Genomic DNA, 110,504 nt, shown 5'->3' on the forward strand with positions numbered 1-110,504 from the left:
CTGCTTGGGCCTTGGGTGGTGGCCGCGGCGGTCGCGCTGGTGGTGGTTGTTGGCCCCCGCCCCCCCCCCCCCCCCCCCCCCCGGCGGGGGGGGGGGCGGCGCGCCCCCCCCCCCCCCCGCCCCCCCCCCCCCCCCCCCGGCACCGCGGACTCGGCTCGGGGTGGACGTCCTGGGTAGCGGACTCGGCGGTGGTGGACCCAGGATCTTCTGTCCGGATACACAGCCAATTCCGACCCGGAATCGATAGCATGCCCGTGATGAGTACTGGTGGCAGGAAGTTCCTCGACACGACGACCACCCTGGGAAAGCTCGTGGCTTTCCTGGGCGTCAGCGCGATCTGTGGCGCACTGACCGCTGGACTGATGACACCGACCGTGGCGCTCGTGGGGGCCGCCACGAGCGGGTCGGCTCAGTTCGTGGACAGCCTGCCCAGCGAACTCACTGTGAATCCTCCGGGCCAGGTGACCAGGATCCTGGCCGCGGACGGTTCGCAGATCGCCACGCTCTTCAATGAGAACCGCACCGATGTCACGCTCCAGCAGATCGCGCCCGCCATGCGCAACGCCATCGTGGCGGTCGAGGATTACCGCTTCTACGAGCACGGCGGGGTGGACCCTGTCGGCATCCTGCGGGCCCTTGCGAGCAATGTCGGCGGCGGGCACCAGGGCGCCTCGACCCTCACCCAGCAGTACGTGACCAACGTCCTCAACGAGAACCTCATCGCCCAGGGCCAGGGCGCGAACGTGGTGCTCAACGGTGACAAGGGGGTGGGGGACAAGCTGCGCGAGATGAAACTCGCGATCTCGCTGGAACAGCAGATGAGCAAGGATCAGATCCTGCAGGGCTACCTGAACATCGTCCCGTTCAGCGGCAACGCCTATGGCATCCAGGCTGCGAGCCAGTACTTCTTCTCCGAGGACGCCAAGGACCTGACGATTCCTCAAGCGGCACTCCTCGCGGGGCTCGTCAACGGCCCGGGCTACTACGATCCGGTGGCCCACCCGGACCGTGCCGTCTCCCGCCGGAACCTGGTCCTGGACGCCATGCTCAAGCACGGCTACATCACCGCGGCCCAGCACGACAGCGCCGTCAAGACGCCGTTGAAGCTCAGCATCAATCCGCCGGAGCAAGGCTGCGCCTACGCCTCCCAGGCGCCGTACTTCTGCGACTACGTGCTCCACGAGATCCTCAATGACCCGGCATACGGATCAAGCCCGGAAGACCGCCTCCGGACGGTGCAGCGCGGCGGACTGACCATCAAGACGACGCTCGACCCGCGCCTGCAAGGCCCCGCGCAGAGCCAGGTGGATGCCACGGCGGGAGCCAACCCGGACGATTGGGGAGCGTCGCTGGTCACCGTCCAGCCCGGGACCGGGAAGATCCTGACGATGGCCCAGAACTCCAGGATGCTTTCGGGCCAGGGGTCTGGTTTTGTGACCACCTACAACTTCAACGTGGACAAGACCGACTCCGGCGGAAACTCCCTGGGCGGTGTGGGCGGCATGCAACCCGGCTCGACCATGAAGCCGGTGACGCTCGCGGCCTGGCTCAGCGAAGGCAAGTCCGCGGACCAGTATGTGGATGCCTCGCGGCGCGTCTATCCCCTGAACTATCCGTGGAAGAGCACCTGCGGCGCGGTGACCGGGGCCTACGACGACGCCGAAGTCGGGCTGGGCACGGCCCCGGACCTGCAGAATGACGAGGACGGTTTCTACCATCCGATGTCGGTCCGTCAGGGCATCTACGATTCCATCAACACGGCCACCTTCGCCTCCGCCGCGGGACTGAACGACTTCTGCGACATCCAACGGGCCGCGGACGCCCTGGGCATGCACAACGGCTCGGGCAAGAACCAGAAACTGGGTCTGAACACCCTGGGCAACCTGCTGGGCGGCGAGAACGTCGCACCGCTGACCATGGCCAATGCATTCGCCACCTTCGCCTCGAACGGCAGCTACTGCACCCCGATCTCGATCACCGAGGTGGACGACGCGCAGGGCAAGAAGATCGGCGGCCAGTCCCAGAAGTGCACGGCCGGTGCGCTCCAGCCTGAAGTGGCCAAGGAAGCCACCAACGTCCTCCAGGACGTCCTGTCCAAGGGCTCGGGGCTGCTGATCCCGGACAAGCTCAGTGCTCCCGCGGCCGCCAAGACCGGCACCAACCAGTTCAACAACCAGACCTGGGTGGTGGGGTACACCCGCGGCCTGGCCACCGCGTCGTTCTTCGGAGACCCCTTCAACGGCAGCGAAGCACGTCTGGGACGCAACGTCTACGTCAACGGGATCTTGTATCCCGTGATCGACGGCGCGTACATCGCCGGTCCGCAATGGGCGCAGTACATGCAGAAAGCGCTCGGCTTCTACGACCACGGGCAGTTCGACGCCCCGGAGAACCAGAACCGGAACCAGAACACGCAGTCGCCCTCACCGTCGGACACCGGTGGGGCTCAGCCGAGCACGGGCAGCCAGCCGAGCAATGGAAACCAGAACACCGGCGGAGACCAGGGAGGCCATTGAGCGCTCACCGGTGGTTCCTCCACCGCTGAGGTCACACGGCGTCCGCGGCGACGACTGCCCAGCGCCCCGCGTCGGAGAGCGGCATGCTCAGGGCGCGACGGCGTCGTCGTCCGCGGTCGTCCCGGGAGCAGCCTGCGCGAGTGAACGTGACCGCCTTACCGTGAGCAGGAAGGCGACGGCGCCGCCGAGGAACAGCAGTCCAGCGACCCAGGTGTTCACACGCAGGCCCAGGATGAGGTTCGCATAGTCGGAGCGCATGAGTTCGAAGACGAACCGGCCCGCGGTGTACAGGGCGATGTAGAGTGCGAACACGCTTCCTGCGCCCAGGCGGAAACGGCGGTCGAGCCACAGGATCAGCAGGGCGGCGGCAAAGCACCAGATCGATTCGTACAGGAACGTGGGCTGGAAGTATCCCAACACCACCGGATCGCCTGCCGCGTCAGTCACGGCCTTGCCCGCCTGGAGATCCATCTGGTGGATCTGCACGGCCCACGGCAGGGTGCTCGGGTCACCGTAGAGCTCGTTGTTGAACCAGTTGCCCCAGCGGCCCAGGCCTTGCGCGATCAGCACGCCGGGAGCGATCGAGTCGGCGAACGCGATGAAGGAGACCTTCTGCCGGCGGCAACCGATCCAGGCACCGAGTGCTCCGAGCGCCACAGCACCCCAGATGCCCAGCCCGCCGTCCCAGATCGCGAAAGCGTTCCAGGGGTTCCGGCCCGGCAGGAAATACAGTTCCGGGTCGGTCAGGACGTGGTAGATGCGTCCGCCGATGATGCCGAACGGAATGGCCCACAGACTGATGTCGATCACCTGGCCGGCGAGACCGCCGCGCGCCTGCCAGCGCTGGCCTCCCAACCAGAGCGCCGCGGCGATGCCGCTCAGGATGCACAGCGCATAGAAGTGGACGGTGATGGGTCCGAGGTGGAACCCGCTCACGGTGGGCGACGGGAAGAACAGGGGCGCGGAGGAAGGCAGGGTCACCGCCGGATCGTATCAGCCGCGCCTTGGGGAACCGCTGAGCCCGACCGGCCTCAGACGTCCTGACCGGGCACGAACACGGGTCCCGGAACGGGGCGCTTGGGTGCGATGCCGTCGCCCGAGGACTGATGCCGCAGGCGGCGCAGCACCCAGGGGAAGAGATGTTCGCGAGCCCAGAGGAGGTCTTCGCTGCGGGCTTCACGCCAGCTCTTCTCTGGCATCGGCTTGGGTGAGAGCGGCTCCAGGCTGTGTCCGACATTCAAGGCGTCGAGGACCATGGTGGCGATCGTGTGGTGCCCGAGCGGCGAGAAATGGAGCCGGTCCTCATCCCAGTACTGGGAGCCGGCCAACTGCCGCAGCGACCACATGTCGGCGATCACGGCATCGTGCCGGGCGGCGACGGTGCGCAGGTTCTCGTTGTAGATGGCCACCTTGCCACGCAGCGGACTGAGCACCGTGGACACGGTATCGGGTCCGTTGAACAGAACCACGGTGGCGCCTTCCGAAGCGAGGCGGGCGACGGCGTCGTCGAGGGTCGCTGCCAGGGCGTCGGGATCGCCGCCGGGCCGGATCAGATCGTTGCCGCCCGCGGAGATCGTCACCAGATCCGGGTTGAGGGCCAGGCAGGGCTCGACCTGCTCATCGATGATCTGCTGCAGCAGCCGCCCGCGGATCGCCAGATTGGCGTACGCGAAGTCAGGGCGGGCGATGCTCAATTCCTCCGCTACGCGGTCCGCCCAGCCGCGGTGGCCTCCGGGGCTCGCCGGCTCCGGATCTCCGATGCCCTCCGTGAAGGAGTCCCCAAGAGCCACGTACCGGGTCCACGGGTGGCCGGTGTCGGGCCGGCCGGAATGCTGTGCGGGAAGAAACTGAGAGGTGTCGCTCATTCTTCCCATCATGCCCCTCCTGCCGCAGGCTACGCCACCGTAGGATGCGTCATCGGCTTGCGCGCGGAACGGCGCTCCGGTGCGGGGGCCGCCCGGATGGCAGAATACGAGCCATGAGTCTTGACGCCACCAGCTTCCCCGAACCCACCGTCCTCTGGTCCGTGCCGGAGGGCCAGCGTGAAGGCCGGCCGCTGCTGGTCCTGCTCCATGGCTATGGTGCCAACGAAGCGGACCTCTTCGGACTGGCGGATCAGCTTCCGGAGGACTTTGTGGTGGCCAGCGTCCGGGCGCCGCTGGCCATGGGTCCCGGATACACCTGGTTCCCGCTGACCGGCTCGGTGGAGTACTCCTTCGACGCGGTGCGGGACGCCACGGAGTACCTTCTGGCCTGGCTCGACTCGGTCCGTGAAGGTTTCACCTCGGTGAGCCTGCTCGGGTTCTCGATGGGCATGGCCATGGCGACGAGCCTCTGGCGACGCCGCCCGCAGGAGATCGCCGCGGTCGTGGGGCTCTCAGGGTTCGCGGTGGAAGGCGGCTCGGACTACTTCCGTGATGCGGAGCTGGACGGCAGCACCCCGTTCTTCTGGGGCAGGGACCCCCAGGATCCGGTCATCCCACGGGAGCGGATCGACTTCACCGCGGCCTGGCTGCTGGGCAAGGCCCGCGCCACCAAGGTTCAGTACAGCGGTGTCTGGCACGGCATCAGCCCTCAGGAAGTGGGGCATGTCGCCGAGTTCCTGGGTTTCGAGGTTCTCAGCCCGCAGCGCTGATGCGCACGCTCTGCCCGTTGACGGTCACCACGTCTCCAGGCGTCAGCTGACGCCCGCGGCGGTCCTCGATGTCACCGTTGACCTTCACCAGTCCGTTCTTGATCAGTTCCGTGGCCTCCACGCCGTCCTCGGCGAGTGATGCCAGCTTGAGAAGCTGACCCAGGCGGATCATGGAATCCCGGATCTCGATGGTGTCCAGGCCGTCCGGTTCGGGAGAAGTCATATCCCCATGATGCCTTACCCCGAGGAGGAACCATGAACGTCCAGCTCCATCTGGGCAGCTACACCGAGGAGGGTTTCGGCCGAGGTCCAGGAGTCCTCAGCACGGCTCTGGACCCGGAGGTGCCGGAGATGCGTGCGACGGCGGTGAGTCGCGGTGTGCGGAATCCCTCCTTCCTGTGCCGCGGCCCCGGCGGACGACTCTTCGCCGTCGAGGAGCTGGATCATGGGCAGGTGGTGGAACTCCACCCGGAGAGTCTGGAGGTTCTGGCCCGCTCGTCCAGCGGCGGCTCGTTCCCGTGCCATCTGAGTGTGCTCGATGGCGGGCTTCTCCTGGTGGCCAACTACGGTTCCGGAACGGTGTCGGCTCTGCCGCTGGACGGCCCGTGGGACGAGGTGCCGCTCTGGACCGTGGGCGGGGAGGGAAGCGGCCCCGTTGCCGACCGCCAGGAGGGTCCGCACGCCCACTCGACGCTGCCTCTTCCGGACGGGCGGTTCCTGCTGGCCGATCTGGGCCGCGACCGGGTGGACGAATACCGGTCCGGAACGGACGGTGCGGAACTCGTGGGCGGTCTCGATCTCCCTCCCGGCACCGGACCCCGGCACCTGCTGCTCCGGGGCGAGGAACTCTGGATCGTCGGCGAACTCGACGCGGCACTTCACCGGGCGACGCGCCGCGGCGACGGTTGGGAACTCGATGGGGACGCCGTGCCACTGGCCCCCGGTCACGAAGTCGCCTATCCCAGCGAACTGGCTCTCGCTCCCGGCGGGGAGGCGCTCGTCGTGGGTGTCCGCGGCAGTGACACGGTCGCCGTCGTCGATCTCGCCGTGCGGCCCGCGAGACTCGGCGCAGAGCTGGCGTGCGGAGCCTGGCCCCGGCACCTGGCGTGGTCCGAGGCCGAATCGGGGGAGTCGCTGCTGTGCGTCGCCGCGGAACGGGGCCATGAGATCAGCCTCTACCGCTGGGGCCGGGGCGACGGTCTGCGGCCTGCGGGCTCCGTCGAGGCATTCAGCCCGACCTTCGTGCTCCCGGTAGGCTAGGACGTGGCGTCCCGCGGTGGACGCCACGAGATATCCGCACCCGGACCGCACCCAGCGGCCCGCTTCCCCTGGAGTTGTTCACCTATGGCAGCTAAGTCCACCCTTGATTCGGTCATCTCCCTCGCCAAGCGGCGCGGATTCGTGTTCCAGGCCGGTGAGATCTACGGTGGATCGCGCTCCGCATGGGACTACGGCCCCCTCGGCGCCGAGCTCAAGGAGAACATCAAGCGTCAGTGGTGGCAGACCTTCGTGCGCGGTCGCGCCGACATGGTGGGCCTGGACTCCTCGATCATCCTCCCGAGCCCGGTGTGGGAGGCCTCAGGCCACGTCGCCACGTTCACCGACCCGCTGGTCGAATGCCTCTCCTGCCACAAGCGCCACCGCCAGGATCACCTCCTGGAGGCCTTCGAAGCGAAGAAGGGCCGTGCACCGGAGAACGGCATGGCGGACATCGTGTGCCCTGATTGCGGTACCCGTGGTGAATGGACCGAGCCCCAGAACTTCTCGGGCCTCATGAAGACCTTCCTCGGCCCCATCGACGACGAGTCCGGCAAGCACTACCTGCGTCCGGAGACCGCCCAGGGCATCTTCGTGAACTTCGCCAACGTCGTCACCACCTCCCGCAAGAAGCCGCCGTTCGGCATCGGCCAGGTGGGCAAGGCGTTCCGCAACGAGATCACGCCCGGCAACTTCATCTTCCGCACCCGTGAGTTCGAGCAGATGGAGATCGAGTACTTCACCCCGCCGGCCGAGGCCCCGGAAGCCTTCAACGAATGGGTCGAGTCCTGCTGGAACTGGTTCGTGGACCTCGGCATCGCCCCGGAGAACATGCGCCGCTTCGACGTCCCGGACGGGGAGCGCGCCCACTACTCGGACCGCACCATCGACATCGAGTACAACTTCGGTTTCGCCGGGTCCGGCTGGGGCGAACTCATGGGGATCGCCAACCGCACCGACTTCGACCTCAAGAACCACATCGAGCACTCGAAGCAGGATCTGTCCTACTTCGACCAGGCCTCGGGCGAGCGTTACGTCCCGTACGTGATCGAGCCGTCGTTCGGTCTCACCCGCTCCATGATGGCGTTCCTGGTGGACGCGTACACCGAGGACGAGGCGCCGAACTCCAAGGGGGGCGTGGACAAGCGCACCGTCCTGAAGCTGGATCCGCGTCTGGCACCGGTCAAGGTCGCCGTCCTTCCGCTCTCCCGCAACGAGCAGCTCTCGCCGCTGGCCCGCGGTCTCAGTGAGAAGCTCGGCAAGCACTGGAACATCGACTTCGACGACGCCGGCGCCATCGGCCGCCGCTACCGCCGTCAGGACGAGATCGGCACGCCGTTCTGCCTCACCGTCGACTTCGACACCCTCGAGGACAACGCCGTGACCATCCGCGAACGAGACACCATGAGCCAGGAGCGCGTCTCCCTGGACCAGGTGGAGGGCTACCTCGCCGGAAAGCTGCTGGGCGCCTGAGATGACCATCCAGTACCGTCCGTGGCGGGAAGGCGACGACCTGGAACTGCTGCAGCTCTGGGGCGACCCGGAGTCCCCGGTGGGGGAGCAGTTCCGAGGCACCTTCGCGCCGTCCGTGGGAAGCATCGACGGGGACACCGCCCCGGGCGAGTCCTGGCGGCAGTGCATCGTGGCCGAGGACGTGGTGGATGGGATCGCAGTGCCCGTCGCCGCTGGTGTCGTCTACGAGACGCCACTGCACAGCGAACGTCTCTGGTCCTATATCGAAGTGTCCCGCGATCACCGTGGGCACGGCATCGGCTCCAGCCTCCTCGTGATGCTCCGCCGTGAAGCGGAGCTCTCGCCGTCGGGTGTGCGGGCCTTGCGCTCCAAAGTGGCGGACGGGACCGACGGTGCGGCTTTCGTCGCCTCCGTGGGGCTCAAGTCCATCCAGCGTTCCCGCATGGTGGAGGTCTCCGCCGGCGCGCTGAAGCTCCCGGTGTTCGAAGGGGAAGGCGAAGACGCCGGCAGCGACATCATCATGGACCTGGCCACCGGTTCCGTGGAGCTCACGCAGCTGGTGGGGAAGTACTACCGTTCGGTGCACTCCTGGGATGATCCGGGGGAGCTGTCCCTCGGCACGGTGCAACGGCTCTTCCTCGATGACGCCTCGGGGGCTCACGGCGCGATCGTGCTGCGGGCCAAGCCCGCATCCGCCTTCGGCGGCACGGTGCAGCCGAGCCGCAAGGGCGCCATCCGGGCCTTCGCCATCAGCTACGCGGCACCCGCCACGGTGGAGGACGCCCCGCGCGGCGCGTCCGAGGTCTTCCTGGGGCACGACCCCGAACTGGATGCCGCCGACGCCGCCGAGGCGGTCCGTGATCTGCTGTCGCTCATCGCCCACCAGCACCCCGTGGTGCTGGAGGTGGACGAGTCGATGACCGCGCTGACGGCCGCCGTCGACCCCCTCCTCGCCTCGGGCGGTGCCCGGCGCCTGGGAGCGGACATCCAGGTGGTCAGCGACTAGGCCTCCGCGCCCAGAAGGCCGTACGAGTCAGCATCAATGAAGGGGCGCCCATGGGAGCCGGACATGCACACGGCGGTCATTCGCACGACGGCGGGGTCCCGCCGACGCCGGAAGCCGCGGCTGCGCGGCGCAAGGCGGGCTGGATCCTCACCGCGATCCTGCTGCCGGTCATTCTGCTGACCGGCATCGGCATGATCCTGCTCTGGCCGAGCGGTCAGCATTCGGATCTGAATCTGAGTTCGCCTTACTCGACGGCGCCGGGCGTCAGTTTCGACACCGGTAAGGTGCTCAGCGTGAGCAGGGGCTCCTGCTCCGGGCCGGGGGCCACCGGACAGCAGGATCCGTCCGGTTCCGCGTCTCCGCAGCCGTCCGCGAGCCCGGAGCCCGGTGGGGCGGCGACCCCGGGGGCGGCCCGTCTCAGCACATGTTTCTGGGCGATGACGCAACCGGACGGCGGTGGCTCATCGGTGCTGGTGCTCTTCAACCCGGAGATCTCCGCCTCGGACTCGGTGCACCCCGGGGACGGGGTCAGATACCTGAATCTCTCCCGCGTGCAGCAGGGGGCCGCGGCCGGACAGGCGCCGTCTTACGTGTTCGTCGACTTCGTCCGTTCCGTGCCGGTGGGCGTACTGGCGGTGCTGTACGCCGCCGTCGTGATTCTGGTGGCGCGCTGGCGCGGTCTTCGCGCCTTGCTCGGTCTGGGCGTCGCGTACCTGGTGCTGGCGTTCTTCCTGCTGCCGGGTCTGGTGGACGGCAAGCCCGCAGTTCCTCTCGCGTTGACCGCGGCCACGGCGATCCTGGTGGCCGTGCTCTACTTCGCTCATGGCTTCTCGGCGCGGACCTCGACGGCGTTGCTGGGCACGCTGTTCGGTCTCGGCGTCACGGCGGGACTGGCCATCTGGGCCACCGATGCCGCCAAGCTGCTGGGGATCGGCAGCCATGAGGCATCGACGCTGATCAATACGAGCGGCACCATCTCCATCTCCAGCGTGGTGCTCTGCGGGCTCATCATCGCAAGCCTCGGTGCCCTCAATGACGTGACCATCACGCAGGCCTCGGCCGTCTGGGAACTCTACGAGCTGTCCCCGAAGATCTCCGCGCGCAAGCTGTTCTCCTCGGCCATGCGGATCGGCCGGGACCACATCGCCTCCACGGTGTACACCATCGCCTTCGCGTACGCCGGTGCGGCGCTGCCCGTGCTCATCATCGTGATGCTCTATGAACGGCCGTTCTTGGAGACGATCACGAGTGCCGAGCTGGCCGAAGAGGTGGTGCGCACGCTCATCGGCTCGATCGGTCTGGTGCTGGCGATCCCGCTCACGACCCTGGTTGCCGTGCTGGTGGTCAAAGCGACGGCCCTGACCCGGCACGAGGCCCCGGCCGGACTCACCCGCCGGGAGCTTCGGGCCACTCGTCGCTAGGCGCGACTCCACGATTTCCCGGTTGCGTGCTCAGTTGTGGCGGGTGTTCTCACGAAACGCCCGCCACAATTGAGCACCCGACGAGGGTCCGGGATCAGAAGTGCGTGCCGCCGTCGATGCGGATCTCGGTGCCGGTGATGAAGGCGCCGTCGTCGCTGGCGAGCATGGCCACGACACCTGCCACCGTCTCCGGTGAGGCGAAGCCCTGACCGAGGGCGGGCTGGAGCTTGATGAACAGGCTCATGTCCGCGTCCTCGGGGAGCCCTGGGCCGACGCTCTGGCGGCTGGCGCCGCTGCCGTCGGTCATGCCGGAGGAGATCGAACCCGGCTGGACCGAAGTGAAGCGGACGTTGTCCTTGGCGAACTCGGCCGCAAGGGCATGCGTCATGGACTGGATCCCGCCCTTGCTGGCGGCATAGGCGGCCATATAGGGGTGCGCGAAGCCGGCCGAGGTGGAACTGAAGTTCACGACGGCGGAGTTGCGGCCCTGCTTCAGGGCGGGAAGCGACTCGCGGATCATGAGGAAGGTGCCCACCAGGTTGATGCGCAGCACCTGCTCGAAGGAATCGAGAGTGGTCTGCTCAGTGTGCGAGGAGCGCAGGATTCCCGCAGCGTTGACGAGCGCGTCCAGGCCGCCGAGGAATCCGAGTGCTTCGGCGACAGCAGCCTTCACGGAGCCTTCGTCACTGATATCGACGACGACGGTCTTCAGCCGGTCTGCGGCGTCGCCCGCCTTGGCGACGGTGTCGGCGAGGCCCTGCTCGCTGACGTCGGCGGCGACCACTCGGCCCCCTTCGGCGAGCATGCGCAGCACGGTGGCCTGGCCGATGCCCGATCCGCCGCCGGTGACGAGTGAGCGGCGGTCTGCATAGCGGAGCATGGGTGTCCTTTCAGTCCGGCGGCCAGGGAAGGGAGGTCGCCTGAGTCCCGTGGGCCGGCTGTGGGCCGGTCTCCCGTCCAGAATACGCTTCATGGCACATTGTGCCAATATGGCATAAAGAGTCAGATTTCACTTTTCCGGATACGATCATCCCGTGGACACCGAACTGCCCAGCCTCCGGCAACGCCGTCGTGCGCAGACGCGTTGGGAACTCGCTCAGACCGCAGCCGAACTTTTCACCGCCCAAGGGGTCACGGCCACCACGGCCGAACAGATCGCAGCCCGGGCCGGAATCTCATTGCGCACCTTCTACCGTCACTTCCGGACGAAGGAAGAGGCCATCGCCCCGATCCTGGAGATCGGTGCGGAACGCTGGCAGGAGGCGTTGCGGTCCGCACCGCCGGTCGAGGACGGACGCACCGTCGTCGCGGACGCGCTGCGCCGGATGCTGACACCCGCCGACGAGGAAGCCGCCCGCGGCCTGGAGATGGTTCGCGATCTGCTGCTCGCCACGTCTGAAGATCCCGAACTCGCCGACGTCTGGGCCGCCGTCAACGCCCGTTCAGAGCGTCGCCTGCTCCTGGTCATCCGGGAGCGTCTGCCCGAGGTGGACGAGCTGAGCCTGGGACTGCACGCAGCGGCTGCGACGGCGGCGATCCGCGTTGGCCTCGAGGTCTGGGCCGGCGGAACCGAAGCATCCGCAGCGGACGGTGAGCACCCGGCGTCGTCCTTGGCGGTGGAGGCTTACCGGAGGCTCTCCGCAGGTCTCTGACGCATGCGCCGTATCCCGGGCAACGAATTCCGGCCCGTGACCTGGCCTTGAGCCTGGGCGCGCGGATTTGGCCCGGTGCGAGACAATGGAGGGGTGACCTCCCAGACAATCGCCGCCGACGCAATCCCCACCAAGATCGAACTGCCGCCCCTGAAGCTCGGGAACATCACCGTGAACACCCCGGTGGTGCTCGCGCCCATGGCCGGCATCACCAACAAGGCCTTCCGACGGCTCTGCCGTGAGTACGGCGGCGGGCTGTATGTCGCGGAGATGGTCACCTCGCGCGCCCTGGTCGAGCGTTCCCCGGAATCGCTGCGCATCATCTCCCACGACGACGATGAAGCGGTCCGCTCGGTCCAGCTCTACGGAGTGGACCCTGTCACGGTCGGCGCCGCTGTGCGCTTGCTCGTCGAGGAGGACCGCGCCGACCACATCGATCTGAACTTCGGTTGCCCCGTTCCCAAGGTGACGCGGCGCGGTGGTGGATCGGCGTTGCCCTGGAAGACCGATCTGTTCACCTCCATCGTCCAGATCGCGGTGAAGGAGGCCTCGAAGGGTGACATTCCGCTGACCATCAAGATGCGCAAGGGCATCGACGACGATCACCTGACTTATCTGGAAGCGGGCCGGATCGCCCGTGACGCCGGAGTGGCCGCCGTCGCGCTGCACGGCCGCACGGCGAGCCAGTTCTATTCCGGCAAGGCTGATTGGGACGCTATCGCCCGGCTGCGTGAGGCGTTGCCGGACATCCCGGTTCTGGGCAATGGCGACATCTGGAGTGCCGAGGACGCCGAACGCATGGTGCGTCAGACCGGCATCGACGGCGTGGTGGTGGGCCGTGGCTGCCAGGGACGCCCGTGGCTCTTCGGAGATCTGCAGGCCGCCTTCGACGGACGTGAGGACCGCATCCGCCCCGGGCTGCGCGAGGTGGCCGATGCGGTGTACCGGCACGCACAATTGCTCATCGAGACCTTCGGCGAGGAAGGCAAGGCGCTGCGGGACATCCGCAAGCACATGGCCTGGTACTTCAAAGGCTACGTGGTGGGTGGAGACCTGCGGGCCAAGCTTGCCGCCGTCCCGGATCTGGCCACTCTGCGAGGTCTGCTGGACGAACTCGACATGGAGTCACCGTACCCGGGCGTGGATGCCGAGGGCCCGCGAGGCCGTGCGGGCACCCCGAAGCGGACCGCCCTGCCGGACAAGTGGCTGGAGAGCCGCAGCCTGAACGAGGAGCAGCGCGCCACCATCAAGGCCGCCGAGCTCGACGTCTCCGGCGGCTGAGACAAGCCGGCCCGCTCCAGCGGGACCGCCGCGCCTCTCCGCCGAGCTCGCGAGTTCCGTGCGAATCCGCTCACTGAAGGCGCGATTTGGCACGGAACTCGCGAGCTCGGCAAGGGGTCTGCGCGGGGTGATGCGCACCGGCCCATGACAGATGTCATGCCCGAACCATGACGCACGGCCCGGGCACGCCGTCGTCGTTCACGGTCGAATGGAGACATGAACAATCTTCTCGCCGTGGACGCCCAGGGCCTCCACAAGAGCTTCGGGGCCGTGCAGGCCGTCCGGGGCATCGACCTGCAGGTCAAGCCGGGAGAGGTGGTGGCCTTCCTCGGCCCCAACGGTGCCGGTAAGACCACCACCATCGACATGATCCTGGGCCTGTCCCAGCCGAACCAGGGCAGCGTGAGCGTCTACGGCGGCACGCCCCGCCAGGCGATCGCCCGGGGCCAGGTGGCCGCTGTCATGCAGACTGGCGGTCTCTTGAAGGACGTGACCGTCAAGGAGTCGGTCCAACTCGTCGCCGCCATGTTCGACTCGCCCCGGCCTGTCACCGAGGTCCTGCAGCGTGCGGGCATCGCAGACCTTGCCGACCGCAAGGTGGAGAAGTGCTCCGGCGGCCAGCAGCAGCGGCTTCGCTTCGCCATGGCGCTGGTCTCCGACCCGGGCCTCATGATCCTCGACGAGCCCACCACCGGCATGGACGTCACAGGCCGCCGTGACTTCTGGCAGGCCATCCGGCAGGACGCGCAGCGCGGGCGCACGGTGGTCTTCGCCACGCACTATCTGGAGGAAGCGGACAGCTACGCGGACCGGATCGTCCTGGTCCGCAAGGGCAAGATCGTCGCGGACGGCACCTCGGCACAGATCAAGAACCTCGCTTCCGGCCGCACCATCCGCGCGGCGCTCGCACAGGAGGACCAGCGCCTGGCGCAACTGGCCGCCGTTGACTCGGTGGAGTACGACGGCGCCCGCGTCACCATCCGCTCGCAGGATTCGGACACGGTGCTCCGTTACCTGCTCAACGAGACGGACGCCAAGGACCTGGAGGTCAGCTCCAACAATCTCGAGGACGCCTTCGTGGCCCTCACCAGCGACTCGGCCGAGGATGAGGCCGGACTCACCGAAAGCGGGACCCTCGCATGAGCACCACCACCAGTTCCCAGGAGCAGCGAGCCGCGATCAACCTCGTGGACCGCCGGCCCGCCCGCGGAGGCATCAACGGAACGTTCCTCTGGATCGAGATCAAGCGGCTCCTCCGCAACCGCAGGAGCCTGATCTTCACCATCGCCGTTCCCGCGATCTTCTTCGCGGTCTTCGGGCTGTCCAACAAGGACCAGATGCTGCCCGGCGGCCAGCACAGCTACGGCGAATACATCCTCATCAGCCTCACCGTCTATGCGGCCATGACCTCGGCCACCGCCTCCGGCGCCCAGGTCGCCGTCGAGCGCGCGCAAGGCTGGTCCCGTCAGCTGAGGCTCACGCCCTTGCAGCCGGGCGCCTACATCACCATCAAGGCCATCGCCGCCCTGGTCATGAGCTTCATCGCCGTGGTGGCCCAGTTCGTCATCGGGGCCCTGTTCGGGGTTCACCTGGACGCTGGAACCATGATCGCTGCCGGTCTTGCCGCATGGCTGGGCTCCCTGGTCTTCGCCGCGCTCGGACTCATGGCCGGTTACCTCATGCCCAGCCAGAACGTCATGCAGCTTCTCGGCCCGGCGCTCGCCATTCTCGCCATGCTGGGCGGCCTGTTCATGCCGGTCGAGATCATGGGAGACACCTTTGTGCAGATCGCCAAGTGGACTCCGGCCTACGGCATCGGACAGATCGCCCGCAGCCCGCTGACTCAGGAATGGGACTGGCTCTGGGTGCTGAACGCAGCGGTCTGGCTGGTGGTATTCGTCGCGGGCGCCGCATTGGCCTTCCGCCGGGACACCAAGCGGGTCTAAGCCGTAGATTGATGACCATGGATCGACGTGGGACGACGGCTGCGGGAGCCTGGGTCAGAGGAGCCGGGCCCCGCAGCTGGCTGATGGGTGCCGGGTTCTCCTTGTTGCTGTGGACCTGGCCCACGTATGCCACGGTCTGGACCGACGACGGTGCTCCTTGGACAGGCAAGGTCCTGATCACAGCGCTGACGCTGCTTTTCTTCGCTTGCTATGCGCTGGGACCGCCCTTGATCTGGACCCGGCCCGCCGGGCGCACCAGGGTCAGGACGGCGGTCCTGGTCCTGCTCGCCCTGCTCACCAGCAATCTGCTGGTGGTCTTCTCGCTCGGTCCGGCCGCGCTGTGGACCTGGACGTTCCTGGCCTGCGCCGTTGCCATGACGCCCCTGGCAGCACGCTGGCGCTTCCTGTTGATCTTCGCGCTGGCCATCGCGGCGTTGATCGTCCAGTCCCTGGGAGACCAGCCGGAACTCGGGGTCATGCAGGCTTCTCTCGTGGTCTCCCTCGGGTGCATGATGATGGCCTTCGCCCGGCAGATCGAACTCCGGCAGCAGCTTGAGGCGACCCGCAAGGATCTGGCCGATGCCGCCGTCGCCGCGGAGCGGGACCGCATGGCCCGCGACATGCACGACATCCTCGGGCACTCGCTGACCGTCGTCGCGGTCAAAGCCGAATTGGCGCGCAGACTGCTCGCCGCCGATCCGCATCGTGCGGAACGGGAGCTCGGAGAGATCGAGGAATTGGCCCGGGGTGCGCTTGCGGACGTCCGTGCGACGGTGGCCGGCTATCGCGGGGTGAATGTCGTGGCGGAACTGGCTCAGGCCCGTCAGGTGCTCGGCTCGGCGGGTATCGAGGCCGATCTTCCCGGGGCCGTGGACCAGGTCTCGGCTGGGCATCGGGAGCTGTTCGGCTGGGTGGTCCGGGAGGGGGTCACGAACGTGCTGCGGCACTCCCATGCGGGCCGTTGCCGCATCACCTTCTCGCCGGACGGTGTCCAGGTGGACGACGACGGCGCCTGGCGGCCCGCCGGACCCGTCCGTTCGACCGCCGGGCCGGAGAAGGAGCCGCAGTGGAGCGGGCGCGGGACCGGTTTGGATGGACTCGCCGAGCGGGTCCGGCAGGCCGGCGGGACCCTGAGCACGGGTCCCTCGGAGCTGGGCGGTTTCCGTCTGACGGTGGTGATGTGAACATGAGGGACCCGGAGGCGATCCGTTTGGTGATCGCAGATGACCAGGCATTGGTCAGGGGCGCGCTTGCGGCCCTGCTCGGACTCGAAGCGGACATCGACGTCGTGGCGGAAGCCGGCGACGGGGCGGAAGCGGTGGCGGCGGTGCTGGAGCATGCGGCCGATGTGGCGCTTCTCGATGTTCAGATGCCCGGCGTCGACGGTCTGGCCGCGGCTGAACTCCTGCGCCGGAAGGCACCGGGATGCCGGGTCCTGATGGTGACCACGTTCGGGCGGCCCGGCTATGTGCGGCGGGCGCTGCAGGCCGGGGCCGCCGGATTCGTAGTCAAGGACACTCCAGCCCGGCAGCTGGCTGAAGCGGTTCGTAAGGTCCACGCCGGCCTTCGGGTGATCGATCCATCCTTGGCGGCCGAATCACTGGTGGCGGGGGAGTCGCCACTGACGGTGCGTGAGGTGGACGTGCTGCGGGTTGCCGCGGACGGCGGGACCGTGGCGGACATCGCCCGGGAGGTGTACCTCTCCGAAGGGACCGTGCGGAACCATCTCTCGTCCGCGATGGCCAAGACCGGCGGCAGGACCCGCGGCGACGCAGCCCGGATCGCCTCGGAGAACGGCTGGCTGCTGTAGGGCAGGCCACCAGCTCGCCTCTGGGCTGGGCAGCCCGGCCGTCCTGCCGAGTTCGTGGGTTTCGGGTGAATTCGTGGATTTTGCCCACGAATTCACCCGAAACCCACGAATTCAGCAAACCACGGGTACTGGCATCACTAAGCTGGGGATGTGAGTGACGCCCAGTACCCCTCCCACGCCTCCGAGCGCTGGGTCGCGGAACCGCCGAAGACCACCTATCGTTCGGATTTCGAACGGGACCGGGCCCGTGTGCTGCACTCTTCGGCGTTGCGACGACTCGGCGCCAAGACACAGGTGGTGGCCCCGGACACCGACGACTTCGTCCGGACCCGTCTGACCCACAGCCTCGAAGTGGCGCAAGTGGGCCGCGAGCTGGGTCGCGCCCTCGGCTGCGACCCCGATGTGGTGGACACGGCTTGCCTGTCCCACGATCTGGGACACCCGCCGTTCGGGCACAACGGTGAGTCCGCTCTGAACGAGATCGCCCATGACATCGGCGGCTTCGAAGGCAATGCCCAGACGCTCCGGCTCCTCACCCGGCTGGAACCCAAGGTGCTGGCGGCGGACGGCGGGCCCGCTGGTCTCAACCTCACCCGGGCCAGTCTCGATGCAGCCTGCAAGTACCCCTGGCACGCGGCGGACGCCCCGGTCATCCACGGCCAGCGGACCAGCAAGTTCGGCGCCTATGAGGATGACACCCCCATCTTCGACTGGATCCGGGACAACGCCCCGGCAGGCCAGACCTGCATCGAAGCCCAGGTCATGGACCTGGCGGACGACATCTCCTACTCGGTGCACGACGTCGAGGATGCGGTCGTCGCCGGACACTTCCAGCTGCGTTGGATGGACAATCCGGACCACCGGGCCAGGGTGGTCGGATACACGCGCCAGTGGTACCTGCCGCATTGCGAAGCGGATGAGGTGGACGCAGCCCTCGCCCGCCTGGAGAAGACGGCCGTCTGGGTCCGCGAAGCGGATGGCAGCCGCAGGTCCATGGCCGCACTGAAGAACATGACCAGCCAGCTCATCGGCCGGTTCTGCCAGAGCGCCCTGGAAGCGACCCGCGCGGTCTACGGCCCGGACCGGCTGACCCGGTACAACGGCCAGCTCGTGGTGCCGCAGGACACGGTGACCGAGATCGCGGTGATGAAGGGTCTGGCCACCACGTTCGTCATGACCACGGACCACCGGCAGCCCATCTACGAGCGGCAGCAGGAGGTTCTGCGAGCCCTCGTGAGCGCGCTGAACGCGACGGGGGACCGGCACTTGGAACCGATGTTCGCCGCCGATTGGCGCGCTGCGGCCGATGACGACGCCCGCTTCCGCGTCGTCGTCGATCAGATCGCCTCCCTGACGGACGCCTCCGCCCTCAGCCTCCACGAGCGTTTGGTGGGGAGCCTCCCGTCGCTCTGGTAGACAACGGGCGCCGCTCAGTTTGCCAGGGGTATTAAGCTTGGACTTGTGGCCGGACTGATCAAGAGAGAAGACATCGAGACGGTCCGCCAGCGCACCGACATCAAAGAGGTCGTGGACGGCTATGTCACGCTCCGTGGCGCCGGGATCGGTTCTTTCAAGGGTCTCTGCCCCTTCCACGATGAGCGCAGTCCCAGCTTCCACGTGCGGCCCCAGGTGGGGACCTACCACTGTTTCGGCTGCGGGGAGAGCGGCGACGTCATCTCCTTCGTCCAGAAAATGGACCACCTCAGTTTCGCCGAAACCGTGGAGAAGCTGGCCGCACGGGTCGGCATCGAATTGCGCTACGAGGACGGCGGCACCGGCCCCCGTCGCGAGGATGTGGGGAAGCGTCAACGTCTGCTGGACGCTCATAAGATCGCTGCCGAGTTCTTCACCGCTCAATTGCTGACCCCGGGGGCGATCGAGGGACGCCGTTTCCTCGCCGAGCGCGGTTTCGACCGGCATGCGGCGGAATCGTTCGGCGTCGGCTTCGCACCGCAGGGCTGGGACGGCCTGCTGAAGCACCTGAGGGGCAAGGGCTTCCGGGACGAGGAACTCGTCCAGACCGGCATGTTCTCCACGGGCCGGGAGGGGTCCGGACGGATGTATGACCGCTTCCGTGGCCGCCTGATCTGGCCCATCCGGGACATCACGGGGGATGTGATCGGCTTCGGAGCTCGCAAGCTCTTCGAGGACGACAAGGGCCCCAAGTATCTGAACACCCCGGAGACGCCGCTCTACAAGAAGTCCCAGGTGCTCTACGGCATCGATCTGGCCAAACGGGAGATCGTGAAGGGCCGTCAGCTCGTGGTGGTGGAGGGGTACACGGACGTCATGGCCTGCCATCTGGCGGGGGTCACGACGGCGGTGGCCACCTGCGGCACGGCGTTCGGCGGGGACCACATCAAGATCGTCCGGCGTCTGCTCTCCGACGACGGCTCCGGCGGCGAAGTCGTGTTCACCTTCGACGGCGACGCCGCGGGCCAGAAGGCTGCTTTGCGGGCCTTCGCAGAGGACCAGCGCTTCGTGGCGCAGACGTACGTCGCCGTGGAGCCCAGCGGGGCCGACCCCTGTGAGCTGCGCCAGCACCGCGGGGACCAGGCGGTCAAGGATCTGATCGCCAGCCGTCGTCCGCTGTTCGAGTTCGCCATCAGGGTGGGCCTGAAAAAGCACAATCTCAACACTGTGGAGGGCCGGATCCAGGCTCTCCGCGAAGCCGCGCCCATCGTGGGGCAGATCCGGGACGGTTCGCTGCGGCCTGCTTACACCCGCGAGCTGGCCGGCTGGCTGGGGATGCCGATGGAGGACGTCGCGCGCGCCGTCCAATCGGCGGTACGACGCGCGGCCGCGTCACCGACGCGGAGCGGCGATCCGTCGTCGTCGCACGAGGAGAACGGGCACGAGGCGTCCTTGGAGGAGAGCGTCCAGCTGTACACGCGGCCGGATCCCCGGGATCCTGCGGCGGCCATGGAACGCCAGGCCCTGGAAGTGGCCTTGCAACAGCCCCAGGTGCTCGATGAGAGCCGTTGGCCGGCGTTCAGCGCGATTCACTTCGTGGTTCCCGCCTATCAGGCCGTCCACACGGCGATCCGCGCCGTCGGGGCGGCCCGGACCGGCGATCCGGTGGGCTGGGTGGAAGCGGTGCGCGAAGAGGTCCCGGAGCCTCTGCGCGCCTTGGTCTCCGAACTGGCGGTGGCCATGATCCCGGCGAGTGATGAGAATGCTCTGCTGCAGGCGTGCCGGGATATCCTCTCCCGCCTGTTCGAACTGGGGATCACGCGGCAGAAGGCGGATCTCCTCGGACAGCTTCAGCGGATGGGCGTGGATGCGGACCCGGGGCTCGTGCAGGAACTGAACCGCCAATTGCTCGGGCTGGAGATGCAACGCCGTTCGCTGCGTCAAGGGGCCTGATGCTTCCTGTGCTTCGACGGGGGAGCCGGGCATCCGGCCGATTTCGACTTCGGCACAGGCTCTGGTAAAGTAGAACCCGCTTCGATCCTCCTTAGCTCAATTGGCAGAGCATTCGACTGTTAATCGAAGGGTTGCTGGTTCAAGTCCAGCAGGAGGAGCTTGTAAACCCCTGGTCAACGGAAATCATCCGCTGACCAGGGGTTTTGTCATTCCCGGCCGGACGCGGTCGTCAGTCGCCCGTTACGACGCTGCGTTCGAAAGCCGCCCAGCCCGGCTCCAGGAGCGCGAAAGTCGCCTCGAGGGAGGCGTCGGGATCGTCCGTGCGGTCCAGGAAGGCCCACGTCTCGAGCGCGTAGTGTGCAAAGACGCGGATGAACGGATGCGTGGCGGGTTGCCCGAGGTCCTCGGCGATGGCGTCGACGAGTGCCGTTTCATGGCGCAGCCACATGGACCGTTCATACTCCCGCAGTGAGGGTGCCGAGAAGACCATGGCGTTGAAGTCGGCCGCCTGTGCCTCGTGCTCGTGGTATTCATCCATGACCGTCCGCAGCCAGTGATGGATCGCGGAGCTGATCGTCGTGCCCGGTTCCCGCTCGCGGACCGCTGCCAGGAGGGCGTCCCGCATTTCGTCGTCCTCGTCGTAGACCAGAGCCTCCTTCTGGGGGAAGTGGGCGTAGACGGTGGCGAGGGAGACGTCGGCGCGCTCCGCGACCTCCTTGATGGTCACCGCATCGAATCCGCGATCCAGGAACATCTCCAATGCCGCGTCCGCGATGGCGCGGCGCGTGGCCGCCTTCTTCCGTTCCCGCCGCCCGGGTGCTGCTTCAGCCATGATTCCAGCATAGTCACTCTAAAACTAGAATGACTCTATTTTTAGTGCTACTCTGGTGAACATGTCCACGAACTCCACCTCCCCGGCTCCGGTGCAGAGCCCGCGCCGCGCCTGGGTCATGCTCGTCGTCCTGACGATGCTCAGTGTCATCGGTATGACCATCGTCCTGCCCGTCATGCCCTTCATCGTCCAGCAGTACCTGCCTGCGGGGGATCCGAACCTCGCCATCTGGGTGGGCGTGCTCGAAGGGGTCAACGCGCTCTGCGCCTTCCTCGCGGCCCCGTTCCTCGGAGGGCTCTCAGACCGGGTCGGACGCCGGCCGGTCATCATCATCGCCTCCTTCGGAGCGGTGCTCGGCTACCTGATCTTCGGCTTCGGTGGCGCCCTCTGGATCCTGCTGCTCGGGCGGATCATCCAGGGACTCACCGCGGGGGACCTTCCCGCACTCTTCGCCTACACCGCGGATATCACCCCTCCCAAGGACCGTGCGAAGCGCTTCGGCCTGCTCGGCGCTCTGAACGGCATCGGCTTCATGATCGGACCGGCCCTCGGAGGCCTGTTGTCCGCGATCGACATCCGGCTGCCGGTCTTCGCGACCGCCGCCGTCGCCCTCATCGTGGCGATCCTCTCGATCTTCCTGCTGCCTGAGTCCCTCGCTCCGGAGAACCGCTCGGCCACCCTGAAACTGGAAGAGCTTCATCCGGTGAAGGTCATCTCGGACGCCTTCCGGCGCCCGGCGTTGCGCGGGCTGCTCATCGTCTTCGCGCTCCTGACCATCCCCTTCACCTTCTTCTCGAACAACTTCAGCGTGCTCGCCATCGATGCGGTCGGCTGGAACGCCACCCAGATCGGCCTGCTGGTGGCCGTCATCGGCGTCCTCGACATCGCCGTGCAGGGCGGTCTCCTGGCCTTCCTGCTGCCACGGATCGGAGAACGGAGGACCATCATCATCGGGATCGTAGGCCAGGCGGTGGGCTGTGCCGCGCTCCTGCTGCTCGCGTCGGTCCTCGCGCAGCCGTGGCTGCTGATCGCCGGTGTGCTCATGCTCGGAGCTTCCCAGGGGCTGACCCAAGCACCCCTTGACGGGCTCGTTTCGAGTTCCGTCGGAGACGACGAACAGGGCCGCGTGGCCGGTGCGCTCCAGGCCATCATGTCGGCGATCCAGATGTTCGCGCCACTGGCCGCGGGCCTGATGTACAGCGGGATCGCGCATGCGGCGCCATACGCTCTGGGTGTCCTTCTGGTCATCGCAGGCGCCGTGCTCTTCGCGCGGCTCAGACTGCCGAAACGCGTCGGTGAGCCGGCCGCTGCGGAGAGCGTTCAACTCTGAGGCGTGCTGAGAGCCAAGGCCCCGGTGCTCGATTTCGCAAGTGAGCCCCGGGCCTGATAATGTCTAACTCGCTTCGATCCTCCTTAGCTCAATTGGCAGAGCATTCGACTGTTAATCGAAGGGTTGCTGGTTCAAGTCCAGCAGGAGGAGCAATACAGCCCCGGGCTACGGATTCATTCCATGGCCCGGGGCTTTCTTTTTCTCCGCTCGTGCTTCCGTCAGTTCCAGAAGCCCGCACGAGTCCGGAACATCGTCCTTGCGTGGTTCAGGATGCGGAATCCTTGTTCTTCCGGCGGTCTTCGCGTTTCCAGGGTCCCGGGTTGAGGCGGTAGAGGATGGCAGCCCCCGCCAGGGCCCCGAGGATGATTCCGTACGCGCCCTGGCCGATCGCGCGCCCCGCGAAATATCCGAGGATCCCACCGATGACGGCCCCTATGAACAGCCCCCGCCCATTGCGGTGCGAGCGCTTCCGTTCCTCCGGGCGACGACGCCAGGGGGCGAGGATGCGCCTCGGTGCCCCTTTCACCTGTGATGCACGACGGCGCCAAGCACCGCGGGAGGGAGTCTTGCCCGGGCGCCGCCCGACGTCGTCGTTCACGCTCCCAGCCTATCGCCGGCGCGGGTGGGCGATCGGGCGGCTCATGCGATGGCAGGTACGGTGCGTGGGCGCACGATGAGCCAGAGGCTGAGGATGCCCACTCCGATGCAGCAGATCATGACGCCGGCCATCGGAACCGAGGAAGAGGTGCCGAGCAGGCCGACCACGGGGGAGAGCACACCTGCGGTCAGGAAGGTGCTGGCCCCGAGCAAGGACGCCGCGGTACCGGCCCGGTCGCCGTGCTTGGCGAGACCGAGCACCTGGACACAGGGGAAACAGAATCCGGTGCAGAGGATGTAGAACCACAAGGGGATCGCCAGCCCGAGCAGCCCGGCGTGCGTGACGTCGGCGACGATGATCAGCAGCGCGGCCACCACCTGGCCGGCCGTGGCGAAGGCGAGAATCCACTGCGGGCCGACACGACGGATGAGCCGCGAACTGATCTGGACGCCGGCCACGACGCCGAGGGAGTTGATCCCGAACAGGTAGCCGTATTGCTGCGGGGTGAAGCTGTAGATCTTCTCGAACAGGAACGGGGAGGCGGAGAGGTAGGCGAACAGGCCCGCGAAGTTCATGCCCGCCATCACCAGCACCCCTACGAAGATCCTGTCCTGGAACAGCACACGGTAGTGTCCCAGCACTCCGGAGCCGGCTGCACGGCGTCGTTCGGCGGGGAGCGTCTCCCGGACCAGGAAGAGACAGGCCACGAGGACGAGGGTGCCGTAGGAGGCAAGGAAGACGAAGATTCCGGGCCACGGTGTGATCAGCAGCAGCTGGGAGCCGATCACCGGGGCCAGGATCGGGGCCAGGCCGTTCACCAGCGACATCGCGGCGAACATCCGCACCATCGAGTAGCCGGTGAACAGGTCGCGGACCATCGCCATGGAGACCACGCCGCCACCTGCCGCGCCGATGCCCATGAGGACGCGGAAGATCCCGAGGGGCACGATGTCGTGCGTCATGGAGGCGCCCACCGAAGCCAGGATGTGGAGTGCGGTGGCGCAGAGCAGGGGGAGGCGGCGCCCGACCTTGTCGCTGAGCGGACCCACGAGCAGCTGCCCCAGGGCGAACCCCACCGTGGTGCCCGTGAGGGTGAGCTGCACGGCCGCCTGGCTGACGCCCAGATCCCTTTCGATGGCCGGGAACGCCGGGAGATAGAGATCGATCGTGAAGGGGCCCAGGGCGGTGAGGGCTCCCAGGATGAGGACGTAGGTGATCTTCTGGCGTCGGGACATGGCGGAGCCATGGGAAAGGGTGGGAATGGTCACCTCCACCATCTTAAATCCCACGGGCCCGCGGGGAAGGGGGACGGGGGACGGCTGCGTCAGCTGAACGCAGATGAACATGGCCACGGCCCCACGCCTCCGGCCCGCGCCGCAATGATAGTTTTGTCCAAGGCGGGACCGCGCCGCGACAGGGCGGTCCGCAGCCCGAGTGACACCCGTCACGGACCATGAACCGTCGAGTCGATATGAGGCGAATCTGATGAGCGGACGCCATGCCGGCAGCGCACGGCCCCAGGCAAGCCTGAAGGCCCTCCCCGCGACCGCCCGCAGCGCGGCGCAGCTGCTTCCACGCCAGATCCAGGACGAGATCTCCCTGGCGCAGCTCGAACTCAAGGACAAGGGCGTCAAGGTCGGGATCGCCTCGGCGGGCTTCGTGGCGGCGCTGCTCTTCATCGGGCTGCTCGTCATCGCGTTGGTGGTCGCAGCCATCATGGGCCTTGCCACCGTCATGCCGGCCTGGCTCGCCGCCCTGATCGTCTCTGCGGCGTTCCTGGTCATCGCCGGGATCGGCGGTCTCTTCGGTTTCGTGAAGATCAAGCAGGCCATGCCGCTCGTCCCGGCCCGCACCATTCGCGGCATCAAGCACGATCTGGGGATCGTCAAGGAAGGCAGCGCCTTCGACGCGAGCATCCTGGAGCCGGGATCCCCGGCCTACGAGGCCGCGGCCAAGGCGAAGGCCGAAGCGCAGGCGAAGGCCAAGGCGGACGCCGAAGCGAAGGCCGAACAGAAGCGCGCCGAGGAAGGCCCCGCTCCCACCCAGGATCAGCTGCTGGCCCGTCTCGCCGAGCGCCGCGAACACCTCACAGGCATCCGTGACGAGCTCGGAGCGCAGCTGGACGTCAAGAGCCAGGCACAGGCGCTGGTCACGGATGTCAAGGACCGCGCGGAAGCCGCCAAGGACGCCGCTCAGCAGCGCTTCGCCTCCTTCGCATCGTCCTCGAACGGTGGGGAACAGGGCAGCCCTCTGCAGGAACTTGGACGCCGCTGGAAGCCGATCGCCGTCGCCGCGGCGGCCGGCACGGCCTTCGTGGTGTTGCTCCGCAAGCTCATCAAGTCCTGACAATCGCACGGCGGGGCCGTGCGTTCGGGACATGCAGGCATTGAGGAAGGGGGAGGATGAAGCTCATCGGCGCTGGCGCACGCCCTGGCGTGCCGCAAGTCGACCATGACCGCATCCTCACCGTCCCCAATCTTCTGACGGTGATCCGCTTCCTGGGCGTGCCCCTCTTCATGTGGCTGGTCCTGGGAGCCCGCGAATACGGCTGGGCTGTCGCGGTGCTCGCCGTGATGGGTTCCACTGACTGGATCGACGGCTATGTGGCCCGCCGTTTCGACCAGACCTCCAAACTGGGACGCATCCTCGACCCGGCGGCCGACCGCCTGGCCCTGATCGCCGTCGCGGTGACTCTGGTGCTGGCGGGCGTGGTCACCTGGTGGTACCTGACGGCGCTCCTCGTTCCGGATGTCGTGCTGGGCACGGCGTCCCTTCTGTACTTCCGCAATCACCCTGATCTGCCGGTGAGCGTGGTGGGCAAGGTCCGCACCGCGCTGCTTCTGCTCGGCACACCGCTGTTGGTGCTGTCCGAGATCATGGGAGGACGGGTCCTGTTCGTCATCGCCTGGGTCCTGCTGGCCCTGGGGCTGGTGGGGCACTGGATCGCCGCCATCGGATACTTCCAGGCGATCGTCCGCAAAGGCCGCCCCGTGCGGCGGGCCCGCGTGGCCACTCACCACCGGGAGGCGGATGAGCAAGCAGCGTCCGACGACGGCGGTTCCGGCGTCGTCGGGCAGCGGACACAGCAGGACGAACGGAAGGAGGACGGCACATGATCTGGTTCGCTGTCATCCTGGCCGTCCTGGGTGCGTTCTGCCTGGCCATCGGAACCCAGCGGCAGGGGAGCGCCGTCAAGGCTGACACCGGCGGCCTGGCCCTGGGGTCCAGCAGCTTCCTGCGTTTGCTGCGCAATCCGCGCTGGTTGCTGGGTCTGCTGCTCCTTGCCGGTGGCATGGCGATGAACAGCGTCGCCCTGGTCTCCGCGCCATTGACCGTCATCCAGCCCATCGGCGCCATCGCGCTGGTGATCACCACGGTGGTCAATGCCAAGGATCAAGGGCTGAAGATCAACCGCGCCACGGTGGTGGCCATCTCGGCGTGCGTGACCGGGTCCGCGCTGTTCGTGCTCCTGGCGGTGAACGCCACGCAGGAGAACCATCACGTGGCGGCGACGGACGAGCTGGCCGTGGTCCTGTTGCTGGCGCTGGCGGTGGGACTCTTCGGCTCCCTTGCGGTGATGTTCCGGCACCGGCTGAACGCCTTCGTCTACATTCTCGGGGCCGGTGTGCTGTTCGGTTTCGTCGCCGTACTGACCCGGATCATCGGCAGGCATCTGCTGGACCCCAACGGCCAGTTCCTGCTCAACGTGCCGTGGTACACCCTGGTCGCCATCGCCGCGGCCGGCGGCTTGGGCTCTTGGTTCGTGCAGAGCGCTTACTCCGGCGGTCCGCCGGACCTGGTGGTCGCGGGTCTGACGGTGATCGACCCGATCGTCGGCATCGCGATCGGCATCACTCTCCTGGGTGAGCTTCGTCCCGATGTCCAGCCGGTCGTTGCGATATCCATGGTTGCGGCAGCCTGCCTTGCTATCGTTGGTGTGATCGCCCTGTCCAGGCACCATCCTGAGGTCACCAAGCGCAGGAAGGAAGCCGCCCGGAAATCCTCCGGGAAATAGGCCGGGGCTGTCGCCCGCCACTGAACAATGCCAGGAGAAACCCCCGCATGACGTCCACCGACGGTAGCAAACCCCTGACCATCCTGATCGCCGCGGACACCTATCCTCCGCACGTGAACGGGGCCGCGCAGTTCGGCTACCGCCTGGCCAAGGGCATGACGGCGCGGGGGCACCAGGTGCACGTCCTGGCCGCCCGTCCTGACAAGGGCAAGAGCTACACGGAGTTCCGTCCGGAGGGCACCGTTCACCGGATCCGCTCCCATTCGGTCCCCACTCACGATTCCTTCCGGATCACCTTCCCCTGGGAGATCAAGAAGGAGATCGCGCTGCTCTTCGACAAGGTGCAGCCGGACGTCGTTCACATCCAGAGCCACTACATGATCGGCGAGCATGTCCTCTATGAGGCCGTGAAGCGTGGCGTCCGCGTGGTGGCCACCAATCACTTCATGCCGGAGAACCTGAACCCCTTCCTGCCCTTCCCGCAGTGGCTGAAAGACCGGATCGGCCGGATCTCGTGGAAGGACATGGGCAAGGTCATGGGGCAGGCGAACGTGGTCACCACGCCCACGCCTCTGGCCGCCAAGGCGATGCATCAGCACGCCTTCCTGCGCCAGGTGCTGCCGCTCTCCAATGGCATCGACACCCCTGCGTACGAGCTGCAGCCGGGTGAGGTCGTGGAGAAGAACCCGTACCCGACCATTCTCTTCGCCGGTCGCCTGGCCGAGGAGAAGAATGTCGATGTCCTGATCAAGGCCTTGGGACGTCTTCCCGAGGAGATGAACGTACACCTGGAGATCGTCGGTGGCGGGGAGATCCGTCCCGCCTTGGAGCGCCTGGTGGAGTCCCTTGGCTTGGGGGACCGTGTCACGTTCCTGGGTCTTGCGCCCGACGACGAGCTGCGCCGCGCGTACATCCGCGCCGATCTCTTCTGCATGCCGGGCACCGCGGAGTTGCAGTCGCTGGTCACCCTGGAGGCCATGAGCGCCTCCACCCCGGTGGTGCTGGCCAATGCCATGGCGTTGCCGCACCTGTCTGAGGACGGCGTGAACGGGTACCTGTTCGAGCCGAACAACGTGGTGGACCTGACGGAGAAGATCCAGGCCGTGCTGGGCCAGCCGGAGGAGGGACGCCGCGCCATGGGCGAGGCGAGCCACCGCATGGTCCAGAAGCACAGCCTGGAGAACACGCTGCAGACCTTCGAAGACATCTACCGCGGCGCCGACTACGAGGATCTGCTCGTCTGATCCTTCCGGCGCGATGAAGGCGTCCGGGGCGGTCACGGTAGACTGTTCCGGGCGTCGTTCCAGAGGTCTTCCTGACCCGGAACACCCACGGGGGTATAGCTCAGCCGGTCAGAGCAGAGGACTCATAATCCTTTGGTCCTGGGTTCAAGTCCCAGTGCCCCTACCCGAAACGGCCCCGGAATCACGCGGATTCCGGGGCCTTCCACATACCCCTCGGCGTCGTGCGGCGATCGTCGAGCCGAACCCTTGTGGGGTTGGCATGGCCGGAAACCGCACGAGCATCGAAGTCACCTGCGTTGCCGCCGGCTCGCAGCCAGGGGTTCCGCAAGCTGCCGGTTCAGCTCGCCTGCCACAATTCGATGCGGTTGCCCTCCGGATCGGTGACCCAGCCGAAGCAGCCGATGCCGTCCATCTCCTGGACCTCGTCATCCACCTGGGCGCCCGCCGCCCGCAATTGTGCGAGCATCGCGTCCAGATCGGCGACCCGGAAATTCATCATCGTCTGCTGCGCCGGACTGCCGAAGTACTCGGTGTCGGCGTCAAAGGCAGCGAAAACGGTCGGCCCGGCGTCCTGCTGCCAGAGGCCGTGCCCGTCGATGGCGAGGCCCAGGCAATCGCGGTACCATGCGGTCAAGGTCTGAGGGTCACGGGCGCGGAGAAAATGTCCGCCGATGCCCACTACGCGTTCCATGGGACCAGCATCCCACTGTTCCTGGTGAAAAGGTGTCGTTCCCGGGAGGATTCCGGCATCAGCAGACGCCTCGGCCTTTCATGGGCCGATGCAGCGGTCAACGGTGCGTGTTCAGCTTCTGTCGCCGGCGCGGTGACTGTTCTCCCCGCCGCGCACTTTCGCCTCGCGAGGCTGAGCGGCCGCACCACGGCGTCCCGCTTCTCGCGCGTCCGGACCGCCAGGCGAACCGAAGTGGCCCGTGCTCGCTTTACCGCCGCGGCGGGCCTGCTCGGTGGTGTCGGCGCGCTGTCCGAACTGTCCTGCGTTGTTCTTGCCGGGCATGATGTCCTCCTGCCTCTCATTGACTTCTGTCATCTTCAGGCAAACAGGCTTTGGGCTCCGGAGATAGAGCCTTTCGGTCCGGGTGATCCGCCCGTACAATCGCGCAGACATCCGGCGATACGGCAGGTTTCTGCCGCGAGGTCCTGAGGTTTTCGGCAATGGGATCGTTGCCCGAATCGCCCGACCAGGCGGCCTATAATTTCCTGTACGGGGGCTTGCAAGAACGCCTGGCAAATGACGGGCTGGAGGAGGATTCTGCATGGCGCTCGAATTGATCAATAGAAGCTGGGCCGAAGGCGACCGAGAAGATCATGTTCTCTCTGCCTTGCATCTACTCCGGGAGTTCACCGTGGTGGAAAGCGGAGCCCGCGCCCATCTCATGGCGGATCTGAAGATCAACAGCAACGATCTCTCGGCATTGCGATTCGTTCTGGATGAGTCGTCACGCGAGGCGGTGAGTCCTCGTGCGCTCGGGGCCCATCTGGGGATCACCTCTGCGTCCACCACCGCTTTGGTGAACCGCCTGGAAAAGGCCGGATACCTCAGAAGAGAACCGGATCCTCAAGACCGCAGGGGTTTGGTTCTCCACGCCACTCAGGCCGCACAGGTCATCCTCGAGTCGAGCCTTCAACGGCAAGTCAGCGCGCTTCTCACCGCGGCTGGAGCCTTCAGCACGGATGAGTTGGCGACGGTCGAGAAGTTTCTCGGTGCAGTCATCGACGCACTGAGAACCTAGACGGCGTCAGCCCCCACTGCGTGGCAGCAGCCTCACGCGGCCCTGCCCTCTCACCATGTCCCGGGGAGGGCGGTTCCCTGGCGGCTCACCGTCACGCATAATTACGGCTATGATCCGCGAAGAAGTCAGCTGGCAGCTCGACGACGTCACGATGTACGGCACTCTGGTACGTCCTGAAGGAGAGGGGCCGTTTCCCGGTGTCGTCCTGGTGGCGGGCAGCGGCCCGACCGACCGCGACTGGAACTCACCTCTGCTTCCCGGCACCAATGGCAGTGGACGCTTGCTGGCCGAAGCCCTGGCCGAGGCTGGGTTCGCTTCCTTGCGTTATGACAAGAGGGCGTCCGGCCCGCATGTCCGGGAGAATCTTCCCCGGCTCATCGGCACGATGAGCATGGCCTCCCACTTGGCGGAGCTGAAGGCGGCTGCCGGTCTGCTGGCCGGTCAGGAGTTCGTTGACGACAACAGGATTGTGGGCTTGGGCAACAGCGAAGGATGCCTGCATGTGATCCACTACGCCCTGGGGGACCACGAGCCTGCCTTTGCCGGGGTCATCCTCGCCAGCCCGCCCGGACGAGCCGTCGGGGAGGTGCTGCTGATGCAGCTCAGGACCCAGCTGGGGCAGGTGCCCGGAGGGCTTGAACTCCTCCCTCTTGTCGAGGAGGCTGCCGCGCGGTACAACAGGGGTGAAGCGATGGATCTGGATGAGCGTCTTCCGGAGAGCGTGCGGATGGTGCTGATGAGTTTCGAAACCCCGGCCAATCTGCCACTCGCCAGGGAACTCTGGAGTGAAGACGCCGCCGACGCATTGCCCGGCCTGACCCAGCCCACCCTGGTGATCATCGGTGAGAAGGATCTCCAAGTGGATGTCCGGGCGGATGGAGCCCCACTCCAGGAGGCCGCGGCCGGGAAACAGAACATCGGCTTCGTCTTTCCTCCCACGGCCAATCACGTGCTGAAGGAGGAGACACGCAGTCTTGCCGAACTGGCGGAAGCCCCCGGCACGGGATACAACGAGGAGGGCACCAGGCTGGATCCGGAAAGTCTCGACCTCGTGCTGGGATGGTTGCGGGAAAACATCTGAAAGTCGCCTGAAGACGGCCCGCAGCATGTATGGACCTGCTCGAATTTCCACGTAACGAAACACGAAAGATCGTTTTCGGAATGGAAACTCACTAGAGTGGACTTATCGGATCCGCGCCCAGGGCGCGGATCTTTTCACTCGCAGCACTTCCGAAAGACGGGCACCATGGCCTCTTCTCATGATTTCTTCCTCCACGGGGACCACGCCGCAGGCCGGGCCGTGGTCGCGGAAACGCTCTCCGCGCAGGAATTCATCGTCACTGAAACCCCTAAAGGCGGTCTTCTCGCCAAACGAGGCAGCGCGCCACTGACCATTCTTTTCGGTGCCATGGCAGGCGCGAAATTCCAGATGGTCTTTCTCGTCGATTTCATGGTCGACGCCTCGGGCCGCTTGGTGGTCCGGCTCCACCGCAATATGACATCCGGTGCCCTCAAGGGCGGGGCCATCGGGGCTTCGAAGACCAACACGGCTTTCGAACAGACCGCCAACGCACTGGCGGAAGCCCTTCACACTCGCGGCCTGTTGGCCGAGAGCATCTCCAATTGATCCATCACATCACTCGCAATCACTCGCAGCAAGGAAACCTCATGAGCCAGACCCCTCAGTACCAGGCCCCGCAGTCCCAGCCCTATGCTCCGCAGAAGAGCGGCACCAACACCCTGGCGATCATCTCCCTGATCTCCGCCTTCTTCATCTCGCTCCTCGGCGTCATTCTCGGTTTCGTCGCTCTGAGCCAGATCAAGCGCACGGGTGAGGGCGGTCGCGGCCTGGCGATCGCCGGCATCATCGTCGGTTTCGCGGGCATGGTCATCGGCCTGATCGTGGCGATCAGCACGATCTCCATGAGTGCCTCCCTCAGCAACTACTGAGCTGTTCAGTAGCCGCTGAGTCACGCTTCACCCTGAGGCCCCGGTCGTCATCGACCGGGGCCTCAGGCATGCCCGGCCTCTCACTCACTGGACGACTTCGAAATAGTGAATGCAGGCGTGACTTAACTTGGTGGTAAGGCCCGCCTTCCCTCATGATGTACTCCGGGACGCGCGCGGCGCGCCCCCTGTGATGGAACACCGGGGAACCCCGGTACGAGCAGGACTGGATTGACGATGCCCCTCAAGGCTGCCGGGACCATGGCTGATGCGATCAGTGCGTATCACGACTACGTGGTGAAACAACTCAAGGAACTGCGGGGCCGTCTGGGCGATCTCGGAACAGCGCTCGCACAGGACGACGTCGACGGCGCGCGCACAGCGTGGCTCTCCGCCCAGCAGTGCTGGCAGCGTGTCGGTGCGGCGTACGGAAGCTTCGGCGAGCTGGGCGACGCGATCTCTCCCGGCTCGCGCGGATTGCAGCGAGGCTCGGAGGATCCGGGCTTCACGGGCCTGCGCCGTCTCGAATACGGGCTCTGGCACGGCCAGGGTCAAACGCAGCTGAAGCCCGTCCTGGACCGGCTCGCCACGGATCTCGACGCCCTCGAGAAGAAACTTCCGGAGCTTTCGACGGATCCGGCGGACATGCCCCTGAGGCTCCATGAAATTCTGGAGGACGCTCAGCGTGACCATCTCTCCGGCAACGGCGACCAGGGCTCAGGGACGGCGGTCGCCCTCACCCGCGCCGATGTGGAAGCGACGCAGGAGGTCCTGAACCTCCTGCGGACCCTGCTCGAACGGCTCAAGTCCGGGTACCCGGCGCAACTCGACAGGGAACTGTCGAGCCTGTTGCAGGCCATTGACCAGACCCGTGCCGCGGGCTCCTGGATCCCGTACCCGCAGCTGAGCATCCTGCAACGCCAGCGGGTCAACGGCGCGCTCGGGCAGGCGCTCGAAACGCTGGCGCTCGCCCCGGCGTTGTTCTCCACCGAGTGAACCGTACCAGCAGCCTCCCCGCCCCCTCTTGCCGACGAAAGACCCTGCCATGAACCTCGAACGCCGTTCCTTTCTGATGGGTGCCGCGACCTCAGCCGCTGGTGGACTGCTGGTCGCCTGCACCCCGGAACAGCAGCAGGCTGCCACCGGAGCCACCGACGTCGTACCGTTCCACGGCGACAACCAGGCGGGTGTCTACCGTCCTGCGACCCAGCAGGCCAGCGCCTGTTTCGCCGCGTTCACCGTGCTGGCGAAGGACCGTGCGGAGCTGAAGACCCTCTTCCAGAGGCTCACCACCAAGTCGCGCATCCTCATGGGCGGGCATCGGCACGACCAGGCGCTGCCGCCGGAGGAACTGAGCGGCGTGGACGGCGCCCCGCCCGTGAATTCCGGTGTCCTCGGCGACGATGTCCCGGCCGCCAGCATCTCGCTCAGTTTCGGCCTGGCGGGCAGTCTCTTCGATCGCCAGGAATACGGGCTCAAAGCGCGAAAGCCCGTGGGTCTGACGGGAATGAAGGTCTTCCCGAAAGATCAGATCGACGATGCCTGGACCGGCGGAGACCTCATGATCCAGATCTGCGCCGATTCCCAGGACGCCGTGCACTACGCGTTGCGCGACATCATGAAGGCGACCCGTGGGCAGCTTCAGCTGGCGTGGAAGATCAATGGCTTCCACAACGCGCCGCGGCCCGAAGGGGCACCACGGAACCTTTTCGGGTACAAGGACGGCATCGTGAACCCGGGCGCCGAGGAGAAGCTGGTCTGGATCGACAAGGATTCCGGGCAGCCGGCCTGGACGGAAGGCGGGACCTTCCTGGTGGTGCGCCTCATCCGCATGCTGGTGGAGTTCTGGGACCGCGTCGGGCTGGGGGAGCAGAACGGCATGATCGGCCGTGAACGTGTCTCGGGCGCACCGCTGGGCAAGAGCAAAGAGACGGACGAACCGGACTACGCCAACGATCCCAAGGGGGACACGATCCCTCTCGACGCGCACATCCGGCTGGCCAATCCACGCACCAAGGAGACCTCGCGTTCCCGGATGCTCCGCCGTGGCTACAACTACGAGATGGGCGTGGATCTGAACGGCAATATGCAGGCCGGCCTGATCTTCGCCTGCTATCAGCAGAACATCCAGGAACAGTTCGAAGCCACGCAGACGCGGCTGGCGGACGAACCCATGACCGATTACATCGAGCCCTTCGGTGGCGGTTACTTCTTCATGCTCCCCGGCGTCAAGGACGAGAAGGGCTACCTCGCCCAGGGTCTTTTCGCCTGACGCTCAGCGGAGGATCGCTTGGGTCCCCGACGACGACGGCGCGGGCCGGCTTGGCGGGTTCTGGCGTCGTGTTTCTGAAGTTCGTTTTGGGTTGGCTCTTGCGAGGACCTGTTCCGGGGTCAGGAGCGGAGCCGCCACGCCAGACGCTTAGACTTTCCCTACTGTGCGAGCAATCAGGACCGAACACCAGGGAAAAAGGGAACACCGATGAAGACGACTCCCCGTCGAGGACGAATCTCGAGATCCATCGCGACCATTGCTGCCACCGCAGCTGCCATGGTCGGAGCCGCAGGCCTTGCTGCAACGGCGGCGCCGGCGGCGTCGGCGGACACTGCCGCTCCAGTCACGGTGCTCGATAGCGCGGGCGCGGCAATGCTTCAGGGCGTGGGCCAGGAACAGCTGCTCTGCCCGGGCGGGGCGCTACAGGGTAAGGTCACGGTCGCCATCATCGAGCCGTTCCTCGCCCAGGCGTCACCCGCCGCGGGTGGCTGCAATCTCGCGGATATCAAGGCGGCGAACCCCCAAACCAAGATCCTGGCCTATGTGAACGTCGCGGCCATGTCCCCGCGTGAGCCGGCATCCGGCGTATTCCAGTCAAGCTGCGTGAGCCTGCCCGATGACGGTAGCCGGCCCAGTTTCACTGTTCCAGTCGGCGGGAACGCGGCGCTGCTCGCCGCAATGAACGAAACCCCACAGACCACCTCAGGGCTGGTCCACTACCCGGATTTCGACTGGCTGCTCCTGGCAGACACCGCTAACCCCGATTACCGCACGGCGTGCGCGAGCGGCGTGAAGACGATGCTGACCACGAAATCCACGCCCGGGGTCCGGACGGCCACGGCGCCCGCAACGAACTTCGACGGCGTGATGTTCGACGACGTCAACATGTCTCCGCAGCACGGGATCGACATCGCCACCGTGGGCGCCTATGGGTCGTGGACCACGGATGCCGAATACGGCGACGATATGAACAACACGGTGGAGCAGGCGGCGCGCGCGGCCCGGGGCGTCGGCCGAGCCGTCACCCTCACCGCCAATGTCGGGGTAACCACCTGGGCTGCGGAGAGCGATCTTGGCCGCGGGGTGAACCCCGAGTCGCACACCACCTCAAGCACCGGGGTGCAACGGGCCCTCACCCTGGCCCGCTTGCGGCTGGACGCGGGAACGACCCTGGAGACCTCGGCCTCGCCGCTGATCGACGCGTTTATCCGCGAGTTTTCCGTGCAGTGGTCCATGGGCTACCCCCTCAGCAATCCCGAGCTGGACAGCTTCCGGGGCTTCGCGCAGGGCGTGGCCGCGCGCAATGTAACAGTGATCAACCACGACTACAGCGTGGACCTACTTAATACGAGCGTCGGCACCTACAGCGGCGGCGGAGCGGTTTCGGGCCAGCCCTGCCTACTCACCGCGGATGCGAACCGTGCCGCCATCGTCGCGGCCGCGAAGACCCGCCGAACCAACGATCAAGCCTTCACCTACGCCCTGACCCTGGCTGCCCGGACCTCCGCACTCCGAAACGTGGCCGCGACCGTCAACCAGGCCCAGCCAAGCTGCCAGGACGCCGGCGGGGCCGGGCAAGCGACCCGGGCCGAGTCCGTCACGACCCCTAGCGTGAACCTGGCGGACACGAAGGTTGCCGCCTTGGCCGCCAAGCTCCGCAACGGCGTCTATGCGACAAGCGGCATCGATCCGGTTCAGGGCACCGAGGTCCGCACCTTCAGCCTGAGCGACGGCAGCCGCCTCTACTTCAATCCAACGACGACAACGGTGACCGCTACCGTCGGCGGCGTGACCCGCAGCTTTGGGCCGCGCTCGGTCTCGATCGGCTAGGGGAGCCAGTGCCACGTGTCGTCGGTTTCTGAATGGTCGGTGGTTTGGGAGAGCCGGGTGTGGTGAATTCTCCGGCCCCTGCGTTGCGGCTTTTGAGGGTGAGGAGTCCGCGTTGCGTGGTTGGCTCCGGCCCGAGCCGTCGTCGTCAGCTGTGTTGTGCCTCAGCTCGCCGCGGCTCAGTTCGTGGAGGCGCCGGACGCGGTGCAGGCGTAGAGACCGGAAACGCCGCTCGCGGTCACCGCGGTGCAGTTCTCCTGGACCCAACTGCGGATCTCCGAGGAGGTACCGCTGCTCTGCTGGCCGCCACCCATGCCACCGCCCATTCCGCTGCCGCTGAGCAGTACGTACTTCAGGGCCCCGGAGGAGACGAGCGCCTTGAACTGCTCCACCGTGGGCACCGGGTCGTTGCCGCTGAAACCTCCCACCGGGAGGACCGACTGACCGCCGCTTCCGGTGATGATTCCTGCAGCCTCCTGCGCACCGAACGTCGCGACGAGATACTGAGCGGTGCCCTTGTTGGCTTCGAGATAGCTGATGAGGGCGGCGGACGCGGTGCCTTCCATGCTTCCGGCACCACCCGTACCCCCGGCTCCGGGGAATTGGCGACCGGTGCCGCTGCCCGGGACCGTCCCCGATGTTCCGCCCGAGATACCCTGCTGGCTTCCCGGGAACCCTCCGGGACCGCCCTGGAAGCCGGTTCCATTGCCTGAACCGCTCGTACCCGGCGGCGTTCCCGGGAAGCCGTTCTGACCTCCTGCGCCGGGGCCGCCTTGGAAGGACCCCCGGCCACCACCGATGCCGCCACCCATGTAGTCCACGCCGCCGGCCACCGGGTTGATCGAGTTGGGATGAGCGAGCGTGACGGCGGACCAGACCGCAGGGGTCAGGAGCAGGCCGCCCAGGACCAACGCGGCGGTCCAGAAACGGAGAATGGAACCACGCCGCTTCTCCCAGAGAAGGGCGGCCACCGCGCCCAGGGCGAGCACAGCCTGAACGAGCGCGACGGGGATCGAATAGCCGCCGTAGACCAGTGCTATCCCGATGGCTGTCACGACCGCGACACCGAGGAGCGAGTGGAGGGGCCATGCCACGCGCTTCGATCGGGCCAGTCCCACGGCGAGACCGATGGTCAGAGCGATCGGGACGCCGAGTGCCGCGGTGTAGAACTGGTGCATGCCCGCCACCGCGGAGAACATGACGAAGAACGTCAGGATCCAAGTACCCAGGAAGACAGGGAGAGCCGGTTTCCAGCCCGCCCTGCGTCCGAGGATGAAGAGTACGACGACGGCCAGCACCGAGGCGGGTAGCAACCAGGCGATCTGTCCGGCCAATTGGCTGTTGAAGAGCCGGAAGACACCCGCCGAACCGGAGAACGGCGGTGTGAAGGAGTTGTAGGCGGTGGAATCAGCGGTGCTCTCCCCGAACCGGCCCAGGCCGTTGTAGCCGAAGACCATCTCCCAGGGGTCGTTGTGCAGGGTGCTCCCCACATAGGGGCGGTCCGACGCCGGGATCATGGCGACCGCGACGATCCAGAGCAGCGAGGCACCCAGGCTCACGACTCCGGCGACCGCCGTGTGCCAGAGCTTCCGGAGCCACGGCTGCGGGGTGCACAGGTAGGCGGCGGCCAGAGCGGGCCAGATCGCCCAGGCCTCCAGCATGTAGGTCTGGAACGACACCGCCACGAAGAGGCCTGCCAGAAGCAGCCAGCGGAAGCTGTTCTGCTGAACCGCGCGGACCGCCGCCCAGGCCGTCAACGCCAGACCGAGGACGAAGAACGTCTCGGGCTGATTCGAGCGTGAGACGGCCACGAGGATCGGAGTCGTGGCCAGGACGGAACCGGCCACCAAGCCCGCGAACGGTCCGGCGACCCGCTTGGCGGTGAAGGCGAGCAGCAAGGTGGCGGCCACTGACGCCAGTGCGTTCGGGAGGATCACCGAGAAGGTGGAGAACCCCATCACCTTGATGAACAGCGCCGGAATCCAGAAGGAGCCCGGGATCTTGTCCAGCGTGACAGTGCCCGCGGGATCGAAGGAACCGAAGAAGAAGTTGTGCCAGTTCTGGCTCATCGACAGGGCGATCGAGGCGTAGTACTCGGAGCGGGACCCGGCCCATACACCCCAGACGGAGAGCGCCGCCGCGGCAAGGGCCAGAACTGCCACTCCCAGGGGCCAGGGCCCCCATCGCCGACGGCTGCCGGATGAGGTCGAGAGGCTACGGAGGTCACTGAGGGAGGCTGCGGTTGTGGTGGTCATGATCCAAGCTCAGCCGAGCGGACGGTGCCCGGGCTGAGGCGCTGCTGTGAATCAGCTTTTTCCTCAGACCAGGGGTGTCGTCGCCTCGGCGGCCTCCGGACGCTCGCCGGTGGTCAGATCCGGCCTGCTGCCCATTCCAGGACATCTTGCCGGAAGCTGGCGAACCGTTCGTCGTTCCCGCGCCGCGGATGCACCCGATTGCTCAGCAGCACCACCGAGCGCTCGCCGCCAGGGACGAATGCGAAAGCCGTGCCCGTGAATCCTCCATGCCCTGCCGGAAGCCGTTCGGCGTCGCGGGCGAAAAGCCTGGCGGCCGGTTCACCGAGCCGCAGGCCGAGGCCTTGCCGGAACTCGCCGGAGAGTGGTCCCGGCACAGGCTTCGTCATGAGCTCCACGGCCTCGCGCGAGAGGATGCGCCGTCCAGCGGAGGTGCCTCCGTTCCTCAACATCTCAGCGAACCGGAGCAGCTCGGGGGCCGTGCTGAACAGCCCGGCGTTCCCGCTCACACCGCCCAGAGCCCACGCGGTTTCGTCATGGACCTCACCGTGAACGAGGCCGCGACCCGTTTGGATCTCGGTGGCGACGATGCGATCTCTCGTCTCGGTGGGGCGGTATCCGGTCCGGCTCAGGTCCAAGGGGTCCAGGATCAGGCGGGTCATGAGATCGTCCAAGGACGAACCGCTCAGTTCCTCCAGGAGCAGTCCGAGCCAGATGAACCCGACACAGGAGTACGCGTGGACGGTCCCGGCCGGGTGCTCGGGCATCGTCGTGCGAAAACGGTGCCAGGCGTCGGGGCCGGGGGAGTTGGCGTCCCATTCGCTGGGCAGGCCGGAACGGTGAGTGAGCAGATCGAGCACGGTCACGTCCCCGAAGGGTTCCGGACGGAATTCCGGGAGCCATTCGGAGACCGGCCTTCGCAGAGAACTGAGTCCGTTGCCGAGCATGTGCCGTTCTTCGAACGCGGCCAGGGCGGTCGCGGTGACGAAGATCTTGGTGATCGAGGCCAGGTCGAAGAGCGCGTCCCGGGAGACGGGGTCGCCCCGCCGCTCCAGCCCCTCACCATCCCGGTACCGGAAGGTCAGACCCGCGGAGGCCTCTGCCACCGTCTGTCCGTTCACGCGGACCGCCGCGACGGCACCGGAAAACAAGGGGTCTCCGCCGTCGTCAGGGTGGAGAGCCTGCTCCAGCAGGACGCGCAGTGTTTCCGGCCCCGGAGGTCGCTGTGTCACGGCAGAACTCAGGCTTCGGTTCCGTTGATCACGGGGAGCGCGCGTGAAAGATCGGTCCGCCCCAGGATGGCCACGACGGCTGCGCCCACCCGGGCCCGTGGCGTGAACAATTCCGCAGGGCCGTTCGGGGTCAGACGAACCGTCCCTTGGTGCCGCCCACCGGTGAGCTTGAGGACGCGGACCACGGTGAAGTCGACGTCGCTGTCCTGGAGGATCCTCACGTGTTCCTTGCCATCGGCGATCCGCTTCGGGTCCACGAGGGCTATCGCGGCGTTGGCCGCCCGGTCGAACAGCGGAATCGTGTCGCCGGGCAGCCGGACTCCGGTTCCCGTGAGGGTGATGAATCGGGTCTTCGGCTGGCGTGAGGAGATGACCTCGAGGCAGTTGCGCGTGGCAGCCGACTGGACGTCGTCGTCTGACCGCCGATTGTGCCCGATCATGCTGACGACGGCGGACGCGCCCTCGAGCAACTCTGCGACCTGGGCGGGGTCCCGGGCGTCGCAGGAGACTGTCGTCAGCAGCGGATGCGGCTCGAAGGGCGCCTCGGAGCGGATCCCTGCCCGGACCTGATACCCGGCATCCAGGAGGGCCGTGACACATGCTCTGCCGGAACGTCCATGGGCGGCCAGTACGGCGACGGTTGCTGTCATTTCATCAGCCTAACCGCCACCCGGGCCGCATGGCAGAGGTGCCGTTGCGGCCAAGCGGTTTCGCGACGTCGCCGGGCCGAACACGCTACTTCCGTGCGAGCCCGCGCCCCGAGCGAGCGAATTCGCACCGAAGTAGCGAGCCCATACGAGGAGGAGACACAGGAGGCGCCGGGCCCGAAGACGCCGTGGGCCGCTCCATCCCAGGGGGAGGAGCGGCCCACGGCGCTGGCCGGCGAGGGGGATACGTTCAGCGGGTCAGGACCCAGGAGACGGCGTCGAAGGCGTTGATCGTCCAGAGCAGTTTCTCGCCATCCTGCGGCGTGGGCCAGCTGGAGAGCTTGGCGGCGACGACGCCGGCCGAACGGTTCACGTACACCATCTGACCGTGGATGCCGAGCGCGAGCAGCGGGTTGGATCCTTCGCGCGGGAACCAGAAACCGTTGCGGTACATCCCACCCGGCATGAGGGTGGGTTCCGGCGCGTTAGCGAAGGCCTCACGGCTGTCCGGGCCTCCACCGAAGGTGTCGGCGACCCACCACGCCGGCAGCACGGGGGTGTCATCGAGTGCGAATCCTTCCCGGAGGAACAGATTGCCGAACCGGGCCAGGTCTCGCAGCCCGGCCGAGACGCCGCCGTCGAACATCCCCTCGCCGACGCTGTCCACGCCGACATGGGCACCGAGTTCGGCCCCCATGGGCTGCCAGAGACGCTCCGACATCAGATCGGCCGCATGCCGTCCGGTGGCGCCTTCCAGGACGAAGCCCAGGGCATCGGTCTCACAGGACTTGTAGTCGAAGGCGCCGCCGTGGGGCCGGTCGAGGCGCAGGCTCGCCAGGAAGTCCAGCAACGTCGAAGGAGCCTCCGGATGGCGTTTGGGAGCCCAGCCGATGGCCTCTTCGAGGAGACGGACCTCGGCATCGGGGTCCAGGTACTTCTCAGAGAAGTGGACCCCGGTGCGCATGTCCATCAAATGCCGGACCGTGGCCCCTTCATAGCCGGAGCCGGCCAGTGCGGGGACATAGCTCGTCACCAGGGCATCCGGATCCAGTTCTCCGGTGCCTTCCAAAGCCCCGGCCACCGAGGTGGTCAGGGATTTGCTGACGGACATGAGCAAGTGGACGCTCGCGGGATTCATGGTGTTGAAGTAGCCCTCGCCCACCAGTGCGCCGTCCTTGGTCACCACCCAGCCGTCGGTGAAGGTGTCCTGCATGACCTGGGCGAAGGTCGCCGAACGGTCCTCCCAGGGGTGCGGCACGAGGACCGCGGAGAGATCCGCCGGTGCAGGTGGCAGTGCGGTGGCCCGGATCCCGCGGGGAATGGACCGCACAGGCAGGAACGACGCGATGTTCTGCATCGACCAGTTCAGGTGGGGCGCCAGCTGCCACTGATCCAGTGGTGGAGCGGCCGGGGTGCTCGGTTGTCCGTTGCTCATGCCATAGGCCTCGTCTGCGAACATTCCATCAAGTATGGCATGGGTAATTTAATTCCCTTTGGCAGGTGCAGGCCATTTGACGGGCTCGGACTCCGGAACCGGGGTGGCCCGGTACATGCTCCGGATGGATTCGATCAGATGCCTGGCATGGATCGTGAGGCCGCCGTGCGAGCCCTGCAAGCGGCCCTTGGTCACCAGGATTCCGAGGTCTGCGCCCTTCCAGCGGTAGTCTCCGGGAGCATAGATCCGCAGGTAGAAGGCCTCAGACTCATTGTTGAGCAAGTGCCAGTCCAGCTCGCGGTGCGCGAAGACGAACCGGCCCTGCCCGTCCAGCACGTACAGTCCGGTCGGGGGAGCTGCGTCGATGTGCTCCACGGTCCGGTCCGTGTGCTTGATCACCATGTGGCTCCACTCGTCCTCCGAGGCGAGTTCCTCCCACCGGGCATTGACCTCATCGACGTCCAGATCGAACTCGACGCCGGAGTACTCCAGCAGATGGAAGACGAAGAGCGGGACATCGGCGTACGCGCCGGCGGTGACGTTGGTGATCGCAGAGGCGCCGCTGATGCGCGGGTTGAGTTCCCCGAGATACACCTCGTCGGTGTCCGTGTCGAGGAGGACGTCCACCTCGAAGAACCCTCGGTAGCCCTCGTTGGCCAGACGGTCGCCCAGCTTGCGGACCAGCTCGGTGGTCGCGTGACGGGCCGGATCGTCGAGGACATCCGGATACATCTCATTCCCGGCCCAGCCTCCGCGGTACGGGGTGAGCGCTTTGTGGCCGGTGATCTCGGTCATGCACGGACCCACGATGGTGCCGTGCCGGGTGATGACCGCCTCCACCGCGATGGGGCGGTTGTTGATGCGCTTCATGATCTTCACCTCCTCGCCCTTGAGGTGTTCCGCGACGGCGTCGAACTCCTCCTCCGAGGTGACGAAATAGGTGGTCTTGCCGGAGTCGCCGTAGGCGGTCTGGATCACCAGATCGGTGCCGAGTTTCGCGCTCTTGGTGACCTTCAGGACATCGGACCAGGTCTCCACCGTGGTCATCACGTTCGGCACGCTGTGCACGCCCGCGGACTGGGCGATCCGGGTGGTCTCCATCTTGGAGTCGAGCCGCTCGCGCAGGGCGGCCGGGGGAAGGATCAACTCATAGCCGAGCTCCTGGCAGATGTGCTCCGTCTCCTCATCGAAGAAGACCATGACCACTTTGGGATGCACTCCGGACGGAGTGCGCTGCTCGATGTGCGCCCGCACCTCGTGATTGGTCAGGAGCCAGTTGTTGATCTCCTCGCCGCTCTGGAACTCGACATAAGGACGGTCCGACGGCGTGAAGACGCGCGGATGGGTTCCTTCCCAGCTGTCGTAGTAAGCGATGTAGGAGAACCCGCGCACCCAGCGGTCCAGGCCGAGCAGGTTGAAGGAGGACGGGCCCACGAAGAAGACCGGGGATTCGTCGGTGCGGAAGTAATGCCGGATTTCCGACATGTTCTTCAGACGCCGGGCTGCAGCTGACGCTTTGGCTTCCGCCTTGCTGCGGTTGCGTGGAGCCGGTTTGCTGGTGCGCGACCGCCGGGGCGCAGGGATTCGTTTGGCCAGGGTCGATTTGGTGCTGCTTGCCCTCGGCGTCGCGGTCTTGACTGCAGGACTCACGGTCGTGACGGGGGAGACCGTCTCCTGCTCGACGGCGGCTTCCGGTTTCGCGGGGGCCTTCCGTGTGCGCGCCGCCGGCTTTGCCGCCGTCGTCTCCTGGGTGGCCTCTGCGCCGCTGGACGCTGCTTTCCGCACCATTGCGAATTCCTTCCCTCTGAGGGTTTCGTAGCGTCATCTTGGCATGGGGCAAGAGCGGCGCAAAGAAAGTTCCGAAGACGATTCGTTTATGTCGCCGCGATCTGGATTTTTACCGTCCAGAGAGCCCGTTCAGCCCTTTACCCGCCGAGGGAAGTGGGATAAGTTACTCATGAGTAACATCAATCCTGGAGGGACCATGGGCCAGAGCGCGCCAGACATCAATTCGCTGCCGTATGCGGACGGCGACTTCTTCGCTTTCGAGCAGTTGCTCTCCGACAAGGAGCGTGACCGTCTCGCCGAGATCAGGGACTGGCTGACCCGTGAGGTCCGCCCCATCGCCGTGGACTGCTGGAACCGTGGCGAGTTCCCGATGGAGCTGATTCCGAAGCTGGCCGAGCTGGACGTCATGAGCCCCGTGCGCCGTCAGGGGTACTCCAACCTTTTCGCCGGCATCGTGCATGCCGAATTCACTCGCGCTGACACTTCCATCGCCACCTTCATGGGGGTGCACGACGGGCTCTTCACCGGGTCCATCGAGGCGCTCGCCTCTGAGGAGCAGAAGGAAGCCTGGCTGCCGGACATCTACGCCATGAAGAAGATCGGCGCCTTCGGTCTGACCGAGCCGCTCGGAGGATCCGATGTGGCAGGCGGTACCCGTACCACCGCCCAGAAGGACGGTGACCGATGGATCCTCAACGGCGCCAAGCGGTGGATCGGAAACGCGACCTTCTCCGACTATGTGGTCATCTATGCCCGCGACGTGGCTGACAATCAGGTCAAGGCCTTCCTGGTCGACACCTCCACCGAGGGCTACAAGGCCACCAAGATCGAGAACAAGATCTCCCTGCGCACCGTTCAGAACGCGGACATCGTCCTGGAGAACGTGGTGGTTCCGGACACTCACAAGCTGGCCGGTGGAAACAGCTTCCGGGACACCAACAAGGTGCTCAAGGTGACCCGGCTGGCTGTCGCATGGCAGGCCGTGGGCCAGCAGCTCGCCGCTTTCGACGTCGCGCGGCGCTACGCCGTAGAGCGCCATCAGTTCGGCCGGCCGTTGGCGTCCTTCCAGCTGGTCCAGGAACAGCTCGTGAAAATCCTGGGCAACGCCGTGAGCTCCATGGGCATGATGGTCCGGCTTTCCCAGCTCGAGGACGCCGGAGTGGCGAAGGATGAGCAGTCCGCACTGGCCAAGGCTTTCACGACGGCCAGGATGCGGGAGTCGGTCGCCATCGGGCGCAGCCTCCTGGGCGGCAACGGCATCGTGACCGACTACGAGATCGGCAAGGTCTTCGCAGACGCGGAAGCCATCTACTCCTATGAGGGAACCTACGAGATCAACACTCTCGTGACGGGGCGCGCCATCACAGGGATTTCGGCGATCGTCTGAGTGCTCGCTGCCGGACGGCTCGCTCACCCCGGGCCTTCCCAGGGCAGGAGAACGGAAGGGCGGTCATCCAGGAGGAAGCGCAGTGGATCGACGTAAGTTCCATCGACTCTGACTCCCCAATGAACGCAGCTGAGGGCGGCGCAATGGGCACCCGCAAGGGAACCGATGCGCTGCCCTTGGCGTATCCGCGTCCCGGGTTCCAGATCGCTGCGAACGGGTTCGAAACTACTCTTGATTCCGTGGCCGTGATCGACGGTGACGACGGGGCGGTCCACCACCGTGCCGCGGAAGGAGACCACGCCGTCGGCCGGGGAGAGGATCGTCGCCCCGATTCCGTCGGGAGTGGCCAGATCGACGCCGCGGTGTCCGCTCAGCCACGGTTTCGCCGGAGGGTCGAAGGGCCGGACAACGGCATCGAGCAGCCGGCCCGGCCGATGCTCCAAAGGCCAGCCCCACGCTCCGGCCTTGACTGACGGTCCGGCCTCGAGTGATGGTCCGGCGCGGTCTGCTGACCCGGACCGGTCCGCGGCGCGAGCCCGGAGGCCGGGCTCTTCGGGCGCCGCCTGGGAAGGGAACGGGGCGGACTGGACGAGCAGCAGGGGTAGAAGGAGGGCGGGGAGGCGTCTGATCCGGGGAAGAAGTTCGCGTTTCATGTCCCCAGCGTGGCTGGGTGTGATCCTTCGCGAGCCCGCGGTTTTCCCCTATGTGGATGGGACCGGGCAGGCGGCTGTGGACATCCTGCGGTGGAGCCCCGGCGCTTGGCTCGTGTAGTACACTGGGAACCGCAGTCTTCCGTGTCCCGCGCCCTTGTGGTGTCGAGATGCGCCGACTGACTTCGCGTGTCCATTCCCGCAGCTTCCAGTAGCCCAGTGCTTCTGAGGTGCGGGCTGCCGTCACTCGCGGTCCACGGCCCGGCTCTGCCGGACCATGGGGAGTGACAGTTGGGGCACCAGGAGCCCGGGCCGTACGGTCCGGACTGAAAACCGTCAATACACTATGGCAGGGCAAGAGCGGCCGGAGAAGGCCCTCTCACGGAGGAAACCGTGACCTGCCGGAAGGAGCGATGGCATGCCCGTCGTAACCATGCGCCAACTGCTTGACAGCGGTGTCCACTTCGGCCACCAGACCCGCCGTTGGAACCCGAAGATGAAGCGCTTCATCCTCACCGAGCGCAACGGCATCTACATCATCGACCTGCAGCAGGCTCTGTCCTACATCGACCGCGCCTACGAGCACGTCAAGGCCACTGTCGCCCACGGCGGCACCGTGCTCTTCGTCGGTACCAAGAAGCAGGCTCAGGAAGCCATCGCAGAGCAGGCCACCCGCGTGGGCCAGCCCTACGTGAACCAGCGTTGGCTGGGCGGCATGCTGACCAACTTCCAGACCGTCGCCAAGCGCATCCAGCGCATGAAGGAGCTCGAAGAGCTCAACTTCGACGACGTCGCCGGCTCCGGCTACACCAAGAAGGAGCTCCTGCTCCTCAAGCGCGAGCTGACCAAGCTCGAGGCCAACCTCGGTGGTATCCGCAACCTGACCAAGACCCCGTCCCTGCTCTGGGTCGTGGACACCAAGAAGGAGCACCTGGCGGTCGACGAGGCCAAGAAGCTGGGCATCCCCGTGGTGGCCATCCTCGACACCAACTGCGATCCGGACGAGGTCGACTTCCCGATCCCGGGCAACGACGACGCCATCCGCTCCGTCAACCTGCTGACCCGCGTTGTTGCCGACGCCGTCGCCGAGGGTTTGATCGCTCGTAACAACCGCGCCAACGGCGCGACCGAGACTGCTGAAGAGCCTCTGGCCGCCTGGGAGCGCGAGCTCCTGGAAGGCGAGAAGGCCGCTGAGGCCCCCGCAGCAGAAGCTCCGGCCGCAGCAGAAGCCGCTGAGGCTCCCGCAGCCGAGGCTGCTGAGGCTCCGGCCGCAGAGTAAGTCTCTGACGTGACCCTTCCGGCCTTCCTGGCCGGAAGGTGATGGTGACAGGATGGCTGCGCGATGCGGCCATCCTGTCACGCATGTCATACCCAAGATCGTAAAAAGCAACAACCACATTTGAGGGGTTCACATGGCGAACTACACCGCTGCTGACATCAAGGCCCTGCGCGAGCGCACCGGCGCCGGCATGATGGACGTCAAGAAGGCTCTCGACGAGGCGAACGGCGACGCCGAGAAGGCCATTGAGATCATCCGCATCAAGGGTCTCAAGGGTGCCACCAAGCGCGAAGGCCGCTCCACCGCCGAGGGCCTCGTCGCCGCCAAGGTCGAGGGCAACGTCGGCTTCATGGTCGAGGTCAACTGCGAAACCGACTTCGTGGCCAAGAGCGACAAGTTCATCGCTATCGCCGACAAGGTTCTGGCCGCCGCTGTTGCAGCCAACACCGGTGATCTCGAGGCCCTGCTGGCCACCGAGGTCGACGGCAAGCCGCTGTCCGAGGTCGTCGTCGAGGAAGGCGCCGTGCTCGGTGAGAAGGTCGCCGTCCGTCGTGTCGCCCGTGTCGAAGGCGCTCTGGTCGATGCCTACCTGCACAAGACCTCCAAGGACCTCCCGGCCCAGGTCGGCGTCCTCTTCGCCGTCTCCGGCGAGGGCGAGGCTGCTGCGACCGCCGCCCACGACGTGGCCGTGCACGTGGCCGCGATGGCCCCGAACTACCTCACCCGTGAGGACGTTCCGGCCGAGCTGGTCGAGAACGAGCGCCGCATCGCCGAGGAGACCGCGAAGGCTGAGGGCAAGCCCGACGCTGCCCTGCCGAAGATCGTCGAAGGCCGCGTGACCGGCTTCTTCAAGGGCGAGGTCCTCGTTGACCAGGCGTTCGCCAAGGACGCCAAGAAGTCCGTCGGTGCCGTCCTCGAAGAGGCCGGCGTCCAGGCTGTCGCCGTCGCACGCTTCCGCGTCGGCGCCTAGTCGCGACGAACAGAAGGGGTGGCTACTTCGGTAGCCACCCCTTCTGCATGCGCGGCACAAGCCCCGTGTCCGGTGGAATCCGGCGGGAGTCAGGCTGTCGTCGCGCCCTATAGTGAAGACAGAATCGAGCCAGGGAGGCACCATGGAAAACACCAGCATCGCCAACGATCCGTCGCCGCGCCGCCGCAGGGTGCTGCTCAAGCTCTCAGGTGAGGTCTTCGGCGGAGGGAAGCTCGGCGTCGATCCTGACACGGTGCGTGGGATCGCACTGCAGATCGCGGAGGCCGTGAAGAACGAGGTCGAGGTGGCCGTAGTGGTGGGCGGTGGCAACTTCTTCCGTGGTGCCGAGCTCTCCCAGAGCGGCATGGACCGCTCCCGGGCCGACTACATGGGCATGCTCGGAACGGTGATGAACAGCCTGGCCCTGCAGGATTTCCTGGAGCAGGCCGGCGTGGACACCCGGGTCCAGTCCGCCATTTCCATGGCTCAGGTCGCTGAGGTCTACATCCCGCGCCGGGCCATCCGCCACATGGAGAAGAACCGCGTCGTGATCTTCGGTGCCGGTGCGGGTCTGCCGTACTTCTCGACCGACACGGTCGCGGCGCAGCGTGCCCTTGAGATCCACGCGGACGAAGTCCTCATGGCCAAGAGCGGCGTCGACGGCGTGTACACCGCCGACCCCAAGAAGAACCCGGATGCGGAGAAGCTGGAGACTCTCAGCTACGACGACGCTCTGCGCCGCGACATCCGGGTCATGGACCAGACCGCCATGACCATGTGCAAGGACAACAAGCTGCCCATGCTGGTGTTCGGCATGGAGGGTGAAGGCAACGTCACCCGGGCAATCATGGGGGAGAAGCTGGGCACCCGCGTCACCCCGTGACCACCGCGCGGACTGCGGACCGGCACGGTCTGCGCTCCGCCTGCTGAGACCGCTGTCCGGACCGGGTGGGACCCGGCCGGGCGGCTGCGGCTAGGATATTTGTAGTTGTGCCTGGAGCCAGGCACGAACACCGATGAGTTCACAGGAGAGACCGTGATCGAAGAGACCCTGCTTGAAGCGGGCGAAAAGATGGACAAGGCCATCGAGGTGGCTAAGGAAGACTTCGCCACCGTGCGCACGGGTCGTGCGAACCCGGCCCTCTACAGCAAGGTGATCGTGGAGTACTACGGCACTCCCACGCCTCTGCAGCAGCTGGCGTCATTCGCCGTCCCGGAAGCCCGGACCATCCTCATCACGCCGTACGACAAGACTGCTCTGCGGGACATCGAGAAGGCTCTGAGCGACTCCGAGGTGGGCGCCAACCCCTCCAACGACGGCAATGTGATCCGCGTCGTGCTTCCCGAGCTGACTCAGGAGCGCCGCAAGGAGTACGTGAAGATCGTCAAGTCCAAGGCCGAGGACGCCAAGGTCTCCGTGCGCTCCGTCCGCCGCAAGGCCAAGGACACGCTGGACAAGCTCGTCAAGGAGGGCGACGCCAGCGAGGATGAGGGCACCCGCGCGGAGAAGGAGCTGGATGGCCTGACCAAGCAGCACGTCGATGCCATCGACGAGTTGCTCAAGCGCAAGGAAGCCGAACTCCTCGAAGTCTGATGACCGAGCCTGCTGGGTGGTTGCACCGCCTGCGCCAACCGCGCCCCAACCCCACCCCGAAGGCCGGCCGGGATCTCCCGGCGGCCATCGGGGTGGGGCTCGGCTTGCTTGCCGCAGTGCTGCTCACCCTCTTCTTCCTGCCCCTCGGCTTCGTGGCCGTCGTGGCGGGATTCGCTTGCCTCGGCGTCTGGGAGGTGTCCCGCGCCCTCGAGGGCTACGGGATCAAAGTGGCGTTCACGCCGCTCATCATCGCCTCCGCGGCACTGCCTTTCGTCTCTTATTTCGGGGGACTGGAGGCCCTGCTTTACGGTGCCGTCACCGGGGCGTTCGCGATCCTGGTCTGGCGCAGCGCCGAACATGCGGAGGGCGCGGCCCCCAGCATCTACGCCAGTGCCTTCATCCTGGCTTGGGTTCCCTTCCTCTTGAGTTTTGCCATCCTGTCCCTGCACACCGGGATCGGTGAGTCCACCATCGGGCTCTGGCCGGGCGGCCAGATTCCTCAGGGCGTCTTCCAGCTCATGACCATGCTGTTGCTGGTGGTGGCCAACGACACCTTCGGCTATCTGGTGGGTGCATCGCTGGGCAAACATCCCATGGCTCCCAAGATCAGCCCGAAGAAGTCCTGGGAGGGTTTCGCGGGTTCCGTGGCGGGTGCCGTTCTCATCGGTGTCCTGGCCTCCGTGTTCTTCCTCGACAAGCCCTGGTGGTTCGGCATGGTCCTCGCCATCGGCATGGTCGGGGCTGCGACGGCCGGAGATCTTGCGGAGTCGATGGTCAAGCGCGAGCTCGGGGTGAAGGACATGAGCAGCATCCTTCCCGGGCATGGCGGAGTGATGGACCGTCTCGACTCGGTTCTCTTCGCATCGCCCGTGGCCTTTATCCTGTTTCATGTCTTCGAAAGTGCGCACTGACGCGCTGGAAGATCAGCACCGACCTTTCCTGAAGGGGAAAATCCATGACCGAAGCGAGCAGCCGAAAGATCCCGGCGACCTTCCGGCGCGTCGAACGCTCCACCTACGGCTACAGCGTTGCCCAGGTGGATGACTTCATGGAGCGCGCCCGCGCGATCTTCGAGGATCCGGAGAACGCCACCGATCTCAGCAGCGTCGAGGTCCGGAAGGTGGCTTTCGACGCCGCCAAGGGCGGGTACGAAGCGGCTCAGGTCGATCATGCTCTCGACATCCTTGAGGATGCGATGGCACGCAAGGAGCGCGACGCCCTGATCTCGGAGCAGGGCGAGGAAGCCTGGCTCGGTGACGTCGGAAGGCTGTCGACGCTTCTGCGCCAGCGGCTGTACCGCGCCGACGGCGAGAAGTTCCGCCAGCCGTCCAAGGTCCGTACCCAGGGTTACGCCGTCACCGAGGTGGATGCGCTCTGCCGCCAGATCGTGGACTACCTGGAGCATGACCACCCGTTGAGCGTGGATGACGTCCGCCGGGCGTCGTTCGCTCCGGCCAAGGGCGCAGAGGCCTACGAAGAGGCCCAGGTGGACGCCTTCCTGGACCGTGTCGTCGAACTCATGGCCGCGATCGACTGACACCGCGCCGTGGTCAGCGGCGTTCCGGTGCGTGCAGTCGGGTGAGTGTTCGCCAGGCGTCCGCCGGGACACTGCGCGGGGTGATCCATGAGACTCCGACCATCACGGCGAACGCCAGCGGCACGCTCCAGGCGGCCGGTTGCGATAGCCAGACCGGTGCCGTCGCCCCCAGCATCGCGGTGCCCAGCATCGCCGCACCGCAGCCGAGGCCACCGGTGAGCATGCCCGCCAGTGCACCGGCCGTGCTGAGGCGCGGCCACCAGATCCCCAGCAGGAGCAGCGGGCAGAGCGTCGACGCCGTGAAGGCGAAGACCTGACCCACACTGCCGGCCAGTGCGGGGCTCTGGGTCGGCACCGAGAGCAGGAATGGGACCAGCATGGCGAGCACCGCGGCCCGCCGGAAGCCCTTCACCCCGCCGCCCAGTGCGTCCTGCGACAGCACCCCGGCCACCGACACGACGAGGCCGGAAGTGGTGGAGAGGAACGCTGCGAAGGCGCCCGCCACCACCAGGGCGGTGAGGAGCTCGCCCACGGGACCCGGTACCAGTGCATGCGGCAAGAGGAGCACGACGGCGTCGGGCTGGGTTCCTGCTACGACTCCCGGCGCGTAGACGCGGGCGAGGTAGCCGAAGATCACCGGCAGGATGTAGAAGACCGACAGCAGGCTCAGGACCAGCACGGTGGTCTTCCGGGCGGTCGGACCGTCCGGGTTGGTGTAGAAGCGGACCAGGACGTGGGGCAGGCCCAGGGTGCCGAGCAGCAGCGCGAGGAAGAGCGAAACGTTCTGATAGGTTCCTAGGGCTCCGCCGAGCGTCGTACCGCCCAGCGTCAGGGGCGCGGCCGCCGGGTGCAGTCCGGGCAGGGAGAACAGCATGAAGAGCGCCGGGACGGCCAATGCCGCGAGCTTGAGCCAGAACTGGAAGGCCTGGACGAAGGTCATGGACCGCATGCCGCCCGCTACCACGGCCAGTGTGACCGTCACGGCGACGGTCCCGGAACCGGCCCAGGGTGGCAGCCCGGTCATGATGGACACGGTCAGCGCGGCTCCGTGCAGCTGGGGCACGATGTAGAGGCATCCCACCAGGACGACCAGGAGACTGGTCAGCCGCCGGGCCGTGAGCGAGCCGAGCCGTGATTGAGCGAAGTCCGGGACCGTGTAGGCGCCCGAACGGCGTAGCGGCGCCGCCACGAAAAGCAGCAGCATGAGGTAGCCCGCCGTGTACCCGACCGGATACCAGAGCGCGTCACGGCCGTTGAGGACGACAAGCCCTGCCACGCCCAGGAAACTCGCCGCCGAGAGGTACTCGCCACCGATGGCTGAGGCGTTCCACCACGGCTGGACAGTCCGCGATGCGACGTAGAAATCACTCGTGGTCCGGGAGATCCGCAGGCCGTAGAAGCCGATCAGAAGGGTGGCCGCGACCACCAGGAGGATCGCTGTGACGGCGATGGGTGCGTTCATCGTTCCTCGGTGAGATCCCGGTAGCGCTCTTCGTTCCGCTGGGCCAGACGGGTGTAGAGGGCTGCGCTGAGCAGGATCACGGGAAAGAGCCCTACCCCGAGCAGAACCCATTCGAACGGGACGCCGAGGACGCTGAGCCCGCGCAGCCAGGGCACCCAGACCAGCAGGGCGGAGAATGTGCCGGCGATCAAGAGGAATCCGACGGCGACTACGAGCGCCAGTCGCAATTGGGAGCGCAGCAGGGAGCGCAGGTAGACGTGCGCGGCGTCGTCCTCCCCGGGTTCCCGCGCTGCGGAGGCCGTCGATGGCGGACGTCCCGATCCCGGTGTCCGGCCCGGACGTGCCGGGGCGACCACCCTCACCCGGGTCATCCGCCGGTCCTCATCCGTGCGGGGGAGAGCGCGCTCCGCACGGCGGGAAGCAGGCGGCGGCTGATGGGAAGCTCGGCACCTGCGACGGTCACACTCGGTGCGGCGGCCCCGAGCTTCAGAGCGGAGACATGTCTCAGCGCCACGAGGTAGGAACGATGGATCCGCAGGAAACCGGCCGTGCCCCATTGCTGCTCCAGCTCACTCATGGGAACCCTGATCAGATAGCTCGCCTCGGAAGTGTGGAGACGGGCGTAGTCGCCCTGCGCTTGCACGTAGTGGACTTCGTCCCGGCGGATCATCCGCGTCACGCCACCCAGTTCCACCGGGATCATCTCCTGCGCGCGGGGTGTCTCGCCGGCCATCTCGTGGATCCTGGAGACCGAACGGGCCAGGCGCTCGGGACGTATCGGTTTGAGGAGATAGTCGATGGCCGCCAGCTCGAATGCCTCCAGCGCGCAGTCCTCGTCGGCCGTGACGAACACGATCGCCGGGGGAGAGGGCGCGTTGTTGATCGTCCGGGCGAGTTCGAGCCCGGAGAGCCCTGGCATGTGGATGTCCAGGAAGACGGCGTCGAACGCCGTGGCTTCCAGCTCGCTCAAGGCCTGCGCCGGGGAGGTCGCGCGGTGGATGACACCCACCCGGGCGTCATTGCCCAGAAGATAGGCCAGTTCCTCGACGGCAGGCAGTTCGTCGTCCACCACCAGGACGGTGAGGGAGGCTGGGGGACTTGTCACTGGACCAGAGTAGCGCCGGCCGGTTCAGACGTCGTGGCGCGGCTGCGACTTCGGGACACGGAGCGTGACGAGGGTCCCTTCGTCGGGTGCCGTCTCGACCACGAGCCCGTGGTCTTCGCCGTAGACCTGCCGGAGACGGAGGTCGACATTCCGCAGCCCCACGTGGTTCCCGCCGCCATCCTGTCCCGCCAGCAATGCGCCGAGCCGTTGCGGATCGATGCCGACGCCGTCGTCCTCCACGCTGACCACCGCATAGCCGCCCTCCTCGTAAGCCTTGATGGTGATGGTCCCCGTTCCCGCACGGGATTCGAGTCCGTGGCGGACGGCGTTCTCCACGAGGGGCTGAAGACTCAGGAAGGGCACGATCGTGCTGAGTACTTCGGGTGCGATCGTCAGGGACAGCTGCAGCCGCTCTCCGAAGCGTGCTCGTTCCAGGAGCAGATAGCGGTCGATGCTTCTCAGTTCTTCGGCCAGGGTCGTGAAATCCCCGTGGCGGCGGAAGGAGTACCGGGTGAAGTCAGCGAACTCCAGCACGAGTTCACGGGCCCGGGCGGGGTCCGTGTTGATGAATGACGCGATCGCATTCAGGGAGTTGTAGATGAAGTGCGGGCTGATCTGCGCGCGCAAGGCCTTCAGCTCGGCTTCCACGAGCATGGTGCGGGAGCGTTCGAGCTCGGCCAGCTCCAGCTGTGAGCCCAGCCAGGCCGCCAGCTCCGTGCTCGCCTTGAGCAGTCCGGCGCCGGGCGAGGAGCTCACTGCGAGGAGTAGGGCCACGGTCTCGCCGTCGACGCGGACCGGCGCCGTCACGGCGCCTGCTGACACTGCGCCGTGGGAGTTCTCGCCGCGGTCCCGGGCAGAGCTGCGTTGCCGGACCGGGGGCTTGAGCAGGAGCGGCCGTTGCGAACGCCCGCCGTCCAGCGCGCGGTCCAGGAGGGCTTCACGATCGTGTGGTTCGGCCCCCTCCCAGCTGAGCAGGGCGCCGTCGGCGTCCAGCAGGGCGATCGCCTCGCAACCGAGCATGGCCCGCAGATGCTTGGCGGCCCGGGTCGCACTGTCCGCGGTCAGGCCTGCACGGAGATGCCCGCCGGCCAGTGCGGCGCTGTGGAGGGTCTGATACGTGGCCCGCTCGGCGTCGCTGCCCAGTTCACGGAACGAACGCAGGATCTGGGTCCCGACGCCCGCCACGGCGGCGACGGCCAGGGTGACGACGCCGACGGCGATGGCGAGCAGGAGCGCTGAATCCGGCATGGCCCCAAGCGTAGCGAGTCGGGGCTCTCGGGGCTCCTGTGCAGCCCTGGTGGCGCCGCCCGGATGCCGTTCGTCGCACGGCTCGCCCCGTTGGGCGATGGGATCGCCCGGATGACGGACGACGGCCCCGGCGCGGCGGCATAGTGATGGCAGTCACATCCGGTCGTGCGGCCGGAGACTCCCCGGCCGTCTGGGCGGGGGAACCGTATCCGGCAGCTTCAAGGAGGAAGCCATGGGACACGAAACCCATCCCGAGGACGGCGCGGCGGCCGTGGACTTTCAGGAGGTCCAGGCAACACCCGAGTTCCAGGACCTGCGGAGGAGGCATCGCAGCTTCGTCTTCCCGCTGGCCGCGTTCTTCCTGCTCTGGTACTTCGCGTACGTCCTCCTCGCCGACTATGCCCATGAGTTCATGTCCACGAAGCTCTGGGGGAACATCAACGTGGGGCTGGTCTTCGGCCTCCTCCAGTTCGTGACGACCTTCGGCATCACCGCCTGGTACGTGCGCTATTCGAACCGCACGCTGGATCCGATCGCCTCCTCGATCCGGGAGAGCATCGAAGGGCACGAGCATGACCGTTCCGCTGCGACGGACGAGGAGACGGCCCGATGAGTCTCCCCACCGTTCAGCTCTCAGCCCTCAAGGACACCACTCTCCTGAACATGGGGATCTTCGCGGCGTTCGTGCTGGTCACCCTCGTGATCGTGATCCGGGCCAGCCGGAACAACAAGACGGCGGCCGACTACTACGCCGCCGGACGCTCCTTCACCGGCTCCCAGAACGGCACCGCGATCGCCGGAGACTATCTCTCGGCGGCGTCGTTCCTCGGCATCACCGGTGCGATCGCGATCAACGGCTATGACGGGTTCCTGTATTCGATCGGCTTCCTGGTGGCCTGGCTCGTGGCCCTGCTGTTGGTCGCGGAACTCCTGCGCAACACCGGCAAGTTCACGATGGCCGACGTCCTCTCCTTCCGGCTGCGTCAACGACCGGTGCGGATCGCGGCCGCGCTGTCCACCTTGGCCGTCTGCTTCTTCTATCTCCTCGCTCAGATGGCCGGTGCGGGAAGCCTGATCTCGCTCCTGCTGGGCATCAGCGACTGGGGAGGTCAGGCGCTGGTGATCGTGGTGGTCGGCGTCCTGATGATCGTCTACGTACTGATCGGAGGTATGAAGGGCACCACCTGGGTTCAGATCATCAAGGCCGTGCTGCTGATCGCAGGCGCCGCCGTCATGACCCTGTGGGTCCTCGCCAGCTATGGTTTCAACCTCTCCGCGCTGCTCGGTGGTGCCGCCGACGCGGCCCAGAACCCGGCCGTCCTGAATCCCGGTCTGCAATACGGCAAGAGCGCGACCACCAAACTGGACTTCGTCTCGCTCGCGCTGGCCTTGGTTCTCGGCACCGCGGCGCTCCCGCATGTCCTGATGCGGTTCTACACGGTTCCGACAGCCAAAGAAGCCCGGAAGTCCGTGGTGTGGGCGATCTGGCTGATCGGCGCCTTCTATCTCATCACCCTGGTCCTGGGGTACGGCGCGGCATCGATGGTGGGGGCGGACCTCATCAAGAAGGCCCCGGGAGGTGTGAACTCCGCCGCTCCATTGCTCGCCTTCCATCTGGGCGGACCACTCTTGCTCGGGTTCATCTCGGCGGTGGCGTTCGCCACGATCCTCGCCGTGGTGGCCGGCCTGACCATCACGGCGGCAGCCTCCTTCGCGCATGACATCTACGCCAACGTCATCGCCAAGGGGAAATCCGACCCCGCGCAGGAGGTCAAGGTCGCGCGGAGGACCGTGGTGGTGATCGGTGTGCTCGCGATCGTGGGTGGCGTCTTCGCCAACGGTCAGAACGTGGCCTTCCTCGTGGCGCTGGCCTTCGCCGTGGCGGCCTCGGCGAACCTGCCGACCATCATCTACTCGCTGTTCTGGAAGCGTTTCACCACTCAGGGCGCACTCTGGAGCATGTACGGGGGCCTGACGGCCGCCGTCGTGCTGATCGCCTTCAGCCCAGTGGTCTCGGGAACCAAGACCTCGATGATCCAGAATGCCGACTTCGCCTGGTTCCCACTGAGCAACCCGGGGATCATCTCGATTCCGTTGGCGTTCTTCCTCGGCTGGCTCGGCACGGTCCTGGACCGGAGGACCGAGGATCCGGCCAAGCAGGCGGAGATGGAGGTGCGGTCCCTGACCGGAGTGGGCGCGGAGAAGGCGGTGGATCACTAGCGAGCGTTCCGGGAGTTCCTCCGCCGAGGCCGCTGGTTCCGTGCCAGATCGCTCGTTTCCTGAGCGGTTTGAACGCGAACTAGCGGCCTCGGCGGCGCAGTGCTCTCCTGAACGGCAGTGCCCTCTTCAACGCCAGTGCCCTGTTGAACGACTGAAGCGGGTACGTGAGTGCCGCCGCGGCCAGGACGATTCCGGCCAGAAGCATGGCGAGTGAGTATCCGCCCGGGCCGGTCGCCAGCGCGATCGTGCCGAAGACCGCCACTCCGATGCCGTTTCCGAGCGCGAAGCTGACCTCCTGTACGGCGCCCACCTGCCCGGCCTGGGCCGGCGTCGTGTAATCGAAGAGGGCGGCCGCCGCAAGCGTTCCCACCGCGCCGAAGCCGGCGCCGATGAGCCCCAGCGCAATGGGGATCCCCGGGATACCCGACGCCAGCCACAATTGGCCCAGCATCGCCACGGTCAGGGCGAGAGTGGTGATCCTCTTCCGGCTCCACCGCTTCAGGGCCAACGGCACCGTGGCTCCGATGATCCCGGTCATCGCAGCCAGCGGCAGCAGCACCAGTCCGGACGCTGCCGGGCTCAGCCCTTGATAGGCCTGGACCTGCAGACCCACCAGGTAGAGCGTTGCCGCGGTGGTCCCGGTGGCCACCAGGATGTGGGTGTACGCGATGCTGAACTCACGGATGCGGAAGATCTCGACGTCGATCAGCGGATTGCTGAGGGTCTTCTGTCTGCGCACGAAAAGGACGCCGGACGCGAGGCCGACGACGGCCAGCACAGCGGCCAGGACGGGCTCGGAGAGTGCGTGCTGGAGGGCGTAGACGAGACCGCCGATCGCGAGCACGGAACTGACGATGCTCGGCGGATCCCAGTGGGGTGTGACCGGCGCCCGGCTCTCAGGAACGATCCATAAGGCCGTCAGGACGGCCAGCGCCGCGAGCGGCACACAGCCCAGGAAGACCCAGCGCCAGCCGGGCCCCTCGGTGAGCAGCCCGCCCAGTACCGGGCCGAAGGCGCTGCCAGCCCCGAAGGCCGCCGTCCAGAAGCCATAGGCGAGGACTCGCTCGCGAGCGTGGAACTGGGAGCCGATGGTCGCGACCACGCTGGAGATGACCATCGCCTCGGAGACTCCCAGAAGCATTCTGAGCGCGATCAGCACGGCTCCGGCCGAGGACAGCCCCGCGAGCAGGTTGAAGACGGCGAAGCCGCCGAGCCCTAGGAGCATGATGCGTTTCCGGCCCCAGTGGTCGCCTGCCCGGGCGGCCAGCACCAGGGTCACGCCCAAAGTGAGCGGATAGATGTCGATGATCCACACTCCGACGGAGGCGTCGAGCCGGAGTTCGGACAGCAGCGCGGGAAGTGCCGTGATGATCGAACTGAGACTCAGACTGCCGATCAGCACACCGAGCAGCATGGGGATCAAGGCCAGCCATCTCTTCGGGGAGAGCCCGGCTGAGGTTTCGGTGCTGGAAAGCGTCATGGCTTTAGGCTTGTTGCCAGGCAGGAAATGAGCAAGTACTGACATTTTCTGAACGTACTGACAATTATGTAAGTAATGGTCTTTCGCGAAAGGAAGCACCATGCGTGAACGTACGGAGAAGGTGGTCCGCCAATGGCCCGCCGAATGCGCCGCGGAGGTGGCCGTGGTGGTCTTGGGCGGCAGCTGGAAACCGGCCATCCTGGAACTGCTGCACCAAGAAGGAACCATTCGCTTCGGCGAGCTCGGACGCCGCCTGGGCGATCCGCCGGCGAGGGTGCTGACCCGCCAATTGCGTGAGCTTGAGGACGACGGACTCGTCCTCCGAACCGTCTTCCCGCAGGTTCCGCCGAAGGTCGAGTACTCCCTGACGGAACTGGGCGGCAGTGCCCTGCCGATCATCGAGCAGCTGGCGGGCTGGGGCGCGGACTACGCAGGCAGTATGAGTAGTGAGGATTGAGCGAGATGCCCTCTGAAATGGCCCTCGGTTGGGCATTCGGCCTGTCCGGGAGGGGCGAGGGTGGTTCGAACATCGCATTCCGCGCAATTGCGCAAGAAGTGCTTGTTCGCACATTTCAATGTGAGTAGCCTCACAAGTAAGAGCTGCATGTGACGATGGCGTCCGGAAGGGCTCCGGGTGATCCCCGGAGTGACTCGGCCGCAGCGAAGGGAAGTCGAATACTGTGCCTGACCCGAATCCCCGCAACCCGGGGGAAGAACTGCTCCAGGTCCTCACCTCGAGTGGCGAGCGAGTCCCGGAGCCCCAGCTTGATCCGTGGCTCCCGGAACTGGAGCGACTCGATGGAGAGTCGCTCCTGACCGGCCTCTACGAAGACATGGTGGTCATCCGGCGAATCGATGCGGAAGCCACGGCTCTGCAGCGGCAGGGTGAGCTGGCCCTCTGGCCGCCGTTGCTGGGCCAGGAGGCCGCGCAGATCGGGTCCGGCCGGGCAATGCGCCAGGACGACTTCGTTTTCTCCAGCTATCGCGAGCACGGTGTGGCCTACTGCCGGGGCGTCGATGTCGAGAGCTTCCTCAAGGCCTGGAGGGGCAACGCCTCCTTCGGCTGGGACCCGTTCGAGATCAATATGGCCCCGATGCAGATCATCATCGGGGCGCAGACCCTGCACGCTGTCGGATACGCCATGGGTGTCCAGTTCGACGGCGCGGACTCGGCCGCCGTAGCCTATTTCGGCGATGGTGCCACAAGCCAGGGCGACGTCAACGAGGCGATGGTGTTCGCCGCCAGCTACCAGGCTCCGGTGATCTTCTTCTGCCAGAACAACCACTGGGCCATCTCAGAGCCGGTGGAGCTCCAGACCCATATCACCATCGCTGAACGGGCCGGCGGCTTCGGGATCCCTCACCTCCGGGTGGACGGCAACGACGTGCTCGCCGTCCTGGCAGCAACCCGCATCGCACTCGACCGGGCACGTCAAGGCGGCGGGCCCACCTTCATCGAAGCGGTCACCTATCGCATGGGCCCGCACACGACGGCGGATGACCCCACCCGCTATCGCGATCCCAACGAGCTGGAGGACTGGGCGGCCAAGGATCCGATCGTGCGCCTGGAGAAGCACCTGGAAGCCCGCGGACTGCTGAGCGAGAGCGTGAAGGCCCGGGTGAAGGCCAAGGCGGATGAGGTGGCGGCGATCGTGCGTCGCGGCGTCGTGGCGATACCCGAGCCGGAACCATTGGACGTCTTCCGCCATGCCTACGCAACGCCCAACACGTGGCTCGAACGTCAGGAGCAGCACTACAAGTTGTATCTGGAACAGTTCGGGCAAGCCGGCGCAGAAGCCGGAACGCCGGTCAGCGGAGGGCAGCACTGATGGGAACCATGACATTCGCCCGGGCTATCAATGCAGGGCTTCGCCGTGCCATGGAGAACGACCCCAAGGTTCTTCTCATGGGGGAGGACATCGGCTCCCTCGGTGGCGTCTTCCGGGTCACCGATGGTCTGCAGAAGGATTTCGGAGCGCATCGTGTCCTGGACACGCCCCTGGCCGAGTCCGGCATCATCGGGACCGCGGTGGGCTTGGCCTACCGAGGATACCGGCCGGTCTGCGAAATTCAGTTCGATGGATTCATCTACCCGGCGTTCGACCAGATCGTCTCCCAGGTGGCCAAGCTGCATTACCGCACGCAGGGTCTCGTCAGAGTTCCTCTCACCATCCGGGTGCCGTTCGGTGGTGGCATCGGTTCGCCGGAACACCACTCCGAGTCGCCGGAGGCCTATTTCACCCACACCTCCGGTCTGCGGGTGATTTCGGTGTCCAATCCTCAGGACGCCTACACGATGATTCAGCAGGCCATCGCCTCTGATGATCCAGTGCTGTACTTCGAGCCGAAGCGGCGGTACCACGACAAGGGTGAGGTGGATGAGTCCGTCGACCCGGCCACCGCTCCGTCGATGGAAGCGGCCCGCGTTCTGACCACGGGCTCCGATGTCACGCTCGTAGCGTATGGCCCGCTGGTGAAGACGGCTCTCGACGTCGCGCTCGCCGCCGGGGACGAGGGAGTCTCGGTCGAAGTCATCGATCTTCGCGCACTGTCGCCGGTCGACTACCCGACGTTGGAGGCCTCCGTGCGGAAGACCGGACGCCTGGTGATCGCCCATGAAGCCGGCATGAACGGGGGACTGGGCGCGGAACTCGCCACAAGCCTCACGGAACGTTGCTTCAACCACCTCGAGCACGCCCCGGTCCGGGTCACCGGTTTCGACGTGCCGTACCCGTATTCGAAGCTCGAAATGCATCACCTCCCGGATCTGGACCGGATCCTGGACGGGGTGGACCGGGTCATGGACCGCCCCAACTCCCTGACGAGCCTCGATGGAGCAGACGACTGACATGATCAAGGTTTTCAAGCTGCCCGATCTTGGCGAGGGGCTCACCGAATCGGAAGTGGTGTCCTGGAAGGTGGAGCCCGGCCAGCCGGTTGAACTCAACCAGGTGATCGCCGAGGTGGAGACCGCCAAGGCCGTAGTGGAGCTGCCGTCGCCCTTCACCGGCGTCATCTCGGTCCTGCATGCCGAACCGGGCACCGTGGTGGAAGTAGGACAGCCGCTCGTCTCCTTCGACATCGAGGGCGCTGCATCCGACGACGACGGCGGCCAGGAGCCGCGGCGCGAGGCGAATCTGGTGGGCTACGGCGCCGTCGTCGAGAAGAGCGGGCGGCCCTCACGACGGCCCCGGACCGGTGCAGCGGTGCGGCCGGCCATCAGCAGCTCGGCAGAGGCTGCCCCCGCGCCCGCGGTGGTCGGCGCGGAGCGTCCGCGGTCCACCCCGCCGGTCCGCAAGCTCGCCAAGGACCTCGGAGTCGACCTGGAGAGGGTGACCGGGACGGGGGAGCGCGGCCTCATCACGCGGGAGGACGTCGCGGCGTTCGCCTCCGGCGACACTCCGGTGCAGGCCGTCGCGGCGCCGTCGTCGGTTCCCGGTTCGCGGGAGAGCCGTACCCCGATCAAGGGGGTGCGCAAGCACACCGCTGCGGCGATGGTGGCGAGTGCCTTCACAGCGCCGCAGGTCACGGAGTTCCTCACCGTCGACGTCACCGAGAGCATGGAACTCCTGGGCAGGCTGAAAGCGAACCGGGCGTTCGCAGGGCTGAAGCTGACACCTCTCACCTTGGTGGCCAAGGCGGTGCTGGTCGCTCTGGGGAACAACCCGACGCTGAACACCCGCTGGGACGAGGCCGCTCAGGAGATCATCCAGTACCACTACGTGAACCTGGGCATCGCGGCGGCCACTCCTCGTGGCCTGACCGTGCCCAACATCAAGGATGCCGACGCCCTGAGCCTGAAGGATCTCGCGGCGGCCTTGGCTGCCTTGGCGGATGAGGCCCGCGCGGCACGGACCACGCCCGCGGCGCTCAGCGGTGGCACGTTCACCATCACCAACGTCGGAGTCTTCGGCATCGATGCGGGGACGCCCATGCTCAATCCGGGCGAGGCCGGGATCCTGGCCGTAGGTTCGGTGCGCAGGCAGCCGTGGGAGTACCGCGGTGAGATCGCGCTGCGGCAGATGATGACCCTGAGTCTTTCCTTCGACCACCGGCTCGTGGACGGCGAGCAGGGCTCCCGGTTCCTCGCAGACGTGGGTGCCATCCTGGGCGACCCCGGCATGGTCCTGACCATGATCTGAGGAGGCTCTCCGCGGACGCCGGGAACCGTCCCGGTGTCCGCGGAATGCCTGCCTGGGTCAATCTGGCAGCTGAGGTCAGTCCGGCAGCGGGGCGGTGAGAGCGGCCAGCGCCATCGTCTCCAGGACGGGACGGGCCGTCCGCGCGGGAACGGTGCGGCCCCGCTCCCGCAGTGAGTGAGGTGTGGAGTTGATCAGGCCGAAGCAGGCGTGGACCCGGAGTCTGCGTTCCCGGGGGTCCGCCGACGGCAGTTCCAGGCCCAGCGCATCCACCCAGAGTTCCACGTAGGCGCGCTGCAGTTCCCGCACCTGAGCTCTCCCGGGCTCGGAGAGAGCCTGGAGATCCCTGTCCTGGACCCGGATCACCTCGGGCTGGGAGAGGGCGAAGTCCGTATGGAAGGCCACGAGCCGGTTGAGGGCCGGTGTCTCGTCTTCTGCGTCGTCCAGCACTCCACGTCCGCCGTCGAGGAGGGTGCGGCTGACTCCGAGGAGCAGCTCGTCCAGCACTGCTTGCTTGGAGGGGAAATGACGGTACACCGCCGGGCCGCTCATGCCGACTGCGGCGCCGAGTGCCTCCAGGGAGACCTTGTCGAAGCCTGATTCGGCGAAGAGCCGCGCGGCGTGGGAGACCAGGGCCTTCCGGCGTTCCTCTTTGGCCGCCGAGCGCGCCGTGACAGGTGCTTCGCTCACAGCATCCTCCTCGTGGTGGACATCACAGTCATTAGAGACTAACCTCAATTTCAGTTATACGTCACTAACTGAAATGTGACGTCGGCTCGGCGAAAGAGCAGGTCAATGGAGATTCTGTCCACCACCGTGGACCCCGGATCGGCGCAGTTCCAGGCCAACGAGGCCGGGCAGCGCGCGCTCGTGGAGGAATTGCGCCGCACGCTCGCCCAAGTGGCGCTGGGCGGCCCGGAGAAGTCCCGCGAACGGCATGTGTCCCGTGGCAAACTGCTGCCCCGCGAGCGCGTGGACCGTTTGCTCGATGAGGGCAGCCCGTTCCTGGAGGTCGCGCCCCTCGCCGCTCAGGACATGTACGACGGCGCGAGCCCGGCGGCCGGGGTGATCGCCGGAGTCGGCGTCGTGGAGGGCCGTCTGGTGATGGTGGTCTGCAACGACGCCACCGTCAAGGGCGGCACCTACTATCCGATGACCGTCCGCAAGCACCTCCGGGCCCAGGAGATCGCTCTGGAGAATGAGATCCCGTGCGTCTACCTGGTCGATTCCGGTGGAGCCTTCCTGCCGATGCAGGACGAGGTGTTCCCGTCCAAGGATCATTTCGGCCGGATCTTCTACAACCAGGCGCAGCTTTCGGCACGCAAGATCCCGCAGATCGCGGCCGTGCTGGGTTCCTGCACGGCGGGAGGCGCTTATGTCCCGGCCATGAGCGATGAGACCGTCATCGTGAAGAACCAGGGCACCATCTTCCTGGGTGGTCCGCCGTTGGTGAAGGCGGCCATCGGCGAAGTGGTCACCGCCGAGGAACTGGGCGGCGGTGAGGTCCATGCCAGGATCTCCGGCGTTGCCGATCATCTGGCCGAGAACGACGAACACGCCCTCCAGATCGTCCGTGACATCGTCGCCACCCTCCCTGAGACCCCTGCCCGTGCCTGGGATGTCCTGCCGAACCGTGAACCGGTGGTGGATCCGGCGGAGCTGTACGGTGCGGTCCCGGTGGACGTCAACGCCTCCTACGATGTGCGTGAGGTCATTGCGCGCCTGGTGGATGGCAGCGAGTTCCACGAGTTCAAGAAGGAATACGGGGACACCCTGGTGACCGGTTTCGCCCACGTCTGCGGGCATCCCGTGGGAATCGTCGCGAACAACGGTGTCTTGTTCTCCGAGTCGGCCCGTAAGGGCGCCCACTTCATTGAGCTCTGTGACCAGCGCGGGGTGCCGCTGCTCTTTCTGCAGAACATCACCGGATTCATGGTCGGAAAGGATGCCGAACACGGCGGCATCGCACGGGACGGGGCCAAGATGGTCACCGCCGTCGCCACCGCCCGGGTGCCCAAGTTCACCGTCGTCATCGGAGGTTCTTTCGGGGCGGGCAACTACTCGATGTGCGGCCGTGCCTACAGTCCGCGTTTCCTCTGGATGTGGCCCGCTGCCAGGATCTCCGTGATGGGAGGAGCCCAGGCCTCCAGCGTGCTCGCCACCGTCAAGGGGGACCAGCTCCGGGCATCCGGGCAGGAGTGGAGCGCTGAGGAGGAGGAAGCCTTCAAGGCTCCGATCCGCGAACAGTACGAATTGCAGGGCAATCCGTACTACTCCACCGCGAGGCTCTGGGATGACGGCATCATCGACCCTGCGGACACGCGCCGGGTCCTGGGTCTGGCCCTCGACGCCGCTTCCCGCGTACCGCTGCCCGATACCTCCTTCGGCCTTTTCAGGATGTGACCATGGATTTCGCTTTCAGCCTCGGGGGCCATCCTGGCCCTCCGGTCGCCCCGGAATCAGCCCCGCCACCTTTCGGCTCGGTGCTCATCGCGAACCGCGGAGAGATCGCGGTCCGCATCATCCGCACGCTGCGCTCGCTGGGCATCCGCTCCATCGCGGTCTACAGCGACGCCGATGCCGATGCGCTTCACGTCCAGCTGGCCGATGAGGCCGTCCGGATCGGTCCCGCCGCTGCGACTCAGAGTTATCTGGACATCGACGCCGTCGTCCGCGCCGCCGTCGAAAGCGGTGCTCAGGCCGTGCATCCCGGCTACGGCTTCCTGAGCGAGAACGCGCGGTTCGCCGAGGCGTTGGCCAAGGCCGGAGTCACCTTCATCGGCCCGGGGGTGGAAGCGCTCGCCGTGATGGGCGACAAGATCACCGCCAAGAACCACGTGTCCGCCTCCGGAGTCCCGACCGTTCCCGGCTACGCGGGTGTCCCCGGGAAGCCGCCCAGCGATGAGGAACTGCGCGAGCACGCAGCCGACGTCGGCTACCCTCTCCTGATCAAGCCGTCGGCCGGTGGCGGTGGCAAGGGGATGGTCGTCGTGGAGACGGCGGAAGAGCTCGACGGCGGCCTCGCCACGGCACGCAGGATCGCAGCGAGCGCCTTCGGTGACGACACGCTGTTCATCGAACGTCTGGTGCGCAATCCGCGCCACATCGAGGTCCAGGTCATGGCGGACGCCCACGGCAACGTCGTTCATCTGGGAGAACGTGAATGCTCCCTGCAGAGGCGCCATCAGAAGGTGATCGAGGAGGCCCCATCGGCGCTCCTGGAGGGATTGCCGCAGGGTGCCGAGATCCGTGAACGCATGGGCCGCGCCGCCTGTGATGCCGCGCTCAGTGTCGACTATGTGGGCGCAGGGACCGTGGAGTTCCTGGTCTCGGACGACCGTCCCGACGAGTTCTTCTTCATGGAGATGAACACCCGGCTGCAGGTGGAGCACCCCGTCACCGAGGAGGTGACCGGGGTGGATCTGGTCGAGCAGCAGCTCCGGGTGGCTGCGGGTGAGCCGCTGACCCTGGCGCAGGACGACATCCGGCTGAACGGACATGCGATCGAGGCCCGGGTGTACGCGGAGGACCCGCGCAACGGCTTCCTCCCGGCCACGGGCACGGTGCTGCTGCTCGACGAGTATCACCGGCGGGGTCCGGCCCCGCGTTTCGTCGGCGTGCACAACTCGATGCCCGAATGGCCCCGACGCCTGAGGATCGACTCCTCGCTGTATGAAGGCCAGACCATCGGCTCGGACTACGACCCCATGCTGGCGAAGGTCATCGTGCACGGCGAGGACCGTGCGGACGCCCTCCGCCAGATCGATCTGGCCCTGGCGAACTACCGGCTGCTCGGGCTGTCCACGAATGTCGAGTACCTGCGGCTCCTTCTGGCGGACGAGGACGTCCAGGCCGGGCGTCTGGACACGGGTCTGATCGAACGGAAGCTGGACGGTTTCCCCTTCCACGAAGTGGACGACGCCGATCTGGCCTTCGTTGCCGTGCTCGCCGACCACATGGGCACGGCGGCCCGACGCGCACAGTCCGACGGGAACGGCCGTGGGCTGGGACCCGGGTGGGCCACGACCGATGGCTGGCGTCTCGGCGTCCACAGGCCTCGCCGGGTCCACGCGACCGTCGACGGCGTGGAGCTGGAGGCATTCGTCACGGGCGACCGGGAGGACCAGATCACCTTCCACCGCACCGAACGCGGCCACAACGTGGTGACCCTCGCGGGAGGCCGGACGGTGCGGATCGAGACCTCGCAGATCTTCCACGGTCCGGTGGAGGCGACCGTGGCGGGCGAACGGCGTGAATACGTTCTCGGCCAGCCGCGGTTCCTCAGCCCCGACGGTCCGGTGCCCCGCGAGTTCACCGCCTGGATCGGCCGTGACGGGTGGAGCGCCGAGGTCGAACTTCTCGGCCGTGAAGAGGCTCTCGCCCGCCGCCTGTCCGCACTGGAACGGAGCGAAGGCGAGACCGACCCTCGCGTACTGACACCCATGCCGGGAACCGTCGTCGCCGTCATGGTGCAGGACGGCGAGCGCGTGGAGGCCGGGCGGCATCTCCTCAGCGTCGAGGCCATGAAGATGGAACACCAGCTCACCGCACCCATCGGGGGCATCGTGCACCTGAGCGTCACACAGGGCGAACAGGTCAAAGCCAAGGCCGCAGTGGCCACCATCCACCCCGAAGATCCGGGACACGAGAACTAGGACACGACATGCCTGATTTTGAACTCTCCGAGGAGTACCAGGACCTCAGCGACACCGTCCGCGACTTCGCGGACCAGGTCGTCGCGCCGGTCTCGCAGAAGCACGACGAGGAGCACAGCTTCCCGTACGAGGTCGTGGCCGGGATGGCCGAGCTGGGGCTCTTCGGCCTGCCCTTCCCGGAGGAGTACGGCGGCATGGGAGGCGACTACTTCGCCTTGGCCCTGGCACTGGAGCAGCTCGGCCGGGTGGACCAGTCCGTGGCCATCACGCTGGAAGCCGGTGTCTCGCTCGGTGCCATGCCCGTGTACCGTTTCGGCACCGATGCTCAGAAAGAGGAGTGGCTGCCGTCCTTGGCCTCGGGCCAGGCGCTCGCAGGCTTCGGTCTGACCGAGTCAGAGGCCGGTTCGGACGCCGGTGGGACCAAGACCAAAGCCTCACTCCAGGACGGCCAGTGGGTTATCAACGGCTCCAAGGAGTTCATCACCAACTCGGGAACGGACATCACCAAGCTGGTCACGGTCACCGCTGTGACGGGCAGCAGTGAGCGCCCCGACGGCAGCGTCAAGAAGGAGATCTCGACCATCCTGGTGCCCACGGACACCCCTGGCTTCACCGCCGAGAAGGCCTACAACAAGGTGGGCTGGAACGCCTCGGACACCCACCCCCTCAGCCTGAAGGATGTGCGGGTGCCTGAGGAGAACCTCCTGGGCACTCGCGGCCGTGGCTACGCGAACTTCCTCTCGATCCTGGACGAGGGCCGTATCGCGATCGCCGCACTCGGCACCGGTGCGGCGCAGGGCTGTGTGGACTCCGCCGTGAAGTACGCCAAGGAGCGCAGCGCCTTCGGCAACATGATCGGCAAATACCAGGCGATCCAGTTCAAGATCGCGCGGATGCAGGCTCGCGCCCACACGGCCCGCCTGGCCTATTACGACGCGGCAGCCCGCATGCTGGTAGGCAAACCGTTCAAGGCCCAGGCCGCCATCGCCAAGATGGTGGCGGGTGAAGCAGCCATGGACAATGCGCGGGATGCCACCCAGGTGTTCGGAGGCTACGGCTTCATCAACGAATTCTCCGTCGCACGCCACTACCGGGACTCCAAGATCCTGGAAATCGGTGAAGGCACCACAGAGGTTCAGCTCATGCTCATCGCCCGCGAACTGGGACTCTGAGGCTCTGGAAAACGATGACGCCACAGGAGAGGATCGGAACATGATCGACAAAGTGGTCAGCAGCGCCGAGCGCGCGGTGGCGGATATTCATGACGGTGCTTCGCTCGCCGTCGGCGGTTTCGGGTTGTGCGGCATCCCGGTGGCCCTCATCGACGCCTTGCACCGGCAAGGGACGCGCGAGCTGGAGACGGTCAGCAATAACTGCGGTGTGGACGACTGGGGGCTCGGAATCCTGCTCTCGGACGGCCGGATCCGCCGGACCATCAGTTCCTACGTGGGGGAGAACAAGGAATTCGCGCGGCAGTTCCTGGCCGGTGAGCTGGAAGTCGTCCTGACCCCCCAGGGGACCCTGGCGGAGAAACTCCGGGCCGGGGGCGCTGGCATCCCGGCCTTCTACACCACGGCCGGGGTGGGCACCCAGGTGGCGGAGGGCGGCCTGCCTCAGAAGTACGACGGCGCGGGCGGGGTCGCGCTCGCCTCCTCGCCCAAGGAGGTGCGCAGTTTCAACGGCGCCGACTACGTGCTGGAGGAGTCACTCACCCCGGACTTCGCGCTGGTTCACGCGGCGAAAGGCGACCGGCACGGGAACCTGATGTTCCACGCCACCGCCATGAACTTCAATCCGCTCTGTGCCATGGCCGGGAAGATCACCATCGCCGAAGTCGAAGAACTCGTGGAACCGGGTGAGCTGGATCCCGAGCACATCCACGTGCCCGGCATCTTCGTGCAGCGCGTGGTCCACGTTCCGGCGGGAACGCCGCAAGCGGAGAAACGCATCGAGAAGCGGACCGTGCGAGTGGAAGGCGAGGGCTGAACCGTGGCACTGGACAGGAACCAACTGGCGGCCAGGGTGGCCCGTGAACTGCAGAACGGCCAGTACGTCAATCTAGGGATCGGCATGCCGACACTCATCCCGAACTACATCCCGGACGGGGTGGAAGTGGTGCTCCACTCGGAGAACGGAATCCTCGGAACAGGGCCGTACCCGGTGGAGGACGCCGTGGACCCGGATCTCATCAACGCGGGCAAGGAGACCGTGACCGTCAAGAAGGGCGCCGCGTTCTTCGACTCGGCGCTGTCCTTCGGCATGGTTCGCGGTGGGCATGTGGACGTGGCGGTTCTGGGTGCCATGGAGGTCGCGCAGAACGGCGATCTGGCGAACTGGATGATCCCCGGGAAGATGGTCAAAGGAATGGGCGGGGCGATGGACCTCGTGTTCGGCGCCAAGCGGCTCATCGTGATGATGGAACACGTGGATCGCAACGGCAACCCGAAGATCGTCACGGAGTGCACCCTGCCCCTGACCGGCAAGGGCTGCGTCGACCGGATCATCACGGATCTGGCGGTCATCGACGTCACCGAGGACGGACTGGTGCTGCGGGAGACCGCGCCCGGCGTCAGCACCGACGAGGTCCTGGCCGCGACCGGTGCGGAGCTGCGGGTCGAGATGCACGACGTGGATGCAGTATGAGCGAGCGGAACGACAGCGCGCCCGAGGCCCGGCGCATCGTCCAGCGAGGACTGTACTTCGACGAACTGGAGGACGGTGCCGTCTACGTCCACCGTCCCGGGCGCACCCTGACGGAAGCGGACAACGTCCTCTTCACCACGCTCACCATGAACACCCAGGCCTTGCACCTGGATGCCGCCTGGAGCGAGAGCCAGCCTTTCGGGCAACGGCTGGTCAACTCGATGCTCACCCTCGCCACGCTGGTGGGCCAATCGGTTCCTCAGCTGACGGCGGGGACCATCATCGCGCAGCTGGGTCTGGATGAGATCAGCTTCCCCGCTCCGCTCTTCCACGGTGACACGCTGTACACGGAGACCACGGTGCTGGAACGGAGGCTCTCGAAGTCGAGGCCCGGGCAGGGTGTCGTGACTTTCCAGCACACCGGCCACAATCAGCACGGCAAAGTGGTGGCCCTCGCACGACGGACGACCCTCATGTGGACGCGCGAGGCGCATGAGGAAGCCGAGCGGGGACGGGGGAGACTGGAGACATGACGTTCACCCTGGGACCCAGTCTTCTCTTCTGCCCCGCCGACCGGCCGGAACGCTATGCCAAGGCCGCCGACCGCTCCGATACGGTCATCCTCGACCTTGAGGACGCCGTCGCGCCCGGAGACAAGGCCGCCGCCCGCGAGGCGCTGGCGGATTCCGCGAACCTCCTCGATCCGGCGCGCACGGTCGTCCGCGTGAACCCCGTGGGGACCCCTGATCTGAAGCTCGATCTGGCGGCTGTGGCCAAAACACCGTACCGGACGCTCATGCTGGCCAAGGCGGAGAGCGCCGAGCAGCTCGATGCCCTGGCCGGGTATCAGGTGCTCGCCCTCTGCGAGACTGCTCGCGGGGTCCTTCATTCTGCCGAGATCGCCGCCCGGCCCAATGTTCTGGGGCTCATGTGGGGCGCCGAGGACCTCATCGCGTCTCTGGGCGGCACCTCCAGCCGGGACACGGGAGGACAGTACCGGGCCGTGGCCCTGCATGCCCGTTCCCAGGTGCTGCTGGCCGCGGGGTCATTCGGCAAGGCGGCGATCGATGCCGTGTACGTGAACATCCCGGATCTGGAGGGTCTGACGGCGGAGGCCGAGGACGCCGTCGCTTCAGGCTTCGCAGCCAAGGCCTGCATCCACCCATCCCAGGTGGCTGCGGTCCGGGCCTCCTACCGGCCGAGTGAGGACGCCGTCCGGGAAGCCCGCGAACTCCTGGAGGCGGCTGCGGCCGCGGGCAACGGTGTCTTCAGCCACGAAGGCCGGATGATCGACGGTCCCATCCTCCGCCATGCCGAATCGGTCCTCCGACGGGCCGGGCAGGCCTGAACGACTCCGTATCCGGCCCGTCGGGGGCCACGCCCGCCATTCCCGTACCGTTCCTTCGGTGGGACTGCTGATCCTCTGCCGTCCCGTCCGCCGAGCCCGCTAGTTCTGTGCGAACTCGCTCACTCACGGAGCGAGTTCGCACAGAACTAGCGGGCTCGGCCGGGGTGAGAGCAGAAATGACGGGGCCAAGGGACCAATTGCGGCCGGGAACCGGGGGCGCAGCCGGTCAGGGCGAGGGCTCCCGCTCGGCCGCCTCCAGCTCCCGTCCAGCAGCCCGTTCGGCAGAGCACAGTGTTCTCCGGGATACTGGAACCATGCGCTCAGTGACCCTGCTCGGCTCCACCGGTTCCATCGGCACCCAGGCGATCGACGTCGTCGACGGCGCCCCACACCGCTTCAGCGTCACGGCGCTCAGCGCGGGTGGCGGCAACCTCGAACTGCTCGCCCGGCAGGCGGTCCACGTGCGGGCGGAAGCCGTCGGCGTCGCATCCGGCAGTGAGGCCCGCTTCCGGGAGCTCCTCGCCGATGAATCCGCTCGCGCAGGGGCCCGGGATTATTCTCCGGAACTCTTCTTCGGTCCCGACGCATCCACCCGGATCGCGGCCATTCCAGTCGACGTGGTCCTCAACGGCATCACGGGTTCCATCGGCTTGGAGCCCACGCTCGCGGCGCTGGACAGCGGCGCGACCCTGGCCCTGGCCAACAAGGAATCCCTGATCGTCGGCGGCGCCCTGGTCAAGGAACGGGCCAGAACCGGCCAGATCGTCCCCGTGGACTCGGAGCACTCCGCCATCGCCCAGTGCCTCCGGTCCGGCACTGGAGCCGAAGTGGACCGGTTGGTCCTGACCGCTTCGGGCGGCCCGTTCCGCGGCCGCAGCCTTGCCGAGCTGCGGGAGGTGACCCCTGAGGAGGCTTTGGCGCACCCCACCTGGGACATGGGCCTCATGGTCACCACCAACTCGGCCAGCCTGGTCAACAAGGGACTGGAAGTGATCGAAGCGCATCTGCTCTTCGATGTGCCGCTGGACCGGATCGACGTCGTCGTGCACCCCCAGTCCGTGGTCCACTCCATGGTGCAGTTCGTCGACGGTTCCTCGATCGCCCAGGCCTCCCCGCCGGACATGCGTCTGCCGATCGCCCTCGGCATGGCCTGGCCGGAACGCGTCGCCCATGCCGCCAGCCCGTGCGACTGGACACAGGCCACCCAATGGACCTTCGAGCCGCTTGACCCGGTGGCGTTCCCCGCCGTCGACCTCGCCAAGGACGCCGCCAAGCAGGGCGGCACCCACCCCGCAGTCTTCAATGCGGCCAACGAGGAAGCCGTGCTGGCCTTCCACCGCGGCGAGATCCGGTTCACGGAGATCGTAGACACGGTCGAGGCGGTACTCGCCGAACACTCCGATCACGCGGAACTCAGCCTCGAATCCGTGCTCGCCGCGGAACGCTGGGCACGGAAACGCGCTCATGAACGTTTGTCCTCCTGATGAATAACCTCAACGACGTCGGAGGCTGGCGAGAATGACCGGGGCACTGCTTTTCCTGGCGGGTGTGCTCTTCGTGGCAGTGGGCATCGCGATCTCGATCGCCCTGCACGAAGTCGGGCACCTGGTACCCGCCAAATTGTTCAAGGTCCGGGTGACCCGGTACATGATCGGCTTCGGCCCCACGGTCTTCTCGCGGACGAAGGGGGAGACGGAGTACGGGATCAAGGCGCTGCCGCTGGGTGGCTACGTGCAGATGATCGGCATGTACCCGCCCAACCCGGAGGACGGCAGCTACCGGGCATCGAGCACCGGGATGTTCCAGAACCTGGCGCGCGAGGCCCGGAACGCCGCCAGTGAGGAGGTCGGGCCGGGGGATGAGAACCGCGTCTTCTACCGTCTGCCGGTCTGGAAGAAGATCATCATCATGCTCGGTGGTCCGGCCATGAACATCGTGCTCGGCATCCTCTTCACGGCGATCCTGCTGATGGGGTTCGGCACCGCCCAGGCCACCACCACGCTCTCCACGGTCTCGGCCTGTCAGGCCACTCAGGGCCAGGAGAACAACACGGACACCAAGAACTGTGTGCCGGCACCCGCCGCTGCCGCCGGGCTCAAGCCGGGGGACACCATCGTCAGCTTCGATGGCAAGCCCGTGACGGACTGGAACGCGTTCACGGAGCAGATCCGCCAGTCCGCGGGCCGGAAGGTTCCGCTCGTCTACGAACGCGCCGGGCAGCAGACCACCACGACCATCACACCCGTGCTCACGGCACGGCCCGTCTACGGCGCCGACGGGCAGCCGCAGAAGGACGCAAGCGGCAAGGCCCTGACCCAGGACGTCGGATTCATCGGGGTCGGACCGCAGCAGGGCATGGTGCCGCAGGGCCCGGAGTCCGTCCTGCCCGCCGTCGGAACGCAGATCTCTCAGGTCAGCCACGTGGTCCTCGATCTGCCGGCCCGGGTGGTCGGCGTCGCCAAGGCGGCCTTCAGCTCCGAACCGCGCGATCCCAACGGCCCCATCAGTGTGGTGGGTGTCGGACGTGTGGCGGGTGAAGTCTCCTCGATGGAGGCCGTCCCGCTCGACGGGCGCATCGCGACCCTCGTGGGCATTCTGGCGGGCCTGAACTTCGCACTCGCGATCTTCAACCTGATCCCGTTGCCCCCGCTGGACGGCGGCCACGTCGCCGGGGCGCTTTACGAAGCGGTGCGCAGGGGCATCGCCCATCTGTTCCGCCGTCCCGATCCGGGCCCCTTCGATCTGGCCAAGCTGCTGCCGCTGACCTACGGTGTCGCCGGGGTGCTGATGCTGATGAGCGTCGTGCTCATCTACGCGGACATCGTGAAACCGGTGAACATCTTCGGCTGATCGGCGACGTCGGCGCTCCTCTGCGCTGCGCCGTCGTCAGCGGTCAGCGTCACAGTCGCGGCCTCACCATCCGCCCAGCTGTGAGGGATAGAGTAACCACATGACTGTTTTCGCCGTGGAATACGTGTACGACGCCGCCACTGCGGCCGTGCGCGATGAATTCCGTCCCGCTCACCGCGCCTGGCTCGGCTCCCTGGCCGAGGAAGGCACGGTACTCGCTTCCGGACCTGTGGATTCAGGGGCGGGCGCCCTGCTCGTGATGGTTGCCGAGGACCAGCCCGCGCTGGACGCGTTGCTGCGCCAGGACCCGTTCCAGATCAACGGTGCGGTGGCTCAGACCACGGCACGCGACTGGAACCCGGTGATCGGCCGCTTCACCGAATTCGCCGTCTGACGGCCCCCGCTCAGCCAGAACAGCCTTAAGACCAGGAACTGAGGAACCACACGTGACATCGGTCAGCCTTGGAATGCCGTCCGCCCCGCCGCCCGTGCTTGCACCGCGGCGCAAGACCCGCCAGATCAAGGTGGGCCCGGTGGGAGTCGGATCGGACTCGCCCATCAGCGTGCAGTCCATGACCACCACGCCCACCACCGACATCAACGCCACGCTTCAGCAGATCGCTGAACTCACGGCGTCCGGCTGCGACATCGTGCGTGTGGCGTGTCCTTCCGCCGATGATGCCGCGGCCTTGCCGATCATCGCCAAGAAGTCGCAGATCCCAGTGATCGCGGACATCCACTTCCAGCCCAAGTACGTCTTCGCCGCCATCGAGGCCGGCTGCGCGGCGGTGCGGGTGAATCCCGGAAACATCCGCAAGTTCGACGATCAGGTCAAGGAGATCGCGCAGGCCGCCAAGGACCATGGCACTTCGATCCGTATCGGTGTGAACGCAGGTTCCCTGGAACCGAGCCTGCTGAAGAAGTACGGCAAGGCCACCCCGGAGGCGCTGGTCGAGTCGGCCGTGTGGGAGGCGAGCCTTTTCGAGGAGCACGGCTTCCACGACTTCAAGATCTCGGTCAAGCACAATGACCCCGTGGTCATGGTGGCCGCCTACGAGATGCTTGCCGAGAAGGGCGACTGGCCTCTCCACCTGGGCGTCACGGAGGCCGGTCCGGCATTCCAGGGCACCATCAAGTCCGCGACGGCGTTCGGCGCCTTGCTCTCCAAGGGCATCGGCGACACCATCCGCGTCTCACTCTCGGCACCTCCCGTGGAGGAGGTCAAGGTCGGAAACCAGATCCTGCAATCGCTGAATCTTCGTCCGCGCAAGCTGGAGATCGTCTCCTGCCCGTCCTGCGGCCGCGCTCAGGTGGACGTGTACACCTTGGCAGAGCAGGTCACCTCCGGTCTGGAAGGCATGGAGGTGCCGCTGCGCGTGGCTGTCATGGGCTGCGTGGTGAACGGTCCCGGAGAGGCCCGCGAGGCCGATCTCGGGGTGGCATCCGGAAACGGCAAGGGCCAGATCTTTGTGAAGGGCAAGGTCATCAAGACTGTCCCCGAGCATGAGATCGTTGAGACACTGATCGAAGAAGCCATGCGTATCGCCGAGGAGATGGAGTCCGATGACCCGAGCGCTCCCTCCGGCAGTCCAGTGGTCTCCGTCTCCTGATGGTGTGACGGGAGGGTCCATGATCCGTGAACTGGTGGACGAGGACCTTCCCGCCCTCAGGGCCCTGGCCCTGCACGACGAGGCCGTCAACGCCTTCATTCTGGCGCAGACCAGCCGGCCGTGGTGGTCGGCGGGTGCCACGGTGTTCGGCGTGTTCGACGGCGGTGAACTCACCGCGGCCTGCTGGGCCGGGGCCAATGTCGTCCCGGTCGGCCTGGATCCGGAGCTCGCACCGTTGTTCGCCTATGCGATCCACAGCCGCTCCAGCAGATACGCCTCGGTTTTCGGGCCGCGGGACGCGGTGCTCGCGCTTCACGCCGCCTTGGAGTCTTACGGACACCGGGCCCTGGAGGTCCGTGCGTCACAGCCTTTCCTGGTCCACGCCGGGCCCGTGACCACCGACGTCGAACCGGGCGTCGCGGTGGCAGGCGCCGAGGACTTCGAACGGATCCTCCCGGCCTCGGCCGCGATGTTCGAGGAGGAAGTGGGGTATTCGCCCTTCCTCGGAGGCCAGGAGGTCTACCGTCGCAGAGTCATGAATCTTTTGCGGGACGGGCATACTCTGGCTCGTTTCGATGCGTCGGGCCAGGTCCTGTTCAAGGCTGATCTGGGAGTGGTGACGGAGAGCGTCTGCCAGATACAAGGTGTCTGGATGCACCCCTCGTTCCGCGGACGGGGGCTGAGTGCGGCACATATGGCCGCCGTCGTCGGGCATTCCCGGAAGGTTGCCGGAACGGCGACGCTGTACGTGAACGACTACAACACCGCGGCACGCAAGATGTACGAGCGTGTGGGTTTCCGGCAGCACGCCGAGTTCGCCACGGTCCTGTACTGAGAAACGTGCTGTACGGAGAAAATTCGTCGGCTCCCCTTGTCTGTTCCTCGCGGGACACCTACCGTGAACTCAGTTCAGGGGAATGGGGCCATGGGGAAACGCACACTTTTGGGCATCGTCGCCGTGACGGGGATGCTGCTGACGTCGGCTTGCGCCGTCACGGTGCCACGGACCGCGCTCGGACTCAACGATGCGAGCGCAGCTCAGCCGCCGTCGTCCGCCGTGAAGTCCGCGACTGAGCTTGAGGATGTCCTCAGCCGTTTGAGAGGACCGTACGGCGGCGTCCTCACCCTGGTCTCAGCGGAGGACCTGCAGGCAGCCGAGAGTCAGTCGGCGCTGGAGGTGCAGCACGCCAAAGTCTTCCCGGAAGACTGCGTCAGCGAACCCCCCGAGACGAATGCGGCCGTGCGCAGAAGACTGAACGTCGCCGGTGCGGCCGGGGAGGGAACGCTCCACTACGGTGTCCGTCTGCTGTCCGGATCGGAAAGCGATCTCAAGCGGATCGGCAAGGACCTCCTGGTGCTGATCCCCTGCTCTGATGTGCGGATGAGCGTCGATCAGCAGGAGATGATGGTCCGTATCACCCGGGCGGCAGGTCCTCATCTGCCGCAGGCGGAGTCCTGGAAGCTGACGTCCACGAATCTCAGCAGCTGGTCCACGGACACGGCTCTGGTCCAGGCGACGGTCGGCACCGTTCGGGTGGAGGTCGCCGTGTCCGGTCGCACCGGCCAGGCAGATGTCGTGTCCCTGGCCAGTCGTCTGGCCGAGAGGACCGCGAACCTTCTCCGGCAGGGCTGAACGGTTCAGCCGTGGTGGTCGTGAACACGGTGCCTTATCCGAACCGGCCGGTTTCGTCACACCCGTGATGGGAAGGTCTCCCCATCGCACTTTTCTTCAGTGAATGGAATAATGACTGCGAGGGCCATTACAGCCCAGGAATCGCCTTTTTGATCGGGGAAACGCTATGAAGAACGTCCGTCGTCTCGTCCTGACCGCCACCGCCGTGGCCACGCTTGCAGTGACCGCCTGCTCGGCACCGGCCAGTTCCACCGGTTCTTCCGGGGGTGGTTCCGCGTCCTCCGCGCCCACCCAGGAGACCGTGGCTTTCAAGAAGTACTCCGAGGCCGAGCTCACTGGATTGCTGCAAGCCTCCGAGAAGGCCTCCGGCGAGACCTTCAAGATCCTGCCGACCGCGGACATGAAGAAGGCACTGGACGCGGCGAAGTCGCTCGCTTCCGCTACCAAGATCACCCCGGCCGAATGTGGTGCGACGAATCTGGGATCCAGCCTGCAGATGCTCGACGGCATCTCGGTCGCCACGGCGACCGCCGGCGCTGATGCTCAAGGCATCCCGACCTCGTCCATCTCGCTGATCTCCGGGCTGGATGAAAGCGCCATGGCCTCGAACATGGACAAGAGCCGCGCGAGCCTGGAGAAGTGCAAGGACGTCACCGTGGAGGTGGCCGGCCAGAAGGCGGAGAGCAGCAACGAGATGATCCCGGTCCAGGCGAAGACGCCCGGTGTGGTCGCTCTGAAGAGCACCACGAAGACTTCGATGGGCACCTCCATGACCCAGGTCGTGGTCAATGGACTCAAGGGCGGCGTGGGCATCACGGTGGTCCGTCTGAACTCCACGGATGCGGCCGCCGACGCCACGAAGGCCGCGGCGACCCTGGACGCCGTGGCGGATCAGATCAAGTAGTGCCTTGGCGCCGTACGGCGCGAGTCCGCTGAGGAGGGTGTGAGTCGGCTACCGCGAGTAGCTGACTCACGCCCTCCGTCGCGTACTCAGGGTGACGTTCCCTGGGATGTTCCCCGCGGGCCGTCCAGAGGCTCCACGAGATAGTGGCGCACGGTCGGCGCGATGAGCCGGACCACGTCCTCGGGCGAGGCGGAAGCGAGCGGCTCCAGCCGCACCACGTAGCGCGCCAGCATGAGCCCGACCATCTGAGACGCCACCAGATCGCCCCGCAGTGCGAGTTCCTCAGGGCTGCCGGACAATCCCGCGGTGACCCTCGCCAGGATGGTCCGGCCGACCACTTCACGCAGCATCGCGGTCCGGGTCCGGGAGCCGATCGTGCCGCGCAGAAAGGCCACCAGCCGATGCTGGGCCGGGCTTTCCCAGAGGGTGAGCACGGCACGGACGATCTCTTCGGAGCGTTTCCCCGGATCGTCGGACGTCACCCCGGCGAGCACCTGCGACGGATCCGCCGGGAGTTCGATGCTCAGCGCGAAGAGCTCATCCTTGCCTTCGAAGAAGTGATGCACCAGTGCCGGATCAACGCCGGCCTCGCGCGCCACCTGGCGCAGACTCGTGCCGTCGAATCCGTGCTCTGCGAACAGCGTGCGGGCCGCTGACAGGATGCGTTCGCGGGTGTCCCCGCCACCGCCTCGGCGGCCACGACGACGGCGGACGGGAGACCTCGGCGTGATGTCGCCGTCGTCGGCTTCGGAGATCCTGTTCATCCGCTCCTCCTGCGCAGGGTGCCGGAGGCCAGCAGCAGGAGCCCGACGGCGATGAGGCCGAGGGTGAGGAGGTCTTGCCAGAGTGTCTGGGTCGGATCCGTCGAGCGGCCGATCTCCTGCAACGCCTCCACCGAGTAACTGAGCGGGAGCACGTTCGAGATCGCTTCAAGCACCGAGTTCATCGAACTCCGGGCCACGAACAACCCGCACAGCAGGATCTGAGGAACCACCACGACAGGCATGAACTGGACGGCCTGGAATTCGGTTCTCGCGAAGGCCGAGCACAGCAGACCGAGCGCGACCCCCAGCACGGAGTTCAGCACGCAGACCGCGGCGACGAGCAGGGGACTGCCCTTCACATCCAGCTGGAAAACCCAGTAGGCGACGGCCAAGGTGACCAGGGCCTGGACTGCGGCGAGCACGGAGAACGCCAAGGCGTAGCCGAACAGCAGAGAGGCCTTGTTCAAGGGGGTGGTGAGGAGCCTCTCGAGCGTGCCGCTGGTCCGTTCGCGCAACATGGTCACGGAGGTGATCAGGAACATGATGAGGAAAGGGAAGATGGCCAGCATGACCAGGCCCACCCTGTCGAAGGTGCGCGGCATTCCAGGCGGCAGCGTCTCGTTCTCGTAGAGGAAGTAGACGGCGGCCAGCAGCAAAGAAGGGATCACCAGGATCATGGCCACGCTCCGATGGTCATGCCGGATCTGAGTGAGCACGCGCGCCGTCGTCGCCAGAAGCAAGCGAAGAGCTCTCATGATGCGGCCCTCCCGGTGTCCGGCGTCTCCTGGATGATCGCCAGGAACGCCTGCTCCAGATCCTGGTTGTGACCGCGCAGGGCCAGTTCCTCCGGGGTCAGTTGTGCCAACAGCCGGCCCTCGCGGAGAAGGAGCAGCTCATCGCAGTGTCGAGCCTCCTCCATGACGTGGCTCGACACGAGCAGGGTGGCTCCATCCGAGGCCAGGCGGCGGAAGTGCTCCCACAATTCGGCCCGCAGAACGGGGTCGAGGCCGACCGTCGGCTCGTCCATGACGAGCAGTTCGGGTTCGCCGACCAGGGCGCAGGCCAGCGAAACCCTGTTGAATTGGCCGCCGGAGAGATCGGCCGCCAGTCTCCGTGCCACGGAACCCAGCCCGACGGCGTCGACGACGTCATCGGCCCGGGAGCGTGTCTTGCCGTGCAGGGTTGCGAAGTACCGGACGTTGTCCCGCACGCTGAGATCGCGGTAGACGCTGGGGGACTGGGTCATGTAGCCCAGTGCCCGGCGCAGTGCCGGGGCGCCAGGCGGTGCTCCGAGAACCGTCACCTCCCCGCTGGTGTACCGCTGCAGACCCATCAGCACGCGCATGAGCGTGGTCTTTCCGCTTCCGGATGGTCCGAGGAGGCCGGTGATGCTCCCACGGGGCACGGTGAAGTCGAGGGCCCTCAGGACATGGTTGCCGCCACGGCGGACGTGCAGGCCGCGACAGGAGATGGCCGTGGTGCCGACGGCCCGTGGCTCCGTGGCGTTATCAGGGTGGCGCATCGGAAGGCCTCCTTCGTGACGGTTCCACCGTGTACGGCGGAGCTCTAATTCATCACTTGATGAATTAACGCTAAATTCACGGACGATCCTGGTCAAGGGTCTTGATGGCCTCCGCAGAGTGGGCTAGGTTCACAGCAGATGTGCGCCGGTTCGCCGGTTGGATCTCTGGCACATCCATCTACCGCAAAGGAGTACGAGCATGGCAGTCAGCGTCAACCTCGCCAAGGGCCTGGACAAGGACTTCGAAGACAAGAGCCTCAAGGAAATCCTGGACGCTCCGGTCTCCGCCCTCGCCGGAATCACGGATGCCAAGGGTGAGGTCCTCGCCAAGGAACTGGGCGTCAAGACCGTCCGCGACCTGGGCTCCAACAAGTACTTCGCCCTGGCCGGCGTCCTCGTCGCGCTGGAGGGCAAGGAAGGCTGAGTCCGGCACCTTCCGAAAGAAAAAGAAGGGGTGGTTCCCGTTCGGGAACCACCCCTTCTTTCAACGGTGTTGTCCACCACCCGGTCCGAGCCGTGCGGGGTCCTGGGCGGAAACCGATAAACTGCACAGAGCGGCCCAGGAATCCCGGCGTCGCATCCGCGCCGGAGTCCGTCCGGCGCCGGAGTCACCCCGAATGTGCCAGAAACGGATAATCAGTGATCACACGCCTTTCCTCGCTCTTCCTGCGGACCCTGCGTGAGGACCCGGTGGACGCCGAAGTCGCCAGCCACAAGCTCCTCGTGCGGGCCGGCTACATCCGGCGTGCGGCCCCGGGGATCTACACCTGGCTTCCGCTGGGTCTGAGCGTGCTGCGCAAGGTGGAACAGATCATCCGTGAGGAGATGGCCGCCATCGGGTCCCAGGAGGTCCACTTCCCGGCCCTGCTGCCCAAGGAACCCTACGAGGTGACCAACCGCTGGACCGAGTACGGCGAAGGCATTTTCCGGCTGAAGGACCGCAAGGACGCCGACTATCTCCTGGCGCCCACGCACGAGGAGATGTTCACCCTTCTGGTGAAGGACCTGTACTCCTCGTACAAGGACCTCCCGCTGTCGCTGTACCAGATCCAGAACAAGTACCGCGATGAGGCGCGCCCCCGGGCCGGGCTGCTGCGCGGCCGCGAGTTCATCATGAAGGACTCCTACTCCTTCGACGTCGACGACGCCGGTCTGGACGCCAGCTACGCCGCGCACCGCGCAGCCTACATCCGGATCTTCGAGCGGCTGGGCCTGGAAGTCGTGCCGGTCAAGGCCACGGCCGGTGCCATGGGCGGGTCCAGGAGCGAGGAGTTCCTCCACCCGACCGCGATCGGCGAGGACACCTTCGTGCGCTCCGCCGGAGGCTACGCCGCCAACGTCGAGGCCGTCACCACGGTGGCACCCGAGCCCATCGACTTCAGCGCACTGCCCGCCGCCGTCGTGCGCGACACCCCTGACACTCCCACCATCGAGACCCTGGTGGCTGCGGCGAACGAGCTGGAGCCCCGCGACGGTGAGCCGTGGAGCGGCGCGGACACGCTGAAGAACGTGATCCTGGCCGTCACGCTGCCCACCGGCGAACGTCAGCTCGTCGCCATCGGCGTCCCAGGTGACCGCGCTGTGGACCTCAAGCGCGTCGAGGCGAACATCGGCTCCTTCCTGCCGCTTGCCGGCGAGATCGGCCTGGAAGCCGCTACCGAAGAGGACCTGAAGAAGAACGCCTCTCTGGTCAAGGGCTACATCGGTCCGGGACTGAGCCTGGACGCACCGCTGCTGGGCGCCGAGGGTGCGTCCAAGATCCTGTTCCTGGTGGACCCTCGCGTGGTCTCCGGCAGCAGCTGGATCACCGGTGCCAACGAGGCCGGCAAGCACGTCTTCGGGCTTGTGGCGGGCCGTGACTTCGGCTGGGACGGGGTCATCGAGGCGACCGAGGTGCGCGAAGGCGACCAGGCCCCCGACGGCAGCGGCCCGCTGGAACTCGCCCGCGGCATCGAGATGGGCCACATCTTCCAGCTCGGCCGCAAGTATGCGGAGGCGTTGGAGCTCAAGGTCCTGGACCAGAACGGCAAGCAGGTCGTGGTGACCATGGGCTCCTACGGCGTCGGCGTCACGCGTGCCGTCGCCGCGCTGGCCGAATCCAATCACGACGCCCGCGGCCTGGTCTGGCCCCGGAGCGTGGCACCCGCCGATGTGCACGTGGTGGCCGTGGGCCGCGGCGAGGAGATCTTCGCGACCGCCGAACAGCTCGCGGCGGAACTCTCCGCAGCGGGCCTGGACGTCATCCTGGACGATCGCCCCAAGGTCTCCCCGGGCGTGAAGTTCGGCGACGCCGAACTGCTCGGCGTCCCCACCATCCTGGCCGTCGGCAAGGGGCTGGCAGACGGCGTGGTGGAACTCAAGGACCGCCGCAGCGGCGAGGCGCAGAATGTGCCGGTGGCCGAGGCCGCAGCGGCAGTGCGCGCCGCCGTCGCGCTCTGAGCACCCCGAGGTGACGACGACGGCGGGTGCGCCATGCTGAGCGGAATGGAGCTGCAGAGCGGCTTCGATCTGCTCAACGGTGGCACGCTCGCCGTCATTGTCGTCGCCGGCTTCTGTGCCGGCTGGGTCGATGCCGTGGTCGGCGGAGGCGGGCTCATTCAGCTGCCGGCCCTGCTCCTGGTTCCCGGGATCACGCCGGTCCAGGCGCTCGCCACCAACAAGCTGGGCTCGATCTTCGGCACGACGACGAGCTCCATCACCTTCTATCGCCGGGTGCATCCAGATCTGAGAACCGCGCTGCCCATGGCGGCTGTGGCTCTCGCCGGGAGCTTCGGCGGAGCGATCATCGCGACGCAGCTGCCGGGCAAGGCCTTCAAGCCGATCATCGTGGCCGCCTTGATCGCGGTGCTCCTGTTCACCGCACTTCGGCCGAAAGTGGGAGAGCACACCGCTCTGCGCCACCAGGGCAGACGGCACTACGTGCTGGCCTGCCTGATCGGCGGGGTGATCGGTTGCTATGACGGTCTGATCGGGCCGGGCACGGGGTCTTTCCTGGTGATCGCCCTGGTCTCATTGATGGGCTACGCGTTCACGGAAGCCAGCGCCAAGGCCAAGATCGTGAACATGGCGACCAACGCCGGCGCCCTGCTCTTCTTTCTGCCGCACGGTTCGCTCTTGTGGGGTGTCGGGCTCCTCCTGGGCGCTGCGAACACCGCTGGAGGCTATCTGGGCGCCCGGATGGCCGTGGCGCGCGGCAACTCCTTCATCCGCTGGGTCTTCCTCGCCGTCGTCGCCGTGCTGATCGTCAAGCTCGGCATCGATGTCTGGCAGGAGAACGTCCGCTGACGGCGACGGTCAGTCGTCCAGCCCGGGATCGTGCAGACGCGTGGGGTCCACGGTGTCATCGAGGACCTTGCCGGCCAATGCGGAAGCCAGCCACAAAGACCGTTCGGCTTCGGCTTCGTGCCCTCGACGCGCCGCGAACCAGAGGGCGTCGTCGACGAAACTGACCACCGACCACTGTCGGGCCAGGTCGGGATCGAGGCCGCCGGCCAGGCAGAAGTCCTCCAACCTCGCCGTGAGAGCGGCCGTCGGGTTCCGTGATCCGTACTCCGCGATCCTGTTGCGCAGCACGGGTGGGAGGGAGAACTCCGCTGGTCCCAGGACGGCCTGAGGATCGATGGCGACCCACTCCCGTCCCTGCTCAGGGTGGGGGCGGGACAGGATGTTCTTGAAGTGGAGATCCTGGTGGACCACGACGTCATGATCCTCCCGGCGGCCCACGGTCCCATGGCTCTGGCAGACCTCCAATGCCGCGTGCAGGAGCCACGCCGGAAACGGGCGGCCGAGGTCCAGCCAGTCCTGCGGCAGTTCGTCGCACCAGCGCTCGGCCATGTCAGAGAGCCGCGGGATCCGTCCGCCGTCGTCCGTCCTGATCCCCGCGAGCGGCAGGGGAGCGGAACTGAGAAGCCGGACGATGGACCCCCAGGCGGCCGCGGCCTCGGGAAGCGGGACATCCCAGAGGGTTTCGTCGGGGAGCAACCGTTCCAGGAGCAGGGCGCAGCGTGAGTGGTCGTCCTCCAGCAGACGGACGGCCCCCTTCCCGGCCCACTGGCGGAGCGCAGCGCCCTCGGAAAGAGTCTCCTCGCCGGGCAGGGAGATCTTGAGCACGGCCGGGCCGGCCGGGCCGGTCACCGGCAGGACGAGACCTCCGTAGCCGTGCAGCACTGGAAAGGCCGGCGAAAGGTCGAGATTCAGATCCCATTGCTGGAGACATTCGTCCACAAGGCCGGGAAGCGAGGTGATCCACCGCGAGCCTTCGGCGCTCCGTCTCATGCGCTCTATCAGACCTGGCGGGATGGTCAGGGAGATGCTCACCGTTCCAGGATAGGCGGTGTACTGGAGACGTCTCCTCAGACGATGCCGCTGTGGCCCAGGAGACTGCCGATCAGGAAGGTCGCACCGAGAGCGAGAGCACCACCCAGCACCACACGTGTGGCCGCCCGGGAAGCTTTCGCTCCTCCGATCCAGGCTCCGACCGCGCCGGTCACTGCGAGGGCCACGAGCACCACAGCGAAGGTGAGAGGAAGCCTGACCGGAGCGGGGAAGAGCAGGATCGACAGCAAGGGCAGAATTGCTCCCACCGTGAATGCCAATGCGGACGCGAGGGCCGCGTGCCAGGGGCTGACGATTTCTTCTTCGTCGATGTTGTAATGGGTTCTCAGCTGTGCGGAGAGCGCATTCTTTCGTGTCAATTCCTCGGCGACAGCCTGTGCTGTCTCGGGAGAAATTCCCTGTTCGAGGTAGGCGGTCTTGAGCCGCTCGAATTCTCTCCCGGGATCGTCGGCCAACCGTTTCCGTTCCTGGGCCACCAGGGCTCGCTGGCTGTCGCTCTGACTGCTGACGGAGACGTACTCGCCCAGCGCCATCGAGATCGCGCCGCCGATGAGTCCCGCGGCGCCGGCCGCGAGGGCGGCGGCCTGAGCGGTGGAGGTGCTCTGTGCAGTGGTGGCGCCGGCGACGCCGACCACGATCGCCGCCACGGAGACGATTCCGTCATTGGCTCCGAGCACGCCGGCGCGCAGCCAGTTGAGACGCTGAGCGAGGTTTCCTTTTTCGCTTTTCCGGGCCGGTTCTTGTGCGGGCTTTCCGGCTATTTCAACGGTCGTCATGAATTCAGCAAATCACTCCCGGCAGGCACCGTCCAGCAATGTTTGCCTAGGCTAATTCATCTGAGGTGAGGCTAAGAAAAGTAAGCCTTTGCTAATACCGTGAAATGAATACCTGACGCCGTGAGCTCGTCCAAGCGCGGCGCCGTCGCCCGTGGGCTGCCCCCGGTGGCCCCGGCGCAAGGTCAGTCGAGACTCCCGGCCCAGCCGGTTCCGGGCTCTGCCGGCTTCGGAGGTTGCCGACCCGGCGACTTCGGGCTCTGCCGGCTTCGGAGGTCGCCGATTTCGGGCCCTGCCACCTCGCTCGTATTGCTCGCGGTCTCGGCCGGGCTCGCTATTTGAGTGCGAGATCGCTCATTGTGGGAGCGGTTTCGCACGAACCTAGCGAGCTCGACGAGCGGGTGGACACAAGTAGCGAACTCCTTGGGCGCCGCGATTGGGGGTGACTTCGCTGGTTTTGCTCGCGGTCTCGGCCGGGCTCGCTATTTGAGTGCGAGATCGCTCATTGTGGGAGCGGTTTCGCACGAATCTAGCGAGTTCGACGGGGCGAGGGGAGGCAAGTAGCGAGTTCGGCGGGGACCAGGAAAGCGGCTACGAGGCTCGGCCGGTGGGGGACGGGGTGGAGCCTGCCGTCGTTGCCGTCGTTGCCGTCGTTGCCGTCGTTGCCGTCGTTGCTGTCGTTGCCGTCGCGCCAGGCGTCGGTGCGTCCGGCGTCGGTGTGGCAGGCATCGCGATGCCCGGCAGGACGGGTGCGCCGGGCAGGGTGACGTTCCACGAGCCGCTGCGTGCGGAGGCCCCGAGGAACACCGACATCGCCCACCGCCTCAGATCACCGTCCGAGTATGCGACAAGGTCCAGTGCGGATACCGCGAGCTCGGCCTCGGCGGAGCCCAGGGTCTTGTCAGGCGAAGCCGCGAATCCACTGGGCAGGATGTAGCCCGGTTCCGCCGCCGTACGCTCCTGGCAGGCGCTGAGCAGCCAGGACTGAGCCTGCTCAGCGAGGCCCTGAAGCGTCTTGAGATCCGCGCTGAGAGCGTCGTCGTCAGGACCGCTCTGCTGCGCGACCGCCACCTGGTAGAGATAGTCGAGGTGCTGTGCGGAGCGCAGCACGGATCGTGCGGAGGTCACCGCCCGCTCGCTCATCGATGTGGCCGAGTTGGTGGGCGAGGCCGAGACCGACGACGACGTCGGGGCGGTGCTCTCACCGCTGCACACGCCATTCGGGACTGATACGGGCTGAACGGCGGGCCGGGCGGGGGTGCCTTCCAGGAAGGGACCGACGGCAGCGAAGCGCGCGGCGGCCGCCGAGGTGTAGAGCCGGGCCATGGCTCCGCGCTCCTCTGTGCCTGCCTGGGCGAGAAGCTGTCCGGCGCTGGCGTAGGCGTCCTTGACGAGTGAATCGGCAGAGCCCAGCGAATCAGCTGAGGCTGACGCCGACGTCGTGCCGGACGGTGAGACCTGAGGGGCTGAGGTGGACGGCCCGCCCCCCGGTACTTGAAGTGCATCGGCCTGGTTCTGGAGCAGCGCGGACAATGGCGCCAGGCGGGTGGATTGCGGGCCGGGCAAAGCGCGAATGCTTCGAGCGAGCTGCCCGCTCTGCTCAGCGAAGGCGGCTTGCTTCTGCTCGGAGGCGGACGGTGCCGGTGGTTCGCCCCATGTCCCGTGTTGCACCACGACGCCGAGGCCCAGGACGGCCGCCAGCACGACCACGGAGACAACGGTGTTGCGTACGATCCGTCCGGCGCGGCCCGGTTTGTCCTTCTTTTCCATCACCCACGATCTTCCCACGGCTGCGACGGCTTCCCGGCCGTCCTACCGGGGGAGGAAAGCCACTGCTCGCAAAAAGTCGATACCCTATAGTCTGAAAACTTCAATCAGGGAGGCCTTGCGGACCATGAGCGGTGCCGAACATTCGACGAACCCACAGCACAGTGGGCGGGACCCGGAGGCGGCCCGGCTGCACGAACTCCTGGAAACTGTGGTTCAGGGCCGGGGTCTCTTCCTTGAGGAGGTGGGCATCCACCGTGCGGGCGCACAGCGCACCGTTCAGATTCTGGTGGACCTGCCCGAAGACCAACAGGGCGGTGTGAGTCTTGACACGATCGCCGAGGTCTCCCAGGACATCTCAGCAGCGCTCGACGCCGATCCCCACGACGATGCGCAGCCCTATGAGCTGGAGGTCTCCTCGCCGGGACTGTCCCGGCCGCTGACGCTGCCGCGTCATTGGCGCAGGAATCTCGGTCGCCTCGTCAAGGTGAAGCAGGCCGACGCCGAACCCCTCACCGGACGCGTCCAGGAGGTCCATGAGGATGCGGTCACGCTGGTGCCGCGTGTGGAGACGAAGAAGGGCGTGAAGCCCAAGGACGGGGACCCTGTGACGGTCCCCTTCAGCTCGATCCGCCAGGCCAAGGTGGAGATCGAATTCAGCCATCTGGACCAGGTGGCACTGGACGACGTAGCGGACCCCGAAGCCGAGGAGGCCTAAATGGACATCGACATGAGCGCACTGCGCCTCTTGGAGCGGGAACGCGAGATTCCCCTGGACAAGCTCATCCCCACCATCGAGCAGGCTCTGCTGGTGGCGTATCACAAGACCCCCGGTGCGATCGATCAGGCCCGTGCCGAGCTGGACCGCAGGAGCGGTCACGTCACGATCTGGGCGAGCGAGATCGACGACGAGGGCAATGTCGTCGGCGAGTTCGACGACACTCCGGACGGCTTCGGCCGGATCGCAGCCAGCACCGCCCGTCAGATCATCCTGCAGCGTCTCCGGGACGTCGAGGACGACAACGTCCTGGGCGAGTTCAAGGGCCGCGAGGGAGAACTGGTGGCCGGACAGATCCAGCAGGGTCACTCCGCGCACATGGTTCAGGTGAATCTGGGCAACGTCGAGGCCCTCATGCCTCCGCCCGAGCAGGTGCCGGGCGAGAAGTACCTGCACGGCAATCGCATCCGCGCCTTCGTGGTGAGCGTTCAGCGCGGCCAGAAGGGCCCCAGCATCACGCTCTCCAGGACTCACCCGGGCTTGGTCCGCAAGCTCTTCGAACTGGAGGTCCCGGAGATCGCCGACGGCTCGGTGGAGATCGTCGCGCTGGCGCGGGAGGCCGGACACCGCACCAAGATGGCCGTCCGTGCCAACCGTCCGGGGATCAACGCCAAGGGCGCCTGCATCGGTGAGATGGGTTCCCGTGTGCGTGCCGTCATGAACGAGCTGAACGACGAGAAGATCGACATCGTCGATTTCTCGGACACCCCGGAGACCTTCATCGCGAACGCTCTGTCCCCGTCCAGTGTGGTGAGCGTGACCATTGTCGACGCGGCCACGCGTTCGGCGCGCGTCGTCGTCCCGGACTATCAGCTGTCCCTGGCCATCGGCAAGGAGGGCCAGAACGCCCGCCTCGCGGCCAAGCTGACCGGATGGCGTATCGACATCGCCTCCGACGCGGCCGGAAACTGACTCTGCGCCTGTCTGCGGCACGCCGGGCGGTCGTCGCCAGCCGCAGACAGGCGTAGAATAGTGAAGGCCGGGTTCCCGGTACGGCATCAGCGCGTCCACCTCAGGGTGCCGCGCGCATCACAGCGAGGCAGGCGAGAGTGGCAGCACAGAAGAGTGCACCGCTGCGCACCTGCATCGGATGCCGCCGTCGGGAACCCCAGGAGCTGCTCGTCCGGCTGACGATCGAGCCGGCGTCGCACGGTGTCAACCGTGTGGTGCTGGATGCACGACGCCGGATGGGCGGCCGGGGTGCCTGGTTGCACCCTGCCACTGAATGCTTGGCCCTGGCCCAGCGGAAGCGCGCTTTCGCGCGGGCTTTCCGTGGAGCCGCCGACTCCGGCGGCCTGGATCAGGACCTGGCATCGCACAGTGTCCCAGAGGCTGCGCAAGCGCCTCCCGGGACAACCGTCCAATCCGAAAGCGGGTCAGAAATCTGATGGAAACCCGATGAGTTCCCTGCGATGAGCGCGTAACCATGAGCAATCTGTTGCGTGCCGCACAGCGCCCGGGGCTGCTCCCTGCAGCCATGGGCCGGAAGAAGTACTAGACGGTTCGTGCCAAGACCGATGCGCGGACCGAGACAGGAGAAATGTGGCCAAGGTCCGCGTACACGAGCTCGCCAAGGAGCTCGGTATCACCTCCAAGGATGCGCTTGCGAAGCTGCAGAGCCTTGGAGAGTTCGTCCGTTCCGCTTCGTCGACCATCGAACCTCCGGTGGCCAAGAAGCTGCGTGACGCTTTCCCGGGTGGGGGATCAGCTCCCGCCCCGTCCGCCCCTGCGGCGGCCAGGCCGGGTGCCCCCAAGGCCCCTGCCGCAAGCCCCAAGACATCGGCGCCGGCTCCGGCCGCCGCTCCTCAGGCCGCTCCGGCGGCCCCCGCCCAGAGCTCGCAGGGCGACACCGCTGCGGCTCGTCCCAGCGTTGGCGGCCCGGGTGTAGGCAAGCCCGGCTTCGGCCCGAAGCCAGGCTCTCGTGCCGCGGCCGAGGCGGATGCCGCCCGCGCTGCAGCTGCTCGTCCGGCCAAGTCCGCTCAGCAGGGTTCCGGCCGTTCCGGTGCTCCGCGTCCGGGTGGTCCCCGTCCGGGCAACAACCCGTTCGCCAGCTCCCAGGGCATGCCCCGTGGACGCGACGGCGAGCGTGCTCCGCGTCCGGGCAACAACCCGTTCGCCAGCTCCCAGGGCATGCCCCGCCCGGGTGGTCCTCGCCCGGCACCTGGTGCCGGCGGTCCCCGCCCCGCCGCGGGTGCAGGTGGCCCCCGTCCGGCCGCAGGCTCGGGCGGTCCCCGTCCCGGTGCACCGCGTCCGGGTGGAGCTCCCCGTCCCGGTGGCGCTCCGCGTCCGGGTGGCGGCACCCGGCCTTCGCCGGGCATGATGCCCAGCCGTATCGAACGTCCGGCCCCCGGCGCCGCAGCCCGTCCGGGCGCTCGTCCCGGTGGTGGCCCCGGCCGTCCCGGTGGCGGCGGCGGTGCTCCCGCCGGTGGTGGCTTCGGTAAGGGCGGTCGCGGTCGCGGCGGCACCCAGGGTGCCTTCGGCAAGGGTGGCGCAGGTCGTGGCAAGCAGCGCAAGTCGAAGCGTGCCAAGCGCCAGGAACTGGAGCAGATGAGTGCTCCGTCGATCGGCGGCGTGACCGTTCCCCGTGGCAACGGCGACACCGTCGTCCGTCTGCGTCGTGGCTCGTCCATCACTGACTTCGCCGAGAAGATCGATGCGAACCCGGCGTCGCTCGTGACCGTGCTGTTCCACCTCGGTGAGATGGCGACGGCCACGCAGTCGCTGGACGAGGAGACCTTCGAGCTCCTGGGCGCCGAACTGGGTTACAAGCTTCAGATCGTGTCTCCGGAGGACGAGGAGCGCGAGCTGCTCAGCAGCTTCGACATCGACTTCGAAGCCGAGCTTGAAGCCGAGGGCGACGACGAACTGCAGGCGCGCCCGCCGGTCGTCACCGTCATGGGTCACGTCGATCACGGTAAGACCCGCCTGCTGGACGCCATCCGCAGCTCGGATGTGGTGGCCGGTGAGCACGGTGGCATCACCCAGCACATCGGTGCCTACCAGATCACCCATGAGCACGAGGGTGTCGAGCGCGACATCACCTTCATCGACACCCCGGGTCACGAAGCGTTCACCGCCATGCGTGCCCGTGGTGCCAAGGTGACCGACATCGCCATCCTCGTGGTGGCCGCCGACGACGGTGTCATGCCGCAGACGGTGGAAGCCCTCAACCACGCCCAGGCAGCCAATGTGCCGATCGTGGTCGCGGTGAACAAGATCGACAAGGAAGGCGCGAACCCGGAGAAGATCCGTGGTCAGCTGACCGAGTACGGCCTGGTTCCCGAGGAATACGGTGGCGACACCATGTTCGTGGACGTCTCCGCACGTCAGAACCTGCACATCGACGACCTCCTCGAGGCCGTGCTGCTCACCGCCGACGCCGCTCTGGATCTGCGTGCCAACCCGGACAAGGACGCGCGAGGCATCGCCATCGAAGCGAACCTCGACCGTGGCCGTGGTTCCGTGGCGACCGTGCTGGTCCAGTCGGGCACCCTGAACATCGGTGACACGATCGTGGCGGGCACCGCCCACGGCCGCGTCCGTGCCATGTTCGATGAGGATGGCGAGTCCCTCGCCGAGGCGGGTCCGTCCCGTCCGGTGCAGGTGCTGGGCCTGTCCAGCGTCCCGCGCGCCGGTGACACCTTCTTCGTGACCTCTGACGAGCGCACCGCCCGTCAGATCGCTGAGAAGCGTGAAGCCGCGGATCGCAACGCCGCCCTCGCCAAGCGCCGCAAGCGCATCAGCCTGGAAGACTTCGACCAGGCCGTCGCCGAAGGCAAGATCGACACCCTCAACCTCATCCTCAAGGGTGACGTGTCCGGTGCCGTGGAAGCCCTCGAGGACGCTCTGCTCAAGATCGACGTGGGCGACGACGTCCAGCTGCGCGTCATCCACCGCGGTGTGGGTGCCATCACTCAGAACGACGTCAACCTGGCCACCGTGGACAGCGCCATCATCATCGGCTTCAACGTCAAGCCGGCTGAGCGTGTTGCTGAACTGGCCGAGCGTGAAGGCGTGGACATGCGCTTCTACTCGGTCATCTACGCGGCCATCGATGACATCGAACTCGCACTCAAGGGCATGCTCAAGCCCGAGTACGAAGAGGTTCAGCTCGGCACCGCGGAGATCCGCGAGGTGTTCCGTTCCTCCAAGTTCGGCAACATCGCCGGTTCGATCGTGCGTTCCGGCCTCATCCGCCGTAACGCCAAGGCCCGTGTCCTCCGTGACGGCAAGGTCATCGCGGAGAACCTGTCCATCGAGTCGCTGCGCCGCTTCAAGGACGACGCCACCGAGGTCCGCGAGGGCTTCGAATGTGGTATCGGCCTGGGCTCGTACAACGACCTGACCGAGGGCGACATCATCGAGACCTTCGAGATGCGCGAGAAGCCGCGCGTCTAGGAGTTTCACGAAGGCCGGGCCGTGCGGAATCCCGCGCGGCCCGGCCTTCGCCCACCAGTCAACGTGCCGCAAGGAGGAGAAATGGCAGATCCAGCACGTGCCGCGAGGCTGGCACAGCGCATCAAGGTCTTGGTGGCCGAGGCGCTCAGGAAGGCCGTGAAGGACGAGCGTGCGCTCGACATCACGGTGACCGACGCCCGCGTCACCAATGACCTTCAGCACGCCACGGTCTACTACACGGTGCTCGGCGACGCCGACGCCAAGGCCGGGGCGGAAGAAGTCCTGTCTCAGAACAAGGGAATCCTGCGTCGTGAGGTCGGGCGTAACCTGACCATCCGGCTCACGCCGTCCCTTGAGTTCGTCGCCGACGAGATCCCGGAGAACGCCTCTCACCTGGAGGACCTCATCCGGGTGGCGAAGGAGCGGGACGCCGAAGTGGCAGGCCTGGCCGAAGGCGCAAGCTATGCGGGGGAGTCTGACCCTTATAAGAAGGACGAGGAAGAGGAAGACTGAAGTCTTTCCCGTTCCACTGATCCTTCTCGAAGGTCAGCCCTTAAATGCTGTGGACCCCACCGGAATCCGGTGGGGTCCACAGCATTTAAGGGCATCGGACCGCGTCCTGCCCGGAGACTACTTGGTCCAGACGATCGGCTTGTCCGTGTAGGGGTTCAGGTCGTAGCTGGCGTAGTTGCTGGAGTATCCGCTGTAGGCCACCTCGGCGACCTCGGTGCCGGTCGGGGCCAAGGCGATCTGGCAATCCACCTGAGTGTCGCCGATGGCCTTGAAGCTCCGGGCGGAGCGGCACTTGTCGAATCCGCCGAAGATGATGAGGGAACCGGCCCGGGCTCCACCCTTGAGGTTGCCCTTGAACCCGCTGGCGGACCAGGAGACGGAGGACTTGATGGGCTTCATCGTCTGCTTCAGCGTGACCTCACTGTGGATGTAGTACGGGGTGTAACCCTTGTACTTCTCCGCTCCCTTGAGCGCTGAGAGGTCGGCGAAAGCGCCCTTTTCGATGTCGGTGACCTTCACGTCGAAGAGCTGCTTGTCGTAGTAGTCCTTGTCGGGCTTACCGAACTGGACGAAGATCTTGGCGGGCTGGCCGAGCTTGAGAGCGGTGCCCGCCGCGGTCATGTCGGCCACGGACGGCCCGCCGCTCGTATCGGCAGTGCTGGCGGCCGTGCTGCTGGCGCTTTCCGAGGGGCTGGGATCCTGGCTGGGGGAGGCATCCTGGCTGGTGACGGGAGCCGAGGTCTCATCGGCGACCGGCTTGCCGCCCTTGGTGTCCACGGTGATCGTGCAGGCGCTGAGGCTGAGTGCCAGTGCCGCGACAGCGGCGACCGCCCCCGCGGTCTTGGTGCGTGTGGTGATGAAAGACATGGTTCCCTGATCCTTGTGCTCATCGATCGCTCAGTTAGTGCAATCGCTGGAGCAATCTTCTCATCTCTCCTGTCAAGCTGCGATGGGGAGCGCTCCCCATCGTGTCACATCGCGTCCCGGGCGGTGAGGGAAAGTGAGGACCGGAGACCTCCTATACTGGAAGGCGTGCTTTCGGGACTGGTGATCGTGGACAAACCACAAGGGTGGACGAGCCACGATGTCGTGGCACGCATGCGTCGGCTGGCGGGAACCCGCAAGGTGGGTCATGCCGGGACGCTGGATCCCATGGCCACCGGCGTGCTGGTGATCGGGGTCAACAAGGCGACCCGGCTCCTGACCTACATCGTCGGCACCGGCAAGCGCTACACGGCGACCATCAGGCTCGGGCAGTCCACGGTGACCGATGACGCCGAGGGTGAGGTGACCGCCGTCGGGGACGCCTCGGGAATCGAGGACGAGCGACTGCGCGCCGCCGTCGCAGGCTTCCTCGGGGAGATCCAGCAGGTCCCGAGCAGTGTGAGCGCCATCAAGGTCAACGGGGAACGCTCCTATGCCCGGGTCCGGGCGGGGGAGGAGGTGGCCCTGGCCGCCCGCCCCGTCACGATCCATCGCTTCGACGTCCTTGACATCCGCCGCGAGGGCAGCCTGCTCGACGTCGATGTCGACGTCGCCTGCTCCTCCGGAACCTACATTCGCGCCCTGGCCCGTGACCTCGGCGCGGAACTCGGAGTCGGCGGTCACCTGACAGCCTTGCGCCGCCACGAGGTCGGCCCCTTCACGCTCGATGCCGCACGGACCATGGAACAGCTGGAGCAGGAACTGCAGATCCTGGAGCTGTCCCAGGCCGCCCGCGATCTCATGCTCTCCCGGGAGCTGACCGAGGAAGAAGCCGCTGATCTTTCGCACGGGCGCCGGATCGCACGTGATCCTGAACAGCCGGCTGGTCCCGAGGCGCCGGTTGCGGCGTTCGCGCCGGACGGCACGCTGACCGCATTGCTCAGTGACTCCGGGCGGCATGCCAAGCCGGTGCTGGTCTTCCCGTCGGACGCCCCGCAAGGCGACGCCTGATGGACGGGTACTTCTGGGCGACGGCGGTCGTCGGCGGGATCTCGACCGTCATGTGCCTCGTGGCCGGTGCGATGGGCAAGAAGCCCAACGACATCACCATCCTGTCCGTCGCAGCGGTATGGCTCGTCATCCTCGTCTATCTCGTCGGCTCCATCGTGCGGGCGGTCTCGGGCGAACCGATCCGAGGCGAGGCGTGGGAATTCTGGGGCTACATGCTCACTGCCCTGATGGTGCCCATCGGCGCGGTGTACTGGTCCGTGCTGGAGCGGACCAGATGGAGCAACTTCGTCCTGGCCGTGGTCGGCGTGACGGCGCTCGTCATGGCGGCCCGGATGAATCAGATCTGGTACTAGAGGAAGAACGCACACGGTGAACACCCCCCAGCCACAGAGCGAGACCCGGAACACCCGCAATACCGGCCCCGGCAGGCTCCTGATCGCCGTCTACGGCATCTTCGCGCTGGCCACCACGGCGCGGGCCGCATTCCAGATCGCCACCAAGTTCGACACCGCGCCCCTGGCCTATCTCCTCTCCGCCTTGTCCGCCGTGGTGTACATCGTGGCGACGGTGTCCCTGGCCCGGCGAGGAGACACCTCGTACAAGGTGTCGGTGGCCGCGGTCGGGGTGGAACTGATCGGTGTGCTCATCGTGGGCGCGCTCAGCATCTTCGACAGCCAGGCGTTCCCTGCGGACACGGTCTGGTCCGGCTTCGGGAAGGGCTACGGATTCGTGCCGTTGATCCTGCCCGTGCTGGGCCTCTGGTGGCTCTACCGCAGGCGTCCGTCGGCCTCCTGAGCCGGAGGATGGATAATCGTGACAGGCCGCGCGGCTGCGGCAACCGATTCGCACAAGGGAATTCGCATGGTTGAGATGTGGCAGGACCTGACTCAGGTCCCTGCGGAGTACGGTCCTGCCGTGGTGACGATCGGCAACTTCGACGGCGTCCATCGTGGCCACCGTCGGGTTCTCTCGGCGCTCGTGGCCCGTGCGAAGGAGCGCGGCATCCGCTCGATCGTCGTGACCTTCGACCCTCATCCGGCCCGCTTGCACCGGCCTGAGCACGCGCCGGAACTCATCATGGGCCTCCAGGACCGGATCGAGGCCCTGGCCGCGGAGGGCGTCGACGGTGTGCTCGTCATGGAATACACCCACGAGCTGTCACTGATGACCGCGCGCGGCTTCGTGCAGGACGTCCTGGTGGACGGCCTGCACGCCAGCGCCGTCGTCATCGGACACGACACGCGCTTCGGTGCCGGGAACGGCGGAGACGTGCAGACCATGCGGGAGCTGGGAGCCGAACTCGGCTTCGCGGTGGACGTCATCGACGAGTTCGGCACGGACGACGACGGCGGGCTGTCGCGCCGCTGTTCCTCCACCTGGGTGCGCGAGACGCTCGCCGCGGGAGACGTGGCGCAGGCCGCGGTCGTCCTTGGACGACCGCATCGCATGCGCGGCGAAGTGGTGCACGGTGCGGCCAGGGGTCGCGAGCTGGGGTTCCCCACCGCCAATCTGTCGCCGGCGTCCACCGGCTTCGTCCCCGCCGACGGGATCTATGCGGGCTGGCTCCTGGAAGAATCCGGGACGCGCTGGCCGGCAGCCATCTCCGTCGGTTCCAACCCGACGTTCGAGGGCGTGGAACGGCAGGTGGAGGCCTTCGTGATCGGCCGCCCGCAGGAGCGGGTGGAGGATTTCAATCTGTACGGTCAGCGCGTCGTGCTGGAGTTCGTGGAGCGTTTGCGCGGCATGGTCGCGTACCGCGGACCGGAGGCCCTGGTGGAGCAGATGTGCCTCGACGTGGCCCAGAGCAAGGAGATCCTGGGCGTCACGGTCTGAGACGACGCCCGGCTCACGTGCGGGGGCTGAGCGCAATGCCGGACCGCGTGACCTCAGTGTCCGCTTCCCTCGGAGGGAAGCGTGCTGGAGCCGCCGCGGTCCCGCAGGCGAGCCGCGAACTTCCGGTGGTCTGCCGCGTTGACCTCCGCGTAGCCGTGCGCCCAGTCGACCAGGGCGGCGCCGGCGCGGCGACCGCCGCCCAGATAACCGGCCACCCGGGTCGCCGCGGGCGACTGTGAGTGCGCGCGTGCCAGGAGCACGGCGCAGGCCTGCGCATAGCCCTGAAAGGAATCGTCCTCCAGGGTCCCGACGTCGATTCCACCCTTCATATCGCGGAACTGCCGGAGATAGAAGTCGCCCTCCGGAACCCTGAGATGGCCCAGGAAGGGGTCTGAGCAGGACTGGAGGATCTTCTGCAGTCCCACCACCCGTGCCCCCTCACCCTGGCGCTCGATCCCGTCCTCCAGCTGACGCGGCTGAGCGATCCCGCCGTACTGGGCCAGCACGCTCTCGCGAGCCTCCTTGGCCTGGAGGATGAGGACGTCTCCGCCGGCTTCCTGGAGGGCGATCACGAAGCACTGCGTCCCCACGCTGCCCACGCCCACCACCCGGCGTGCCAGGTCGGCGAGCGTGTAGTGCTGCACGAGGAAGGCGATGTCGATCGCTGCGGACCGCTGATAGGCGCGGAAGAGCTCCTCGAAGTCGTGGCTCAGCTCGGTACTGACGTGTTCCATGAGCGGCGGGCTGTCGAGGAAGCGGACCCGGCCGTCCGGACCGGGCTGGGTGAGTTTACGGGCGGCCTGGCTCGAGGTTCTCCGCCGGGCCTTGACGACGGCGGACTCGAGCGCCTTGCGGGCCGACCCGGTGAGGCGGCTGAGCGTCTCCTCGGCGTTGACGTTGCTGTAGTAGCGCTCCACCGGACTGAGCTGGAGTCCGGCGTCCAGCCCTCTCCGGTAGGCGTCCACACTGGCCAGCGCGGTGGCCTCCACGGCCTTGCTGCTGCGGCCGTTCTCCTGCCCTGCGACGACGAGGCTGGTCACCAGGCGCTTGAGGTCCCACTCCCAGGGCGCCCACGCCGCCTCATCGAAGTCGTTGAGATCGAACACCAGGCTGCGTTCGGGGGAGGCGTAGAAGCCGAAGTTGGCCAGATGCGCGTCGCCGCAGGATGCCACGACGATGCCGGAGTGCGGATCCCTCGCCAGATCCGCCGCCATGACGGCGGCCGCACCCCGGTAGAAGGAGAACGCCGAGGCGGCCATCCGCTCCTCGCGGAGGGGGACGAGCTCCTGGACTCGGACGGCGTTCTGGCTGTCCAGGATCGCGAGCGGGTCGCGATCCTCGGTGCTGAGCCGGGCGAGTTCCCGGCGTGGGTGACGGGAGCGCGCAGCCCGGCCGGCGGAGAGCTGTTCGCGGAGGGTGGGGTCATCTGTCGCCATGAGGACAGTCTGGTGCCGGGGGAGGCCCAGGACAAGGAACGCGCGGGCTGCGGCCGGCTTTTCGACAAGGCGAGCGGGAGAACGATAGAATGTGAGGTGGATCCGGCTGCAGTCCGTGGTTGCCGGTCCTGTCGCGTGTTCACCCCGGTGTTCGCGGCATCCCCGGCAGTGAGTCTCTGTCCGGGCCGCACGGCACACTCAGTAGGAGTTCACTGTGGCACTTGACGCCGCCGTAAAGACGCAGATCATCGCGGAATACGCCACCCACGAGGGTGACACCGGTTCCCCCGAGGTTCAGATCGCTGTGCTGTCCAAGCGCATCTCTGACCTGACGGAGCACCTGAAGTTCCACAAGCACGACCACCACACCCGCCGTGGCCTGATGGCCCTGGTCGGTCGCCGTCGTCGTCTGCTGCGCTACCTGCACGACACCGACATCAGCCGCTACCGTTCGCTCATCGAGCGCCTCGGCCTGCGCCGCTAGTTGGTCCGGAAGCGGTCCGCTCCAGGAGCGGACCGCTTCCTGCAGTATCGCCCGGTTTTCCGGGCACCCGAAACAACTCAAGCGACCTGAGTCCGCAGCATTCGCGGTCCTCGGTAGTGACTTGCGGGACGGATTCCGCCCCGAGGGTCTCGATCGAAGACCGGGTGCCGGGTGCAGGCCGCCCACAACGAAACGGAGGTGACCCGTGGAGGGTCCCGAGATCCAGTTCTCCGAGGCGATCATCGACAACGGCCGCTTCGGCCAGCGCGTGATCCGCTTTGAAACCGGCCGTCTGGCCAAGCAGGCCGCAGGCGCGGCCATGGTGTACATCGATGATGACACCGCACTTCTCTCCGCCACCACCGCCGGCAAGCAGCCGCGTGAGGGCTTCGACTTCTTCCCCCTCACCGTGGATGTGGAAGAGCGCATGTACGCCGCGGGCCGTATCCCCGGCAGCTTCTTCCGCCGCGAGGGACGCCCGTCCACCGAGGCCATCCTGGCGTGCCGCCTGATGGACCGCCCGCTGCGCCCGGCCTTCGTCAAGGGCCTGCGCAACGAGGTCCAGATCGTGGTCACCGTCCTGGCGATCAACCCGGACGAGCTCTACGACGTGGTGGCCATCAACGCCTCGTCCATGTCCACTCAGCTTTCCGGTCTGCCGTTCTCCGGCCCGATCGGCGGCGTCCGCGTCGCACTGATCAACGACGAGCAGGGCAGCCAGTGGGTCGCTTTCCCGAAGCACTCCCAGCTGGAGAACGCCGTGTTCGACATGGTGGTCGCAGGTCGCACCGCCGGTGACGACGTCGCGATCATGATGGTCGAGGCCGAGGCCACCGACAACTCCTGGAAGCTCATCAAGGAGGACGGCGCCACCGCTCCGACCGAAGAGGTCGTGGCTCAGGGCCTTGAGGCCGCCAAGCCGTTCATCAAGGCACTGTGTGAGGCTCAGGCCGATCTGGCCGGCCGCGCCGCCAAGCCCACGGTCGAGTTCCCGGTCTTCCTGGACTACCAGGACGACGTGTTCTCCGCCGTCGAGTCCGCTGCCGCCGCCCGCCTGTCCGAGGTCTTCCAGATCGCCGACAAGCAGGAGCGCGACGCCGCGTCCGACGCTCTCAAGGACGAGGTCCTGGGCGCTCTGGCCGGCGACTTCGAGGGCCGCGAGAAGGAGCTCTCCGCAGCCTTCCGCTCCGTCACCAAGCAGGTCGTTCGCCAGCGCATCCTCAAGGATCAGGTCCGCATCGACGGCCGTGGCCTGACGGACATCCGTCAGCTCACCGCCGAGGTCGAGGTCCTGCCCCGCGTGCACGGTTCCGCGATCTTCGAGCGTGGCGAGACCCAGATCATGGGTGTCACCACGCTGAACATGCTCAAGATGGAGCAGCAGATCGACTCCCTGTCGCCGGAGAAGACCAAGCGCTACATGCACAACTACAACTTCCCGCCGTACTCCACCGGCGAGACCGGCCGCGTCGGCTCCCCGAAGCGCCGCGAAATCGGTCACGGCGCCCTCGCCGAGCGCGCTCTGGTGCCGGTGCTGCCGAGCCGCGAGGAGTTCCCGTACGCGATCCGTCAGGTGTCCGAGGCTCTCGGCTCCAACGGTTCGACGTCGATGGGTTCCGTGTGCGCCTCCACCCTGTCCCTGCTGAACGCCGGTGTGCCGCTGAAGGCCCCCGTCGCCGGCATTGCCATGGGCCTGGTCTCCGACGAGGTCGACGGCCAGACCCGTTACGCGGCCCTGACCGACATCCTGGGCGCCGAAGATGCTTTCGGCGACATGGACTTCAAGGTGGCCGGTACCCGTGAGTTCGTCACGGCCATCCAGCTCGACACCAAGCTGGACGGCATCCCCGCCTCCGTGCTGGCCGCGGCCCTCAAGCAGGCCCGCGAAGCCCGCCTCCACATCCTCGACGTGCTCAACGCCGCGATCGACACCCCGGATGAGCTCTCCGAGTTCGCTCCGCGCGTCATCGCCGTGAAGATCCCCGTGGACAAGATCGGCGAGGTCATCGGCCCGAAGGGCAAGATGATCAACCAGATCCAGGAGGACACCGGCGCGGACATCTCCATCGAGGACGACGGCACCGTGTACATCGGCGCCACCAACGGCCCGTCCGCGGAGGCCGCGCGCTCCGCGATCAACGCCATCGCCAACCCGCAGGTCCCGGAGGTCGGAGAGCGCTACCTCGGAACCGTGGTCAAGACCACCACCTTCGGTGCGTTCGTCTCCCTGACCCCGGGCAAGGACGGCCTGCTGCACGTCACCGAGCTGCGCAAGCTCGCCGGTGGCAAGCGTGTCGACAATGTCGAGGACGTCGTGTCCGTCGGTCAGAAGGTCCAGGTGGAGATCACCAAGATCGATGACCGCGGCAAGCTCTCCCTGTCCCCGGTCGTCGAGGACGAAGCCGCTCCCGCGGCCGAGGCCGCGCTGGTCGGCGAAGAGTGATCCATGGCAGCCACTGAGCTGCCTCTGAGCGTGGAGCAGGGCCGTTCGGTCCTGCTCCACGCCCATGATGGGGCAGAAGTCCGCCGGACCATCCTCCCCGGAGGCGTCCGCGTGCTCACGGAGTCGATGCCCGGGCAGCGCTCCGCCACCATCGGTTTCTGGGTGGGAGTCGGTTCCCGGGATGAGGTGGAGGGCCAGCACGGCTCGACGCACTTCCTGGAGCACCTCCTGTTCAAGGGCACCCAGCGGCGCACGGCCCTCGAGATCGCGTCGGCCTTCGACGAGGTGGGCGGGGAGTCCAACGCCGCGACCGCGAAGGAGAGCACCTGCTACTACGCACGAGTGCTGGACCGTGACCTGCCGATGGCCATCGACGTCATCGCGGACATGATCACCGGCGCGGTGCTGGACCCCGAGGAACTGGAGCAGGAGCGTCAGGTGATCCTCGAAGAGATCGCCATGGACGCCGATGACCCCACCGACGTCGCACATGAGAACTTCGTGGCGGCCGTGCTCGGTGGACACGCTCTGGGCCGTCCGATCGGCGGGACGCCGGAGGCGATCCGCGCCGTCGCCCGCGACGCGGTCTGGGAGCACTACCAGGAGCACTACGGCCCACAGGAACTCGTCGTGACCGCCGCCGGTGGTCTGGAGCACGATGTCGTCTGCTCGCTCGTGGAGGACGCCCTGCGTTCCGCCGGCTGGCAGCTGGCACAGGGCGGCGAGCCCGCACCACGGCGGTCGTCCACGGCGGCGTCCGTCGAGGGGGTCTCCGGGCTGAAAGTCGTCAAGCGGCAGGTGGAGCAGGCGAACATCATCCTGGGGTGCCCAGGACTGGTCGCCAACGATTCCCGCCGCTACGTCATGAGCGTGCTGAACACGGTGCTGGGCGGCGGCATGTCGTCGCGGCTGTTCCAGGAGATCCGCGAGAAGAAGGGCCTGGTGTACTCCACCTACTCCTTCTCGTCCGCGTATGCCGACGCCGGATACTTCGGCCTGTATGCGGGGTGCAGCCCGGCGAAGGTGGGCCAGGTGATCGGACTCCTGCAGGCCGAGCTGGACAAGCTGGCCGCCGACGGCATCACCGAGGCGGAGCTGTCCAAGGCGAAGGGCCAGCTGTCCGGCGGTATCGTCCTCGCCCTTGAGGACACCGGTTCCCGGATGTCCCGGCTGGGTCGCGCGGAGCTGGTCTCCGGTGAGTTCCAGAGCATCGACGACACCCTGTCCCAGATCGAGGGTGTCACGGCGGAGCAGGTCCTGGAGCTGGCCCGTGAAATGGCCGGCCGTCCTCGCACCATCACCGTCGTCGGGCCGTTCGAAGAGACGGAGACGTTCGGGCTCTAATCGTCACGGCAAAGGGACCTGCTTTGCTTGCTATCCCCATGTCTGGCCGCAGCTGACGCTGCGATCAGACATGGGGCCCCTTTACGCAAGCAGAGCAGGTCCCTTTGCCGTGAGGTCGAAGGTCCGTGAACCTCGCCCGTCAACCGCCGGCGAAGGGCGGGAGGACGTCCACCGTATCGCCAGGGGTCAGGGGCTTCGCCTGGTCCCGGGTGGCGACACCGTTCACCAGGAACGAGCTGCGGGAGATCACCCGGGGGAGTTCCGGGACAGGGATTCCGACGTCGCGGGGCCGGGCGAGGATCTCCTCCAGCAGGGACGCGAGGGTGGACGCCTGTGCGTCATCGAAGCGCTCTTCCTCGACTCCGGCAGCGGCCTTGGCCGCAGCGAAGTATCGCACCGTGATCATTGTTTCTCCTGAAGGTCTCAGCCGCCGATGGCGCTCATCGAGCGATCCGGCTGGACGAAATCGGGGGCGCCCAGCCCCACATGGCCCATTCCGTGAGCTTTGGGCTTCTGCCACATGGCTTCCTGCCAGCGGCGCACCAGCTCGGCGTCGTCGGCTCCGTCACGCAGCGCGCCGAGCAGATCGAACTCCTCGCGCGAGAAGAGACAGCTCATGACCTTGCCCTCCGCCGTGAGCCGTGTACGACGGCAATCGGAGCAGAACGGCTCGGTGACGGAGGCGATGATCCCGACGGTCCCCAGCAGCTCGCCGCTCACTCTGGAGCGGACCGTGAAACGTTCGGCCGGGGCGCCGTCGCGCTGGCGGGGATCCGGGCCGAGTTCGTAGTGCTGCGAGATCAGTTCGCGGGTCTGCGCAGCGGTGACGAGCTTCTCGCGCCGCCAGATGTGGTCCGCATCCAAGGGCATCTGCTCGATGAAGCGCAGCTCGTAACCGTTCTCCAGCGCCCAGGACAGCAGCTCCGGCGCCTGTTCGTCGTTCACCCCGCGCAGCAGGACGGCGTTGAGTTTCAGAGGCGCCAGTCCCACCCGGGCAGCGGCCTCGATGCCCTCCATGACCTGGTGAAGTGAGTCTCTGCGGGTCAGTGCCGCGAAGGTCTCCTGATGGATCGAGTCCAGTGAGACATTGACGCGGCTCAGCCCGGCGTCGCGGAGCGCCTGGGCCTTGGCGGCGAGCCCCACGGCGTTGCTCGTCATGGAGATCGGAAGTTCCGGATGATCCGACCGCAGTGCGGCGATGATGTCCACCAGATCGGCCCGGACCAGAGGCTCGCCACCGGTGAGGCGCAGTTCGCGGACGCCCAGTTCGTGCACTCCGAGGCCGACCAGGCGCCGGATCTCCTCAATGCTCATGAGGCGGTTCTTGGGCAGCCAGGCCATCCCGTCGGCAGGCATGCAATAGGTGCAGCGCAGATTGCATTTGTCGATCAGGGAGACGCGCAGGTCCGTGGCGCGTCGGCCGAACGTGTCCAGCAGACCGCGGTGTCCCGGCATATCGGGCACCGGGGTGCCCGAGCCGGAAGGGGAGGCGGAGGGAAGCGCCGGTATGCCCAAGGACACCCGCGTTCCGTCTTCCGAATTCTCCATATGTTTCACACTACGCCAGGAGCACGCCAACGGATATTTCAGTCTTGTCATAACCTGGGGCCCGCCGGACCGCGCGGATCTACCCTTGAAGAATGAAGGCTGATCGATCCCGCGGGGTAGCGGAAACCTCCTCGCCGGGGAACGTCTCCGGGATGTGGTTCGCGCTGCTTTCGGGGCTTCTCGCGGTCACCGTCGGGTTGCTCGTCGGCGAGTTGTTGAGTGTCTGGCTGAGTCCGTCCCTGAGTCCATTGAACGCGGTCGGATCGGCGATGATCGATCTGATGCCGCCCGGGGTGAAGGACTGGGCTGTCGCGAACTTCGGCACGGATGACAAGACCGTGTTCGGCGTCGTCATGCGCGTGGTGGCCGGCCTGCTGGCCTGCCTGGCGGGTGTCCTGGAACGGCGACGGCGCGGGGCCGGGGTCGCGGTGGTGATCGCCATCGGCCTGCTGACGGCTCTTGCCGCGATCACACGGCACGACGGCGGCGCCGTCCTCGCACTCCTGGGGCTGCTTTCGGCGGTGGTGGCCGCCGTCGTCCTGCGGGCGTTGATCAGACGGCTCGGGGAACGAGGTGAGCGCCCCGTAGGGGCCGATGGCATTCCGGAGGGAGACCGCAGAGGGTTCCTGCGGCTCCTTGCCGCAACCGCCGTGGGCGCGGCGGTTCTGGCAGCGGGTGACGCACTGGCCCGTGGGGTTCAAGGGGGTTACCAGGCCGCCAGGGCCGCGCTGCGGCTGCCCGTGCCCTCCGTCAGAGCGGCGGCCGCCCCGGCGGATGCACAGGTCCCGGGCATCTCCTCCTGGACCACTCCCAACGACTCCTTCTATCGGATCGACACGGCGCTGGTGGTCCCGTTCATCGATCCTGACACGTGGAGCCTGAAGGTCACCGGAATGGTCGAGAGACCTTTGACCTTGAGCTTTCAGGAGCTGCTGGTCAAACCCCTGGTGGAACACGATCTGACGCTCTGCTGCGTCTCCAACGAGGTGGGTGGGAACCTCATCGGAAACGCGCGCTGGCTCGGCTGGCCGGTACGCGAACTCCTGGCTGAAGCCGGTGTGAAGCCCGGCGCCGACATGGTCCTCTCCAGCAGCAGCGACGGGTTCACCGCCGGGACGCCGCTCACGGCTTTGCAGGACGGGAGGGCCGCATTGTTGGCGGTCGGGATGAACGGGCAGCCGCTGCCCGCCGAACACGGCTTCCCTGTGCGGCTGGTGGTTCCCGGGTTGTACGGCTACGTCTCTGCCACCAAGTGGGTCACGGAACTCAAAGTGACCACTTTCGCCCAGGACCAGGCGTATTGGAGCACGAGAGGGTGGTCGGAAAAGGGCCCCATCAAGCGGTCCAGCCGGATCGACGCGCCGCGCCAGGGCGGGAGCATGCCGGCCGGAGGTGCCGTCGCCGGGGTGGCCTGGGCGCAGGGTGTCGGCGTCGCCGGGGTGGAGGTCCGGCTCGACGACGGTCCGTGGCGCCCGGCGCGGCTTGCTGGGGACGGGGGAGCGGATTCGTGGCGGCAGTGGTGGGTGCCCCTCGCTGAATTGGACGGTGCCCAGCCTTCTGCCGGCACGCACCGGCTGACGGTGCGGATGACCGGGCGGGACGGTGTGGCACAGAGCACCGTGGAGGCCCCTCCCGCGCCGGACGGGTCGAGCGGTCTGCACATCGTGGACTTCCAGGTGTCCTGACGGACCGCCGCCGCCCGGCTGAGCTCGCTGTTTACGGGTCAAGTCGCTCGTTCAACGCGCGATGTGACCGCTAAGCAGCGAGTTCAGCCAGCCGGCGAGCTCGGGAAACCAGGATGCGTGAACCGGTGTCCGGGAACGAGCCGCAGGAATGGCCGGGGCGGATGAGCTGGGCTGTGGGGGTGGAAGAGCTGGGCTGCCAGGATCACGGTCCGTCCTGCCAGAATGGGCGCATGACTTCAACACCCGAGGAGACCCGCCGCACGCCCCGGAGCGTCGAGGACCATGCGACGTCGGCCCGGCAGCTTCTCGAGCCGACGCTTGCCCGGCTGAGCGGCAACCCGGCGACAGCGACGCTCGACGCCGCACTGGGCCGGGTGCTGGCCGCGCCCCTCGCCGCGCCCCTCGCGCTGCCTTCCTTCGACAACTCGCAGATGGATGGATACGCCGCCCGGTCCACCGAGCTGCCCGGAGCGCTGCGGGTGACGGAGCCGATCGCCGCCGGGCACACCGGCCAGGCGATCGCAGCCGACCCCGGTCCCGGCTGGGCGGTTCCCATCATGACCGGCGCCATGCTGCCCGCGTGGGCCGACGCCGTCGTACCCGTGGAGAGCGCGCGGCCCGCACGTTTCGTGACGGCGGGGGAGACCATCGAACTCCCTGCGGCACCCGCCGGCCAGTTCGTCCGCAAGCGAGGGGAGGACGTCCGTGCCGGCGAGGAGGTGCTCCCGGCCGGTACAGTGCTCGGCCCGGCCCAGATCGCGCTGCTGGCGGCGCTGGGACGGGCCGAAGTCGCGGTCCGGCAACCACTGCGTGTCGCTCTTCTGAGCACGGGTGACGAACTCGTCAGCGTGGGAGAACCACTGCCGCTGGGCCGGATCTATGATTCCAACGGCCCTATGCTCGCGGCGGCCCTCCGCGATGCCGGGGCGATACCGCAGGTGGTCCGTGTCCAGGACGACAGCCCGGTCGGCTTGCGGGAGGTCCTGGCCCACCTCGAAGGTGTTGATCTGGTGCTGAGCACGGGCGGCATCAGCCAGGGTGCGTTCGAAGTGGTGAAGCTCGGCCTCGGGACGAGTGTGGAATTCGGTGCTGTAGCGATGCAGCCGGGTGGCCCTCAGGCTCATGGGATGGTCGGGACGGCGGACGGTCCTGTGCCGTTCCTCGGATTTCCCGGAAACCCGGTGAGTTCGCTTCTGTCCTTCGAGGTCTTCCTCCGGCCGCTTCTGGCCGGCTCCAGGCCCCGGCACCGGCTTCGTCTGGCCGAAGCGGTGGACAGCCCCCGTGCCAAGCATCAGATCCGGCGCGGCGTCGTGACGGACGACGGCGTGCGGCTGGAAGGCGGCCCCGGTTCCCATCTGCTGCGCGCGATGGCGCTCGCGGACTGCCTGGTGCACCTTCCCGTGGGCCTGGAACGGGCCGAAGCGGGCTCCGAAGTGGAAGTATGGACGCTATGAATGAACCCCGGCTGACCCATGTCCGAGCGGACGGCAGTGCCCACATGGTGGATGTCTCCGCCAAAACCGAGAGCACCCGGGTGGCGACCGCTCAGGCCTTGCTGCACACCACCCCGGAGGTGCTGCGGCTCCTGGGAGAAGGCGGTCTGCCCAAGGGCGATGCGCTCGCGGTGGCCCGGGTCGCGGGCATCATGGCGGCCAAGAAGACGCCTGAACTCGTGCCGCTCTGCCACCCGCTCCCGCTGTCCAAGGTGACGGTGGACTTCGAGCTGCGTGAAGATCACGTCCGTATCGAGGCACTCGTGAAGACCAGGGGTGTGACCGGCGTGGAGATGGAGGCGCTGACCGCTGCGAGCGTGGCGGCACTGAGCGTCTACGACATGGTCAAGGCCGTGGACAAGCATGCTGTCATCTCAGAACTCAAAGTCCTGTCCAAGAGCGGCGGCAAGAGCGGGGACTGGTCACTGTGAGTCATGGGCTGAGCAAGAAGCGGGCGGGTATCGTCATCGCCTCCACCAGGGCGGCTGCCGGCATGGCGGAGGACCAGACCGGCCCGGTGCTGAGCGACTGGCTGGTGGAGCATGGCTTCGAGCCCGGAGAAACGCTCGTGGTACCGGACGGTGCGGCGGTCGGTGCTGCACTGAGGGCACTTTTGCAGGTCGGCTGCGCCGTCGTGCTGACCAGCGGGGGGACCGGGCTCACCCCGGATGATCTGACACCTGAGGAGACGCTGCCTCTCCTGGACCGGCCGTTGCCGGGCGTGATGGAGGCGATTCGCGCGGCGGGGCTGGCCAAGACGCCGTTTGCTGCGCTGAGTCGAGGACACGCAGGACTTGCAGGCGACTGCCTCGTGGTGAACCTGCCGGGGTCACCGAAGGGTGTCATGGACGGCCTGGCCGTCCTGGACCCGATCATCGCGCACATCTGCGCCCAGGCTCAGGGGGAGCACCATGACCATTGAGAACACCGGAACCACAGGCCACGCCATGGTCCTCTTCGCCCGGCTGAGCGCCGAGCCGATCTCGGCCGATGCCGCGCTCGCCGAGGTCTCCAACGCGCACGCGGGTGCGGTGGTGACTTTCTGTGGCGTGGTGCGTGACCACGACGGCGGCAGGCCGGTCGAGCGTCTGAGCTACAGCGCCCATCCGAGCGCACAGGACGCGCTGGACCGGATCGTCGACGAACTCGGTGCCTCCCATGAGAACGCGGCCCTGTGGGTCTCTCACAGGGTGGGCGATCTGGTGATCGGCGATGCCGCGCTGGTCTGCGCGGTGGCCACCGCGCACCGACGCGAGGCGTTCGAACTCTGCTCCGCCATCGTGGAGAGGGTCAAAGCGGAGGTGCCGATCTGGAAAGAGCAGTTCTTCTCGGACGGCACCGTCGAATGGGTCGGAATCTGAGGGGGAGTGTCATGAGCGAGGTGCAGGCGGTCCTGGAGGAGCTGGCGGGCCTGGAGAATCCCAGGATGCGCGAGGTCAACGAGAGGCACGGCGACGATCACGGGGTCAATCTGGGCGCCCTACGGGCCGTCGCGAAGCGTTTGAAGACCCAGCAGGCGTTGGCCCGGGAACTCTGGGCCAGTGGCGACACTGCGGCGCGGTTGCTGTCGTTGCTGATCTGCCGTCCCAAGGAGTTCACGGCTCAGGAACTGGACACGATGCTGCGGGAAGGCCGTTCCCCCAAGGTCCTGGACTGGCTGGTGAACTATGTGGTCAAGAAGAGCCCGCTGTGCGAGGAACTCAGGATCGCCTGGTTCGACGACGAGGACCCTGTGGTCGCTGCCGCCGGCTGGGCACTGACCAGCCAGCGGGTGGTCAAGAAACCTGAAGGGCTGGACCTTCCGGGTCTGCTGGACCGGATCGAAGCCGGCATGAAGGACGCTCCGGAGCGATTGCAATGGGCGATGAATGACTGCCTGGCCCAGATCGGCATCCAGCAGCAGTCGCTCCGCCCTCGCGCGGTGGCCATCGGTGAACGCCTGGGGGTTCTCAAGGACTATCCGACCCCTCCGGGTTGCACCTCGCCCTACGCCCCGGTGTGGATCGCGGAGATGGTGCGGCGCCAGGACGCCGGGCGTTAGAGCCCGTCCGTTTTCCCGGGGTGGGCCGCCCACCGATACCCTGGGAACATGAGCATGAAAGTGGCAGTGATCGGCGCGGGCGGGCGCATGGGCAGCGAAGCCGTCAGGGCGGTGGACGCGGCTCCGGACATGGAACTCGTGGCCCAGCTGCGCCGTGCCGATCCCCTCGGGATGATTCTCGACGCAGGTGCCACCCACGTCGTGGATCTGAGCGTCCCGGACGCCACCGAGAACAATGTCCGCTTCGCCGTCGAACATGGTCTGCACGCCGTGGTGGGGACCACCGGGTGGTCGCAGGAGAAGTTGGACTCGCTGCGCGCACTGCTGAGCGATGCGCCGGAGGTCGGCGTGCTGATCGCTCCCAATTTCGCACTCGGATCGGTGCTGGCCAGTGCTTTCGCCGCCACGGCGTCCCGGTACTTCGAATCGGTGGAGATCGTCGAACTCCACCATCCTGACAAGGTGGACGCGCCTTCGGGAACAGCGGCGAGGACCGCCGAACTGATTGCGTCGAATCGCCGCGCGGCAGGTGTTCCGGACAGCCCCGACGCGACTCAGAGCGACCCGCTCGGTGCCCGCGGCGCACTGGTGGACGGGGTCCGGGTGCACAGTGTGCGCTTGCGCGGCCTGGTCGCTCATCAGGAGACCTTGCTCGGCGGACCCGGTGAGCAGCTCACCATCCGGCACGACTCTTTCGACAGGGCTTCCTTCATGCCCGGCGTGCTCCTCGGCGTCCGGCAGGTCGCCGCGAATCCGGGGTTGACCCACGGGCTGGACGGCTATCTCGAGCTGGGGCTCTGAATGGCACTGTTCTGGAGCCGTTACAAGACCAAGATCTGGGTCGGGGCCATCACCCTCCTGCTGGTGTTCTACCTGGCGGTGACGTTCGAACGGGCCGTGCTGCTCCTCGGCGATCCCCAGCCGGTGGCCAAGGCGATGGGCGCCGCCTACCTGGTGCTGCCGATCGTTGGCGCCTGGGCCCTCATCCGGGAGCTGCTCTTCGGGGCGCGCACGGAGCAGATGGCCAACATCCTGGAGAAGGAAGGCGGACTGCCGCCGGACACCTTGCCGCGAACCCCGGCCGGCCGGATCGTCCGCGAGGCCGCGGACGCTGAATTCGTGAAGTATCAGCACGAAGCCGAGGCTGCTCCAGAGGACTGGCGCGTCT

The 110,504-nt window shown here is 66.8% G+C and carries 107 protein-coding genes and 3 tRNA genes (1 of these 110 running past the window's edge); 79 read left to right on the forward strand and 31 right to left on the reverse strand.

Going from position 1 to position 110,504, the window contains the following annotated elements; translation table 11 throughout:
• The first annotated feature begins 257 nt into the window (after positions 1-257).
• The gene (locus ACIPXZ_RS13295; protein WP_400595060.1) at positions 258-2,516 is read left to right on the forward strand and encodes a transglycosylase domain-containing protein; all 2,259 of its coding nucleotides are present in this window, start codon (positions 258-260) and stop codon (positions 2,514-2,516) included.
• Positions 2,517-2,603: 87 nt separating this feature from the next.
• Here the strand turns inward: ACIPXZ_RS13295 and lgt are convergent, their stop codons facing one another.
• Positions 2,604-3,497: a prolipoprotein diacylglyceryl transferase gene (gene lgt, locus ACIPXZ_RS13300; RefSeq protein WP_400595062.1), complete on the reverse strand. Its 894-nt coding sequence runs from the start codon at positions 3,495-3,497 to the stop codon at positions 2,604-2,606.
• A gap of 50 nt (positions 3,498-3,547) precedes the next feature.
• Positions 3,548-4,381, reverse strand: a complete 834-nt coding sequence (locus ACIPXZ_RS13305) for an SGNH/GDSL hydrolase family protein (protein WP_400595064.1) — start codon at positions 4,379-4,381, stop codon at positions 3,548-3,550.
• Between the two features lie 113 nt (positions 4,382-4,494).
• On the opposite strand from ACIPXZ_RS13305, the gene ACIPXZ_RS13310 reads away from it, so the two are divergent.
• A complete protein-coding gene (locus tag ACIPXZ_RS13310; RefSeq protein ID WP_400595066.1) occupies positions 4,495-5,151 on the forward strand; it encodes an alpha/beta hydrolase in 657 nt (218 codons plus the stop codon).
• On the opposite strand, the gene ACIPXZ_RS13315 is transcribed toward ACIPXZ_RS13310, so the two are convergent.
• The gene (locus tag ACIPXZ_RS13315; RefSeq protein WP_400595068.1) at positions 5,135-5,374 is read right to left on the reverse strand and encodes an RNA-binding S4 domain-containing protein; all 240 of its coding nucleotides are present in this window, start codon (positions 5,372-5,374) and stop codon (positions 5,135-5,137) included. The genes ACIPXZ_RS13310 and ACIPXZ_RS13315 overlap by 17 nt on opposite strands.
• Positions 5,375-5,406: 32 nt before the next feature.
• Here ACIPXZ_RS13315 and ACIPXZ_RS13320 point away from each other — a divergent pair, with 32 nt between their 5' ends.
• The 4 genes from ACIPXZ_RS13320 (at position 5,407) to ACIPXZ_RS13335 (ending at position 10,308) form a co-directional block, all read left to right on the forward strand.
• Positions 5,407-6,411, forward strand: coding sequence for a lactonase family protein (locus ACIPXZ_RS13320; protein WP_400595070.1), 1,005 nt, complete (start codon positions 5,407-5,409; stop codon positions 6,409-6,411).
• 84 nt (positions 6,412-6,495) lie between these two features.
• Positions 6,496-7,881 (forward strand): glycine--tRNA ligase, encoded by a 1,386-nt coding sequence (locus ACIPXZ_RS13325; protein WP_400595072.1) that lies wholly within the window; start codon positions 6,496-6,498, stop codon positions 7,879-7,881.
• A gap of 1 nt (position 7,882) precedes the next feature.
• Positions 7,883-8,887 (forward strand): GNAT family N-acetyltransferase, encoded by a 1,005-nt coding sequence (locus ACIPXZ_RS13330; RefSeq protein ID WP_400595074.1) that lies wholly within the window; start codon positions 7,883-7,885, stop codon positions 8,885-8,887.
• 50 nt (positions 8,888-8,937) lie between these two features.
• Positions 8,938-10,308, forward strand: coding sequence for a YibE/F family protein (locus ACIPXZ_RS13335; protein WP_400595076.1), 1,371 nt, complete (start codon positions 8,938-8,940; stop codon positions 10,306-10,308).
• Positions 10,309-10,402: 94 nt separating this feature from the next.
• On the opposite strand, the gene ACIPXZ_RS13340 is transcribed toward ACIPXZ_RS13335, so the two are convergent.
• The gene (locus ACIPXZ_RS13340) at positions 10,403-11,188 is read right to left on the reverse strand and encodes an SDR family NAD(P)-dependent oxidoreductase (RefSeq protein ID WP_400595078.1); all 786 of its coding nucleotides are present in this window, start codon (positions 11,186-11,188) and stop codon (positions 10,403-10,405) included.
• 154 nt (positions 11,189-11,342) lie between these two features.
• Here ACIPXZ_RS13340 and ACIPXZ_RS13345 point away from each other — a divergent pair, with 154 nt between their 5' ends.
• The 9 genes from ACIPXZ_RS13345 to ACIPXZ_RS13385 all read left to right on the forward strand — a co-directional run bounded on the left by ACIPXZ_RS13345 (position 11,343) and on the right by ACIPXZ_RS13385 (position 20,521).
• Complete coding sequence (locus ACIPXZ_RS13345) at positions 11,343-11,960, forward strand: TetR/AcrR family transcriptional regulator (RefSeq protein WP_400595080.1); 618 nt, start codon at positions 11,343-11,345, stop codon at positions 11,958-11,960.
• A 108-nt stretch (positions 11,961-12,068) separates the two neighbouring features.
• Positions 12,069-13,241 carry a tRNA dihydrouridine synthase DusB gene (dusB, locus tag ACIPXZ_RS13350; RefSeq protein WP_400595379.1) on the forward strand — a complete coding sequence of 391 codons (1,173 nt, stop codon included), beginning with the start codon at positions 12,069-12,071 and terminating at the stop codon, positions 13,239-13,241.
• Between the two features lie 216 nt (positions 13,242-13,457).
• Entirely contained in the window at positions 13,458-14,384 is a 927-nt protein-coding gene (locus tag ACIPXZ_RS13355; protein WP_400595082.1) for an ABC transporter ATP-binding protein, read from the forward strand.
• Positions 14,381-15,187: an ABC transporter permease gene (locus ACIPXZ_RS13360; RefSeq protein ID WP_400595084.1), complete on the forward strand. Its 807-nt coding sequence runs from the start codon at positions 14,381-14,383 to the stop codon at positions 15,185-15,187. Before ACIPXZ_RS13355 ends, ACIPXZ_RS13360 begins: the two co-directional genes overlap by 4 nt.
• 17 nt (positions 15,188-15,204) lie before the next feature.
• Positions 15,205-16,371, forward strand: coding sequence for a sensor histidine kinase (locus ACIPXZ_RS13365; RefSeq protein WP_400595086.1), 1,167 nt, complete (start codon positions 15,205-15,207; stop codon positions 16,369-16,371).
• A gap of 2 nt (positions 16,372-16,373) precedes the next feature.
• Entirely contained in the window at positions 16,374-16,997 is a 624-nt protein-coding gene (locus ACIPXZ_RS13370) for a response regulator (protein WP_400595088.1), read from the forward strand.
• A gap of 150 nt (positions 16,998-17,147) precedes the next feature.
• On the forward strand, positions 17,148-18,413 hold the full coding sequence (locus ACIPXZ_RS13375) for a deoxyguanosinetriphosphate triphosphohydrolase (RefSeq protein ID WP_400595090.1): 1,266 nt from the start codon (positions 17,148-17,150) through the stop codon (positions 18,411-18,413).
• Positions 18,414-18,458: 45 nt separating this feature from the next.
• Positions 18,459-20,363, forward strand: coding sequence for a DNA primase (dnaG, locus tag ACIPXZ_RS13380; protein WP_400595092.1), 1,905 nt, complete (start codon positions 18,459-18,461; stop codon positions 20,361-20,363).
• An 85-nt stretch (positions 20,364-20,448) separates the two neighbouring features.
• Positions 20,449-20,521 (forward strand) — tRNA-Asn (locus tag ACIPXZ_RS13385).
• A 71-nt stretch (positions 20,522-20,592) separates the two neighbouring features.
• Here the strand turns inward: ACIPXZ_RS13385 and ACIPXZ_RS13390 are convergent.
• A complete protein-coding gene (locus ACIPXZ_RS13390) occupies positions 20,593-21,195 on the reverse strand; it encodes a TetR/AcrR family transcriptional regulator (RefSeq protein ID WP_400595094.1) in 603 nt (200 codons plus the stop codon).
• Positions 21,196-21,256: 61 nt separating this feature from the next.
• Between ACIPXZ_RS13390 and ACIPXZ_RS13395 the strand changes: the two genes are divergently transcribed.
• The gene (locus ACIPXZ_RS13395) at positions 21,257-22,525 is read left to right on the forward strand and encodes an MFS transporter (protein ID WP_400595096.1); all 1,269 of its coding nucleotides are present in this window, start codon (positions 21,257-21,259) and stop codon (positions 22,523-22,525) included.
• Positions 22,526-22,602: 77 nt separating this feature from the next.
• Positions 22,603-22,675 (forward strand) — tRNA-Asn (locus ACIPXZ_RS13400).
• Positions 22,676-22,790: 115 nt separating this feature from the next.
• Here the strand turns inward: ACIPXZ_RS13400 and ACIPXZ_RS13405 are convergent.
• A complete protein-coding gene (locus tag ACIPXZ_RS13405; RefSeq protein WP_400595098.1) occupies positions 22,791-23,123 on the reverse strand; it encodes a hypothetical protein in 333 nt (110 codons plus the stop codon).
• A 41-nt stretch (positions 23,124-23,164) separates the two neighbouring features.
• Positions 23,165-24,400 (reverse strand): multidrug effflux MFS transporter, encoded by a 1,236-nt coding sequence (locus ACIPXZ_RS13410; RefSeq protein WP_400595100.1) that lies wholly within the window; start codon positions 24,398-24,400, stop codon positions 23,165-23,167.
• A 208-nt stretch (positions 24,401-24,608) separates the two neighbouring features.
• On the opposite strand from ACIPXZ_RS13410, the gene ACIPXZ_RS13415 reads away from it, so the two are divergent.
• The 5 genes from ACIPXZ_RS13415 (at position 24,609) to ACIPXZ_RS13435 (ending at position 28,545) form a co-directional block, all read left to right on the forward strand.
• Positions 24,609-25,469: a phage holin family protein gene (locus ACIPXZ_RS13415; protein WP_400595102.1), complete on the forward strand. Its 861-nt coding sequence runs from the start codon at positions 24,609-24,611 to the stop codon at positions 25,467-25,469.
• Between the two features lie 56 nt (positions 25,470-25,525).
• Complete coding sequence (locus ACIPXZ_RS13420) at positions 25,526-26,239, forward strand: CDP-alcohol phosphatidyltransferase family protein (protein WP_400595104.1); 714 nt, start codon at positions 25,526-25,528, stop codon at positions 26,237-26,239.
• Positions 26,236-27,138 carry a DMT family transporter gene (locus tag ACIPXZ_RS13425; protein WP_400595106.1) on the forward strand — a complete coding sequence of 301 codons (903 nt, stop codon included), beginning with the start codon at positions 26,236-26,238 and terminating at the stop codon, positions 27,136-27,138. The genes ACIPXZ_RS13420 and ACIPXZ_RS13425 overlap by 4 nt, the downstream gene beginning before the upstream one ends.
• Before the next feature lie 47 nt (positions 27,139-27,185).
• Positions 27,186-28,382, forward strand: coding sequence for a glycosyltransferase (locus ACIPXZ_RS13430; protein ID WP_400595108.1), 1,197 nt, complete (start codon positions 27,186-27,188; stop codon positions 28,380-28,382).
• Positions 28,383-28,471: 89 nt separating this feature from the next.
• Positions 28,472-28,545: transfer RNA gene (locus ACIPXZ_RS13435), tRNA-Ile, on the forward strand.
• Positions 28,546-28,719: 174 nt separating this feature from the next.
• Here the strand turns inward: ACIPXZ_RS13435 and ACIPXZ_RS13440 are convergent.
• Positions 28,720-29,073, reverse strand: coding sequence for a VOC family protein (locus ACIPXZ_RS13440; protein WP_400595110.1), 354 nt, complete (start codon positions 29,071-29,073; stop codon positions 28,720-28,722).
• A 111-nt stretch (positions 29,074-29,184) separates the two neighbouring features.
• The gene (locus tag ACIPXZ_RS13445) at positions 29,185-29,427 is read right to left on the reverse strand and encodes a hypothetical protein (protein WP_400595112.1); all 243 of its coding nucleotides are present in this window, start codon (positions 29,425-29,427) and stop codon (positions 29,185-29,187) included.
• 226 nt (positions 29,428-29,653) lie between these two features.
• On the opposite strand from ACIPXZ_RS13445, the gene ACIPXZ_RS13450 reads away from it, so the two are divergent.
• The 7 genes from ACIPXZ_RS13450 (at position 29,654) to ACIPXZ_RS13480 (ending at position 36,179) form a co-directional block, all read left to right on the forward strand.
• Positions 29,654-30,130, forward strand: a complete 477-nt coding sequence (locus tag ACIPXZ_RS13450; RefSeq protein WP_400595114.1) for a MarR family winged helix-turn-helix transcriptional regulator — start codon at positions 29,654-29,656, stop codon at positions 30,128-30,130.
• Between the two features lie 109 nt (positions 30,131-30,239).
• A complete protein-coding gene (locus ACIPXZ_RS13455; protein ID WP_400595116.1) occupies positions 30,240-31,211 on the forward strand; it encodes an alpha/beta hydrolase family protein in 972 nt (323 codons plus the stop codon).
• A gap of 165 nt (positions 31,212-31,376) precedes the next feature.
• Positions 31,377-31,757, forward strand: coding sequence for a hypothetical protein (locus ACIPXZ_RS13460; RefSeq protein WP_400595118.1), 381 nt, complete (start codon positions 31,377-31,379; stop codon positions 31,755-31,757).
• A gap of 41 nt (positions 31,758-31,798) precedes the next feature.
• A complete protein-coding gene (locus ACIPXZ_RS13465) occupies positions 31,799-32,080 on the forward strand; it encodes a DUF4190 domain-containing protein (RefSeq protein ID WP_400595120.1) in 282 nt (93 codons plus the stop codon).
• Positions 32,081-32,338: 258 nt separating this feature from the next.
• Positions 32,339-33,073, forward strand: coding sequence for an EfeM/EfeO family lipoprotein (locus ACIPXZ_RS13470; RefSeq protein WP_400595122.1), 735 nt, complete (start codon positions 32,339-32,341; stop codon positions 33,071-33,073).
• A gap of 49 nt (positions 33,074-33,122) precedes the next feature.
• Positions 33,123-34,349 (forward strand): Dyp-type peroxidase, encoded by a 1,227-nt coding sequence (locus ACIPXZ_RS13475; RefSeq protein WP_400595124.1) that lies wholly within the window; start codon positions 33,123-33,125, stop codon positions 34,347-34,349.
• Positions 34,350-34,556: 207 nt separating this feature from the next.
• Positions 34,557-36,179 (forward strand): hypothetical protein, encoded by a 1,623-nt coding sequence (locus ACIPXZ_RS13480; RefSeq protein WP_400595126.1) that lies wholly within the window; start codon positions 34,557-34,559, stop codon positions 36,177-36,179.
• A 176-nt stretch (positions 36,180-36,355) separates the two neighbouring features.
• Here the strand turns inward: ACIPXZ_RS13480 and ACIPXZ_RS13485 are convergent, their stop codons facing one another.
• From ACIPXZ_RS13485 to ACIPXZ_RS13505, 5 genes are all read right to left on the reverse strand, one after another.
• Positions 36,356-38,431 carry an ArnT family glycosyltransferase gene (locus tag ACIPXZ_RS13485; RefSeq protein WP_400595128.1) on the reverse strand — a complete coding sequence of 692 codons (2,076 nt, stop codon included), beginning with the start codon at positions 38,429-38,431 and terminating at the stop codon, positions 36,356-36,358.
• 113 nt (positions 38,432-38,544) lie between these two features.
• On the reverse strand, positions 38,545-39,660 hold the full coding sequence (locus ACIPXZ_RS13490; protein ID WP_400595130.1) for a serine hydrolase domain-containing protein: 1,116 nt from the start codon (positions 39,658-39,660) through the stop codon (positions 38,545-38,547).
• 8 nt (positions 39,661-39,668) lie between these two features.
• The gene (locus tag ACIPXZ_RS13495) at positions 39,669-40,310 is read right to left on the reverse strand and encodes an NAD(P)-dependent oxidoreductase (protein ID WP_400595132.1); all 642 of its coding nucleotides are present in this window, start codon (positions 40,308-40,310) and stop codon (positions 39,669-39,671) included.
• A gap of 247 nt (positions 40,311-40,557) precedes the next feature.
• Positions 40,558-41,766, reverse strand: coding sequence for a serine hydrolase domain-containing protein (locus tag ACIPXZ_RS13500; RefSeq protein ID WP_400595134.1), 1,209 nt, complete (start codon positions 41,764-41,766; stop codon positions 40,558-40,560).
• Between the two features lie 24 nt (positions 41,767-41,790).
• Positions 41,791-43,530, reverse strand: coding sequence for a biotin carboxylase (locus tag ACIPXZ_RS13505; RefSeq protein ID WP_400595136.1), 1,740 nt, complete (start codon positions 43,528-43,530; stop codon positions 41,791-41,793).
• A gap of 196 nt (positions 43,531-43,726) precedes the next feature.
• Between ACIPXZ_RS13505 and ACIPXZ_RS13510 the strand changes: the two genes are divergently transcribed.
• Positions 43,727-44,917: an acyl-CoA dehydrogenase family protein gene (locus ACIPXZ_RS13510; protein ID WP_400595381.1), complete on the forward strand. Its 1,191-nt coding sequence runs from the start codon at positions 43,727-43,729 to the stop codon at positions 44,915-44,917.
• Between the two features lie 23 nt (positions 44,918-44,940).
• Here the strand turns inward: ACIPXZ_RS13510 and ACIPXZ_RS13515 are convergent, their stop codons facing one another.
• Positions 44,941-45,570 (reverse strand): M23 family metallopeptidase, encoded by a 630-nt coding sequence (locus tag ACIPXZ_RS13515; RefSeq protein WP_400595138.1) that lies wholly within the window; start codon positions 45,568-45,570, stop codon positions 44,941-44,943.
• 415 nt (positions 45,571-45,985) lie between these two features.
• Between ACIPXZ_RS13515 and rpsB the strand changes: the two genes are divergently transcribed.
• From rpsB to ACIPXZ_RS13545, 6 genes are all read left to right on the forward strand, one after another.
• Positions 45,986-46,846: a 30S ribosomal protein S2 gene (gene rpsB, locus ACIPXZ_RS13520; RefSeq protein WP_400595140.1), complete on the forward strand. Its 861-nt coding sequence runs from the start codon at positions 45,986-45,988 to the stop codon at positions 46,844-46,846.
• A gap of 133 nt (positions 46,847-46,979) precedes the next feature.
• A complete protein-coding gene (gene tsf / locus ACIPXZ_RS13525) occupies positions 46,980-47,816 on the forward strand; it encodes a translation elongation factor Ts (RefSeq protein ID WP_400595142.1) in 837 nt (278 codons plus the stop codon).
• Between the two features lie 142 nt (positions 47,817-47,958).
• Entirely contained in the window at positions 47,959-48,699 is a 741-nt protein-coding gene (gene pyrH, locus ACIPXZ_RS13530) for a UMP kinase (RefSeq protein WP_400595144.1), read from the forward strand.
• Positions 48,700-48,852: 153 nt separating this feature from the next.
• Positions 48,853-49,410 (forward strand): ribosome recycling factor, encoded by a 558-nt coding sequence (gene frr / locus ACIPXZ_RS13535; RefSeq protein WP_400595146.1) that lies wholly within the window; start codon positions 48,853-48,855, stop codon positions 49,408-49,410.
• Positions 49,410-50,321, forward strand: coding sequence for a phosphatidate cytidylyltransferase (locus ACIPXZ_RS13540; protein ID WP_400595148.1), 912 nt, complete (start codon positions 49,410-49,412; stop codon positions 50,319-50,321). Before frr ends, ACIPXZ_RS13540 begins: the two co-directional genes overlap by 1 nt.
• 44 nt (positions 50,322-50,365) lie before the next feature.
• On the forward strand, positions 50,366-50,947 hold the full coding sequence (locus ACIPXZ_RS13545) for a DivIVA domain-containing protein (protein ID WP_400595150.1): 582 nt from the start codon (positions 50,366-50,368) through the stop codon (positions 50,945-50,947).
• A 13-nt stretch (positions 50,948-50,960) separates the two neighbouring features.
• Here the strand turns inward: ACIPXZ_RS13545 and ACIPXZ_RS13550 are convergent, their stop codons facing one another.
• The 4 genes from ACIPXZ_RS13550 to ACIPXZ_RS13565 are packed head-to-tail and all read right to left on the reverse strand — an operon-like array spanning position 50,961 to position 54,762.
• Positions 50,961-52,409 (reverse strand): cation acetate symporter, encoded by a 1,449-nt coding sequence (locus tag ACIPXZ_RS13550; protein WP_400595152.1) that lies wholly within the window; start codon positions 52,407-52,409, stop codon positions 50,961-50,963.
• Positions 52,406-52,780, reverse strand: a complete 375-nt coding sequence (locus ACIPXZ_RS13555) for a hypothetical protein (RefSeq protein ID WP_400595154.1) — start codon at positions 52,778-52,780, stop codon at positions 52,406-52,408. Before ACIPXZ_RS13555 ends, ACIPXZ_RS13550 begins: the two co-directional genes overlap by 4 nt.
• On the reverse strand, positions 52,777-53,514 hold the full coding sequence (locus ACIPXZ_RS13560; RefSeq protein WP_400595156.1) for a LytR/AlgR family response regulator transcription factor: 738 nt from the start codon (positions 53,512-53,514) through the stop codon (positions 52,777-52,779). Before ACIPXZ_RS13560 ends, ACIPXZ_RS13555 begins: the two co-directional genes overlap by 4 nt.
• Before the next feature lie 24 nt (positions 53,515-53,538).
• Positions 53,539-54,762: a sensor histidine kinase gene (locus ACIPXZ_RS13565; RefSeq protein WP_400595158.1), complete on the reverse strand. Its 1,224-nt coding sequence runs from the start codon at positions 54,760-54,762 to the stop codon at positions 53,539-53,541.
• Positions 54,763-54,994: 232 nt separating this feature from the next.
• Here ACIPXZ_RS13565 and ACIPXZ_RS13570 point away from each other — a divergent pair, with 232 nt between their 5' ends.
• Both ACIPXZ_RS13570 and ACIPXZ_RS13575 read left to right on the forward strand, forming a co-directional pair.
• Positions 54,995-55,375, forward strand: coding sequence for a DUF485 domain-containing protein (locus ACIPXZ_RS13570; RefSeq protein ID WP_400595160.1), 381 nt, complete (start codon positions 54,995-54,997; stop codon positions 55,373-55,375).
• On the forward strand, positions 55,372-56,982 hold the full coding sequence (locus ACIPXZ_RS13575) for a cation acetate symporter (protein WP_400595162.1): 1,611 nt from the start codon (positions 55,372-55,374) through the stop codon (positions 56,980-56,982). Before ACIPXZ_RS13570 ends, ACIPXZ_RS13575 begins: the two co-directional genes overlap by 4 nt.
• A 79-nt stretch (positions 56,983-57,061) precedes the next feature.
• On the opposite strand, the gene ACIPXZ_RS13580 is transcribed toward ACIPXZ_RS13575, so the two are convergent.
• On the reverse strand, positions 57,062-58,462 hold the full coding sequence (locus tag ACIPXZ_RS13580; RefSeq protein ID WP_400595164.1) for an MFS transporter: 1,401 nt from the start codon (positions 58,460-58,462) through the stop codon (positions 57,062-57,064).
• 100 nt (positions 58,463-58,562) lie between these two features.
• Between ACIPXZ_RS13580 and ACIPXZ_RS13585 the strand changes: the two genes are divergently transcribed.
• From ACIPXZ_RS13585 to ACIPXZ_RS13600, 4 genes are all read left to right on the forward strand, one after another.
• The gene (locus tag ACIPXZ_RS13585) at positions 58,563-58,919 is read left to right on the forward strand and encodes a winged helix-turn-helix transcriptional regulator (RefSeq protein ID WP_400595166.1); all 357 of its coding nucleotides are present in this window, start codon (positions 58,563-58,565) and stop codon (positions 58,917-58,919) included.
• 223 nt (positions 58,920-59,142) lie between these two features.
• A complete protein-coding gene (gene pdhA, locus ACIPXZ_RS13590; protein ID WP_400595168.1) occupies positions 59,143-60,291 on the forward strand; it encodes a pyruvate dehydrogenase (acetyl-transferring) E1 component subunit alpha in 1,149 nt (382 codons plus the stop codon).
• Positions 60,291-61,310, forward strand: coding sequence for an alpha-ketoacid dehydrogenase subunit beta (locus ACIPXZ_RS13595; protein ID WP_400595170.1), 1,020 nt, complete (start codon positions 60,291-60,293; stop codon positions 61,308-61,310). Before pdhA ends, ACIPXZ_RS13595 begins: the two co-directional genes overlap by 1 nt.
• Position 61,311: 1 nt before the next feature.
• Positions 61,312-62,604, forward strand: coding sequence for a dihydrolipoamide acetyltransferase family protein (locus ACIPXZ_RS13600; protein WP_400595172.1), 1,293 nt, complete (start codon positions 61,312-61,314; stop codon positions 62,602-62,604).
• 75 nt (positions 62,605-62,679) lie between these two features.
• On the opposite strand, the gene ACIPXZ_RS13605 is transcribed toward ACIPXZ_RS13600, so the two are convergent.
• On the reverse strand, positions 62,680-63,291 hold the full coding sequence (locus ACIPXZ_RS13605) for a TetR/AcrR family transcriptional regulator (RefSeq protein ID WP_400595174.1): 612 nt from the start codon (positions 63,289-63,291) through the stop codon (positions 62,680-62,682).
• A gap of 105 nt (positions 63,292-63,396) precedes the next feature.
• On the opposite strand from ACIPXZ_RS13605, the gene ACIPXZ_RS13610 reads away from it, so the two are divergent.
• From ACIPXZ_RS13610 to ACIPXZ_RS13675, 14 genes are all read left to right on the forward strand, one after another.
• The gene (locus ACIPXZ_RS13610) at positions 63,397-65,004 is read left to right on the forward strand and encodes a carboxyl transferase domain-containing protein (RefSeq protein ID WP_400595176.1); all 1,608 of its coding nucleotides are present in this window, start codon (positions 63,397-63,399) and stop codon (positions 65,002-65,004) included.
• A gap of 2 nt (positions 65,005-65,006) precedes the next feature.
• On the forward strand, positions 65,007-67,256 hold the full coding sequence (locus ACIPXZ_RS13615) for a biotin carboxylase N-terminal domain-containing protein (protein ID WP_400595178.1): 2,250 nt from the start codon (positions 65,007-65,009) through the stop codon (positions 67,254-67,256).
• An 8-nt stretch (positions 67,257-67,264) separates the two neighbouring features.
• Complete coding sequence (locus ACIPXZ_RS13620; protein ID WP_400595180.1) at positions 67,265-68,428, forward strand: acyl-CoA dehydrogenase family protein; 1,164 nt, start codon at positions 67,265-67,267, stop codon at positions 68,426-68,428.
• Between the two features lie 40 nt (positions 68,429-68,468).
• Positions 68,469-69,242, forward strand: coding sequence for a CoA transferase subunit A (locus ACIPXZ_RS13625; RefSeq protein WP_400595182.1), 774 nt, complete (start codon positions 68,469-68,471; stop codon positions 69,240-69,242).
• 3 nt (positions 69,243-69,245) lie between these two features.
• On the forward strand, positions 69,246-69,899 hold the full coding sequence (locus tag ACIPXZ_RS13630) for a CoA transferase subunit B (protein ID WP_400595184.1): 654 nt from the start codon (positions 69,246-69,248) through the stop codon (positions 69,897-69,899).
• The gene (locus tag ACIPXZ_RS13635) at positions 69,896-70,432 is read left to right on the forward strand and encodes a MaoC family dehydratase (RefSeq protein WP_400595186.1); all 537 of its coding nucleotides are present in this window, start codon (positions 69,896-69,898) and stop codon (positions 70,430-70,432) included. Before ACIPXZ_RS13630 ends, ACIPXZ_RS13635 begins: the two co-directional genes overlap by 4 nt.
• Complete coding sequence (locus ACIPXZ_RS13640) at positions 70,429-71,247, forward strand: HpcH/HpaI aldolase/citrate lyase family protein (RefSeq protein ID WP_400595188.1); 819 nt, start codon at positions 70,429-70,431, stop codon at positions 71,245-71,247. Before ACIPXZ_RS13635 ends, ACIPXZ_RS13640 begins: the two co-directional genes overlap by 4 nt.
• A 314-nt stretch (positions 71,248-71,561) precedes the next feature.
• The gene (gene dxr / locus ACIPXZ_RS13645; protein WP_400595190.1) at positions 71,562-72,731 is read left to right on the forward strand and encodes a 1-deoxy-D-xylulose-5-phosphate reductoisomerase; all 1,170 of its coding nucleotides are present in this window, start codon (positions 71,562-71,564) and stop codon (positions 72,729-72,731) included.
• A gap of 34 nt (positions 72,732-72,765) precedes the next feature.
• Positions 72,766-74,097 carry a M50 family metallopeptidase gene (locus ACIPXZ_RS13650; protein ID WP_400595192.1) on the forward strand — a complete coding sequence of 444 codons (1,332 nt, stop codon included), beginning with the start codon at positions 72,766-72,768 and terminating at the stop codon, positions 74,095-74,097.
• Positions 74,098-74,197: 100 nt separating this feature from the next.
• Complete coding sequence (locus ACIPXZ_RS13655; protein WP_400595194.1) at positions 74,198-74,491, forward strand: YciI family protein; 294 nt, start codon at positions 74,198-74,200, stop codon at positions 74,489-74,491.
• A gap of 52 nt (positions 74,492-74,543) precedes the next feature.
• Positions 74,544-75,707 (forward strand): flavodoxin-dependent (E)-4-hydroxy-3-methylbut-2-enyl-diphosphate synthase, encoded by a 1,164-nt coding sequence (gene ispG, locus ACIPXZ_RS13660; protein WP_400595196.1) that lies wholly within the window; start codon positions 74,544-74,546, stop codon positions 75,705-75,707.
• A gap of 19 nt (positions 75,708-75,726) precedes the next feature.
• A complete protein-coding gene (locus tag ACIPXZ_RS13665; protein WP_400595198.1) occupies positions 75,727-76,542 on the forward strand; it encodes a GNAT family N-acetyltransferase in 816 nt (271 codons plus the stop codon).
• A 90-nt stretch (positions 76,543-76,632) separates the two neighbouring features.
• Entirely contained in the window at positions 76,633-77,340 is a 708-nt protein-coding gene (locus tag ACIPXZ_RS13670) for a hypothetical protein (RefSeq protein ID WP_400595200.1), read from the forward strand.
• Positions 77,341-77,506: 166 nt separating this feature from the next.
• A complete protein-coding gene (locus ACIPXZ_RS13675; RefSeq protein WP_400595201.1) occupies positions 77,507-78,244 on the forward strand; it encodes a hypothetical protein in 738 nt (245 codons plus the stop codon).
• Positions 78,245-78,330: 86 nt separating this feature from the next.
• Here ACIPXZ_RS13675 and ACIPXZ_RS13680 read toward each other — a convergent pair whose 3' ends face one another.
• The 3 genes from ACIPXZ_RS13680 to ACIPXZ_RS13690 are packed head-to-tail and all read right to left on the reverse strand — an operon-like array spanning position 78,331 to position 80,530.
• Positions 78,331-79,008, reverse strand: coding sequence for a TetR family transcriptional regulator (locus tag ACIPXZ_RS13680; RefSeq protein WP_400595202.1), 678 nt, complete (start codon positions 79,006-79,008; stop codon positions 78,331-78,333).
• Positions 79,005-79,763: an ABC transporter permease gene (locus ACIPXZ_RS13685; RefSeq protein WP_400595204.1), complete on the reverse strand. Its 759-nt coding sequence runs from the start codon at positions 79,761-79,763 to the stop codon at positions 79,005-79,007. The genes ACIPXZ_RS13680 and ACIPXZ_RS13685 overlap by 4 nt, the downstream gene beginning before the upstream one ends.
• Positions 79,760-80,530 carry an ABC transporter ATP-binding protein gene (locus ACIPXZ_RS13690; RefSeq protein WP_400595206.1) on the reverse strand — a complete coding sequence of 257 codons (771 nt, stop codon included), beginning with the start codon at positions 80,528-80,530 and terminating at the stop codon, positions 79,760-79,762. Before ACIPXZ_RS13690 ends, ACIPXZ_RS13685 begins: the two co-directional genes overlap by 4 nt.
• A gap of 199 nt (positions 80,531-80,729) precedes the next feature.
• Between ACIPXZ_RS13690 and ACIPXZ_RS13695 the strand changes: the two genes are divergently transcribed.
• The 3 genes from ACIPXZ_RS13695 (at position 80,730) to ACIPXZ_RS13705 (ending at position 83,815) form a co-directional block, all read left to right on the forward strand.
• Positions 80,730-80,954 carry a hypothetical protein gene (locus ACIPXZ_RS13695; protein ID WP_400595208.1) on the forward strand — a complete coding sequence of 75 codons (225 nt, stop codon included), beginning with the start codon at positions 80,730-80,732 and terminating at the stop codon, positions 80,952-80,954.
• 215 nt (positions 80,955-81,169) lie between these two features.
• Entirely contained in the window at positions 81,170-82,969 is a 1,800-nt protein-coding gene (locus tag ACIPXZ_RS13700) for a proline--tRNA ligase (protein WP_400595210.1), read from the forward strand.
• 45 nt (positions 82,970-83,014) lie between these two features.
• Positions 83,015-83,815 carry a sulfite exporter TauE/SafE family protein gene (locus tag ACIPXZ_RS13705; RefSeq protein WP_400595212.1) on the forward strand — a complete coding sequence of 267 codons (801 nt, stop codon included), beginning with the start codon at positions 83,015-83,017 and terminating at the stop codon, positions 83,813-83,815.
• A gap of 9 nt (positions 83,816-83,824) precedes the next feature.
• On the opposite strand, the gene ACIPXZ_RS13710 is transcribed toward ACIPXZ_RS13705, so the two are convergent.
• The 3 genes from ACIPXZ_RS13710 to ACIPXZ_RS13720 all read right to left on the reverse strand — a co-directional run bounded on the left by ACIPXZ_RS13710 (position 83,825) and on the right by ACIPXZ_RS13720 (position 87,408).
• On the reverse strand, positions 83,825-84,847 hold the full coding sequence (locus ACIPXZ_RS13710) for an aminoglycoside phosphotransferase family protein (protein WP_400595214.1): 1,023 nt from the start codon (positions 84,845-84,847) through the stop codon (positions 83,825-83,827).
• Positions 84,848-84,882: 35 nt separating this feature from the next.
• Entirely contained in the window at positions 84,883-85,641 is a 759-nt protein-coding gene (locus tag ACIPXZ_RS13715; protein WP_400595216.1) for a VIT family protein, read from the reverse strand.
• Between the two features lie 588 nt (positions 85,642-86,229).
• A complete protein-coding gene (locus tag ACIPXZ_RS13720) occupies positions 86,230-87,408 on the reverse strand; it encodes a DUF4439 domain-containing protein (protein WP_400595217.1) in 1,179 nt (392 codons plus the stop codon).
• A gap of 124 nt (positions 87,409-87,532) precedes the next feature.
• Between ACIPXZ_RS13720 and rimP the strand changes: the two genes are divergently transcribed.
• From rimP to rbfA, 5 genes are all read left to right on the forward strand, one after another.
• Positions 87,533-88,123 (forward strand): ribosome maturation factor RimP, encoded by a 591-nt coding sequence (rimP, locus tag ACIPXZ_RS13725; RefSeq protein WP_400595219.1) that lies wholly within the window; start codon positions 87,533-87,535, stop codon positions 88,121-88,123.
• A complete protein-coding gene (gene nusA / locus ACIPXZ_RS13730) occupies positions 88,124-89,095 on the forward strand; it encodes a transcription termination factor NusA (RefSeq protein ID WP_400595221.1) in 972 nt (323 codons plus the stop codon).
• Positions 89,096-89,232: 137 nt separating this feature from the next.
• On the forward strand, positions 89,233-89,571 hold the full coding sequence (locus tag ACIPXZ_RS13735) for a YlxR family protein (RefSeq protein ID WP_400595223.1): 339 nt from the start codon (positions 89,233-89,235) through the stop codon (positions 89,569-89,571).
• A 154-nt stretch (positions 89,572-89,725) separates the two neighbouring features.
• The gene (gene infB / locus ACIPXZ_RS13740) at positions 89,726-92,581 is read left to right on the forward strand and encodes a translation initiation factor IF-2 (RefSeq protein ID WP_400595225.1); all 2,856 of its coding nucleotides are present in this window, start codon (positions 89,726-89,728) and stop codon (positions 92,579-92,581) included.
• A gap of 81 nt (positions 92,582-92,662) precedes the next feature.
• Positions 92,663-93,094 (forward strand): 30S ribosome-binding factor RbfA, encoded by a 432-nt coding sequence (gene rbfA / locus ACIPXZ_RS13745; protein ID WP_400595227.1) that lies wholly within the window; start codon positions 92,663-92,665, stop codon positions 93,092-93,094.
• 117 nt (positions 93,095-93,211) lie between these two features.
• Here the strand turns inward: rbfA and ACIPXZ_RS13750 are convergent, their stop codons facing one another.
• Complete coding sequence (locus ACIPXZ_RS13750; protein WP_400595229.1) at positions 93,212-93,961, reverse strand: hypothetical protein; 750 nt, start codon at positions 93,959-93,961, stop codon at positions 93,212-93,214.
• 165 nt (positions 93,962-94,126) lie between these two features.
• Between ACIPXZ_RS13750 and truB the strand changes: the two genes are divergently transcribed.
• The 4 genes from truB (at position 94,127) to ACIPXZ_RS13770 (ending at position 96,862) form a co-directional block, all read left to right on the forward strand.
• Positions 94,127-95,029 carry a tRNA pseudouridine(55) synthase TruB gene (truB, locus tag ACIPXZ_RS13755; RefSeq protein ID WP_400595231.1) on the forward strand — a complete coding sequence of 301 codons (903 nt, stop codon included), beginning with the start codon at positions 94,127-94,129 and terminating at the stop codon, positions 95,027-95,029.
• Complete coding sequence (locus tag ACIPXZ_RS13760) at positions 95,029-95,382, forward strand: hypothetical protein (protein WP_400595233.1); 354 nt, start codon at positions 95,029-95,031, stop codon at positions 95,380-95,382. Before truB ends, ACIPXZ_RS13760 begins: the two co-directional genes overlap by 1 nt.
• Positions 95,383-95,398: 16 nt before the next feature.
• Positions 95,399-95,824 (forward strand): hypothetical protein, encoded by a 426-nt coding sequence (locus ACIPXZ_RS13765; RefSeq protein ID WP_400595235.1) that lies wholly within the window; start codon positions 95,399-95,401, stop codon positions 95,822-95,824.
• A gap of 66 nt (positions 95,825-95,890) precedes the next feature.
• Positions 95,891-96,862: a bifunctional riboflavin kinase/FAD synthetase gene (locus ACIPXZ_RS13770; protein ID WP_400595237.1), complete on the forward strand. Its 972-nt coding sequence runs from the start codon at positions 95,891-95,893 to the stop codon at positions 96,860-96,862.
• Between the two features lie 53 nt (positions 96,863-96,915).
• Here ACIPXZ_RS13770 and ACIPXZ_RS13775 read toward each other — a convergent pair whose 3' ends face one another.
• Entirely contained in the window at positions 96,916-98,298 is a 1,383-nt protein-coding gene (locus ACIPXZ_RS13775) for a DUF2252 domain-containing protein (RefSeq protein ID WP_400595239.1), read from the reverse strand.
• Positions 98,299-98,512: 214 nt separating this feature from the next.
• Between ACIPXZ_RS13775 and rpsO the strand changes: the two genes are divergently transcribed.
• From rpsO to ACIPXZ_RS13790, 3 genes are all read left to right on the forward strand, one after another.
• The gene (gene rpsO / locus ACIPXZ_RS13780; protein WP_400595241.1) at positions 98,513-98,782 is read left to right on the forward strand and encodes a 30S ribosomal protein S15; all 270 of its coding nucleotides are present in this window, start codon (positions 98,513-98,515) and stop codon (positions 98,780-98,782) included.
• 205 nt (positions 98,783-98,987) lie between these two features.
• Positions 98,988-101,225 carry a polyribonucleotide nucleotidyltransferase gene (locus ACIPXZ_RS13785; protein WP_400595243.1) on the forward strand — a complete coding sequence of 746 codons (2,238 nt, stop codon included), beginning with the start codon at positions 98,988-98,990 and terminating at the stop codon, positions 101,223-101,225.
• A 3-nt stretch (positions 101,226-101,228) separates the two neighbouring features.
• Positions 101,229-102,569: a M16 family metallopeptidase gene (locus ACIPXZ_RS13790; RefSeq protein ID WP_400595245.1), complete on the forward strand. Its 1,341-nt coding sequence runs from the start codon at positions 101,229-101,231 to the stop codon at positions 102,567-102,569.
• Positions 102,570-102,708: 139 nt separating this feature from the next.
• Here the strand turns inward: ACIPXZ_RS13790 and ACIPXZ_RS13795 are convergent, their stop codons facing one another.
• Both ACIPXZ_RS13795 and moaA read right to left on the reverse strand, forming a co-directional pair.
• A complete protein-coding gene (locus ACIPXZ_RS13795; RefSeq protein WP_400595383.1) occupies positions 102,709-102,972 on the reverse strand; it encodes a MoaD/ThiS family protein in 264 nt (87 codons plus the stop codon).
• Positions 102,973-102,992: 20 nt separating this feature from the next.
• Positions 102,993-104,117, reverse strand: coding sequence for a GTP 3',8-cyclase MoaA (gene moaA, locus ACIPXZ_RS13800; protein WP_400595247.1), 1,125 nt, complete (start codon positions 104,115-104,117; stop codon positions 102,993-102,995).
• 92 nt (positions 104,118-104,209) lie between these two features.
• Between moaA and ACIPXZ_RS13805 the strand changes: the two genes are divergently transcribed.
• From ACIPXZ_RS13805 to ACIPXZ_RS13840, 8 genes are all read left to right on the forward strand, one after another.
• Positions 104,210-105,802, forward strand: a complete 1,593-nt coding sequence (locus ACIPXZ_RS13805; protein ID WP_400595249.1) for a molybdopterin-dependent oxidoreductase — start codon at positions 104,210-104,212, stop codon at positions 105,800-105,802.
• Between the two features lie 230 nt (positions 105,803-106,032).
• The gene (gene glp / locus ACIPXZ_RS13810; protein ID WP_400595251.1) at positions 106,033-107,256 is read left to right on the forward strand and encodes a gephyrin-like molybdotransferase Glp; all 1,224 of its coding nucleotides are present in this window, start codon (positions 106,033-106,035) and stop codon (positions 107,254-107,256) included.
• Positions 107,244-107,726 carry a cyclic pyranopterin monophosphate synthase MoaC gene (moaC, locus tag ACIPXZ_RS13815; RefSeq protein ID WP_400595253.1) on the forward strand — a complete coding sequence of 161 codons (483 nt, stop codon included), beginning with the start codon at positions 107,244-107,246 and terminating at the stop codon, positions 107,724-107,726. The genes glp and moaC overlap by 13 nt, the downstream gene beginning before the upstream one ends.
• Positions 107,723-108,217: a molybdenum cofactor biosynthesis protein B gene (locus ACIPXZ_RS13820; protein ID WP_400595255.1), complete on the forward strand. Its 495-nt coding sequence runs from the start codon at positions 107,723-107,725 to the stop codon at positions 108,215-108,217. The genes moaC and ACIPXZ_RS13820 overlap by 4 nt, the downstream gene beginning before the upstream one ends.
• Positions 108,207-108,656, forward strand: coding sequence for a molybdenum cofactor biosynthesis protein MoaE (locus tag ACIPXZ_RS13825; protein ID WP_400595257.1), 450 nt, complete (start codon positions 108,207-108,209; stop codon positions 108,654-108,656). The genes ACIPXZ_RS13820 and ACIPXZ_RS13825 overlap by 11 nt, the downstream gene beginning before the upstream one ends.
• An 11-nt stretch (positions 108,657-108,667) precedes the next feature.
• Positions 108,668-109,336, forward strand: a complete 669-nt coding sequence (locus tag ACIPXZ_RS13830) for a DNA alkylation repair protein (protein ID WP_400595259.1) — start codon at positions 108,668-108,670, stop codon at positions 109,334-109,336.
• A 48-nt stretch (positions 109,337-109,384) separates the two neighbouring features.
• The gene (dapB, locus tag ACIPXZ_RS13835; RefSeq protein ID WP_400595261.1) at positions 109,385-110,137 is read left to right on the forward strand and encodes a 4-hydroxy-tetrahydrodipicolinate reductase; all 753 of its coding nucleotides are present in this window, start codon (positions 109,385-109,387) and stop codon (positions 110,135-110,137) included.
• Positions 110,138-110,504: the 5' portion of a hypothetical protein gene (locus ACIPXZ_RS13840; RefSeq protein ID WP_400595263.1), read on the forward strand. Its footprint extends 95 nt past the window's final position; 367 of the gene's 462 nt are visible here — the first part of the coding sequence; it begins with the start codon at positions 110,138-110,140; its stop codon lies off the right edge, out of view.

The organism is Arthrobacter sp. NPDC090010 (assembly GCF_044748305.1).
Lineage (GTDB): Bacteria > Actinomycetota > Actinomycetes > Actinomycetales > Micrococcaceae > Arthrobacter_E.

What these genes read in the sequence shown, in the direction of transcription:
- ACIPXZ_RS13335 (WP_400595076.1), top strand. Translation starts at nt 8,938, where the DNA reads ATGGGAGCCGGACATGCACACGGCGGTCATTCGCACGACGGCGGGGTC.
- ACIPXZ_RS13360 (WP_400595084.1), top strand. Translation starts at nt 14,381, where the DNA reads ATGAGCACCACCACCAGTTCCCAGGAGCAGCGAGCCGCGATCAACCTC.
- moaA (WP_400595247.1), bottom strand. Translation starts at nt 104,117, where the DNA reads ATGGAGAATTCGGAAGACGGAACGCGGGTGTCCTTGGGCATACCGGCG.
- ACIPXZ_RS13650 (WP_400595192.1), top strand. Translation starts at nt 72,766, where the DNA reads ATGACCGGGGCACTGCTTTTCCTGGCGGGTGTGCTCTTCGTGGCAGTG.
- ACIPXZ_RS13760 (WP_400595233.1), top strand. Translation starts at nt 95,029, where the DNA reads ATGGACGGGTACTTCTGGGCGACGGCGGTCGTCGGCGGGATCTCGACC.
- ACIPXZ_RS13355 (WP_400595082.1), top strand. Translation starts at nt 13,458, where the DNA reads ATGAACAATCTTCTCGCCGTGGACGCCCAGGGCCTCCACAAGAGCTTC.
- ACIPXZ_RS13510 (WP_400595381.1), top strand. Translation starts at nt 43,727, where the DNA reads ATGGGCCAGAGCGCGCCAGACATCAATTCGCTGCCGTATGCGGACGGC.
- ACIPXZ_RS13655 (WP_400595194.1), top strand. Translation starts at nt 74,198, where the DNA reads ATGACTGTTTTCGCCGTGGAATACGTGTACGACGCCGCCACTGCGGCC.
- ACIPXZ_RS13720 (WP_400595217.1), bottom strand. Translation starts at nt 87,408, where the DNA reads ATGGAAAAGAAGGACAAACCGGGCCGCGCCGGACGGATCGTACGCAAC.
- ACIPXZ_RS13640 (WP_400595188.1), top strand. Translation starts at nt 70,429, where the DNA reads ATGACGTTCACCCTGGGACCCAGTCTTCTCTTCTGCCCCGCCGACCGG.
- ACIPXZ_RS13420 (WP_400595104.1), top strand. Translation starts at nt 25,526, where the DNA reads ATGAAGCTCATCGGCGCTGGCGCACGCCCTGGCGTGCCGCAAGTCGAC.
- ACIPXZ_RS13515 (WP_400595138.1), bottom strand. Translation starts at nt 45,570, where the DNA reads ATGAAACGCGAACTTCTTCCCCGGATCAGACGCCTCCCCGCCCTCCTT.
- ACIPXZ_RS13330 (WP_400595074.1), top strand. Translation starts at nt 7,883, where the DNA reads ATGACCATCCAGTACCGTCCGTGGCGGGAAGGCGACGACCTGGAACTG.
- ACIPXZ_RS13665 (WP_400595198.1), top strand. Translation starts at nt 75,727, where the DNA reads ATGATCCGTGAACTGGTGGACGAGGACCTTCCCGCCCTCAGGGCCCTG.
- ACIPXZ_RS13685 (WP_400595204.1), bottom strand. Translation starts at nt 79,763, where the DNA reads ATGAGAGCTCTTCGCTTGCTTCTGGCGACGACGGCGCGCGTGCTCACT.
- nusA (WP_400595221.1), top strand. Translation starts at nt 88,124, where the DNA reads ATGGACATCGACATGAGCGCACTGCGCCTCTTGGAGCGGGAACGCGAG.
- ACIPXZ_RS13445 (WP_400595112.1), bottom strand. Translation starts at nt 29,427, where the DNA reads ATGACAGAAGTCAATGAGAGGCAGGAGGACATCATGCCCGGCAAGAAC.
- ACIPXZ_RS13440 (WP_400595110.1), bottom strand. Translation starts at nt 29,073, where the DNA reads ATGGAACGCGTAGTGGGCATCGGCGGACATTTTCTCCGCGCCCGTGAC.
- ACIPXZ_RS13695 (WP_400595208.1), top strand. Translation starts at nt 80,730, where the DNA reads ATGGCAGTCAGCGTCAACCTCGCCAAGGGCCTGGACAAGGACTTCGAA.
- ACIPXZ_RS13415 (WP_400595102.1), top strand. Translation starts at nt 24,609, where the DNA reads ATGAGCGGACGCCATGCCGGCAGCGCACGGCCCCAGGCAAGCCTGAAG.
- ACIPXZ_RS13395 (WP_400595096.1), top strand. Translation starts at nt 21,257, where the DNA reads ATGTCCACGAACTCCACCTCCCCGGCTCCGGTGCAGAGCCCGCGCCGC.
- ACIPXZ_RS13315 (WP_400595068.1), bottom strand. Translation starts at nt 5,374, where the DNA reads ATGACTTCTCCCGAACCGGACGGCCTGGACACCATCGAGATCCGGGAT.
- ACIPXZ_RS13390 (WP_400595094.1), bottom strand. Translation starts at nt 21,195, where the DNA reads ATGGCTGAAGCAGCACCCGGGCGGCGGGAACGGAAGAAGGCGGCCACG.
- ACIPXZ_RS13680 (WP_400595202.1), bottom strand. Translation starts at nt 79,008, where the DNA reads ATGAACAGGATCTCCGAAGCCGACGACGGCGACATCACGCCGAGGTCT.
- ACIPXZ_RS13365 (WP_400595086.1), top strand. Translation starts at nt 15,205, where the DNA reads ATGGATCGACGTGGGACGACGGCTGCGGGAGCCTGGGTCAGAGGAGCC.
- ACIPXZ_RS13675 (WP_400595201.1), top strand. Translation starts at nt 77,507, where the DNA reads ATGAAGAACGTCCGTCGTCTCGTCCTGACCGCCACCGCCGTGGCCACG.
- ACIPXZ_RS13805 (WP_400595249.1), top strand. Translation starts at nt 104,210, where the DNA reads ATGAAGGCTGATCGATCCCGCGGGGTAGCGGAAACCTCCTCGCCGGGG.
- ACIPXZ_RS13635 (WP_400595186.1), top strand. Translation starts at nt 69,896, where the DNA reads ATGAGCGAGCGGAACGACAGCGCGCCCGAGGCCCGGCGCATCGTCCAG.
- rbfA (WP_400595227.1), top strand. Translation starts at nt 92,663, where the DNA reads ATGGCAGATCCAGCACGTGCCGCGAGGCTGGCACAGCGCATCAAGGTC.
- ACIPXZ_RS13545 (WP_400595150.1), top strand. Translation starts at nt 50,366, where the DNA reads ATGACCGAAGCGAGCAGCCGAAAGATCCCGGCGACCTTCCGGCGCGTC.
- ACIPXZ_RS13485 (WP_400595128.1), bottom strand. Translation starts at nt 38,431, where the DNA reads ATGACCACCACAACCGCAGCCTCCCTCAGTGACCTCCGTAGCCTCTCG.
- dxr (WP_400595190.1), top strand. Translation starts at nt 71,562, where the DNA reads ATGCGCTCAGTGACCCTGCTCGGCTCCACCGGTTCCATCGGCACCCAG.
- ACIPXZ_RS13610 (WP_400595176.1), top strand. Translation starts at nt 63,397, where the DNA reads ATGGAGATTCTGTCCACCACCGTGGACCCCGGATCGGCGCAGTTCCAG.
- ACIPXZ_RS13615 (WP_400595178.1), top strand. Translation starts at nt 65,007, where the DNA reads ATGGATTTCGCTTTCAGCCTCGGGGGCCATCCTGGCCCTCCGGTCGCC.
- rpsB (WP_400595140.1), top strand. Translation starts at nt 45,986, where the DNA reads ATGCCCGTCGTAACCATGCGCCAACTGCTTGACAGCGGTGTCCACTTC.
- glp (WP_400595251.1), top strand. Translation starts at nt 106,033, where the DNA reads ATGACTTCAACACCCGAGGAGACCCGCCGCACGCCCCGGAGCGTCGAG.
- ACIPXZ_RS13585 (WP_400595166.1), top strand. Translation starts at nt 58,563, where the DNA reads ATGCGTGAACGTACGGAGAAGGTGGTCCGCCAATGGCCCGCCGAATGC.
- ACIPXZ_RS13670 (WP_400595200.1), top strand. Translation starts at nt 76,633, where the DNA reads ATGGGGAAACGCACACTTTTGGGCATCGTCGCCGTGACGGGGATGCTG.
- ACIPXZ_RS13770 (WP_400595237.1), top strand. Translation starts at nt 95,891, where the DNA reads ATGGTTGAGATGTGGCAGGACCTGACTCAGGTCCCTGCGGAGTACGGT.
- ACIPXZ_RS13600 (WP_400595172.1), top strand. Translation starts at nt 61,312, where the DNA reads ATGATCAAGGTTTTCAAGCTGCCCGATCTTGGCGAGGGGCTCACCGAA.
- ACIPXZ_RS13620 (WP_400595180.1), top strand. Translation starts at nt 67,265, where the DNA reads ATGCCTGATTTTGAACTCTCCGAGGAGTACCAGGACCTCAGCGACACC.
- ACIPXZ_RS13830 (WP_400595259.1), top strand. Translation starts at nt 108,668, where the DNA reads ATGAGCGAGGTGCAGGCGGTCCTGGAGGAGCTGGCGGGCCTGGAGAAT.
- ACIPXZ_RS13480 (WP_400595126.1), top strand. Translation starts at nt 34,557, where the DNA reads ATGAAGACGACTCCCCGTCGAGGACGAATCTCGAGATCCATCGCGACC.
- ACIPXZ_RS13580 (WP_400595164.1), bottom strand. Translation starts at nt 58,462, where the DNA reads ATGACGCTTTCCAGCACCGAAACCTCAGCCGGGCTCTCCCCGAAGAGA.
- ACIPXZ_RS13715 (WP_400595216.1), bottom strand. Translation starts at nt 85,641, where the DNA reads ATGACGACCGTTGAAATAGCCGGAAAGCCCGCACAAGAACCGGCCCGG.
- ACIPXZ_RS13470 (WP_400595122.1), top strand. Translation starts at nt 32,339, where the DNA reads ATGGCTGATGCGATCAGTGCGTATCACGACTACGTGGTGAAACAACTC.
- ACIPXZ_RS13565 (WP_400595158.1), bottom strand. Translation starts at nt 54,762, where the DNA reads ATGCCGGATTCAGCGCTCCTGCTCGCCATCGCCGTCGGCGTCGTCACC.
- ACIPXZ_RS13475 (WP_400595124.1), top strand. Translation starts at nt 33,123, where the DNA reads ATGAACCTCGAACGCCGTTCCTTTCTGATGGGTGCCGCGACCTCAGCC.
- ACIPXZ_RS13340 (WP_400595078.1), bottom strand. Translation starts at nt 11,188, where the DNA reads ATGCTCCGCTATGCAGACCGCCGCTCACTCGTCACCGGCGGCGGATCG.
- ACIPXZ_RS13425 (WP_400595106.1), top strand. Translation starts at nt 26,236, where the DNA reads ATGATCTGGTTCGCTGTCATCCTGGCCGTCCTGGGTGCGTTCTGCCTG.
- ACIPXZ_RS13750 (WP_400595229.1), bottom strand. Translation starts at nt 93,961, where the DNA reads ATGTCTTTCATCACCACACGCACCAAGACCGCGGGGGCGGTCGCCGCT.
- ACIPXZ_RS13325 (WP_400595072.1), top strand. Translation starts at nt 6,496, where the DNA reads ATGGCAGCTAAGTCCACCCTTGATTCGGTCATCTCCCTCGCCAAGCGG.
- ACIPXZ_RS13555 (WP_400595154.1), bottom strand. Translation starts at nt 52,780, where the DNA reads ATGACCCGGGTGAGGGTGGTCGCCCCGGCACGTCCGGGCCGGACACCG.
- ACIPXZ_RS13705 (WP_400595212.1), top strand. Translation starts at nt 83,015, where the DNA reads ATGGAGCTGCAGAGCGGCTTCGATCTGCTCAACGGTGGCACGCTCGCC.
- ACIPXZ_RS13775 (WP_400595239.1), bottom strand. Translation starts at nt 98,298, where the DNA reads ATGGCGACAGATGACCCCACCCTCCGCGAACAGCTCTCCGCCGGCCGG.
- ACIPXZ_RS13540 (WP_400595148.1), top strand. Translation starts at nt 49,410, where the DNA reads ATGACCGAGCCTGCTGGGTGGTTGCACCGCCTGCGCCAACCGCGCCCC.
- tsf (WP_400595142.1), top strand. Translation starts at nt 46,980, where the DNA reads ATGGCGAACTACACCGCTGCTGACATCAAGGCCCTGCGCGAGCGCACC.
- ACIPXZ_RS13320 (WP_400595070.1), top strand. Translation starts at nt 5,407, where the DNA reads ATGAACGTCCAGCTCCATCTGGGCAGCTACACCGAGGAGGGTTTCGGC.
- ACIPXZ_RS13625 (WP_400595182.1), top strand. Translation starts at nt 68,469, where the DNA reads ATGATCGACAAAGTGGTCAGCAGCGCCGAGCGCGCGGTGGCGGATATT.
- ACIPXZ_RS13370 (WP_400595088.1), top strand. Translation starts at nt 16,374, where the DNA reads ATGAGGGACCCGGAGGCGATCCGTTTGGTGATCGCAGATGACCAGGCA.
- moaC (WP_400595253.1), top strand. Translation starts at nt 107,244, where the DNA reads ATGGACGCTATGAATGAACCCCGGCTGACCCATGTCCGAGCGGACGGC.
- ACIPXZ_RS13595 (WP_400595170.1), top strand. Translation starts at nt 60,291, where the DNA reads ATGGGAACCATGACATTCGCCCGGGCTATCAATGCAGGGCTTCGCCGT.
- ACIPXZ_RS13460 (WP_400595118.1), top strand. Translation starts at nt 31,377, where the DNA reads ATGGCCTCTTCTCATGATTTCTTCCTCCACGGGGACCACGCCGCAGGC.
- ACIPXZ_RS13295 (WP_400595060.1), top strand. Translation starts at nt 258, where the DNA reads ATGAGTACTGGTGGCAGGAAGTTCCTCGACACGACGACCACCCTGGGA.
- ACIPXZ_RS13575 (WP_400595162.1), top strand. Translation starts at nt 55,372, where the DNA reads ATGAGTCTCCCCACCGTTCAGCTCTCAGCCCTCAAGGACACCACTCTC.
- ACIPXZ_RS13495 (WP_400595132.1), bottom strand. Translation starts at nt 40,310, where the DNA reads ATGACAGCAACCGTCGCCGTACTGGCCGCCCATGGACGTTCCGGCAGA.
- ACIPXZ_RS13500 (WP_400595134.1), bottom strand. Translation starts at nt 41,766, where the DNA reads ATGTTCGCAGACGAGGCCTATGGCATGAGCAACGGACAACCGAGCACC.
- pyrH (WP_400595144.1), top strand. Translation starts at nt 47,959, where the DNA reads ATGGAAAACACCAGCATCGCCAACGATCCGTCGCCGCGCCGCCGCAGG.
- ACIPXZ_RS13825 (WP_400595257.1), top strand. Translation starts at nt 108,207, where the DNA reads ATGACCATTGAGAACACCGGAACCACAGGCCACGCCATGGTCCTCTTC.
- ACIPXZ_RS13505 (WP_400595136.1), bottom strand. Translation starts at nt 43,530, where the DNA reads ATGGTGCGGAAAGCAGCGTCCAGCGGCGCAGAGGCCACCCAGGAGACG.
- ACIPXZ_RS13790 (WP_400595245.1), top strand. Translation starts at nt 101,229, where the DNA reads ATGGCAGCCACTGAGCTGCCTCTGAGCGTGGAGCAGGGCCGTTCGGTC.
- rimP (WP_400595219.1), top strand. Translation starts at nt 87,533, where the DNA reads ATGAGCGGTGCCGAACATTCGACGAACCCACAGCACAGTGGGCGGGAC.
- ACIPXZ_RS13305 (WP_400595064.1), bottom strand. Translation starts at nt 4,381, where the DNA reads ATGAGCGACACCTCTCAGTTTCTTCCCGCACAGCATTCCGGCCGGCCC.
- ACIPXZ_RS13430 (WP_400595108.1), top strand. Translation starts at nt 27,186, where the DNA reads ATGACGTCCACCGACGGTAGCAAACCCCTGACCATCCTGATCGCCGCG.
- ACIPXZ_RS13450 (WP_400595114.1), top strand. Translation starts at nt 29,654, where the DNA reads ATGGCGCTCGAATTGATCAATAGAAGCTGGGCCGAAGGCGACCGAGAA.
- dapB (WP_400595261.1), top strand. Translation starts at nt 109,385, where the DNA reads ATGAGCATGAAAGTGGCAGTGATCGGCGCGGGCGGGCGCATGGGCAGC.
- ACIPXZ_RS13455 (WP_400595116.1), top strand. Translation starts at nt 30,240, where the DNA reads ATGATCCGCGAAGAAGTCAGCTGGCAGCTCGACGACGTCACGATGTAC.
- ACIPXZ_RS13310 (WP_400595066.1), top strand. Translation starts at nt 4,495, where the DNA reads ATGAGTCTTGACGCCACCAGCTTCCCCGAACCCACCGTCCTCTGGTCC.
- ACIPXZ_RS13465 (WP_400595120.1), top strand. Translation starts at nt 31,799, where the DNA reads ATGAGCCAGACCCCTCAGTACCAGGCCCCGCAGTCCCAGCCCTATGCT.
- ACIPXZ_RS13410 (WP_400595100.1), bottom strand. Translation starts at nt 24,400, where the DNA reads ATGGTGGAGGTGACCATTCCCACCCTTTCCCATGGCTCCGCCATGTCC.
- ACIPXZ_RS13550 (WP_400595152.1), bottom strand. Translation starts at nt 52,409, where the DNA reads ATGAACGCACCCATCGCCGTCACAGCGATCCTCCTGGTGGTCGCGGCC.
- ACIPXZ_RS13690 (WP_400595206.1), bottom strand. Translation starts at nt 80,530, where the DNA reads ATGCGCCACCCTGATAACGCCACGGAGCCACGGGCCGTCGGCACCACG.
- ACIPXZ_RS13570 (WP_400595160.1), top strand. Translation starts at nt 54,995, where the DNA reads ATGGGACACGAAACCCATCCCGAGGACGGCGCGGCGGCCGTGGACTTT.